98 protein-coding genes, 1 tRNA gene and 1 other RNA gene (2 of these 100 cut by a window edge) are annotated in these 115,343 nt (G+C 50.9%); 37 read left to right on the top strand and 63 right to left on the bottom strand.

The features are described 5' to 3' along the window. The 4 genes from TU92_RS01570 to TU92_RS01555 all read left to right on the top strand — a co-directional run. Positions 1–1,223, top strand: the 3' portion of a protein-coding gene (locus TU92_RS01570; RefSeq protein WP_112164222.1) for a galactitol-specific PTS transporter subunit IIC. Its footprint begins 142 nt before the window's first position; the window shows 1,223 of its 1,365 coding nt (coding positions 143–1,365); the start codon falls outside the window, past its left edge; the stop codon is at positions 1,221–1,223. A gap of 46 nt (positions 1,224–1,269) precedes the next feature. After that, positions 1,270–2,319: a galactitol-1-phosphate 5-dehydrogenase gene (gene gatD / locus TU92_RS01565; protein WP_112164221.1), complete on the top strand. Its 1,050-nt coding sequence runs from the start codon at positions 1,270–1,272 to the stop codon at positions 2,317–2,319. 4 nt (positions 2,320–2,323) lie between these two features. Further along, positions 2,324–3,178 (top strand): tagatose bisphosphate family class II aldolase, encoded by an 855-nt coding sequence (locus TU92_RS01560; RefSeq protein ID WP_112164220.1) that lies wholly within the window; start codon positions 2,324–2,326, stop codon positions 3,176–3,178. A gap of 138 nt (positions 3,179–3,316) precedes the next feature. Beyond that, positions 3,317–4,024, top strand: a complete 708-nt coding sequence (locus TU92_RS01555) for a GNAT family N-acetyltransferase (protein ID WP_112164219.1) — start codon at positions 3,317–3,319, stop codon at positions 4,022–4,024. 65 nt (positions 4,025–4,089) lie between these two features. On the opposite strand, the gene TU92_RS01550 is transcribed toward TU92_RS01555, so the two are convergent. From TU92_RS01550 to TU92_RS01540, 3 genes are all read right to left on the bottom strand, one after another. Continuing rightward, complete coding sequence (locus tag TU92_RS01550; RefSeq protein WP_112164218.1) at positions 4,090–4,626, bottom strand: GNAT family N-acetyltransferase; 537 nt, start codon at positions 4,624–4,626, stop codon at positions 4,090–4,092. A gap of 57 nt (positions 4,627–4,683) precedes the next feature. Beyond that, the gene (gene ada / locus TU92_RS01545) at positions 4,684–5,775 is read right to left on the bottom strand and encodes a bifunctional DNA-binding transcriptional regulator/O6-methylguanine-DNA methyltransferase Ada (RefSeq protein WP_112164217.1); all 1,092 of its coding nucleotides are present in this window, start codon (positions 5,773–5,775) and stop codon (positions 4,684–4,686) included. A 97-nt stretch (positions 5,776–5,872) separates the two neighbouring features. Then, the gene (locus TU92_RS01540; protein ID WP_112164216.1) at positions 5,873–6,394 is read right to left on the bottom strand and encodes a GNAT family N-acetyltransferase; all 522 of its coding nucleotides are present in this window, start codon (positions 6,392–6,394) and stop codon (positions 5,873–5,875) included. A gap of 85 nt (positions 6,395–6,479) precedes the next feature. Between TU92_RS01540 and TU92_RS01535 the strand changes: the two genes are divergently transcribed. Then, on the top strand, positions 6,480–7,034 hold the full coding sequence (locus tag TU92_RS01535; RefSeq protein ID WP_112164215.1) for a helix-turn-helix domain-containing protein: 555 nt from the start codon (positions 6,480–6,482) through the stop codon (positions 7,032–7,034). 16 nt (positions 7,035–7,050) lie between these two features. Here the strand turns inward: TU92_RS01535 and TU92_RS01530 are convergent, their stop codons facing one another. Further along, positions 7,051–7,851 carry a transporter substrate-binding domain-containing protein gene (locus TU92_RS01530; protein ID WP_425272537.1) on the bottom strand — a complete coding sequence of 267 codons (801 nt, stop codon included), beginning with the start codon at positions 7,849–7,851 and terminating at the stop codon, positions 7,051–7,053. A 20-nt stretch (positions 7,852–7,871) separates the two neighbouring features. Next, the gene (locus TU92_RS01525) at positions 7,872–9,071 is read right to left on the bottom strand and encodes a M20 family metallopeptidase (protein ID WP_112164213.1); all 1,200 of its coding nucleotides are present in this window, start codon (positions 9,069–9,071) and stop codon (positions 7,872–7,874) included. Between the two features lie 196 nt (positions 9,072–9,267). Between TU92_RS01525 and TU92_RS01520 the strand changes: the two genes are divergently transcribed. Beyond that, positions 9,268–10,143 (top strand): LysR family transcriptional regulator, encoded by an 876-nt coding sequence (locus tag TU92_RS01520; RefSeq protein WP_112164212.1) that lies wholly within the window; start codon positions 9,268–9,270, stop codon positions 10,141–10,143. A gap of 2 nt (positions 10,144–10,145) precedes the next feature. Here the strand turns inward: TU92_RS01520 and TU92_RS01515 are convergent, their stop codons facing one another. Continuing rightward, complete coding sequence (locus tag TU92_RS01515; RefSeq protein WP_112164211.1) at positions 10,146–11,027, bottom strand: PhzF family phenazine biosynthesis protein; 882 nt, start codon at positions 11,025–11,027, stop codon at positions 10,146–10,148. 155 nt (positions 11,028–11,182) lie between these two features. Between TU92_RS01515 and TU92_RS01510 the strand changes: the two genes are divergently transcribed. Further along, entirely contained in the window at positions 11,183–12,463 is a 1,281-nt protein-coding gene (locus TU92_RS01510) for a lysine N(6)-hydroxylase/L-ornithine N(5)-oxygenase family protein (RefSeq protein ID WP_112164210.1), read from the top strand. Positions 12,464–12,515: 52 nt separating this feature from the next. On the opposite strand, the gene trhA is transcribed toward TU92_RS01510, so the two are convergent. Beyond that, entirely contained in the window at positions 12,516–13,166 is a 651-nt protein-coding gene (gene trhA, locus TU92_RS01505; RefSeq protein WP_112164209.1) for a PAQR family membrane homeostasis protein TrhA, read from the bottom strand. A gap of 330 nt (positions 13,167–13,496) precedes the next feature. Between trhA and TU92_RS01500 the strand changes: the two genes are divergently transcribed. Together TU92_RS01500 and TU92_RS01495 are read left to right on the top strand one after the other, a co-directional pair. Then, on the top strand, positions 13,497–14,105 hold the full coding sequence (locus tag TU92_RS01500) for an HD domain-containing protein (RefSeq protein WP_112164208.1): 609 nt from the start codon (positions 13,497–13,499) through the stop codon (positions 14,103–14,105). A gap of 315 nt (positions 14,106–14,420) precedes the next feature. Further along, positions 14,421–16,460 carry a hypothetical protein gene (locus tag TU92_RS01495; RefSeq protein WP_112164207.1) on the top strand — a complete coding sequence of 680 codons (2,040 nt, stop codon included), beginning with the start codon at positions 14,421–14,423 and terminating at the stop codon, positions 16,458–16,460. 63 nt (positions 16,461–16,523) lie between these two features. Here TU92_RS01495 and rbsK read toward each other — a convergent pair whose 3' ends face one another. The 16 genes from rbsK to TU92_RS01415 all read right to left on the bottom strand — a co-directional run bounded on the left by rbsK (position 16,524) and on the right by TU92_RS01415 (position 35,005). Continuing rightward, complete coding sequence (gene rbsK / locus TU92_RS01490) at positions 16,524–17,462, bottom strand: ribokinase (RefSeq protein ID WP_112164206.1); 939 nt, start codon at positions 17,460–17,462, stop codon at positions 16,524–16,526. Then, on the bottom strand, positions 17,459–18,403 hold the full coding sequence (alsK, locus tag TU92_RS01485; RefSeq protein ID WP_112164205.1) for an allose kinase: 945 nt from the start codon (positions 18,401–18,403) through the stop codon (positions 17,459–17,461). Before alsK ends, rbsK begins: the two co-directional genes overlap by 4 nt. Before the next feature lie 15 nt (positions 18,404–18,418). Next, positions 18,419–19,099 carry a D-allulose 6-phosphate 3-epimerase gene (alsE, locus tag TU92_RS01480; RefSeq protein WP_112164204.1) on the bottom strand — a complete coding sequence of 227 codons (681 nt, stop codon included), beginning with the start codon at positions 19,097–19,099 and terminating at the stop codon, positions 18,419–18,421. A gap of 48 nt (positions 19,100–19,147) precedes the next feature. Next, the gene (locus tag TU92_RS01475; protein WP_112164203.1) at positions 19,148–20,233 is read right to left on the bottom strand and encodes an ABC transporter permease; all 1,086 of its coding nucleotides are present in this window, start codon (positions 20,231–20,233) and stop codon (positions 19,148–19,150) included. A 10-nt stretch (positions 20,234–20,243) separates the two neighbouring features. After that, positions 20,244–21,233, bottom strand: a complete 990-nt coding sequence (locus TU92_RS01470; RefSeq protein ID WP_112164202.1) for an ABC transporter permease — start codon at positions 21,231–21,233, stop codon at positions 20,244–20,246. Beyond that, positions 21,226–22,758, bottom strand: a complete 1,533-nt coding sequence (locus tag TU92_RS01465; protein WP_112164201.1) for a sugar ABC transporter ATP-binding protein — start codon at positions 22,756–22,758, stop codon at positions 21,226–21,228. The genes TU92_RS01470 and TU92_RS01465 overlap by 8 nt, the downstream gene beginning before the upstream one ends. A 2-nt stretch (positions 22,759–22,760) precedes the next feature. Then, positions 22,761–23,747: a substrate-binding domain-containing protein gene (locus tag TU92_RS01460; RefSeq protein ID WP_414060789.1), complete on the bottom strand. Its 987-nt coding sequence runs from the start codon at positions 23,745–23,747 to the stop codon at positions 22,761–22,763. Between the two features lie 19 nt (positions 23,748–23,766). Beyond that, on the bottom strand, positions 23,767–24,624 hold the full coding sequence (locus TU92_RS01455; protein ID WP_112164200.1) for a DeoR/GlpR family DNA-binding transcription regulator: 858 nt from the start codon (positions 24,622–24,624) through the stop codon (positions 23,767–23,769). Positions 24,625–24,957: 333 nt separating this feature from the next. Further along, positions 24,958–25,701: an SDR family oxidoreductase gene (locus TU92_RS01450; protein ID WP_112164199.1), complete on the bottom strand. Its 744-nt coding sequence runs from the start codon at positions 25,699–25,701 to the stop codon at positions 24,958–24,960. A 70-nt stretch (positions 25,702–25,771) separates the two neighbouring features. Then, entirely contained in the window at positions 25,772–28,645 is a 2,874-nt protein-coding gene (gcvP, locus tag TU92_RS01445) for an aminomethyl-transferring glycine dehydrogenase (RefSeq protein WP_112164198.1), read from the bottom strand. A 108-nt stretch (positions 28,646–28,753) separates the two neighbouring features. Beyond that, positions 28,754–29,140 carry a glycine cleavage system protein GcvH gene (gene gcvH / locus TU92_RS01440; protein WP_112164197.1) on the bottom strand — a complete coding sequence of 129 codons (387 nt, stop codon included), beginning with the start codon at positions 29,138–29,140 and terminating at the stop codon, positions 28,754–28,756. Positions 29,141–29,194: 54 nt separating this feature from the next. Then, positions 29,195–30,292 carry a glycine cleavage system aminomethyltransferase GcvT gene (gene gcvT / locus TU92_RS01435; RefSeq protein ID WP_112164196.1) on the bottom strand — a complete coding sequence of 366 codons (1,098 nt, stop codon included), beginning with the start codon at positions 30,290–30,292 and terminating at the stop codon, positions 29,195–29,197. Between the two features lie 323 nt (positions 30,293–30,615). Further along, positions 30,616–31,842 carry an FAD-dependent 2-octaprenylphenol hydroxylase gene (gene ubiI / locus TU92_RS01430; RefSeq protein ID WP_112164195.1) on the bottom strand — a complete coding sequence of 409 codons (1,227 nt, stop codon included), beginning with the start codon at positions 31,840–31,842 and terminating at the stop codon, positions 30,616–30,618. A gap of 17 nt (positions 31,843–31,859) precedes the next feature. Next, complete coding sequence (gene ubiH / locus TU92_RS01425; RefSeq protein WP_112164194.1) at positions 31,860–33,038, bottom strand: 2-octaprenyl-6-methoxyphenyl hydroxylase; 1,179 nt, start codon at positions 33,036–33,038, stop codon at positions 31,860–31,862. A gap of 18 nt (positions 33,039–33,056) precedes the next feature. Further along, positions 33,057–34,373, bottom strand: a complete 1,317-nt coding sequence (gene pepP, locus TU92_RS01420) for a Xaa-Pro aminopeptidase (protein ID WP_112164193.1) — start codon at positions 34,371–34,373, stop codon at positions 33,057–33,059. 59 nt (positions 34,374–34,432) lie between these two features. Then, positions 34,433–35,005, bottom strand: a complete 573-nt coding sequence (locus TU92_RS01415) for a YecA/YgfB family protein (RefSeq protein ID WP_112164192.1) — start codon at positions 35,003–35,005, stop codon at positions 34,433–34,435. A 252-nt stretch (positions 35,006–35,257) separates the two neighbouring features. Between TU92_RS01415 and zapA the strand changes: the two genes are divergently transcribed. From zapA to asr, 4 genes are all read left to right on the top strand, one after another. Then, complete coding sequence (gene zapA / locus TU92_RS01410) at positions 35,258–35,587, top strand: cell division protein ZapA (protein WP_013576788.1); 330 nt, start codon at positions 35,258–35,260, stop codon at positions 35,585–35,587. Between the two features lie 47 nt (positions 35,588–35,634). After that, positions 35,635–35,818, top strand: a non-coding RNA gene (ssrS, locus tag TU92_RS01405) — 6S RNA. 39 nt (positions 35,819–35,857) lie between these two features. Continuing rightward, entirely contained in the window at positions 35,858–36,454 is a 597-nt protein-coding gene (locus tag TU92_RS01400) for a 5-formyltetrahydrofolate cyclo-ligase (protein ID WP_112164191.1), read from the top strand. A 245-nt stretch (positions 36,455–36,699) separates the two neighbouring features. Continuing rightward, complete coding sequence (gene asr / locus TU92_RS01395; RefSeq protein ID WP_112164190.1) at positions 36,700–37,062, top strand: acid resistance repetitive basic protein Asr; 363 nt, start codon at positions 36,700–36,702, stop codon at positions 37,060–37,062. A gap of 295 nt (positions 37,063–37,357) precedes the next feature. Here the strand turns inward: asr and serA are convergent, their stop codons facing one another. Together serA and rpiA are read right to left on the bottom strand one after the other, a co-directional pair. Next, positions 37,358–38,596, bottom strand: a complete 1,239-nt coding sequence (gene serA / locus TU92_RS01390; protein WP_112164189.1) for a phosphoglycerate dehydrogenase — start codon at positions 38,594–38,596, stop codon at positions 37,358–37,360. Between the two features lie 338 nt (positions 38,597–38,934). Continuing rightward, positions 38,935–39,597, bottom strand: coding sequence for a ribose-5-phosphate isomerase RpiA (gene rpiA / locus TU92_RS01385; protein ID WP_112164188.1), 663 nt, complete (start codon positions 39,595–39,597; stop codon positions 38,935–38,937). A gap of 198 nt (positions 39,598–39,795) precedes the next feature. Between rpiA and TU92_RS01380 the strand changes: the two genes are divergently transcribed. Beyond that, positions 39,796–40,698: a LysR family transcriptional regulator ArgP gene (locus tag TU92_RS01380; protein ID WP_056773177.1), complete on the top strand. Its 903-nt coding sequence runs from the start codon at positions 39,796–39,798 to the stop codon at positions 40,696–40,698. A gap of 70 nt (positions 40,699–40,768) precedes the next feature. Here TU92_RS01380 and TU92_RS01375 read toward each other — a convergent pair whose 3' ends face one another. The 10 genes from TU92_RS01375 to tkt form a co-directional block, all read right to left on the bottom strand. Then, positions 40,769–41,512 (bottom strand): oxidative stress defense protein, encoded by a 744-nt coding sequence (locus TU92_RS01375; RefSeq protein ID WP_112164187.1) that lies wholly within the window; start codon positions 41,510–41,512, stop codon positions 40,769–40,771. Between the two features lie 116 nt (positions 41,513–41,628). Then, positions 41,629–42,246 carry an arginine exporter ArgO gene (gene argO, locus TU92_RS01370; protein WP_112164186.1) on the bottom strand — a complete coding sequence of 206 codons (618 nt, stop codon included), beginning with the start codon at positions 42,244–42,246 and terminating at the stop codon, positions 41,629–41,631. 177 nt (positions 42,247–42,423) lie between these two features. Continuing rightward, positions 42,424–43,329, bottom strand: a complete 906-nt coding sequence (gene mscS / locus TU92_RS01365) for a small-conductance mechanosensitive channel MscS (protein WP_112164185.1) — start codon at positions 43,327–43,329, stop codon at positions 42,424–42,426. A gap of 134 nt (positions 43,330–43,463) precedes the next feature. After that, positions 43,464–44,732 carry an MFS transporter gene (locus TU92_RS01360; protein ID WP_112164184.1) on the bottom strand — a complete coding sequence of 423 codons (1,269 nt, stop codon included), beginning with the start codon at positions 44,730–44,732 and terminating at the stop codon, positions 43,464–43,466. Between the two features lie 60 nt (positions 44,733–44,792). Continuing rightward, entirely contained in the window at positions 44,793–47,891 is a 3,099-nt protein-coding gene (locus tag TU92_RS01355; RefSeq protein WP_112164183.1) for a beta-galactosidase, read from the bottom strand. Between the two features lie 137 nt (positions 47,892–48,028). After that, positions 48,029–49,111 carry a LacI family DNA-binding transcriptional regulator gene (locus tag TU92_RS01350; protein ID WP_112164182.1) on the bottom strand — a complete coding sequence of 361 codons (1,083 nt, stop codon included), beginning with the start codon at positions 49,109–49,111 and terminating at the stop codon, positions 48,029–48,031. A gap of 136 nt (positions 49,112–49,247) precedes the next feature. Continuing rightward, positions 49,248–50,327 (bottom strand): class II fructose-bisphosphate aldolase, encoded by a 1,080-nt coding sequence (fbaA, locus tag TU92_RS01345; protein ID WP_112164181.1) that lies wholly within the window; start codon positions 50,325–50,327, stop codon positions 49,248–49,250. A 129-nt stretch (positions 50,328–50,456) separates the two neighbouring features. Continuing rightward, the gene (gene pgk, locus TU92_RS01340) at positions 50,457–51,620 is read right to left on the bottom strand and encodes a phosphoglycerate kinase (protein ID WP_112164180.1); all 1,164 of its coding nucleotides are present in this window, start codon (positions 51,618–51,620) and stop codon (positions 50,457–50,459) included. Positions 51,621–51,693: 73 nt separating this feature from the next. Beyond that, a complete protein-coding gene (gene epd / locus TU92_RS01335; protein WP_112164179.1) occupies positions 51,694–52,710 on the bottom strand; it encodes an erythrose-4-phosphate dehydrogenase in 1,017 nt (338 codons plus the stop codon). Between the two features lie 500 nt (positions 52,711–53,210). Continuing rightward, the gene (tkt, locus tag TU92_RS01330) at positions 53,211–55,205 is read right to left on the bottom strand and encodes a transketolase (protein ID WP_112164178.1); all 1,995 of its coding nucleotides are present in this window, start codon (positions 55,203–55,205) and stop codon (positions 53,211–53,213) included. 248 nt (positions 55,206–55,453) lie between these two features. Here tkt and loiP (TU92_RS01325) point away from each other — a divergent pair, with 248 nt between their 5' ends. Next, positions 55,454–56,206, top strand: coding sequence for a metalloprotease LoiP (gene loiP, locus TU92_RS01325; protein ID WP_112164177.1), 753 nt, complete (start codon positions 55,454–55,456; stop codon positions 56,204–56,206). A gap of 219 nt (positions 56,207–56,425) precedes the next feature. Next, positions 56,426–57,181 (top strand): metalloprotease LoiP, encoded by a 756-nt coding sequence (loiP, locus tag TU92_RS01320; RefSeq protein WP_112164176.1) that lies wholly within the window; start codon positions 56,426–56,428, stop codon positions 57,179–57,181. 205 nt (positions 57,182–57,386) lie between these two features. Here loiP (TU92_RS01320) and speB read toward each other — a convergent pair whose 3' ends face one another. Both speB and speA read right to left on the bottom strand, forming a co-directional pair. Further along, positions 57,387–58,310, bottom strand: coding sequence for an agmatinase (speB, locus tag TU92_RS01315; RefSeq protein ID WP_112164330.1), 924 nt, complete (start codon positions 58,308–58,310; stop codon positions 57,387–57,389). 203 nt (positions 58,311–58,513) lie between these two features. After that, positions 58,514–60,499, bottom strand: coding sequence for a biosynthetic arginine decarboxylase (speA, locus tag TU92_RS01310; RefSeq protein ID WP_112164175.1), 1,986 nt, complete (start codon positions 60,497–60,499; stop codon positions 58,514–58,516). 858 nt (positions 60,500–61,357) lie between these two features. Here speA and metK point away from each other — a divergent pair. From metK to ruvX, 8 genes are all read left to right on the top strand, one after another. Continuing rightward, positions 61,358–62,509: a methionine adenosyltransferase gene (gene metK / locus TU92_RS01305; protein WP_112164174.1), complete on the top strand. Its 1,152-nt coding sequence runs from the start codon at positions 61,358–61,360 to the stop codon at positions 62,507–62,509. 405 nt (positions 62,510–62,914) lie between these two features. Beyond that, positions 62,915–64,309, top strand: a complete 1,395-nt coding sequence (locus TU92_RS01300) for a sugar porter family MFS transporter (RefSeq protein WP_112164173.1) — start codon at positions 62,915–62,917, stop codon at positions 64,307–64,309. A 75-nt stretch (positions 64,310–64,384) separates the two neighbouring features. Then, complete coding sequence (locus TU92_RS01295) at positions 64,385–64,906, top strand: SprT family zinc-dependent metalloprotease (protein ID WP_112164329.1); 522 nt, start codon at positions 64,385–64,387, stop codon at positions 64,904–64,906. A gap of 93 nt (positions 64,907–64,999) precedes the next feature. Next, on the top strand, positions 65,000–65,713 hold the full coding sequence (gene endA / locus TU92_RS01290) for a deoxyribonuclease I (RefSeq protein ID WP_112164172.1): 714 nt from the start codon (positions 65,000–65,002) through the stop codon (positions 65,711–65,713). Positions 65,714–65,813: 100 nt separating this feature from the next. Beyond that, a complete protein-coding gene (gene rsmE / locus TU92_RS01285) occupies positions 65,814–66,545 on the top strand; it encodes a 16S rRNA (uracil(1498)-N(3))-methyltransferase (protein WP_112164171.1) in 732 nt (243 codons plus the stop codon). A gap of 11 nt (positions 66,546–66,556) precedes the next feature. After that, positions 66,557–67,507 (top strand): glutathione synthase, encoded by a 951-nt coding sequence (gshB, locus tag TU92_RS01280; RefSeq protein WP_112164170.1) that lies wholly within the window; start codon positions 66,557–66,559, stop codon positions 67,505–67,507. Between the two features lie 71 nt (positions 67,508–67,578). Next, entirely contained in the window at positions 67,579–68,142 is a 564-nt protein-coding gene (locus tag TU92_RS01275; RefSeq protein ID WP_112164169.1) for a YqgE/AlgH family protein, read from the top strand. Then, positions 68,142–68,576 (top strand): Holliday junction resolvase RuvX, encoded by a 435-nt coding sequence (ruvX, locus tag TU92_RS01270; RefSeq protein WP_112164168.1) that lies wholly within the window; start codon positions 68,142–68,144, stop codon positions 68,574–68,576. The genes TU92_RS01275 and ruvX overlap by 1 nt, the downstream gene beginning before the upstream one ends. Here the strand turns inward: ruvX and TU92_RS01265 are convergent. Further along, a complete protein-coding gene (locus TU92_RS01265; RefSeq protein ID WP_112164167.1) occupies positions 68,527–69,582 on the bottom strand; it encodes a type IV pilus twitching motility protein PilT in 1,056 nt (351 codons plus the stop codon). The two genes, ruvX and TU92_RS01265, sit on opposite strands and share 50 nt — an antisense overlap. 22 nt (positions 69,583–69,604) lie before the next feature. On the opposite strand from TU92_RS01265, the gene TU92_RS01260 reads away from it, so the two are divergent. The 6 genes from TU92_RS01260 to hemW all read left to right on the top strand — a co-directional run bounded on the left by TU92_RS01260 (position 69,605) and on the right by hemW (position 73,967). Then, positions 69,605–70,324 (top strand): YggS family pyridoxal phosphate-dependent enzyme, encoded by a 720-nt coding sequence (locus TU92_RS01260; RefSeq protein ID WP_112164166.1) that lies wholly within the window; start codon positions 69,605–69,607, stop codon positions 70,322–70,324. A 72-nt stretch (positions 70,325–70,396) separates the two neighbouring features. Beyond that, positions 70,397–71,218, top strand: coding sequence for a pyrroline-5-carboxylate reductase (proC, locus tag TU92_RS01255; RefSeq protein ID WP_112164165.1), 822 nt, complete (start codon positions 70,397–70,399; stop codon positions 71,216–71,218). 144 nt (positions 71,219–71,362) lie between these two features. Continuing rightward, complete coding sequence (locus TU92_RS01250; protein WP_112164164.1) at positions 71,363–71,917, top strand: YggT family protein; 555 nt, start codon at positions 71,363–71,365, stop codon at positions 71,915–71,917. Then, positions 71,902–72,207: a DUF167 family protein YggU gene (gene yggU / locus TU92_RS01245; protein ID WP_112164163.1), complete on the top strand. Its 306-nt coding sequence runs from the start codon at positions 71,902–71,904 to the stop codon at positions 72,205–72,207. The genes TU92_RS01250 and yggU overlap by 16 nt, the downstream gene beginning before the upstream one ends. A gap of 22 nt (positions 72,208–72,229) precedes the next feature. Further along, a complete protein-coding gene (locus TU92_RS01240; protein ID WP_112164162.1) occupies positions 72,230–72,838 on the top strand; it encodes an XTP/dITP diphosphatase in 609 nt (202 codons plus the stop codon). Next, positions 72,831–73,967: a radical SAM family heme chaperone HemW gene (gene hemW, locus TU92_RS01235; RefSeq protein ID WP_112164161.1), complete on the top strand. Its 1,137-nt coding sequence runs from the start codon at positions 72,831–72,833 to the stop codon at positions 73,965–73,967. Before TU92_RS01240 ends, hemW begins: the two co-directional genes overlap by 8 nt. A 104-nt stretch (positions 73,968–74,071) precedes the next feature. Here the strand turns inward: hemW and TU92_RS01230 are convergent, their stop codons facing one another. The 4 genes from TU92_RS01230 to trmB all read right to left on the bottom strand — a co-directional run bounded on the left by TU92_RS01230 (position 74,072) and on the right by trmB (position 76,892). Then, positions 74,072–74,821, bottom strand: a complete 750-nt coding sequence (locus tag TU92_RS01230) for a YggN family protein (protein WP_112164160.1) — start codon at positions 74,819–74,821, stop codon at positions 74,072–74,074. 23 nt (positions 74,822–74,844) lie between these two features. Beyond that, the gene (gene glsB, locus TU92_RS01225) at positions 74,845–75,771 is read right to left on the bottom strand and encodes a glutaminase B (protein ID WP_112164159.1); all 927 of its coding nucleotides are present in this window, start codon (positions 75,769–75,771) and stop codon (positions 74,845–74,847) included. Between the two features lie 75 nt (positions 75,772–75,846). After that, entirely contained in the window at positions 75,847–76,173 is a 327-nt protein-coding gene (locus TU92_RS01220) for a YggL family protein (protein ID WP_112164158.1), read from the bottom strand. Next, positions 76,173–76,892 carry a tRNA (guanosine(46)-N7)-methyltransferase TrmB gene (gene trmB, locus TU92_RS01215; RefSeq protein WP_112164157.1) on the bottom strand — a complete coding sequence of 240 codons (720 nt, stop codon included), beginning with the start codon at positions 76,890–76,892 and terminating at the stop codon, positions 76,173–76,175. Before trmB ends, TU92_RS01220 begins: the two co-directional genes overlap by 1 nt. A 240-nt stretch (positions 76,893–77,132) precedes the next feature. On the opposite strand from trmB, the gene mutY reads away from it, so the two are divergent. From mutY to mltC, 3 genes are all read left to right on the top strand, one after another. Then, positions 77,133–78,209: an A/G-specific adenine glycosylase gene (gene mutY / locus TU92_RS01210; RefSeq protein ID WP_112164328.1), complete on the top strand. Its 1,077-nt coding sequence runs from the start codon at positions 77,133–77,135 to the stop codon at positions 78,207–78,209. Beyond that, positions 78,206–78,478 (top strand): oxidative damage protection protein, encoded by a 273-nt coding sequence (locus tag TU92_RS01205; RefSeq protein WP_112164156.1) that lies wholly within the window; start codon positions 78,206–78,208, stop codon positions 78,476–78,478. Before mutY ends, TU92_RS01205 begins: the two co-directional genes overlap by 4 nt. Before the next feature lie 78 nt (positions 78,479–78,556). Further along, complete coding sequence (gene mltC / locus TU92_RS01200) at positions 78,557–79,636, top strand: membrane-bound lytic murein transglycosylase MltC (protein WP_112164155.1); 1,080 nt, start codon at positions 78,557–78,559, stop codon at positions 79,634–79,636. A gap of 54 nt (positions 79,637–79,690) precedes the next feature. Here the strand turns inward: mltC and TU92_RS01195 are convergent, their stop codons facing one another. The 4 genes from TU92_RS01195 to speF form a co-directional block, all read right to left on the bottom strand. Further along, positions 79,691–81,817, bottom strand: coding sequence for a polysaccharide biosynthesis tyrosine autokinase (locus TU92_RS01195; RefSeq protein ID WP_112164154.1), 2,127 nt, complete (start codon positions 81,815–81,817; stop codon positions 79,691–79,693). A 26-nt stretch (positions 81,818–81,843) separates the two neighbouring features. Further along, positions 81,844–82,302, bottom strand: a complete 459-nt coding sequence (locus tag TU92_RS01190) for a low molecular weight protein-tyrosine-phosphatase (RefSeq protein WP_112164153.1) — start codon at positions 82,300–82,302, stop codon at positions 81,844–81,846. After that, complete coding sequence (locus TU92_RS01185; RefSeq protein WP_112164152.1) at positions 82,278–83,423, bottom strand: polysaccharide export protein; 1,146 nt, start codon at positions 83,421–83,423, stop codon at positions 82,278–82,280. The genes TU92_RS01190 and TU92_RS01185 overlap by 25 nt, the downstream gene beginning before the upstream one ends. A 336-nt stretch (positions 83,424–83,759) precedes the next feature. Further along, positions 83,760–85,922, bottom strand: coding sequence for an ornithine decarboxylase SpeF (gene speF, locus TU92_RS01180; RefSeq protein WP_112164151.1), 2,163 nt, complete (start codon positions 85,920–85,922; stop codon positions 83,760–83,762). 697 nt (positions 85,923–86,619) lie between these two features. Between speF and TU92_RS01175 the strand changes: the two genes are divergently transcribed. Further along, positions 86,620–86,695, top strand: a tRNA-Phe gene (locus TU92_RS01175). 94 nt (positions 86,696–86,789) lie between these two features. On the opposite strand, the gene TU92_RS01170 is transcribed toward TU92_RS01175, so the two are convergent. Then, positions 86,790–89,501: a cation-transporting P-type ATPase gene (locus TU92_RS01170; RefSeq protein WP_112164150.1), complete on the bottom strand. Its 2,712-nt coding sequence runs from the start codon at positions 89,499–89,501 to the stop codon at positions 86,790–86,792. 281 nt (positions 89,502–89,782) lie between these two features. Between TU92_RS01170 and TU92_RS01165 the strand changes: the two genes are divergently transcribed. Genes TU92_RS01165 through TU92_RS01155 form a run of 3 tightly spaced genes read left to right on the top strand, consistent with a single transcriptional unit; the run spans position 89,783 to position 94,904 of the window. Continuing rightward, a complete protein-coding gene (locus TU92_RS01165; protein ID WP_112164149.1) occupies positions 89,783–90,868 on the top strand; it encodes an efflux RND transporter periplasmic adaptor subunit in 1,086 nt (361 codons plus the stop codon). After that, the gene (locus tag TU92_RS01160) at positions 90,868–93,933 is read left to right on the top strand and encodes an efflux RND transporter permease subunit (RefSeq protein ID WP_112164148.1); all 3,066 of its coding nucleotides are present in this window, start codon (positions 90,868–90,870) and stop codon (positions 93,931–93,933) included. The genes TU92_RS01165 and TU92_RS01160 overlap by 1 nt, the downstream gene beginning before the upstream one ends. Continuing rightward, on the top strand, positions 93,930–94,904 hold the full coding sequence (locus TU92_RS01155) for an acyltransferase (protein WP_112164147.1): 975 nt from the start codon (positions 93,930–93,932) through the stop codon (positions 94,902–94,904). Before TU92_RS01160 ends, TU92_RS01155 begins: the two co-directional genes overlap by 4 nt. Before the next feature lie 101 nt (positions 94,905–95,005). On the opposite strand, the gene TU92_RS01150 is transcribed toward TU92_RS01155, so the two are convergent. The 16 genes from TU92_RS01150 to wcaJ form a co-directional block, all read right to left on the bottom strand. Then, positions 95,006–96,100 (bottom strand): GDP-mannose 4,6-dehydratase, encoded by a 1,095-nt coding sequence (locus TU92_RS01150; protein ID WP_112164146.1) that lies wholly within the window; start codon positions 96,098–96,100, stop codon positions 95,006–95,008. A gap of 133 nt (positions 96,101–96,233) precedes the next feature. Then, entirely contained in the window at positions 96,234–97,388 is a 1,155-nt protein-coding gene (locus TU92_RS01145; RefSeq protein ID WP_112164145.1) for a glycosyltransferase family 4 protein, read from the bottom strand. Positions 97,389–97,409: 21 nt separating this feature from the next. Continuing rightward, on the bottom strand, positions 97,410–98,789 hold the full coding sequence (gene cpsG, locus TU92_RS01140; RefSeq protein WP_056773333.1) for a phosphomannomutase CpsG: 1,380 nt from the start codon (positions 98,787–98,789) through the stop codon (positions 97,410–97,412). Between the two features lie 189 nt (positions 98,790–98,978). Beyond that, a complete protein-coding gene (locus TU92_RS01135; RefSeq protein ID WP_112164144.1) occupies positions 98,979–100,070 on the bottom strand; it encodes an acyltransferase family protein in 1,092 nt (363 codons plus the stop codon). A gap of 222 nt (positions 100,071–100,292) precedes the next feature. Next, complete coding sequence (locus TU92_RS01130) at positions 100,293–101,708, bottom strand: mannose-1-phosphate guanylyltransferase/mannose-6-phosphate isomerase (protein WP_112164143.1); 1,416 nt, start codon at positions 101,706–101,708, stop codon at positions 100,293–100,295. A gap of 53 nt (positions 101,709–101,761) precedes the next feature. Beyond that, complete coding sequence (locus tag TU92_RS01125) at positions 101,762–102,739, bottom strand: polysaccharide pyruvyl transferase family protein (RefSeq protein WP_112164142.1); 978 nt, start codon at positions 102,737–102,739, stop codon at positions 101,762–101,764. 3 nt (positions 102,740–102,742) lie between these two features. Next, positions 102,743–104,287, bottom strand: coding sequence for a lipopolysaccharide biosynthesis protein (locus TU92_RS01120; protein ID WP_136627572.1), 1,545 nt, complete (start codon positions 104,285–104,287; stop codon positions 102,743–102,745). Positions 104,288–104,332: 45 nt separating this feature from the next. Continuing rightward, on the bottom strand, positions 104,333–105,490 hold the full coding sequence (locus tag TU92_RS01115) for a glycosyltransferase (protein ID WP_112164140.1): 1,158 nt from the start codon (positions 105,488–105,490) through the stop codon (positions 104,333–104,335). Positions 105,491–105,499: 9 nt separating this feature from the next. Beyond that, a complete protein-coding gene (locus tag TU92_RS01110) occupies positions 105,500–106,603 on the bottom strand; it encodes a glycosyltransferase (RefSeq protein WP_167457481.1) in 1,104 nt (367 codons plus the stop codon). A 41-nt stretch (positions 106,604–106,644) separates the two neighbouring features. Next, on the bottom strand, positions 106,645–107,814 hold the full coding sequence (locus TU92_RS01105; RefSeq protein ID WP_167457480.1) for a glycosyltransferase family 4 protein: 1,170 nt from the start codon (positions 107,812–107,814) through the stop codon (positions 106,645–106,647). Positions 107,815–107,833: 19 nt separating this feature from the next. After that, positions 107,834–109,045 carry a cellulase family glycosylhydrolase gene (locus TU92_RS01100; RefSeq protein ID WP_167457479.1) on the bottom strand — a complete coding sequence of 404 codons (1,212 nt, stop codon included), beginning with the start codon at positions 109,043–109,045 and terminating at the stop codon, positions 107,834–107,836. A 106-nt stretch (positions 109,046–109,151) separates the two neighbouring features. Beyond that, positions 109,152–110,345, bottom strand: a complete 1,194-nt coding sequence (locus tag TU92_RS01095; protein WP_112164136.1) for a hypothetical protein — start codon at positions 110,343–110,345, stop codon at positions 109,152–109,154. A 48-nt stretch (positions 110,346–110,393) separates the two neighbouring features. Beyond that, a complete protein-coding gene (locus TU92_RS01090) occupies positions 110,394–112,565 on the bottom strand; it encodes a polysaccharide biosynthesis tyrosine autokinase (protein ID WP_112164135.1) in 2,172 nt (723 codons plus the stop codon). Between the two features lie 16 nt (positions 112,566–112,581). Next, on the bottom strand, positions 112,582–113,016 hold the full coding sequence (locus tag TU92_RS01085) for an arsenate reductase/protein-tyrosine-phosphatase family protein (protein ID WP_112164134.1): 435 nt from the start codon (positions 113,014–113,016) through the stop codon (positions 112,582–112,584). A 4-nt stretch (positions 113,017–113,020) separates the two neighbouring features. Next, a complete protein-coding gene (locus TU92_RS01080) occupies positions 113,021–114,154 on the bottom strand; it encodes a polysaccharide export protein (RefSeq protein WP_112164133.1) in 1,134 nt (377 codons plus the stop codon). Positions 114,155–114,446: 292 nt separating this feature from the next. Beyond that, positions 114,447–115,343: the 3' portion of an undecaprenyl-phosphate glucose phosphotransferase gene (gene wcaJ, locus TU92_RS01075; RefSeq protein ID WP_112164327.1), read on the bottom strand. Its footprint extends 501 nt past the window's final position; only the last 897 of its 1,398 coding nucleotides appear in the window; its start codon lies off the right edge, out of view — the gene reads right to left on this strand; its stop codon occupies positions 114,447–114,449.

The following is a 115,343-nucleotide window of genomic DNA, read 5'->3' as shown; positions in this document are numbered from 1 at the left end:
TAGGTATCGGACTGGTCATTGGCCTGATGCTGGATTCCATCGGACCTGCCGCGAAAGCGATGGCTGAGCATTTTGAAATCAATCTGCAGGTTGTGGATATCGGCTGGCCGGGTTCATCGCCGATGACCTGGGCATCACAAATTGCTCTGGTCGCCATTCCTATTGCGATCGGTGTGAATATCCTCATGTTGCTGACACGCATGACGCGCGTCGTCAACGTGGATATCTGGAACATTTGGCACATGACCTTTACCGGCGCCATGTTGCATCTCGCGACAGGCTCCTACTGGCTCGGAATCATGGGGGTGGTGGTGCATGCGGCGTTTATCTACAAACTGGGTGACTGGTTTGCCAGAGACACGCGGAATTTCTTCAATCTCGAAGGTATCGCTATTCCTCACGGTTCATCAGCTTACCTCGGGCCTATTGCCGTACTGGTCGATACCATTATTGAAAAAATCCCCGGCCTGAACAAAATTCACTTCAGCGCAGATGACGTACAAAAACGTTTCGGCCCGTTTGGTGAACCGGTCACCGTCGGCTTTGTGATGGGGCTTATCATCGGCTACCTCGCGGGTTATGACATCAAAGGCGTATTGCAACTGGCGGTCAAAACCGCTGCGGTTATGCTGCTGATGCCGCGGGTGATCAAACCGATTATGGATGGATTAACGCCCATTGCACGCCATGCCCGTAGCCGTCTTCAGGCCCGCTTCGGAGGGCAGGAATTCCTGATTGGCCTGGATCCGGCGCTGTTGCTCGGCCATACCGCCGTTGTCTCTGCCAGCCTGATCTTTATTCCGCTGACGATTCTGATAGCGGTACTGGTTCCGGGAAATCAGGTCTTGCCGTTCGGCGACCTCGCTACCATCGGCTTCTTTGTCGCCATCGCGGTCGCCGTGCATCAGGGCAACCTGTTCCGCACGTTAATCTCCGGATGCATCATCATGAGTATCACCCTGTGGATTGCCACGCAGACCATTGATTTGCACACCCAGCTGGCAGCAAATGCCGGTGCCTTAAGCGCGGGTGGCCGGGTTGCCTCAATGGATCAGGGCGGCTCACCGATCACGTATCTGCTGATTCAACTCTGTACGCTTAAAAACATCGCGGGGTTGAGCATCATTGGCGTGATTTACGCCATCGGTGTCTTCCTCACATGGCGTCGCGCCTGCAATTTCATCAAAACCGAAAAGCTGGCCGCTGAACTGGCCAACGCTTAAAACTTCGTTCCGGCGGGGGGAATCCCCCGCTAAAAGGAAACTGACTATGAAATCTGTCGTTGTACATACGGGCGGGAAGATGAGCGTTGAAGAGAGCCCGATGCCTGAACTTAATGCTCCCGATGACGTGCTGGTGCGTGTTGCCTATTCCGGCCTGTGCGGCTCTGATATTCCCCGCATTTTTTCCAACGGTGCGCATTTTTATCCGATAACACTCGGCCACGAATTCAGCGGCCACGTGGTCAGCACCGGCACAGAGTGCGGTGATTTACAGGAAGGTGATGCCGTGGTCTGCGTACCGTTATTGCCTTGTTTTCAATGCGAGGAGTGCTGCAAAGCAGCGTACTCACAGTGTAAGCACTATCAGTTTATTGGATCCCGCCGCGATGGCGGGCACGCCGAATTTGTCGTGGTTTCATGTAAAAACCTGTTCAGGCTGCCGAAAGGCACTTCGCTGATGCAGGGCGCATTTTTTGAACCCATAACCGTCGGCTTACATGCCTTGAAACTGGCAGGTGGATGCGAGGGCAAAGAAGTGGTCGTGATCGGCGCAGGCACTATCGGCCAGCTGATCATTCAGGCCGCTGCCGCATTGGGTGCAAAATCCGTCACCGCGATTGATATCAATCCCCGGCGACTGGATCTGGCGTTAAGTACCGGTGCCACCCATGCCTGCGACAGTGCAATCATGAGTGAGGAGGAAATCCGTCAGCATTCTCATGAACGCCGCTTTAATCAGTTAATCCTGGAAACTGCGGGTACGCCGCAAACCGTGGCACTGGCTCTGGATATCGCAGGTCCGAAAGCGCAGGTCGCGCTGGTGGGCACCTTACACAAAGATCTGACGCTAAACGTTGTCACCTTCAGCCATATTTTACGCAAAGAACTGACGATACTGGGCAGCTGGATGAATTACTCTGCGCCGTGGCCGGGCAGCGAGTGGCAGCAGGCGACGCAGTTATTTGCCGAAAATAAGATGAACCTGGAGCCGCTTATTGCAAGCCTCAGCACGCCGGAGGAGTTCGTCACAGATGTGATTTCGCTGGCGGGCAAGCCGATGACCGGCAAAATTTTGCTGGATATGACAGGGAGATGAAACAATGTATCTGATTTCAAACAGGGAAATGCTGTTGGCGGCGCAGCGCGAAGGATATGCCGTACCGCCCTTTAACATCCACAATCTGGAAACCGTTCAGGTCGTTGCCGAAACTGCAGCAGCCATGAGTTCGCCAGTGATTCTGGCGGGTACACCGGGCACATTCAGCTATGCGGGAACGGATTACCTGATTTCAATTTGTCAGGAAGCGGCGCGGAAATATCGCCTTCCGCTGGCGCTGCATCTGGATCATCATGAAGAACAAAGTGATATCGAAACAAAAGTTCGCGCGGGTATTCGATCAATAATGATCGACGCCTCACATTTTCCCCTGCCAAAAAATATCGAAAAAGTCAGGCAAGCAGTACGTTTGTGCCACACATTCGACGCCAGCGTTGAAGCTGAACTCGGTCGTCTTGGCGGGCAGGAGGATGACCTGGTGGTGGACGAAGGCGACAGCTTCTTTACCGATCCGGTCGTGGCGAGACATTTCGTCGATGCCACCAACATCGACTCACTGGCCGTGGCGATCGGTTCCGCTCATGGCTTGTATCAGGGCGAACCTAAACTGGATTTCACCCGACTGGGGCAGATCCGGCAACTGGTCGATATCCCACTGGTGCTGCATGGTGCATCAGGGATCCCGGAGAAGATGATTCATCAGGCGATCGAACTGGGAATTTGCAAAGTTAACGTTGCTACAGAACTGAAGATCGCCTTTGCTGAGGGTATAAAGCAGTATTTCTCCGAGCATCCTGAAGCGAACGATCCGCGAAAATACGTCGTGCCAGGCAAAATCGCCATGCAAAAGGTCGTCGAGGAGAAGATCAGGATTTGTGGCAGCGCCGGGCGGTTGTAACCATTTTATTCATTGCTGAATATCACTGAAACCAGGCGGGGATTATCCCCGCTTAACTGGTTTTTATGGCCGGTCCGGTTGCAGCCATCCATCTGTTCTGATTTTATGGATGCTCTTCGACAGTGAATGGAAACTGCTATGACAACCCTTAACCACTTTGGTCAACCCGTCGGTGATGCCCTGCCCGACTGGCAACCGCGCGAACGCCCGACGCACGTTCAACTGGACGGTATCTGGTGCAGTCTCGAGCCACTAAGTCGCGAGCGTCACAGTCAGGATTTATTCAACGCCTGGCACAGTATTGATGACAATCGTGACTGGACGTATCTCTCAGTTGATCGTCCTGCAACGCAGGCAGAGTGCGATGCATTTATCAGTCTGCAGGAAAAAAGTGAAGACCCGGTGTTTTTCGCCGTGGTGGATTTGGCGACTCAGCGCGCGGTGGGTAGCGTCTCTCTGATGCGCATCGATGCCGTCAACGGCGTTGCGGAAATTGGCTGGGTGAACTGGTCGCCGCTGATGAAGCGCACCCGCTTTGGCACTGAAGCCATTTACCTGCTGCAACGCTATCTGTTCGATACCCTGAACTATCGCCGCTGCGAGTGGAAATGCCACAGCCTGAACGAACCGTCAAAACTGGCGGCTGAGCGTTTTGGTTTTCAGTACGAAGGGACTTTCCGCCAGGCTATTGTAAATAAAGGGCGTAATCGCGATACGCTCTGGTTCTCATTGCTCGATCACGAATGGCCAGCATCAAAAAGCACCTTCGATCGCTGGTTGAGTCCGGAGAATTTCACGGCTGAAGGTCAACAGAAACAACGGCTGGAAGATCTGAGAAAGAGCTGAAAACGAAGGGGAAAAATGAACAGTTCCCGCAATTTATTGGCGCGGGAACTGTAAAAAGTGCAACGCTATGACATTGCTGTCAGGAGCGTAATGTCTGGCCAGGCATAAATAATATTGCGAGAACGCCATAACGGCCCGGCATCGGTATAACGTCCGGCTTCCTTACCACCCAGCGCGCGATAAAAACGGACAGCCGGTTCGTTGCCTTCCACCACGCCCAGCCCGGCACTACGATAACCCGCCTCAGCAAGATGTCGTGAAGCTTCGTTGATTAACCGCTTACCGATCCCCTGACGTTTAAAATCGCCAGACACGTACAGGAATTTGATTTCAGCCATTTCCCCAAATTCCGGATTTGATGAAGACGATGCCAGAGTGAAACCCGCCAGTTGTCCGTCAACCTCGGCCAGTAAAATGCACTGTCCGGCGGCCGGATTTTCAAATTTTTCCTGCCAGAAGATTTTCCGGCGCGGAACGTCCAGCGCAGAAAAAGCCTCTGCGGGCGCAAGATCGCGATAGGTATCGCGCCAGATAGCGACGTGTAAGGCAGCCAGTGCATCAATATCCGCAGGCTTAGCAAAACGCAGTGATAATTCAGGCACAGGATCCCTCATTCAATGTTGATAATTATCGAAAAAAACGCAGTCTGGCCAGTATAGTCAGTTTTTTTCTTCACGCGCCAGCAAACTGCGTTTGCGCTCTACGCCCCAGCGATAGCCGGAAATATTACCGTCGGTTTTAACTACGCGATGACAAGGGATCGCGACCGCCAGCACATTTGCGGCGCAGGCTCCGGCCACCGCGCGAACCGATTTCGGTAAGCCGATTTGACGGGCGATTTCCGCATAACTGGCGGTAGTGCCCGCAGGAATGGCGCGCAGTGCCTGCCAGACACGCTGCTGGAAAGCCGTACCGCGAATATCCAGGGGTAAGTCGAGGCCAATATGCGGCGCTTCGACAAAGCCGACAATCGACGCAATACGCTGTTCAAAGTCCGGATCGCCCCCGAGCAACTCCGCCTGCGGAAAGCTATTTTGCAACTCGATGATCAGCGCCTGCGGATCATCACCGAGTAATATCGCGCAAATTCCCCGCTGACTTTCAGCAACTAAAATTGCGCCCAGCGCAGAGTCGGCAATCGCAAACCAGACACGCACATCGCGCCCGCCGGAGCGAAAACCCTGCGGCGTCATACCCAACGTCGCACCTGAAGTTTCGTAAAAGCGGCCATCGGAAGGATAACCAGCGGCGTGGATCGCTTCGGTCACGGTAACGCTGTCTGCCAGTTTTTCGCGAACCCGCCGGGCGCGTTGCGCCTGCTGATAATCTTTTGGCGTGACCCCGGTTTGCGCTTTGAACAGGCGATGAAAATGATAGGCGCTGATGCCAACTGCTTCCGCCAGTTGATTGAGCGTCACTACTTCAGCAGACTCTTCCAGCAACCGGCAGGCTTTTTCCACCCGCTGTGCATGAAATTGTGCCAGTGAAATCACCCCCTGACGGCAACGCTTGCAGGGCCGGAAACCGGCCTGCTCGGCCGCTTCGGCATTGTCGAAAAACATAACATTTTCCGGGTTCGGCTGACGCGACGGACAGGAAGGCGCGCAGTAAATACCGGTCGTTTTTACCGCGTACACAAATTCACCGTCAGCACTGCCGTCGCAGTTAATGACCGCCAGCCAGCGCGGATCCTGCGCAGTTTTATGTATGTTCATGGTTGCCTGATAGAGAGTTTTCGATTTGCCTGACATAGTGCGCCTCACGTTTCCCGACTGATTGAATCTCAGCTTAAGCTGCTGGCCTTCGGCGCGCCCTCCGGCTCTTGCTTTCTCATTCGGTCCCCCCTTCTCAGCCACCCACCGGCTTAGATGGCGTAGCCAGAATCAACTGATAAAAGGCCAAATCCAGCCAGCGGTCAAATTTAAACGCGGCCTGCCTGATTGTGCCGGTATGGCTGAAGCCGTTTTTCTCATGCAGAGCAATGCTGCCGCCGTTCGTGGCATCAATGGCGCCAATCAGCGTATGGACATCCCGCTCACGGGCGGCGTCAATCAATGCCATGAGAAGCACTTTTCCCAACCCTTTTCCGCGATGGTCTTTATGAATATAAATCGAATGCTCGACGGAGTATTTATACGCAGGCCATGCACGGAAGGTGCCGTAGCTGGCGAATCCGAGCAGTACGCCCTGTTCATCTTCCAGCCCGATCACCGGGAAGTTATTGGTCAGTTTAGAGGCAAACCATGGGGTCATACTGTCGATGTGGCGCGGTTTATAATCATACAACGCGGTGGATGTCAGGATTGCGTCGTTAAAAATATCCAGAATCGCGACAGCATGCTGGCGCTCAGTGCAGGCAATCAGTTTCATAAGTCGTTCCCGGTGGCTTTCGTTATGCGTTAAATTCCACTATAGTAGAATTAATTCCACAAAAGTAAACAACGGAACTTACCCTATGTCAATCGACCAGTTGATCGCCACCCGGTTGCAGTCATTACGCAAAGCGCAGGGCCTCAGCCTTGAGCAGCTCGCCAGCCGTTCTGACGTCAGTAAAGCCATGATTTCGAAAATCGAGCGACAAGACAGCAGTCCGAGCGCCAGCCTGTTGGGACGCCTGGCGGCCAGTCTGGGCGTATCGCTCGCGCAATTGCTTGCGGAGGACAATGCCCAGTCTGCGCCGTTACGGCTGCTCGCGCAGCAGGAAGTCTGGCAGGATCCGGATATCGGCTATTTACGTCGACAGGTGACGGCGCATGAAGAACACGGCGCCCCGGAACTGGTGGAAATCACCCTGCCCGCTGGCACCCGCGTCAGCTATCCGGGCTGGAGCCATCAGGCTTACCGGCAGCGTTTATGGATGGTGGAGGGCTCACTGAATATAGATTACGGCGCACAGAATTATGCGTTATCCGCCGGAGATGCGCTGACGTTTGGCGTCGATCTGCCGATTACGTTCAGCAATCCCGGCGAACACCCTTGCCGCTATTTGCTGGTGATGAGCGACAAATAGCGGCAACGCGTCGGGCTTATTGAGGCGCAGAAACGGCACCTTTTACCGAGATATCCAGCGGACCAAAATATTTGATTTTGATCTGCTCCCAGGTGCCGTCAGCTTTGATTTTCGCCAGTCCGTCGTTGAGCAATTTTTTCATTTTGTCGTCGCCCTTACGCAGGCCAAATGATGAACCGATGCTGAACAGTTTATCGTCGCGCACTTCCGGGCCGGTCAGGGTGAAGTTTTTACCTTCCGGTTTATTAAGGAAACCAAAGGTCACCGCCACCGCCGGGCTGAGTGCGCCATCAAGGCGTCCGGCGATCAGGTCCTGATAAATAGTATCCTGATCGGCATAGGCCACTACGTCCACGCCCTTTGGCTGCCAGTAAGCATTGGCGTAGGTTTCCTGAATAGAACCCTGCTGCACCGCGATATGTTTGCCCCGCAAAGATTCCGGCGTCGGCAGCAGCGGGCTGCCTTTTTGCACCACCAGCTTTGTCGGGATATGGAAGACAAAATCGCTGAAGTCGATCACCTTACGGCGTTTTTCCGTCGGCCCCTGGGGTGAAATAAAATCGACTTTTTTAGCCAGCAGCGAAGGGATTTCGGCATCAAAACTGCTGACCACAAATTCACAATTCACCTTCATCTCTTTGCAGATGGCGTTGGTAATGTCGATTTCAAACCCGGTCGGTGCACCGCTGGCGTCACGAAACTGGAACGGCGGGAACGCTAAGTCAGCGCCCACGCGCAGAGTTTCGCCCCCGGCGTGCGCCATTGAGCTGCCCAATGACAACGTCAAAATGCCAGCCGCCACGTACTTATGGAACATCGTTTTCTTCAACATTATTCTCATCCCCGAAGTGATTGTTTTGACTGCCAGCTTAAAAACTCTTCCCGTACCGCGTGAAGTTTGGTTTCGTCCTGATACAAATCCAGCGCTGTCATCGCCAGCGCTTTTGCGCCCTGCAACATGCCTTCCAAACCGGGGGCGGAACCCGCGGCAGCCGCAAATTCCGGTGTATGCGGCAGCACATCGCCGATACGGATATAGGGATGGATCGCCGCCGTTATCTGGCTGACATTGCCGATATCCGAAGAGCCGATACCGCCGCTTACCGGTGGAGGAACCACCTCCACGCCCAGCGCCTCCAGATTCTGTTGGAAGTATTGCGCCAGCGTCAGGTTGTTATTGCGCTCGGCGTAGGTCAGCCCTTCTTCAATTTCCAGCCGCGCCCCGGTCATCAGCGCCGCGCCGCGTGCAGCATCAAACACTTTTTGCTTCACCCCCGACAAACCAACGACCGTGTTGGCGCGCATCAGAAATTTCGCCTCACCGAAGGCAGGAACGATATTGGTAGCGCTGCCGCCGTCGGTAATGATGCCGTGAACGCGGACGTCGTCGGTGAACAGCTGGCGCAGTGCATTGATGCCGTTGAAGGTGTGGATCACCGCGTCGAGCGCGCTGATACCGTTTTGCGGAGCAGACGCGGCGTGGGCGGCTTTGCCATAGAATTTGAAGACCGCGTCAACGCACGCCAGACCGCCGCGCACCACCATGGTTTTATCGCGGGGATGGAACATCATCACCGCATCAACCTGGTCAAAAATACCTTTTTCGCTGAGGATAATTTTCCCGCCGCCTTCTTCTTCCGCCGGTGTACCGATGACTTCCAGGCGGCCTTTCAGCAGGTGCGATACCTGTTTCAGCGCCAGCGCAGCGGTGACGGAGGCCGTGCCGATCAGGTTATGGCCACAAGCGTGGCCGAGATCCCTCAGCGCATCATATTCTGCCAGCAGCGCAACAACCGGCCCCGGCTTCCCGCTGTCAAAGGTGGCGCGAAACGCTGTGGGCAGCCCGGCCAGTTGTTCTTCAATCTCAAAACCGGCGGCTCGCAGCGGCGCGATTAACGCCGCGGCGGATTCAATTTCTTCAAAACTCAGTTCGGGATTGGCGTGGAGATTTAGCGCCAGCGTACTGGCTTCTGCGGCAAGTGAATCGACGGCGGCGATGATCTGCACTTTCTGTTCTTGTGTGGTACAACCAGACATTTTTATTCCCTGCGGTGGTGCAAAACCAAAAATTCTTTTCTGATATGAAAATCTGGCATCACGTTAATTCGTCTCTGTACCACCAGAAATAGGGCTTTTGAGAGTTTCGGTCAAATTCAGCCTTTTTATCCGTTGCTCTTTTTACGCAAAAATTATTTTATGGTGATCACTTTTCGTGGCCTGCATCGGGTACAAAATGAACGAGAAAGACTGGCTGATCTTGCGCGCTGTTTATCAGCATAAAAATATTACCCGCGCGGCGGAGCAGCTTTATACCTCGCAGCCCGCGCTCAGTTATCGCTTACGGCAAATCGAACGCAAGCTGGCAATCCGCCTGTTTGAAGAGGGGCAAAAGGGACTGGTGTTCAGCGCGCAGGGCGATTATCTGGCACAGCATGCGGTGAGCGTGCTCAATGATTTACAGCAACTGAAACTCAATCTGCACAGTCTGGATCAGGCGCAGCAGGGTGAGATTTCGCTCGGGGTTTCCAGCAACTTCGCGGCGTACAGGCTACCGCCGTTGCTGAGCCAGTTTCGCCAGACGCATCCGGGCATTCGCGTGAACCTGATGAGCGGCTTCAGTGAGGACATCATTCAAAAACTACTGCGCGGCGAAATTGATATGGCACTGGTGAAGGACGATTTTAACTGGAAGGAGAGCAAGCACCTGATCGAGGAAGACGATTATGTGCTGGTGAACAGTCAGGATTTCGATTTCGCGCTGCTGCCGCATATGCCGCAGATCCGCATTCATCATGGTGCGCACGTTACGCAGCTGATTGAGCGCTGGTGGAATGCTAATTTCTCGCACGCGCCCAACGTGACCATGGAAGTCGACAAGCTGGAAGTCTGCATGGCGATGGTGGAACACGGGCTCGGATACGCGATTGTCGCGACCTATTTACCGTTGCCCGCGCATTTTTACCGGCGGCCCGTCACCGTCGATGGGTCAACGGTGAAGAACCGCACCTGGCTGCTGCATCGCCATAAACTGAACGCCATCCCCCATATGCAGGCATTTATCCATCTGTTGCAGACGGCGCAACAGGCGCTGGCATCCGCTAACCGCTGAGTTTACAGGTCTAACGTGCCGTCGATCAGCGTACAGGAATCGCCACCGATCCAGGGTTCGCCGTCAATGAAGGTGACGGTGACGCGGCCATCGCGCTGGAGCTTCGTGCCCTGACGCACAAGGTATTTTTGGTCAGTATTATTGCCGTCCGGGAAACCGGCTTCTTTCAGCACCCGCGCCAGACAGGCGTTGGCGCTGCCGGTGACCGGATCCTCTTTCAGCACACCGTCTTCATCGATCAGCGCCCGCACTTCGTAATTCGCCGGGCCATTGTCATCATGCAGACCATAGACTGCCACGCCGTTGATGCCGAGCTGCGTTTGCAACTGGCTGATGGCTGCCGCGTCGGCTTTTATGTTCAGGCAGTCCTGCGCGCTCTCCATCCGCACCACCAGCCAGATAATGCCCATGTCTGCCTGAACTGGCGTGACGTTGGCTTGTATTTTTCCGCCGCGCAACGCGCTGGCCAGCAAATCGTTATACTCAGCCGCCAATGGTTTCAGCACCGCAGGAGGCGCGGAAAACGCCTGCCCGCCTTCGGCCAGCTGGTTCACCTGAACCAGCCCGACGCCGCATTCCTGAATCAGATACCCCGGATTTTTTGGCGTCAGCCCGCTTTCTAACAGCGCGTACGCCGTACCCAGCGTCGGATGCCCGGCAAAAGGCAACTCTTTATCGGTGGTGAAAATACGCACGCGGTAATCGGCCTCCGGCGACGCCGGTTTGAGTACAAATGCCGTTTCCGCCAGATTGGTCCAGCGCGCCATGGCGTACATTTCATCATCCGTCAGCCCTTCGGCATCAAGGATCACGGCCAGCGCATTGCCTTTCAGTGGCACAGCGGTAAACACATCAACTTGTTTGAAACGACGCAGGCGGGTCATAGCAAATCCTTTTTAATCAGGGAGAAAGAAAGGGTGAAGTCACTGAGTTTAAGAATAATTCGATAAGTTATCGAGAAAAATGTCAGTCGCCAATGGCTGGCCTATGCTTAAGGCACTTTCCATATCATTTCAATGAAAACACAAGGAACAGAAAGATGCCCGCGAAGGATTTGATAGGTATTGGCATAGGCCCCTTCAACTTAAGCCTGGCCGCGATGGCAAAGGATACGGGGAAACTCGACGCCGCCTTCTTCGATGCAAACCCGGAATTCAGCTGGCACCCCGGCATGTTATTGCCGACCGCCACCATGCAGACCTATGTCCTGCAGGATCTGGTGACGACCGTCGCGCCACGCAGCGAATTCTCCTTCATCAACTATCTGGTCGAACAGAAGAAAATTTACCGCTTTCTGGCCACCGAACAGTTGATCATCAGCCGTGATGAATTCTCCGATTATCTGCGCTGGGCCTGCGACCGCATCCCGGATCTGCATTTTTCCGCGCCGGTGGAGAGTATTGATTTCGACGATAAGCGTCAGGAATTCGTGGTGCAGAGCGAAAAAGGGGAGCACCGCGCCCGCAATATCTGTCTCGGCACCGGCCACGCGCCGTGGATACCGAAACCGGCAAGGGCAGCGCTGGGGGAAAACTGTTTTCATGCCGCCGAAATTGAACTGCGCGAGCCGGATTTCACCGGCAAACGCGTTGCCGTGGTCGGCGGCGGCCAGAGCGGCGCCGACATTATTCTCAATGCGCTGAGCGGCCACTGGGGAGAATTCGCTGAACTGAGCTGGCTCTCACGACGACCGAACTTCCAGCCGCTGGACGAGTCAATTTTCACCAACGAATACTTCACGCCGGAATACGTGAATTACTTCTACACCCTGCCGGAAGACGTGCGTGAGCGCGAGATTGCCACGCAAAAATTACCGTCGGACGGCATCAGTTATCACACACTGGAAGATATCTATAAGCAGCTTTATCACCGTTTCGACGTGCTGCATCAGCCGCGCAACGTGCGTTTATTACCGCACCGCGCACTCGATCATATCGCACGCAATGCCGCCGGAGATTTCAGCTTGCAGGCCAAACACGGGCTGGAAAACTGCGAAGAACATTTCAGCGCGGATATCGTGATTCTGGCGACCGGCTATCGCCCCGGCCTGCCGGAGTATCTCGCGCCGATGCTTGAGCGGATCCCCTATGACCGCGAGCAGCATTTACCGTTGCAGCCGAATTTCAATCTGCGTTGGGATGGCCCGGATAAGAACCGGATTTATGCGGTGAACGCCGGGATCCACAGCCACGGCAGCGCCGAAGGGCAACTGACCCTGACGGCGTGGCGCTCCGCAAAAATCCTCAATCATCTGCTGGGAGAATCGCATTACGATTTGAGCCCGGTACCCTCTCTGGTCCAGTGGTGGGCGGGGGAATAACAGGCATAAAAAAGCGGAGCACGGGCTCCGCTTTTGCATCACACAAGCAAGGCTAGACGTAGAAATAGATCGCCAGAAAGTGACAGGCGCTGCCGCCAAGCACGAATCCGTGCCAGATGGCATGACCGAAGCGAAAACGCTTCGAGGCGTAAAATATGACCCCGAGCGTGTACACCACGCCGCCGATCGCCAGCAGCCATACGCCGCCGGGCAGCAGTTTCATCGCCAGCTGATAAATCACCACCAGCGACAGCCAGCCCATCGTCAGATAAGTGATGAGCGAAAGCACTTCAAAACGGTGCGCAAACGCCAGTTTAAAAATCACGCCGAACAGCGCCAGTCCCCAGATAACCGCCATCAGGCCTTTTGCCAGCGGGGAATTCAGCCCGACCAGCAGGAACGGCGTGTAAGTGCCCGCAATCAGTATGTAAATGGCGCAGTGATCGAGTTTCTTCAGCCAGTATTTCGCTTTTTCATGCGGAATGGCGTGATAAAGCGTCGAGGCCAGAAACAGCAAAATCATACTGCCGCCGTAAATGCTATAACTGGTAATTGCCATCGCGCTGGCGTTATCGCCCAACGCCTGAACCAGTAATAACACCAGCCCGACAATCCCAAATACCAAACCAACGCCGTGACTCAGACTGTTGGCAATTTCTTCAGCCCACGGATATCCCTGTGGTGATGGAGACGACTTACCCATACGATGAGGATCCTCAGAACAATAAAATGACAGGTTATAAATTACCCAGACCAGCAGAGTAGCTGAGAACGATTCCAGTGTACACCTGTACGCTTAAATTGAGTATTTCGTCCTGTAACAGTCTCTTAGCCGGATCATCATTTTCTTCGCATCAGATTGCAAAGCCCTTCAATTCATTCACTTTGTTTATAATTTACCTATATTACATTTTTATAACGCGGGGAGTTTCCGCACCCAAAAACATGATTTTTTGTCACCAAGCGATTATCGTATAGCGGAAATCTCTGATAACGCTGTTCATCATGTCGTCAATTTGACTAAGGTTTGATTATGTCAGTAGCAACTCCCCCGCTAAATTTCGGTGCCATGACCGAAGTTTTTCAATTCCTGATGGAAATCGACAAACTGAAAAGCGTGCAACGCCGCACCAAAGTGTTAGGCACCGATCGTCAGGAGAATTCGGCAGAACATAGCTGGCATTTCGCCGTGGCGGCGATGTCGCTGGCCCCTTTCGCGCCAGAGGGTGTTGATATCAATAAAGTTATCCGTATGGCGTTGATTCACGATATCGTCGAAATCGATGCCGGCGATGTGCTGGTTTACGATCTGGCTGCCCGCGCGGCGGTTCACGATCAGGAAATCATTGCAGCAAAACGCCTGTTCGGCCTTTTGCCCGCGCCGCTCGGTGGCCAGTTCCTCGACTTATGGAATGAATACGAAGCAGGTGAAACGCAGGAAGCGAAATTCGCACTGGTGATCGACCGCATCATGCCGATGATCATGAACCTGAACAATCAGGGGCAGAGCTGGGTGGAAAACAATATCCGTCTGGAACAGGTTCTGGCACGCAATGCTTTCATCGCCGATATCCACCCGGAACTGTGGCAACACCTGCGCAGCCATCTCGATAACGCCCATCAGCAGGGCTGGCTGAAGTAATTTTAATTTCTGATTTTAGCTCCTCCCCTACTCTTGGGAGGAGGCTTAACAAACTGTTTCGGCACAATCGTGGCAGGTGAACCTTTCCCCAGAGAGTAATCAAAATTCCACATCGGGAATATAAATGATGTGATGAAAATATAAATAATTATTGATGATGATTTTATATATCCGCGAGTAAGTCAGTCTTTGTTGTGTTATCTCCTTTACATAAAAAATGATATGCATTTAATTACGCAAGCCTTCAAGATAGCTATGAAAATCAGTAAAAACCATCCAAAAAAAGATTAAATAATATCTTAAGGAAATACTATCATGAGAATATATCCTAATATACTCAGCCTATCACTCTGCACAGTTCTGCATTTACTTACTCTCCAGGTTTATGCAGCAGATACGCTATGTGCCGGTGAAAAAATCCCGGAAATAAAAGATGTCACATTAACCTGCGCCAAAGATCTGGGCATATTACCTAATACAGGGACAGATGTTTCAGGACTAATTAGCTCGGCAATGCCAGTAAATGGCGGGATTTTCTTCCCAGCGGGTGATTACATTATCAATCAGAACATTGTCTTAAAAACTGCTAATAGTTTAGTGGGCTCGGAAACTGGTACGACTATTTTTCATGACAACAGAGGTGATAACACTGCATTTGTAGGGGATGCTAACTATAGCTCGATAGTAAAAAACCTGACAATAAAAGGTATTGTTTTCAACAATGTTCGTATATATTTTTATGGAAACAAAAGTAATATTAGCATAATAAATAACGCATTAATTAACACACTCTACACTGACGTACAACTTGCCATATCCCACAATCCTTTCATTATTCAAGGAAATATACTGTTACGTGATGAAGATCATCCTGGCATTGGTTTAAGTACCTACAGAAATAAAAACACTGTCGTTGAGCATAATATAATAGGCGACATTTCAGATTCAAATTTAATCCCACGCCTTAACTATTATGACACTGGAACCTTTGAACTTGTTAACAAGCTAAAATTGGCAGCGAAAAATGGAAGGCTAATAGTGAAAGAAGATCAAGGGTACTTCCAGTCAGGATGGTACGCTACTGATGGATTGACTGACTCTGAATTCAATTACAATATTGTAGCAGGCAATAAAAAGACATGTTTAAAAAGTGATCCAACAACGGGTAACTGTAACATATCTCGCGATCATGTTATGTATATAAAGCAATACAGCAACGTCACATTGAAAAACAACTTATTTTCAGGTTGGCCAGCAGATGATTCAGGAGGGGCTAAATTCCGTAATGCAACAGGAGTTTACTTTGTTGGAAATTATCTTGATAGTGTGGACTTTGATGCAAGAGCTTATAAGTCATCAGCAACAACTTTTATGAATGATACATTTGTATTTAATAACTTCATAAAAGAAGGTACAGTAAATTATTATCAGGATATTGTAAATTCAGATACGGAGAGTATCTCAGTTAGTAATTTTGTTGTTTTTGATAACAAGTTCCAGGCAAAAGACCAGACTATCTTGGGCATTTTTGGTACATGGAGAAATCCTACAGGTGAGTTTCTAGAGGCAAATAATACTTTTCACGACCAAACTCAAGTAAACACAAGCGATTTTAAAAATATTGACGTAGAAACTGCAAAAGGACGAATTCCACCGGCCAAAATACCTCTTTTATCTGTAGAACCGATACCATTATGGAAATACGTTGGGGAAATTACGGGGTCGGACCTCAAAGAGAATCAGCTTGCAAGGATAGATATCACTATTGGCGAAAAAACTCCTCAGTTCGCTGTTTACTCTCCGGATAGTGATTATTATTATCCGGTTTACCGCTGGACACCGGGTTTAACAAAAATTTTCAATGAAAAAATAGCTGATGCATGCGCAGGCGTTTTAACACAGCAGGTCACTGCAAATAATGCTTGTAAGTTCATGACACCGATAGGCTCATCCTATTTAAACAAGATTTATACGACTACAGGTCAAAATGCGAATTATACAACACGTATTCTTGATAAGTACCTTCAGGTAGGATATATATCTGCTTCTGATTTACATACTGGGCAATCCGTTAAGTTCTCGGTGATCTTTGAGGATGGCACAAAATATGAATCAATTTATACTCCGCCGAGTGATTATTGGATGCCAACCTATCGATGGGCAAGTGCCTTAGCAAAACAAATTAACAGCGATATTCCTGGGCTATGTGCTGGTCAATATACCGGAGTGAAAAACAATCCAACAGAAGGAACAAAGTGTTCATTTACTCTGCCAGTCCTTTCGTCTTATTTAAATAATATTTATACCATTAACGGACAATCAGCAGTAACAACACTGTCTGTTATTAGTCAATGACTGACTGCCCGGAGTACGTTGAAAAAGTCCTGAATTTCTTTTCAGGACTTTTTTAATTTTAATCTACTCAACATTTATCACGCTGTTTTGCCGTTCCCGCGCTTCCTTATACGTCGGCATTGACGCCGCCGCACCTGCCCTTTCCACACAAACTGAGGCGTAGGCGGAAGCAAACAAAGCGGCATCTTGCAGCGTCGAACCTGCGGCGAGCTGTGAGGCCAGCGCGCCGTTAAAGGCGTCACCCGCGCCGGTGGTGTCGACCGGCGTTGCCGGGCAGGCGGCGATGAGCTGGGTTTCACCATTGACCGACAGCAGTGCGCCCTGCGTACCGAGCGTGATGATCAACGCCTGTATACCTTTGGCGTGCAGCGCGAGGGCGGCGCATTGTGCCGACGGAATATCGCGCACCTCGATACCGGTCAGCAGCGTGCATTCTGTGGCGTTCGGCGTGAGCAGATCTACCTGCGCCAGCAGGTGGTCGGAGACCGGCTGGAACGGCGCAGGATTGAGGATGATGTAAGTGTCGTTTTCCCTGGCAATGCCTATCAGCTTTTCGATCGCCGGTAAGTTATTTTCCAGCTGCGTCAGCAGGATATCCGCCGCCGCGACGGCAGGACGACACTGTTCGACCTCTTCGTCGGTGACCGTCAGATTTGCACCCGGATCGACTGCGATCATATTTTCCGCGTCGGCACCGGCGACGTAAATCAGCGCGTTGCCGGTCGGGCATTCGCCGGTGGAAAACAGCGTGACGGCATCGAAACCGGCGCTGTCGAGATGGCGACGGGCGAACATACCGAAGTCATCGCGCCCGACCTTGCCGATGTAATGCACCCGCGCTCCGGCGCGCAGCGCGGCGACGGCCTGATTGGCGCCTTTACCGCCCGCGCCCATCATGCTGTTGCGGGCAATCAGGGATTCCCCCGGCTGCGGAAAGCGCGCCATGCCTGCGACGATGTCGAGGTTGAAAGAACCGAATACGCATACCTTGCCTTTGTTCATGCCTCTCTCCTCAAGGAAAACGGTCGCGCTGCAACAGCAGGCTGCGACTGAAAAATGCGCTGTGCGGCTAAACACGCGCCCCGGCAGCCGGTCTCGTCGGTAATGGCGCTAAAGTGAATACTCAGTCCGTTCGCCGGATACGGGCTGCGCAGATGACTGCGCAGTTGCTGCTCCAGCTGCGAAAGCGGGAAGTTCGCCATCGCCAGCACACCGCCGCCCAGCACCAGAAACTCCGGATCCAGAATGTTCATTTCGCTGGCCACGGTACGTGCCAGACGGGCTACAAATTCGATTAAATCGTCATGCCCGGCGTGCCACGTAAACAGCTCGGCGAAAGGTGTTTGAGGCACATGTTGCCGCGCCCAGCCGGTCAGCCAGTTGCCGGAAGTCAGCGTCTCGACACAGCCGGTTTTACCGCACGGACAGAGCAACAGATTGCCTGGCAGTGGGATATGACCCAGCTCACCGGCACCGCCGTGCGCGCCGTGATAAAAATCACCGTTGATCCACAAACTGTTACCCAGGCCGGTGCCGAGATACAGCCCGACCGCCACGTCCGGCAGCGCGCCGTGCTGCTGTAAATCCCACCACATCAGATGGTTAACGTCTTTATCCATCGTCACCGGCAGATGCAGACGCTCCGACAGCAGCGCCGCTACCGGCTGGTTATCCAGCGCAGAAATGAACGGCAGCGACAGCACGGTATTGCGGTCACGCGAGAGAACGCCCGGCAGGCCGAGCATCACCTGCGCCACCTGACAGTGCGGATCCTGCGTGTGCAGAAACTCAGCGATCAGCGCTTCCAGACCCTGTAACGGGCTGCTCTGTCCCGCCCAGCTTTGGGTCGGCGTTTTTTGGTAGCCACGAAACTGTTGCTGGCTGTCCATCAGCATTAAACGGGTATTGGTACCCCCGACATCCACTCCGAGAAAATGCGGCATACGGCTCTCCTGCCCTCAGGCTGCGTGACGCGCCTGACGCATCTGATCGAGCATTTTGTCCCAGGCGATATCCAGATCGTCGTCCAGCGTGAACAGGCCGGAGCTGCCGACGATCAGCACTTCCGCGCCCGCCGACAGCAGATCCTGATAGGTGCGCAGGTTGCAGGAACCGTCGATCTCGATCAGATAGCGATAGCCTTTTTGCTGTTTGAGATCGCGCAGCTGGGCGATTTTCCCTAGCATCTCCGGGATGAACGGCTGCCCGGCATAGCCCGGATCGACGGTCATCACGGTGACTTTATCCACCAGATGGATGTAGTGCTGGATGTACTCCACCGGCGTTGCAGGATTGAGCACCACGCCAACTTTTTTCCCCAGTGAGCGGATCTGGTTGATGATGCGGAACGCGTCGCGGTTGATGGTTTCGGCGTGCGGGCAGATGAAATCGGCACCGGCAAGGGCAATCGGCTCGATAAAGTCCGACGGATTTTCCACCATCATATGCACGTCAAGGATCAGTGGGGTGTGCGGGCGGATCTGCTCGATAAAGAACGGTGACAAGGTGATATTTTTGACGTAATGACCGTCCATGATGTCAATGTGCAGCATATCGGCGCGGCGGTTCAGAACCTCCAGTTGCTGTTTGATGTCAATCAGGCTCATGCACATCAGCGACGGAGAAATTTTGTATTCCATGATGTTGTCCTTGGTTCAGAGACTAAAGTAATCAGATAAATGAAAGCGTTAAGGTTGTGCAGCGCGCGCTTTGGCGGCGCTCATGCGCCCCGCCCGTTTCTGAAGAAAGCGTGCACGGAAGAATTTCAGCGCCAGTACCACAATCAGTACCGCTCCCCACATCGCCAGGCTGAAATGCGGGCTGACGTTCATGAGATTCAGGCCGGTGGAAATCACCTGTAAGACAATCAGCGAGAGCACCACGCCTGCCACTTTGCCGAATCCGCCGTTGGGGTCGGTGCCGCCGAGAATGATCGCCAGCACGGTCAGCAGCAGGTATGAATCGCCGTAGCCCATGCGCGCCGAGTTGAAGCGCGCCATCATGATCAGCCCCGCAATGACGCATAACATGCTGGAGATGACGTAGATGGCGATCAGCACGCGGTGGGTGTTCACGCCGCTGAAATGGGTGGCGTTGATGTTGCTGCCGCTCATGTAGATGTATTTGCCAAGGCGTGTGCGCTCCAGAAACACCGCTACCAGCCCCGCCGTCAGCAGGAAAACAATCAGTGGCACCGGTATGCCGAGCAGCGTCTCTGCGCCGATGAAGCGCACGATGTCCGGCATGCCGCTGATTGCCGCGCCGCGTGAAAGATAGATACCGACGCCGTTTACCATTGTCATGGTCGCCAACGTCACCAGAATCGGATGCGCACCCACGTAGGCCACCAGCGCGCCGGTCAGCATGCCAATCACCAGCGCCAGAATCATTGCGCCGACCAACGCCAGCGTCAGCCATACCGCCTGCATCGCTATGCTGGCGTCCGGCGGCAGCCAGGTCAGAAATACCCACGCCATCAGTAAGCTGGTCAGATTCGCGGTGGCAATAATGCACAGATTCAGGCCGCCGCTGAGAATGGGGATAAACATCGCCAGCGTCAGCAAACCGAGCTCCGGCAGCTGGAAGGCGACGCTCATAAAGGTGGCGTCACTGAAGAATCGCCCCGGCATGGCCAGACTGAATCCGATGATGACCACCAGCAGTAACAGTGATAATCCGAGCGTCGTGTTGTCGATTTTCAGGCTGGCGATCCTCAGCCGTGGCCGGGTGTCAGGCTTAGTTTTCAGGTTCAAATTTCTGCTTTTCGCGAACATAGCGGGTTCCTTACGCGAAGCCGACTTCGGTTTCTTTGCGTTTCTTGTAATGGGTAACAGTGATGGCCGCGACAATCACCACGCCGATAACGATATTCATGAAGTAGCTGGACACGCCGATCAGGTTAAGGCCGTTTTTCAGCACACCAATCAGGAACACGCCCATCAGTGTGCCGACCACGCTGCCTTTGCCGCCATTGAGGCTGGCCCCGCCGAGCACCGCCGCAGCGAGGACGTCCAGCTCGCCGCCGACCAGCGCATTCGGCACGACTTCCCCGACGCGATATACCTGCACCAGCCCGCCGATGGCCGCCATTGCTCCGAGATAGCCGTAGGCGAAAAGATGCAGCAGACCGACGCGGATCCCGATGCGGCGCGCCGATTCCTGATCGCCACCGACCGCAAACAGCTGCCGCCCGAGGTGCGTTTTATTGAGCAGGATCCAGCTCAGCCCGGCGACGCCCAGCATCACCACCACCGGCAGGCCAATCTGATAATGGTGCTCGCCAACGCTGAACGGCAGGACGCGCACGGGCGTGGTCAACCAGTCCGGCAGGTCATACAGGCTGGTGCCGTTGGTCAGCCACATCAGCATCCCGAACAGCAGCGACTGCATACTGATGGTCACGATGATCGACACAATGCGCAGGCAGTAGATCAGAATCGCGTTAATCATGCCGAGCACGGTGCCGATCGCGACAGCCAGTAAAATGCTGCCCGCCGGGCTGCTGAGGCCATAGTGGATCGCCAGCGTGGCGATGATGTACTGCACCACCGACGCCACCGCCGCAAAGGAAATATCGATGCCACCGGTGACCAGCACCACAAACAGGCCGAGCGCAAAAATGCCGCTGACGGCGTAGCTTTCGGTGAGATCCAGCAGGTTCTGTAAGGTCAGAAACTGGTCAGTGAGCAGGGAAAAGGTGACGATAACCACCAGCAACACCCAGGCTAAATAGCCTTCGTTGCTGGACGGGCGTAACCGGCTGAGCTTAAGCATTGACGGCCTCCGCAAGCTGTTGCTGGGTGATACCGCGCGGCAGGTATTCGCCCACTACCGTCCCTTCGCTGAAATGCAGCACGCGGTCACAGTTGAAATAAACTTCCGGTACTTCGTCCGAAATCAGCAGGATTGAAATTCCCTCTTCCGCCAGTTGGTGGATCAGCTGATAGATGCTGGCTTTGGCGCCGACGTCTACGCCGACCGTCGGTGAATCGAGGATCAGGATTTTCGGCTGGGTCAGTACCCATTTCGCCAGTACGATTTTTTGCTGATTGCCGCCGGAAAGCGTCGAGATCGCCTGATCCGGATCGGCGACTTTGACGCCGAGTTTTTCGATCCACTGCTGGATGATCTTGTTTTTGCGGTATTCATCGATCAGATGAAAACGGCTGCGCAGCTGATCCATGATTGCCAGCACCGTGTTGTCGCCGACCGACTGCTGCTGGATCAAGCCGAGCGTCAGCCGGTCTTCCGAGACATAGCCGATACCGGATTTAATGGCGTCTTCATGGCTGCGAAAACGTACCGGTTTGCTGTCGAGATAAATTTTGCCGCTGTCCGGTTTGGTCATTCCAAACAGGCTGAGCGCCAGTTCGGTGCGCCCCGACCCGAGCAGGCCGCACAGGCCAAGCACTTCACCGGCGTGCAGTTTGAAACTGACATCGTGGTACTGGCCTTCACGGGTGAGGTTGTCGGCTTCCAGCATGATGCGTTCGTCATTCATGTTGGCGGCTTTCAGGCGGTAATCGAGTTTAAGGCCGGTCATCAGCTCGGTCAGACGTTCGCTGCTCACCTCTGAAGCCGGGAAAGTGCCAACTTTTTTGCCGTCGCGGATAACCGTCACGCTGTCGGAAATTTCCAGTACTTCGTCAAGACGATGGCTGACGAAAACCACGCTGATCCCTTTGTTTTTCAGATAATGCACGGTGCGCAGCAGCTGGTTGACTTCGGTACGGGTGAGCGAGGCGGTCGGCTCGTCCATGATAACCAGCCGCGCATCGGCCACCAGCGCGCGGCAAATCGCCACCTGCTGACGCTGGGCAATCGGCAGCGTCGAGACTTTACTGTCGAGATTTAAGCTGTAATTAAGTTCGGTGAGAATGCGCTGAGCAGTCTCACGCAAGCGTGACGGGCGATACCAGCCCATCAGCCCATGCAGGTTGTGGTCGAACGCGATGTTTTCAGCGACGCTGAGGTTAGGGAATAACGACAGATCCTGATAAATGACCTGAATGCCAAACTGCCGCGCCTGATCCGGGTTCAGTTTGCTGAAGCTTTGCACGCCCTGTTGTTGTGAACACAGTGTGATTTGGCAACCGTTGTCCGGCTGATAAACCCCCGAGATCACTTTGATCAACGTACTTTTTCCGCAGCCGTTGGTACCCGCCAGGCAGTGAACTTCGCCCGGCATCAGCCGCAGGGAGATATCGTTGAGCGCACGCTGTCCGCCAAAGGTCACCGACAGATTCTGCACATCAATCAGCGGTTCGTTGTCTGTTTGAATGATCTCGGAGATTGCCATGATTACAGCCCCATTTTGACCAGTTTCGGCAGATTTGCTTTATCCAGGCTTTCGGTTTCGTTACCCAGAATGGTGTGCGTGGCTTCATCTACTTTCACTTTGCCCATACCTTCAATGGTCATGCCGTCAGTGATTTTTTCGCCTTTTTCCAGCTTCTCGGCGATGCGCACGAAGACTTCGCCAGCAACCATCGGATTCCAGATAAAGCCGCCTTTGATGGCACCGGCTTTTACCAGACTTGCGCCCTGACCCGGACTGAACGGCCCGAAGACGCAAATGTCCTCCGTTTTACCCCGGTTCAGCACCGCACGGCCTGCGCCGATCGGACCCTGTGAACCGATCGCCAGAATGCCTTTCAGGTTGGCGTCTTTGGACATCAGGTCATTGGTGGTACGGATGCTGTCGTCGAGGGATTCACCGACGCCAAACTTGTCACCGACCAGATGCATATTTGGGTAGTGCTCTTTCTGATAATTGATGGCGGCATCGGCCCATTTCTGATGCAGCGGCACCGTTAAGCTGCCGACGTACACCGCGTAATCACCCTTTTCTTTCATGCACTGTGCGAGGGCGACCATGTGCGTAATGCCGTGCTGCGTGGCATCCACCATTTCAAAATCCCAGTCGGCGTATTTCTGATCCGGCGATTCATGAACGATGACTTTGATCCCGGCATCGTGGGCACGTTTCAGCACCGGTTCGAGCACGCGGGCGTCGTTAGGCACCACGCCTATCACATCCACTTTTTGCGCGATCAGATCTTCAATGGCACGTACCTGCAATGCCGGATCCGCGCTGGTCGGCCCGACCTGCCAGGCATCGATCCCGCGTTTGGCCGCTTCACTTTTGATCCCAGCTTCCATCGCGTTGAACCAGGCGTTACCGCCGACTTTCACCACCACACCCATGCGGATTTTGTCGGCAGCGTGGGCTGACAGGGACAACATGGCTGTAGCAAACAGGCAGGCAAGAACGGATTTCTTGATCATGTTTTCTCTCCAAAGAGGTTCAGTTATTTGCCGCAGCGAGAGGGCCGTTGCGACTGTTTTTAGTTTTTTTCTGTAGGGGTGAAGGAGAAACCTCAATTACGTTGACGTTGCTCCAGGCCAGTTCCTGTCGGAATTCTTCATCCTCCAGATGGTCTGTTATCAGTGTGTCTATTTCCCGGTAGTGGCAGATCCGCGCAAAAGAGCGCCGGCCGAATTTGCTGGCATCAGCCAGCAAAATTTTGTGCTCGGAAGAAAGCAGCATTTGCTGTTTCAGCCGCGCGTGATGCTCGTTACTTTCACGGATACCGCCTTCGTGGCTGATGCCGTGACAGGAGAAAAACAATTTATTTATCACGAACTCTTTCAGCATTTGTTCGGCCAGAACGCCGACAAAATCCTCATACTTCGCTGAATATTCACCGCCCAACCCGATCACCCGCACATTGGCTTTCACTGCCAGCGTCTGAATGATGTGCACCGAATTGGTCAGCACCACCAGCTGGATGTCCGGCAACTGCCGGGACAGAAACCAGCTGCTTGAGCTGCTGTCGAGCAGCAGACAATCGCCGGGATTGATCAGCTGCAACGCGCGCTTGGCGATGCGGGTTTTGCTGTCGGGGGACTGGTTGCTGCGGTCACGAAACGATTCTCCCTGCTCAATCTGCGACGGCACCGAGGCTGTCCCGGACGCCGCATGTTGGGCAAATACCGCGCCGCCATGGCTGCGTTGCAAAATCCCGCGCCTTTCCAGCAGCGCCAGATCGCGCCGCGCAGTCTCCAGCGAGATGCGGCATAACTGCGCCACTTCCTGCACCAGAATGCGTCCGCGCTGGCTGAGGATTTCAGTGATAAAACGATGGCGTTCTACAGGCAGCATGTGGTGATTCCTCTTTCCCGATGTCAATTAGGATACGCAGCCGGATGCTTGCGGAATGCGCAGTGCCTCAAAAGCGACCGCGTGCGTTTTTCGCCGCCGTCGTCATGTGATAGTTGTCACGAAAAGATGAGAAGAGATGAAATGTTAAAGTTTGGATCTGTGGCGGGAACGGCATTAAATCGTCATTCAGGCTGCAACAAGACAGCAACAGATTTGCAAACGGTCACAATTCCTCGTGCGACGCAGTGACCGACTATGACCGTTTGTGTGGCTTTGACCGTTTGGCATAAAAAAAAGCGCCCTGAGGCGCTTCTGATGTTGTTAAAGAGGGTTTTACTTTCCGCCTGCCAGCTCCAGAAAACTTCCGGTCACATAGGACGCGGAATCTGACAGCAGCCAGCAAATTGCCTGAGCCACTTCTTCCGGCTGGCCGCCGCGCTGCATCGGCAGACTGGCTTTCACGCGATCCACACGCCCCGGCTCACCGCCGCTGGCGTGCATTTCTGTGTAGATCAAACCGGGCCGCACGCAGTTTACACGGATACCGCAGGCAGCCACTTCCAGTGCCAGACCGGTGGTCAGGGTATCCACTGCGCCTTTCGACGCGGCGTAATCCACGTATTCACCCGGAGCACCCAGACGCGAAGCCGCCGAGGAGACATTCACAATCGCCCCGCCCTTTCCGCCATGACGATGCGACATGATTTTCACCGCCTCGCGACAGCACAGGAAATAGCCCGTCACATTGGTGGAAAGCACTTTGTTGATGCGTTCAGCAGAAAGATTTTCAATGGTCGTCTGCTGGAACAAGATCCCGGCATTATTGACCAGCGCGGTAATCGGCCCCAGTTCATCATTGATACGCCGGAACATGGCAACGACCTGCGCCTCGTCGGCGATATCGGCTTGCAGGGCGATAGCCCTTCCCCCGTTCACGGTGATGTCGTTGACGACGGCCCGGGCGGCCATTTCATTGCTGAGATAGTTGACGCCGACGGCGTAACCTTGTTCGGCGAGTAATATCGCCGTGGCCCGGCCAATGCCGCGGCTGGCACCGGTGACGAGGGCTATTTTCATCAGGGCGTTTCCAGGGGAAGTGAGGAAAGTGGTTGCTCCTCCCCCTGCGAAGGGGGAGGAATTTGGAGTCTTACTCGTAATCTGAGATCGGCACACATGAACAGAACAAGTTTCTGTCACCGTAGACATCATCCAGACGCTTCACCGCCGGCCAGTATTTATTCTCGCTGCCTGCCGGGAAGACCGCCAGTTCACGGCTGTACGGATGGGTCCACTCGCTGACCAGTTCGTCCTGCACGTGCGGGGCATTCACCAGCGGATTATCAGCCAGCGGCCATTCGCCTTTGGCGACGCTGTCGATTTCACCGCGAATTGCCAGCAGCGCGTCGATAAAGCGATCCAGCTCGACTTTGCTTTCTGATTCGGTCGGCTCAACCATCAACGTACCGGCAACCGGGAAGGACATGGTCGGGGCGTGGAAGCCGTAGTCGATCAGACGCTTGGCGATGTCCATTTCGCTGATGCCGGTCGCTTCTTTCAGCGGTCGGATGTCCAGAATACATTCGTGTGCCACGCGACCATCGCGTCCGGTGTAGAGCACCGGATAAGCCTCTTTCAGACGGGTGGCAATGTAGTTAGCGTTCAGGATCGCAACCTGACTGGCCTGTTTCAACCCTTCCGCGCCCATCATGCGGATATACATCCAGCTGATTGGCAGAATTGAAGCGCTGCCGAACGGTGCGGCGGACACCGCGCCATTTTGTGTCAGTACGCCGTCAATCTGTACTACGCTGTGACCCGGTACAAACGGCGCCAGATGGGCTTTGACGCCGATAGGGCCCATGCCCGGACCGCCACCGCCGTGTGGGATACAGAAGGTTTTATGCAAGTTGAGGTGCGAAACATCTGCGCCGATGTAGCCCGGCGTGGTAATGCCGACCTGTGCGTTCATGTTCGCGCCGTCGAGGTAAACCTGACCGCCATACTGGTGAACAATCTGGCAGACTTCGCGGATAGTTTCCTCGTAAACGCCGTGCGTTGACGGGTAAGTCACCATGATACAAGACAGCGCATCGCCCGCCTGCGCCGCTTTCTCACGCAGATCGCTCAGATCAATGTTGCCCTGTTTGTCACAGGCGACAACCACCACGGTCATGCTCGCCATCTGTGCAGACGCCGGGTTGGTACCGTGGGCAGAACTTGGGATCAGACAAATGTGACGGCTGCTTTCGTTACGGCTTTCATGGTAACGGCGGATCGCCAGCAGACCGGCGTATTCGCCCTGCGCGCCAGAGTTAGGCTGCATACAGACGGCATCGTAACCGGTCAGTTGCACCAGCCACTGTGAAAGCTGACCAATCATTTGCTGATAACCGGCGGCCTGTTCAGTCGGGCAGAACGGGTGCAGTTCAGCGAATTCCGGCCAGGTGATTGGGATCATCTCGGCGGCAGCATTGAGTTTCATGGTGCAGGAACCCAGCGGGATCATTGCCTGATTCAGCGCCAGATCCTTTTTCTCCAGACGGTGCATGTAACGCATCATCTCGGTTTCGCTGTGGTACTGATTGAACACCGGATGCGTCAGGATCGGATCCACACGCAGCATCGCGGCCGGGATCGAGTTGCTGTCAGTCGAAACAGCTTTATCCAGTTTATCGATGTCCAGACCGTTGTCGTCCCCCAGCAGAGCGGCGAACAAGATCTGCACGTCTTCACGGGAGGTGGCTTCATCAAGCGTCACGCCGACAGCACCGTGAATATCAGTACGCAGGTTCAGACCGAAGCTCAGCGCGCGTTCCAGCACGGCGGCTTTGTCTTTCACTTCCACGGTCAGGGTATCGAACCAGGTATTGTGACGCAGGGTCAGACCGCCCTGTTTCAGGCCAGTGGCCAGAATGTCGGTCAGGCGGTGAATGCGTGAAGCAATGCGTTTCAGGCCTTCAGGGCCGTGGAATACTGCATACAGGCTGGCGATGTTGGCCAGTAAAACCTGCGAGGTACAGATGTTGGAGTTGGCTTTTTCGCGGCGGATATGTTGCTCACGAGTCTGCATCGCCATGCGCAGTGCGGTTTTGCCTGCAGCGTCGCGGGAAACACCGATAATGCGGCCCGGCATTGAGCGTTTGAAATCATCAATACAGGCGAAGAACGCCGCGTGCGGGCCGCCGTAGCCCATTGGCACGCCGAAACGCTGTGCCGAACCAAAGACCACGTCCGCGCCCTGCTTGCCCGGCGCGGTCAGCGTAACCAGTGCCATAATGTCAGCGGCAACGCTGGTGATAATTTTGCGGGATTTCAGTTCAGCCAGCAGTGCGCTGTAATCGTGAACTTCACCTGTGGTGCCGACCTGCTGTAACAGCACACCGAACACGCCTTCCAGATCCAGCACCTTCTCGGCTTTATCAACAATGATGTCGAAGCCAAAGGTTTCAGCACGGGTGCGAACCACGTCCAGGGTTTGCGGGTGCACATCGTCAGCCACGAAGAAACGGTTGGCGTTTTTCAGTTTGCTGGCGCGTTTTGCCAGCGCCATCGCTTCAGCAGCGGCGGTCGCTTCATCAAGCAACGAAGCAGAAGCCAGATCCAGACCGGTCAGATCCAGCGTCAGCTGCTGGAAGTTCAGCAGTGATTCCAGACGCCCCTGCGACACCTCGGGTTGATACGGCGTATACGCGGTGTACCAGCCCGGATTTTCCAGCATATTGCGCAGGATTACCGGCGGCGTCAGCACCGCGCTGTAACCCATACCGATGTAGGATTTATAGCGCTGATTCTGGCTGGCAATGGCTTTAAGCTCAGCCAGCGCCTGATGTTCGGTTACGGCATCGCCGACGGCCGGTGGCCCCGGCAACTGAATATCGACCGGAACGATCTGCTGGATCAGGGCATTTAACGAACCGGCACCGACCGTCTCCAGCATATCTTGCTGCTGCTGAGAAGACGGACCAATGTGGCGGCCGATAAACGCTTCGCTGTGTTCGAGTTGGCTGAGAGTCTGAGTCATTTGCTACGCATTCCTGAAATCTGCTGGAGGTGTCTTGGGATACTGACAAAAGCTACGGGTGTTGAATGCGCCCCGCAAACGGGTTGCGAGGCGGTCGTGCAGTCTTACTTATTCGTCGATCGAGGAACCATAAGCTGCTGCATCAAGCAGGTTAGCCAGTTCGGCTTCGTCTGACGCTTTAATCTGGAACAGGAAACCGGCACCGTATGGCTCGCTGTTAACCAGCTCCGGAGAACCTTCCAGTTCACCGTTCACCGCGATGATTTCGCCGCTGATCGGGGAGTAAATATCGGAAGCCGCTTTCACGGATTCTGCCACGGCGCAGTCTTCGCCAGCAGCCACTTCACGGCCAACTTCTGGCAGATCGACAAACACCATGTCGCCCAGCAATTCCTGCGCGTGTTCGGTGATACCTACGGTGTAAACGCCGTTGCCTTCAGAACGCACCCATTCGTGGGAAGAGGCATATTTCAACTCTGCGGGAACATTGCTCATCAATAATCTCCTGAAAATGTTTTTAAATTTTTGTGTTCAACTCAATCGGATTCGTTACTGCGCCAGCGGTTTACCATTACGGACAAAGCCCGGTTTGGTGACTTTTACCGGCATCTCACGGTTACGAATTTGCACAATCGCCTGCTCGCCAATGCCTGCCGGAACGCGCGCCAGCGCGATGCTGTAGCCCAGCGTCGGGGAGAATGAACCGCTGGTGATCACGCCTTGTTGAGTGTTGCCTGCCGCATCGGTGAAATGCACCGGCAGCTCGTTACGCAATACGCCTTTTTCGGTCATCACCAGACCGACCAGCTGTTCGGTGCCCTGCTCGCGCTGTCTTTCCAGGGCGTCACGGCCAATAAAATCGCGGTCTTCCGGTGCCCACGCAATGGTCCAGCCCATGTTGGCCGCCAGCGGTGAAACGCCTTCATCCATTTCCTGACCGTAAAGGTTCATACCCGCTTCCAGACGCAGCGTGTCACGTGCCCCAAGACCGGCAGGCTTCACGCCCGCCGCCAGCAATTTCTGCCAGAAATCTGCGACCTGTTCTTGCGGCAGCGCTATTTCATAGCCCGCTTCACCGGTGTAGCCGGTGGTCGCGATAAACAAAGCGCCCGCCTGCACGCCAAAGAACGGCTTCATGCCCTCGACGGCCTGTTTTTGTTCAGCAGTAAATAAGGTTTGGGCTTTTTCTTTCGCCTGCGGCCCCTGAACGGCCACCAGCGCTAAATCATCACGTACGGTCAGTTCAACGCCGTACGGTTCTGCATGCTGCGAAATCCATGCCAGATCTTTCTCACGGGTCGCGGAGTTCACCACCAGGCGGAAATAATCTTCAGTAAGGAAATAAACAATCAGGTCATCGATCACGCCGCCGGAGGCATTGAGCATACCGGTGTACAGCGCTTTGCCGGGAACGGTTAGTTTGGCGACATCGTTCGCCAGCAGGTAACGGAGGAATTCACGGGTACGGGCACCGCGGAGATCAACGATGGTCATGTGCGAGACGTCGAACATGCCGGCATCCTGGCGCACAACGTGGTGTTCATCCAGCTGGGAGCCATAATGCAGAGGCATCATCCAGCCGTGGAAATCGACCATACGCGCACCGCACGCGACATGTTGTTCAAAAAGCTGAGTCTGCTTAACCATCTTATTCCTCATGACGAAAAGGCTGCCTGAAAAAGTCGAAATTCGCAGGGAGCGCAAACGATACCCTTTACCTGAACTTACCACCGAATTCCCCTGCTAACCATAAGATAAAATATGCAGAGCAAAGGGAATGTCAGTTAAATAGCAGGGGCATTGTGCAGAGTTTTTGACTGGGAAAATGGGGTTTGTGGCGCAAAATCTACAAATAAACAGCAAAAATATCGACGTTATATAACGACAAGGCCGGATTTCTCACCATTTGCAGAATGAGAAATCCGGCCCCGGATTAGAAAATGTAATGGAAAAACTGAGCTGAAATTAGATTATTTCAATCGAAGCGAATCTTCCTGCAACCATTCGGGTAAGTCGTTCAGCCCCATGGCCTGACGCACTAATTTAGGTTTCACGCCCGGCAGTGAATCAGCCAGCGTCAGGCCGATATCACGCAGGAGTTTCTTCGCTGGATTGTCACCGGCAAACAGTTCGCGAAAACCCTGCATTCCGGCCAGCATCAACGCAGCACTGTGCTTACGGCGGCGCTCATAGCGACGCAGATACATGTGCTGCCCGAAATCTTTGCCTTCTTTTTGCAGGCGTTTGATTTCAGACGCCAGCTCGGCCGCATCCATAAAGCCTAAGTTTACGCCCTGCCCGGCCAGCGGATGTACGGTGTGCGCCGCATCCCCCACCAGCGCCAGACGCTGTCCGGCAAAACTGCGGGCATAACGACCGGTCAGCGGGAAGGTCTGACGTTCGCTTTCAACGGTACAGATGCCCAGACGCAGATCGAAAGTGCTGGCGAGAATTTTGTTGAATTCTTCAGGTTCTAGCCCACGCAGGCGCTGTGCCTCATCCGGCGAAACGGACCACACAATCGAAGACAAATGCGCATCGGCCAGCGGCAAAAAGGCCAGAATACCCTCGCCGTGGAAGACCTGTCGTGCAACAGACTGGTGCGGCTCTTCGGTGCGAATGGTCGCCACCAGTGCATGATGGCGGTAATCCCAGAATGTCAGCGGGATATCGGCGTGCTGACGCAGCCACGACTGTGCGCCATCAGCGCCAACGACCAAGCGCGCGCTCAGCTGGCGATCGTCATTAAGCGTAATAAAGGCGTCGTTTTCGCCCCACGCAACGTTTTTCAGCGTAGCGGGTGCCAGCAGGGTGATATCAGAGGACTTCTCCGCCTGTTGCCAGAGCGCGCGGTGGATCACCTGATTCTCAATGATGTGGCCGAGATGGCTGAATCCGTATTTTTCGCCACGAAACGCGATTTTGCCGAAGCTGTCGCGATCCCAGACTTCCATCCCCTGATAAGCATTGGCGCGTTGCGCGGTGATGTTGTCCCAGACGCCGATGTATTTCAGTAAACGCTCACTGGCGGCATTGATGGCTGAAACACGCAGACCCGGCTGTTCCGGCAAAGGGGAATCGAGATCTGGCTGCTGGCTTTCAAGCACTGCAACGCGCAATCCGCTGCCCTGTAATCCGCACGCCAGCGCCAGACCGACCATCCCGCCACCGGCGATAACCACATCAAAAGATTGCATAATTTTTCCTATAAGGCTTAACGATCAACCCAGCCTAAAGTCCTGCGTGTAAAAGCATCGCGCAGCGGCGTAATGCCTTCCATCGCCAGTAAACCCAGATTGCGTCCGACCATTAATGGCAGCCAGCGATTGGCAAATAAATGGATCAGACCATCGGTCACGCCGACGGTAGCCTGCTGATCGGGCTGACGGCGCTGCTGGTATTCACTCAGCACGCGATAACTGCCGACGTCGGTTCCGTGCGCGGCGGCATTTGCCAGCGTTTCCGCCAGCGTCATCACGTCACGTAAACCAAGATTAAAGCCCTGTCCGGCGATCGGATGCAGCGTTTGGGCGGCATTGCCGACCAGCGCCAGACGGTGGCTGATATGACTGTTGGCTTTCTGTAATTGCAGCGGATAGCTAAAGCGCGTACCGGCCTGCTTCATCGTGCCCAGGCGCCAGCCGAAGGCTTTTTGCAGTTCACTGAGAAATTGCGCTTCAGTCCAACCATCGATTTCAGCTTTGGCCTCACGCGGATGACACCACACCAGCGAGCTGCGCCCGTCGGACATTGGTAATAAGGCCAGCGGACCGTGTTGTGTGAAGCGTTCAAACGCACGGCCACGATGCGGTTCAGACGTTGCGACATTGGTGATGACCGCAATCTGACCATAGTCTTCGCGCTGCCAGCCAATATTGCAGGCCTTCGCCAGCGAGGAGTGGGAACCGTCGGCGGCGACCAGCAGCTGCGCGGTCAATGTTTCGCCGGTATCGAGCGTGACGCTGGCAGAATCTGCCGTCCGTGCGATATCCACGACTTTGGCCGGACAATGCAACGTGACGCCCGGAGCGGCCTTCAGGAGTGCAAACAAACGTTTGCCGACTTCATGCAGCTCGACCACCTGCCCCAATGCTTCAACGCCGTAATGCGCGGCATTGAGATGCACGAAGGCCGCATGGCCGCGATCGCTGACGTGGATATCACGGATCGGCGTGGCGATTTTTGCCAGTGCCGGCCAGATGCCCACGCGAGCCAGCTGCTGACAAGTCCCCTGCGCCAGCGCTATCGAACGGGCATCAAAGCCCGGATGCCCGTGATTTTCCGGCGCAGTGGCTTCCACCAGATGCACCGCCAGACGCCCTTGCGTCAGCGCGGATATCGCCAGCGCCAGTGTGGCACCGGTCATTCCGCCGCCAACAATCACTATGCTCATAGACAAACGTTGCTCATGTTAGTTACGTGCTGCTGCCATCAACGCTTCAATGTCATCAGCTTCTTTCACTACGTCGCCGGTCAGAATTTCAATGCCGGTGGCGGTGATCAGGATGTCGTCTTCGATACGAATACCGATGCCGCGATAGGCTTCCGGCACATCGGCATCCGGCGCAATGTACAAACCGGGTTCGACGGTCAGTACCATCCCCGGTTCCAGCGTACGGCTACGATCAACCGAACCATAATGGCCGACGTCATGCACATCCAGCCCCAGCCAGTGGGACAGGCCGTGCATGAAGAACTGACGGTGCGCCTGCTCGGCATAGAGTGTCTCAACGTCGCCCTTCATCACACCCAGTGTGACCAGACCTTTAATCATCACGCGGACGGCAGCTTCGGTTGCTGCCTGAATACTGCTGCCTGGTTTGAGCACTTCCAGTGCTTTGTATTCTGACGCCAGCACGATGTCATAGATTTCGCGCTGTGCTTTGCTGAATTTGCCGTTCACCGGGAAGGTACGGGTGATATCACCCGCGTAACCTTTGTATTCACAACCGGCGTCGATCAACACTAAATCACCGTCGCGCAGCTCACACTCGTTTTCGGTGTAATGCAAAATGCAGGCGTTCTCGCCGCCGCCAACAATCGTGTTGTAGGACGGATAACGTGCGCCATGACGGGTAAATTCGTGATGAATTTCGCCTTCAAGGTGATATTCAAACATGCCCGGACGGCATTTTTCCATCGCGCGGGTATGGGCCAGCGCGGTGATTTGTCCGGCGCGACGCATGATGCTGATTTCTTCAGCGGATTTGAACAGACGCAGATCGTGAACCCACGGACGCCAGTCGGTGACCGTGGCCGGTGCAGAGAAGTTCTGACGGAAGCCTTTCCGCAGTTTATCCATCGCACGGTTAAGAATTTCATCGGCGTAGGCGTATTCGCCCTGCGCGTGGTACACCACGTCAAGGCCGTTGAGCAGCAGATGCAGTTGCTGGTTGATGTCGCTGAAGGGCAGTGCTTTGGTGACGCCCAGCTTAGCCGGTGCCGCGTCCTGGCCAAGACGACGGCCAAACCAGATTTCAGCAGTGAGATCACGCACGCGGTTGAACAGCACGCTGTGGTTATGGTTCTCATCACTTTTCACCAGAATCAGCACCGCATCCGGTTCGTTGAAACCGGTGAAATACCAGAAGTCGCTATTCTGACGATACGGGTATTCACTGTCGGCGCTGCGCGGCGCTTCGGGTGCTGCAAAAATCACGGCGGCGCTGCCTGGTGCCATCTTGGCTAAAAGTGCCTGACGACGATTCTCAAATTCTTGCTGAGTCATCTCACCTGCTCTCCTGAAATCGTTTTAATTAATCGTGTTAAGAACAATTCATGAAAAACTTAATGCAATGTACGCGGATTTTCCGGGGCGGTCGGCAAGCTGTGGCCAAATTCGCCAAAGCACAGGATGGCTGCCACGCGGACGTATTCCACCACTTCTTCTAAAGACTGCGCCAATTGTTCCTGATCTTCATCTTCGTCGTAACCTAATTGCGCGATGCTACGCAAATCGTCGATAGCTTCGCCGACTTCGCCTTTCACTTTGGCGAGTTTGGGCTGCATCATGCCGAGACCGAGCAGGAAATGGTTGACCCATCCCGCCAGTGCGTCGGCGCGCTCGAAGATGCTTTTATCATCATCTGGCATCATGATTTTGAATTCGAAACTGTCGTCTTCCAGGGTATCGGAGGTGACTTTACGCAATTGCTGTAGCAAATCGGCCAGCGTGTGCGGGTAGGCCATGCCTTCATTCGTCAGGTCATGCACCAGCGTTAACCAGCTACCGTCCCGGTTGCCACCGCACAGTAAACCACTGATCAACCCGTGCATTTCTGCTGCGGTTAAAGCAACCGATTGTTGTTTCAGGTTTTGATCCAACGAATCGTAAGTTGGGTAAGTATTCTCAATAGACATGCGCATTCGCCATCGTTGGCTGGATAAGTTCGTGTTATGCTACCACCAAGGTCTGTCGTAGTACCAGATTAGCAGCCTGTCTCAGGCACACTGAGGGTTGAATGTCTCGCTCTGAACAATCGGGCAGCAGTCAGTCAGCCACGGGGTTGTAACCTGGTATTGAGATAGTTATAGTGGCGCCCGCTTCCAACATCCTGCGCCAGGTCGTAGTGGTCACGTTGGGGCGGACGAATAAATTAGCAGGAAGGTGGCATGTCTGCACAACCGGTAGATATTCAAATTTTTGGTCGCTCTTTACGAGTGAATTGTCCGCCAGAACAACAGGAAGCACTGAATCTGGCAGCTGAAGATCTTAATCAGCGGTTGCAAGATCTGAAAGTTCGCACTAGAGTCACCAATACAGAGCAACTGGTTTTCATCGCGGCATTGAACGTATGTCACGAACTTGCTCAGGAAAGGTTGAAAACTCGCGATTACGCATCCAATATGGAACAACGTATCCGGATGCTGCAACAAACCATCGAGCAGGCACTGCTCGAACAAGGCCGGATCTCTGAACGTGAAGGGGCGCCTTTCGAATAACACACGTTGCTGATTTGCTGGTCACAGGCAGTCAGAAACGGTAAAAAATTTCTCTGAGATGTTCGCCAGCGGGCCCGTCCCCTGAGCCGATAATTAGTACCAACAGAATGTGATGATCCGTAATCGGTGCGCATGCTCGGTCCGTCCGAGAAGCCTAAAGATTGCGACAGCACGTTCACCTTGAACCATGGGTTCAAGGGTTACAGCCTGCGACGGCATCTCGGAGATTCCCCTTTCTTTTCGGTACATCCCTTTCTGGTTCATGTATCTATGTTGCACACACCTCAGTTCACTTTAGCCCGACAACAACTCCGCACCGAAATACGCCAACGCAGGAAAAATCTCACTCCCGAACAGCAAACTCATTTTGCCCTTCAGGCCGCCGAACGCGTTGCTTCGCATCCTAAAATTCGCTCTGCGACGACTGTTTCCGTATTTCTGTCTTTTGACGGAGAACTCGATACCGCACCGCTCATTCAGCGTTTATGGCAAGAAGGCAAACAGCTTTACCTACCGGTGCTGCACCCTTTTTCATCTCATCATTTGCTGTTTCTGCACTACACGCCGCAAACTCTGCTTGTACGTAATCGCCTTAAAATTCTCGAACCACAGCTGGACGTCACAAAGGTTCTCCCCCTCACGCAGCTGGATATTATCCTGACACCGCTGGTGGCGTTCGATAACCAAGGTCAGCGCCTGGGCATGGGCGGTGGTTTTTATGACCGTACGCTGGAGCACTGGCAGAACGGCGGGCCATATCCGATCGGTTTAGCCCATGATTGCCAGAAAGTAGAGGAATTGCCGGTTGAGCACTGGGACGTGCCATTGCCGGAAGTGATTACGCCGGGCAACGTCTGGACGTGGTAATGCTCAGGTCCTTCTGTTTATCTCGGTGAAAACTTAAGTATGTTGTAACTAATACTTAATAAAGAACATAAAAACGTTCACGTTTCACTTCAATCTACTGAAAAATAATATTTTTTAGGTTTATACATACCGTTACACGCCGAAACCAATCACTCACGGACAGCAGAGTTCAACACGCTTATTATCCTTTCATCGGCCCCGCAGTGGGGTAGACACATAAACTAAAAATCCTTGAGGAATTAACGATGAAAAAAGTATTAGCTCTGGTTGTAGCCGCTGCAATGGGCCTGTCTTCTGTCGCTTTCGCTGCTGAAACAACAGCAACTCCGGCACCTACTGCTACCGCAACAACGGCTGCACCTGCTGCCAAGCATGTAACTAAACATAAGACTCACAAGAAAGTCGCTCAGAAAGCGCAAGCGGCTAAGAAACACGTAAAACACGCTAAGAAAGCAGCGCCGGTTGCTCAGAAAGCCCAGGCTGCTAAAAAACCTGTGAAACACGTTAAGAAAGCAGCACCGGTTGCTCAGAAAGCCCAGGCTGCTAAAAAACACGTGAAACATGCTAAGAAAGCGGCTCCTGCTGCAAAAGCAACACCTGCTGCATAAGTCTGAATAAGATAGCCAGATAAGTGTCTGCACTTGTCCGCTATCAGGACTGATAATCTGACACCCGGTCCGCCGGGTGTTTTTTTATCCATTTTTGCCCTGAGGTACCGCAAGATGCTGCGACGCTACCAGTTCGAAATAACCTTTTCCTCCATGATCCTCTGCGGTCTGATCGCCCTGCTGCTTCTGATGAGATTTTGAATCGTCATTAGAGGACCCGCGATACCCCAAAACGCCCTGATACCAGACACAAAAAAACCGCCTTTCGGCGGCCTTGTTGTTTCAGCTGATGCGATCAGTAAAGCAGACGGGCACGAATTGTTCCCGGAATGGCCTTCATCAGCTGCAGCGCGGTAGTCAGCGTCGCAATATCCGTTTCAGCATCAATCACCACGTAACCGATTTCAGGGCTGGTTTGCAGGTACTGCGCTGCAATGTTGATCCCCTGCTCGGCGAAAATCTGGTTGATGCTGGTCAGCACGCCCGGACGGTTTTCGTGGATGTGCAGCAGACGGCTGGCTTTCTCGGTGTGTGCCGGCAAAGATGCTTCCGGGAAGTTGACCGCTGACAACGTCGAGCCGTTATCAGAGTATTTCGCCAGTTTGCCCGCCACTTCCAGACCAATACCTTCCTGCGCTTCCATGGTAGAGCCGCCGATATGCGGCGTCAGCAGCACATTGTCGAACTCACACAGCGGCGAATTGAATGGATCGCTGTTGGTCGCCGGTTCTTCCGGGAAGACGTCGATCGCCGCGCCTGACAGATGTTTGCTGCGCAGTGCGTTGCATAGCGCAGGAATGTCGATCACGGTGCCGCGTGAGGCGTTGATCAGCAGTGCGCCCGGCTTCATCTGCGCCAGTTGCACTTCGGAAATCATATCTTTGGTACTGATCGTTTCCGGCACGTGCAACGTCACGACATCGCTGGTGTTGAGCAATTCTTCCAGAGAGGCAATCGGCTGCGCATTGCCCAGTGGCAATTTGCTTTCGATGTCGTAGTAGAAGACGCGCATCCCGAGGCTCTCGGCCAGAATGCCCAGCTGCGTGCCGATATGGCCGTAACCGATGATGCCCAGACGTTTGCCGCGCGCTTCGAATGAACCGACAGCCAGTTTGTTCCAGATGCCGCGGTGTGCTTTGGCGTTCGCTTCAGGAATGCCGCGCATCATCAGCAACATTTCGCCCAGCACCATTTCGGCAACGGAACGGGTGTTGGAGAACGGTGCGTTGAAGACCGGAACACCGCGACGCGTGGCGGCTTTCAGATCAACCTGATTGGTTCCGATACAGAAACACCCCACAGCCACCAGTTTTTCTGCTGCCTGGAAAACTTCTTCGGTCAGCTGAGTACGCGATCGGAGCCCAACAAAGTGCGCATCACGGATCGACTCTTTCAGCGATTCCGTATCCAAAGCACCTTTGTGAAATTCAATATTGGTGTAGCCCGCTGCACGGAGGGTATCAACCGCACTTTGGTGGACGCCTTCCACTAACAAAAATTTAATCTTGTCTTTCTCAAGTGATACTTTTGCCATTTCCCGACCCTATATGTTTCTGCCTGAATTCGAACTGCAAGGTGATTGCTCACAGCCAACATAACAAAAAATCCGCCATCATCAATACAAACGATTGCCTGCCCGGTAGCAGAAGGCTCACCGTGCCAGAGGGTTTCTAGCATTTCATGCTGGTTAGATTTTACTGCGCCAGACGTTCAGGAGGAGATTGTCGAAAATGTGACATAAGTCACCGAATTAAGGCTTTTGAAGAAAAGATGATTCAGTCAGAAAATTATCATCTTCATAACATTGCGTTATGACAGAGGTGTGTCTGGCTGCTTTTAATGCAGCAGCCAGATCTTCTGCTTATTGCTGGATTATTTCAGCGTAACAGTTTTAACGCCTTCCGAAGTACCGACCAGGGCAACGTCAGCGCCACGGTTAGCAAACAGACCGACGGTCACGACACCGGCAATATTGTTGATCTTATTTTCCATCGCGACGGCATCAAGAATGTTCAGATTATGCACGTCGAGAATCTCGTTGCCGTTATCAGTCAGCACATTCTTACGGTATTCCGGCAGACCGCCAAGTTTCACCAGCTCACGCGCCACGTAAGATCGCGCCATTGGTATGACTTCTACTGGCAGCGGGAATTTACCCAAAACATCGACCTGCTTGGACGCATCGACGATACAGATGAATTTTTTTGCAATCGCAGCAATGATTTTTTCACGAGTCAGCGCAGCGCCGCCGCCTTTGATCATCTGCATGAAGCCGTTGATTTCGTCGGCACCGTCAACGTACACATCCAGCGAATCGACTTCGTTGCTGTCGAAAACGTGAATGCCTAAGCTTTTCAGTTTTGCGGTAGAGGCATCGGAACTGGAAACCGCGCCTTCGATTTGCCCTTTGATCGAGCCGAGTGCATCAATGAAATGGGCGGCGGTGGATCCGGTACCTACACCGACGATGGTGCCCGGCGTAACGTAATCCAGTGCGGCCCAGCCGACTGCTTTCTTCAATTCTTCCTGCGTCATAATGGCTTCTCTGTCTGATAACCCGAAAGTGCCGGTGATTATAAAGCAAGTCAGGGTGATTGGGATAAACAACGCCGTCGCGAGATCACACTTATTAAGTGCAATCGTGCTGCAAACGCAAAGATTTTCATCACCACAAAACCTGACAATCTGTGGCATAGTGTTTGGATAAAATGAAATCCAAGGGACAGAACTCCGATGAAACGCCCAGATTATAGAACGTTGCAGGCACTGGACGCGGTGATCCGTGAGCGCGGTTTTGAGCGCGCGGCGCAGAAGCTTTGCATCACTCAATCGGCAGTCTCACAGCGCATTAAACAACTGGAAAACCTGTTCGGCCAGCCTTTGCTGGTGCGTACCGTGCCACCCCGTCCGACTGAACAGGGGCAAAAATTGCTGGCGCTGTTGCATCAGGTCGAACTGCTGGAAGAAGAGTGGCTGGGCAGTGACAGTAATAGCGACAGCAATGATACGCCGCTGCTGCTCTCGCTGGCGGTCAACGCCGACAGTCTCGCCACCTGGCTGTTACCAGCGCTGAAATCGGTGCTGGTCGATTCCCCTATCCGCCTGAATTTACAGGTGGAAGATGAAACACGGACGCAGGAACGTCTGCGCCGTGGTGAAGTAGTCGGTGCGGTGAGTATCCAGCCGCAACCGTTGCCGAGCTGTCTGGTTGATCAACTGGGCGCGCTCGATTACCTGTTCGTCGGTTCGAAACCGTTCGCCGACCGCTACTTCCCGAATGGCGTAACCCGCTCGGCGTTGTTAAAAGCGCCGGCGGTGGCGTTTGACCATCTCGACGATATGCATCAGGCCTTTTTACAGCAGAACTTTGATTTGTCGCCGGGCAGCGTGCCTTGTCATATCGTGAACTCGTCGGAAGCTTTCGTGCAACTGGCGCGTCAGGGCACCACCTGCTGCATGATCCCGCATCTGCAAATCGAGAAAGAGCTGGAAAGTGGCGAGCTGATCGACCTGACGCCGGGCCTGTTCCAGCGCAGGATGCTTTACTGGCACCGCTTCGCCCCGGAAAGCCGCATGATGCGTAAAGTCACCGACGCCCTGCTGGCGCACGGCCATCAGGTGTTGCGTCAGGACTGAATGACGGTCCGGCCAAAAACAAAAAACCCGCCGGAGCGGGTTTTTTCATTTCTACAGCGTCATATTTTATTTATTGCGCAGCAGGAGCGGGCGCTGGCGGCTGCAATTCAAACACCACATCAACCTGATCGTCAAAGTGAATGCTTTGCTGTTCGTAAGTCTGTGCCACATCGCTCTGGCCTGCGGCTTCGGCGGTTTTGTACATCCGCGCGACCGGCATCGGCTGGTAGTTAGCGACGTGATAGCGAATGCTGTAAACCGGCCCCAGTTTGGTGTGGAAGCCTTCAGCCAGTGATTTCGCCTGCTGCGTGGCGTTATCAATCGCTTTCTGTCGCGCTTCATCACGGAAACGATCCGGATTCGCAACGCCCAGTTCGACGGCTCGGACCTCATTCAGGCCCGATTTCAGCGCACCGTCCAGCAGTTCGTTCAGTTTATCCAGCTGACGCAACGTCACCTGCACCTGACGTACCGCACGGTAGCCTTTCAGCTGAGATGTACCATCTTTCAGGTAGTCGTATTCCGGCTGAGTGCGTAAATTCGCTGCATTAATGTCTTTCTTCTCAATGCCGTTTTTCTGCAGGAAAGCAAAGTATTCCGCCACACGCGCATCGGCCTGTTGCTTGGCGCTTGCGGCATCTTTCGCAGAGACGTTCACTTCGATCGCCAGCGTGGCAATATCTGGCGTGGCGTCAACGCTCGCCGTTCCTGAGGTCACAACGTGCGGTCCGGCAGGTAATTCTGCCGCCTGCAACGCCAGCGGTAATGTCCCTAATCCCAACATCGCTGCTACAGTCAATGCTTTCAGTTTCACAGTGCCTCCATTAATCATCAAAGATATGGCAATAAACGTATTAACTGCGAAACCGTAGCATAATCCGTTACAACAGAAACTAAGATTAGTGACAAAAACCTGTTCACCCGGCTAACTTAAAGCACGCCGGTCTGTCGTGCCAGCTGGATGGCGATGCCCCACATAATGGTGCCGACGATAAAATTGATCACCCGCTGCACTTTGCCGGTGTTCAGCCACGGCGCCAGCATGGCGGCGAGGATAGCCAGTCCGAAGAACCAGATAACCGACGCACTGACCGCGCCGAGCGCGAACCAGGAACGTTCGTCGGCATTCAGGCTGCCGCCCAGACTGCCGAGTACCACGAAGGTATCGAGATACACGTGCGGATTCAGCCAGGTGACGGCCAGCATGCTGACCACAATTTTCCAGCGGCTTTGCTTTGCCACCTCGGCCTGCGCCAGTTCAGGATTTTTGCTGAACGCCGTACGGAACGCGCCCCAGCCGTACCAAAGTAAAAACGCCACGCCGCCCCAGCTCACCAGCAGGAGTAAAAGCGGTGATTTGCTCAACAGCGCGCTACCGCCAAAGATGCCGCCACAGATGAGTGCGATGTCGCTCAGCGCGCACAATCCGGCAATCATCAAATGATACTGGCGGCGAATGCCCTGGTTCATTACAAACGCATTCTGCGGGCCAATCGGTAAAATCATTGCGGCGCTCATCGCCAGTCCTTGCAGGAAAATAGCCAGCACGTCGTCATCCTTTAAACAGTCAGTCAGAGAGAATGCGCGCAGTGTAAGGGCATTGATGGCATTAGAGGAAATGGATAATTCTAATCCCCCATTAGATTAGCTTATCACAGGGATTCATCTATTTAGGGTATGAAAAAGGCGCCCGCAGGCGCCTGAATTTTACCGGCCAGTCGCGCGTTATTCCGCGATGCCTTTGCTTTCGATTGAACGTTGTTCTTCCTGCTGGCTGGCAGCGGCATCCGCAACGCGATGCAAATGCACGTCCATCTGCGGGTAAGCGATGTTAATTTTGTTCTCGTCGAGCGCACGTTTGAAGGCTTCCAGCAGATCCCAGTAGACTTCCTGAGCATCGCCGTTGGAACTCCAGACACGTACCACAAAGTTCAGCGTGGAAGCGCCCATTTCATTCAGACGCACGGTAACGCCTTTGTCATGCTGGATGCGGTTGTCCGCCGCGATAATATCGCCCAGGACTTTTTTCACCTGATCGATATCAGATTCATAACCCACGCCTACAACGATCTCAGTACGACGGTTCGGCTCGCGTGACGTATTGATAATGTTACCGGCGATGATTTTACCGTTCGGCACCACAATCATTTTGTCATCAGGGGTACGCAACGTAGTGGAGAAAATCTGCACCTGTGTCACGGTACCGGCCACGCCGCCGAGATCGACGTATTCACCGGCACGGAACGGACGGAAGATCACCAGCAGCACGCCTGCGGCAAAGTTTGCAAGCGATCCCTGCAAGGCCAATGCTACGGCCAAACCTGCGGCACCGAGAACGGCGATGACCGATGCGGTCTGCACGCCAACGCGCCCCAGAACGGCAATCAGCGTAACGGCGATAACGGCATAACGCACCAGAGCGGCGAGGAAGTCAGACACGGTCAGATCAATACCGCGCAGTTTCATCACACGGCTGACTGCGCCGGATAATACGCGGGCAACGATCAGACCGATGATAAGAATAAAGATAGCCGCGACGATGTTGACGGCGTAATGGATCAGTAAAGCCTGATTTCTCACTAACCAGTTGCCCGCATTGTTAATGCTACCCACAACGTTCAAATCATCCATTTAATTACCCCAAAAAAATTACCCTGACGGGTTATAAGAAACCAAAGCTGCCCGGGATACGGGCAGCAACTGTGGGTTAAGGTTAACTAACAATGCGATGAAGTGCCAATTTCAGGGGCGAGATCCCAGTGAAATTAGGAATTTGCAGGGTGATTCTTCAACGGCTCTGGTGCTTTGAAAGCCTGCAACGGACCACGTCCGCTCAGCGTAAAGGCCGAGATCACGGTGAAGGTCAGCGCGATCAGGCCCAGGATCAGATAAGTACCGTGGAAACCGATTCGGTCATACATGTTCCCGGCAAACACCGACATAAACATGATTGCCACCTGTTTGAAGAAGCAGAACGTCACCAGGTAAATTGTCGCCGAGAAGCGCACTTCAAATACCGACGTGATGTACTTGAAGCAGCCGACGATTAAAAACGGGACTTCAAACATGTGCAGCGTTTTCAGCACCACCACTTCGACAGGCGAAGAGGCGAAGGAAGAGCCGATGATGCGCACAGACATGATTGCTCCCGCCAGCAACAGCGCATTTTTGCCCCCGATACGGTTCACGATAAGCGGCGCGAAGAACATGATGCAGGCGTTCAGCAACTCGCCCATGGTGGTGACGTAACCGAAGACGCGCGTGCCTTCAGAAGAGGAAGCAAAGAACGAAGTGAAGAAGTTAGCAAACTGCTGATCGAAAACATCATAGGTGCAGGAAACACCGATCACGTACAACGCCAGGAACCACAGTTTGCGGTCTTTCAGCAGCTCAAGGGCAATTTTCAGGCTGAAGGGTTTGGTATTCGCGCCCAGATCGTTTGCCACCCGCGCACTGGAGGTCACTTCCGGTTTGGCGATCAGCAACAGAATGGCGAGGATCACCGCACAGCCAGAGCCGAGCCAGAATACAAACTCGTTGTTAATGGTAAACATGATGCCGACCACCGACGCGCACAGCGCCCAGCCAACGCAGCCGAACATCCGCGCGCGGCCAAATTCGAAGCTGCTGCGACGGCTGACTTTTTCGATATAGGCTTCAATCGCTGGCGCACCGGCGTTGTAAATCAGGCCGAGATAGATCCCGCCGACTATTGATCCCAGATAGATATTTACTTTCAGCAACGGGCCGAACACGTAGATAAAGAACGGCGCAAACAGCACCAGCATCCCGGTGATGATCCACAGCAGATGCTTTTTCAGTCCCAGCTTATCCGAGAGCAAACCAAATACCGGCTGGAAGAGTAATGAGAACAGCGAAATACTGGCGAAGATAATCCCGGTATCGCTTTTGCTGATCTGATTAATGTCGTGCAGCCAGATCGGGAAGAACGGGAAATAGGCTCCCATGATGAAAAAGTAGAAAAAGAAGAACAGCCCGAACATCCAGAAATTGGTATTTTTCATGTAATTCATTTGCAGTTTCCTTGCGACTGAATGCTGCGCCGCAGCGGATTAACGCCGCGGCGCGGGATATCAGGATCGTTTCCAGGTGAAGGCGTAATGGTAATGACCGGCAGTCAGCAGGAAGTCCGGGCTGACGCTCGGGCTCCATGAATCATCGCCGCCGACGCCCATATGGAAGCCGTCGATGTTCAGCCATGTGCCCTGCTCTGCGCGCAACAGGTGACGGTGGCTGGTGTCCATCAGCTGTTGCAGGCTGTAGCGGCTCAGGCCAAAGTGGAAATCGCCACGCAGTTGCCACCCGGCGTAATCCAGTTCACGGGTATCACCGCGCAGGCCGTTTTCCGTCGGGAAGACGTAAGGCGTGTAGAGCTCTGCCAGTGGCAACGTCCAGCGGCCATGTTGCGCGGCCAGACGGCGGTCCGGATAGTTCTCATGCGGCCCCAGCCCCAGCCAGCTGACGTTTTCTGCGGTGTCCGCCAGCTGGCAAGTCATACCGATGCGCCCCGGAGACGGCACGTTAGAGGCCACGCGCACATTCACGTCGATGTGCAATTCGCCCTGATTATCAATACGGTAAACCTTGTTGCTCAGCACACGGGTTTCATCATCTGCAAGGAAAGCGTGCCTGGCGACAATGATCACGCGATCTTCTAACTGATCGGCGATCACGCTCAGCGTGCGCGATTCGAGCTGATACATCCCGGCGGCTTTCCAGCGTTCCACCCACGCATTCGGATCGATGCGGGTGACTTCACTGACGCCGATATCGTTATCCACCGGCGCACGTACAAACTGATCGCGTAACGCAGAAAGCAGACGCGGCGTTTTGCCATCAAACCACTGTTCCAGCAAACCGGTCTGCTTACTGAACTCCCAGCGCTGCATGCCGTGCATGACAAAAATCTGATCGCCCTGCACATCGAGAACCGGCGCAGCGGCGGTGATTTTTTCCGGCACTGGCAGGCTCAGCGCCTGCGGCAGTTGCCACTGATCCCACGCACTGCGATGTCCGGCTTCTGACCACGCCGTCGACTGCGGCTGATGCACGGCAACGTTCAGCCATAAATCCCCTTTTGCCTGCGGGATCTCCCCCAATTCCAGCGTTTGCGTACCGTTCGGCGAGATGTTTAATACGGCTTCACCCTGTGAAACCACTTCGCCGTCTTGCTCAATGCGCCAGACCAGTTGCTCGTTATCGCTGTGGCGGAACAGGTATTCGCTTTGAATTTGCAGCGTCAGGGGCGCGGTGCTAAGCAGTGAGAACTGGAAGAACTGCTGTGCGCGCTGGGCTTCAAACAGCGACGGATGCGGCGTGCGGTCTGCGAACACCAAACCGTTCATGCAGAACTGACGGTCGTTCGGCGTATCGCCAAAATCACCGCCGTAAGCCATATAACGCTCACCGTCTTCGCCGGTACGCAGCAAGCTCTGATCCACCCAGTCCCAGACAAATCCGCCCTGCAAACGCGGGAACTGGCGGAAGGCTTTCCAATATTTATCGAAACCACCAAAGCTGTTGCCCATCGCGTGGGCGTACTCGCAGAGGATCAGCGGACGCGTTTCGTCCGGCATGCTGATCCACTTTTTGATAGACCATTTCGGCACCGCCGGGAACGGCTGATCCTGCTCCACGCGGGAATACATCGGGCAGATAATGTCGGTCGCCGCGCTGTTTGCGCCACCACCTTCATACTGCACCGGACGGGTCGGATCGACAGATTTGATCCAGCGGTACATGGCGTCATGGTTCGCCCCGTGGCCGGATTCGTTACCCAATGACCAGATGATGATGCACGGATGGTTGCGATCGCGTTGAACCATGCGGGTGACGCGCTCGCTGAAGGCGTTGAACCAGACGGGATCGTCTGACAGACGGTTCATCGGTTGCATGCCGTGGGTTTCGATATTGGCTTCATCCACCACGTACAGGCCGTATTCATCGCAAAGGCGGTACCACAGCGGATGGTTCGGGTAATGCGAACAGCGCACTGCATTAAAGTTGTGTTGTTTCATCAGCACGATGTCACGGCGCATGGTCGCTTCATCCATCACCTGACCGTTTTCAGGATGATGTTCATGGCGGTTTGTTCCGCGGATCAGCACCGGCTGGCCATTCACTTTGAGCAGGCCGTTGCTGATTTCTACCTGACGGAACCCGACGTTGCAGGCTTCAGCTTCAATGACCTCACCGTCTGGCGAAAGCAGGGAAATCACCGCGCGATAAAGCGCAGGCTGTTCAGCACTCCATAACGCAGGCTGGCTGACCGGCAGGCGCACGGTGGTTTTATCGAACGCATTGCCGCGCTCATCGATGATGTCACTGCCGAGCGGCTGCGTATGTTCTGCGATTGCGTTGTCGCCCTGCCAGAGCTGGACGCGAACCTGATAATCCTCCGCCGTATCCGTTGGTACGGCGGCACTGACCTGCACTTCCAGTTCGGCCTGCGTGAAACCGTGGAACAGATGTGTGCGCACCTGATAATCGGTGATCTGCTCCGCTGGTTTGTGCATCAGCGTGACGTCGCGGAAAATCCCGCTCATGCGCCACATATCCTGATCTTCCAGATAGCTGCCGTCGCTCCAGCGCAGCACCATCACCGCCAGACGGTTTTCGCCCACGCGCAGCACGCCGCTGAGGTCGAATTCCGCCGGCAGACGGCTGTCCTGCGAATAACCGATCCACTGACCGTTACACCACAGATAGAACGCAGAGTTGACGCCGTTGAACACAATGCGCGTCTGCCCGCTGTTCAGCCAGGCGCTATCCATGCCCACTGTGAGCGAGTAACAACCGGTGGGGTTTTCTTCCGGTACAAACGGCGGGTTCACCGGGATAGGGTACTGAACGTTGGTATAAATCGGCGCGTCGTAACCTGCCAGCTGCCAGTTAGACGGCACCTGAACCCGGTCAGCACCGGACAGATCCTGTTGCAACCACTGTTCAGGCACGGCTTCCGGACGGGGGAAATAGCTGAACCCCCACTCGCCGTTCAGGGAGCGAAGACTGGAGGATGGATGATTTTCTCTGGCTTCGGCGCTATTACGCCAGCTGTTGAAAGGCGGATGCGCCGCGAGGCGGTTGACCTGCGTCGATGCCGGTTTTTCCCAGTCACGACGGGCCAGAAACACGGCCAGCGATGACAGTTTTTCGTCCCCTGATGTACTCATCGTTTATCCTCTGCAAAATTGTTATGCGCTCACAATATAAATAAAGATGCGTAACACGAAGCAGTAAGTAAAGCGAAGGGAAGCAGGAAAGGGACGCGGATCACAGATTCCGCGTCAGTACGTTCTGATTTTGAGAATTATAGCGCGCTGAGCTGTCGCGCAATTCGGATCAACTCCTGGGACAATGCTTCCTGTGAAACAGGCGTTTCACCGGGCGTCGCCGTAGTGTGGCGCTCTACCAGAGAGGTCGGCAGTAACAGAGATGAGCGGCGACGATCGCCGTGGGTGTGCAGGTGATCGACCAGACGGTTGACGCTTTCATGCCCGAGCAGGCGGAAATCCTGTTTGATGGTGGTCAGCGGCGGAAAGAAAAACGCGCTGTCTTCAGTATCATCATACCCGATGACCGAGATTTGCTCCGGCACGCGCAGGCCATACTCATGTACCGCACGTAAAACGCCGAGCGCCATCTGATCGTTGGCGACCAAAATCGCGCCAGGCCGCACAGGCTGGTTCAGTAATAACAATGCCTGCTGGTAACCGGATGCCGCGCTCCAGTCGCCGTGCTGGACCGCACAGGGCGTCACAGCATGTTTTGCCAGTGTCTCCAGCCAGCCTTCATAACGCAGGCGTGCAGAAATGGATTCGAGCGGACCGGTCAGTAATGCAATTTGCTGATGCCCGAGCGCCAGCAGATGCTCCACGCCCTGCTCTGCCCCGCAGTGCGGATCGAACAAAATTTTGAACACGTCAGCCTGAGGATCGACATCCAGAAACAGCGCCGGTAAGTTGCCGCACATCTGTGCTATTGCATCGGCACTGTCGTTGGACAGCGGCACGTTGATCAGCACGCCATCGACGCGTTGCGACATCAGCTCGCTCACCGCCGCGCGGCAGGCAGACAAGCTCAGGTTATCCGTCATCGAAATCACGACGTTAAAGCCTAACTGATTGGCGCGGGTTTTCACCGCCGAGGCAATTTGCGAAGGTGCATGAAGTGCCAGTTCGGTGGTCGCCAGCCCCAGCGTGTAGCTTTGTTTACCCGCCAGTTGCTGCGCGACGCGGTTCGGCACATAGTTCAGCGCTGCCATCGCCTTCTCGACTTTATCGCGCGTCTTGGTCGAGACGTGCGCCGCCTGATTCAGCACGCGGGACACGGTCTGATAAGACACACCGGCGTGGCGCGCCACATCATCGAGGGTGACAGATTTTGGCTTCATGGCTCTCTCTTCGGGGTTCATGCGGGAACGCGCAGGACGGACTATTGTGGCCGGAAAGCAAACAATAAAAAAGGGGCCGAAGCCCCTTTGGTTACGATCCTCACATTCCGGTGGTCAAGCACCAGAAGGACAAGAATTACAGTACGTCGATCGCGTTCAGTTCTTTGAATGCCAGTTCCAGGCGAGTCACCATGGAAGTCTGAGCAGAACGCAGCCATACGCGTGGGTCATAGAATTTCTTGTTAGGTTTGTCCGCGCCTTCCGGGTTACCCAACTGACCTTGCAGGTAAGCTTCGTTTTTCTTGTAGAACTGCAGAATACCGTCCCAGTTTGCCCATTGGGTGTCGGTATCGATGTTCATTTTGATAACACCGTAACCTACAGATTCTTTGATTTCTGCTGCAGTAGAACCAGAACCGCCGTGGAACACGAAGTTCAGGCTGTTGTGTGGCAGGTTGTGTTTCTTGCAAACGTATTCCTGAGAATCGCGCAGAATCGTTGGAGTCAGTTTAACGTTACCTGGTTTGTACACGCCGTGTACGTTACCGAATGACGCAGCGATAGTGAAACGCGGGCTGATTGCGTTCAGTTTTTCGTATGCGTAATCAACGTCTTGTGGCTGAGTGTACAGCGCAGAAGCGTCCATATGGCTGTTGTCTACGCCATCTTCTTCACCACCAGTACAACCGAGTTCGATTTCCAGAGTCATATCGAGTTTTGCCATGCGAGCTAAGTACTTGCTGCAAATTTCGATGTTTTCTTCCAGAGATTCTTCAGACAGGTCGATCATGTGAGAAGAGAACAGTGGTTTACCTGTTTTGGCGAAGTGAGCTTCACCCGCGTCCAGCAGACCGTCGATCCATGGCAGCAATTTTTTCGCGCAATGGTCGGTGTGCAGGATGACTGGCACGCCGTAATGTTCTGCCATCTGATGCACATGATGTGCGCCAGAGATTGCACCCAGGATTGCAGCGCCTTGTGGCACGTCAGTTTTCAGGCCTTTACCTGCGATGAACGCAGCGCCGCCGTTAGAGAACTGAACGATAACCGGGGAACGGACTTTCGCAGCAGCTTCGAGAACGGCGTTGATTGAGTCGGTGCCTACGCAGTTAACCGCTGGCAGAGCAAATTTGTTTTCTTTAGCAACAGCGAAAACTTTCTGTACATCATCACCAGTGATAACGCCTGGTTTTACGAAATCAAAAATTTTAGACATAGTTCTTTGTCCTGTATTCGTCGGCCGTAGATGGATTGAATCGGTTTGCTATGTCGCGCGAGTTCCACTGTGCAGCCCCTCGCGCGGCAAAGAAGAACAGGAAACCCTATGCTTCCTGTTCAGGGTTCATTACTTCTTAGCACGCTCTTCCAGCATCACAACCGCTGGCAGTGCTTTCCCTTCAACGAACTCGAGGAATGCGCCACCGCCAGTGGAGATATAGGAAATTTTGTCAGCGATACCGAACAGGTCGATAGCCGCTAAGGTGTCGCCGCCGCCTGCGATAGAGAAACCTTCGCTGTCAGCAATGGCCTGCGCCACAATTTCGGTTCCTCTGCGGAAGTTAGGGAACTCGAACACGCCTACCGGGCCATTCCAAAGAATGGTTTTGGCGTTTTTGATAATCTCAGCCAGGCGGTAAGCAGACTCGTCGCCCATGTCGAGAATTTGTTCGTCATCTTTGATGTCTTTAACAGACTTCACGGTAGCGACGGCAGTTTCAGAGAACTCAGTGGCCACGCGAACGTCTGTAGGAACAGGAATATCGCAGGTTTCCAGCAATTTGCTTGCTGTATCAACCAGATCCGCTTCGTACAGGGATTTACCCACGTTGTTACCTTGTGCAGCAACGAAGGTGTTCGCAATACCACCGCCAACGATCAGCTGGTCAGCGATTTTGGACAGGGAATCCAGAACGGTAAGTTTGGTAGACACTTTAGAACCACCAACGATCGCCACCATCGGACGCGCCGGGTTACCCAGTGCTTTGCCCAGTGCTTCCAGCTCAGCTGACAGCAGAGGACCCGCACAGGCGATTGGAGCAAATTTGCCGACGCCGTGGGTAGAAGCTTGTGCGCGATGCGCCGTACCGAATGCGTCCATCACATAGATGTCACACAGGGCAGCATATTTTTTGGACAGCGCTTCGTCGTCTTTCTTTTCGCCTTTGTTAAAGCGAACGTTTTCCAGAACAACCAGCTCGCCTTCTGCAACTTCAACGCCATCAAGGTAATCTTTCGCCAGACGAACTGGAGATTTCAGATGTTCTTTCAGGTAGTTAACAACAGGCAGCAGAGAAAACTCTTCGTTATATTCGCCTTCAGTCGGACGACCCAGATGCGAGGTAACCATCACGCGTGCACCCTGTTTCAGGGCAGTTTCGATGGTAGGTAAAGAAGCGCGGATACGTGCATCTGACGTTACTTTGCCATCTTTAACCGGCACGTTGAGATCCGCACGGATCAATACGCGCTTACCTGCTAAATCCAGATCGCTCATCTTAATAACAGACATGGTGAATCCTCTCGTTGATTCTCTTTAAAGTTGCTTGAAGGCGGTTTCGGCCAGAGAGGCCGCAACAACCGTACTAGAAACCGCTAGCGGACATTGCCAATGTTGTATCCAACATTCGGTTAGCAAAACCCCACTCGTTATCGCACCAGACCAGTGTTTTTATCAGGTGCTTTCCACTTACCCGCGTCTGCGTTCCATCTACAATGGCGCTGTGGGGATCATGGTTAAAATCTGTCGAGACTAATGGTAGTTCGGTATAGTCAACTATACCACGAAAAGAGCCCGTTGCGGCCTTTTGCAGCAGCTGGTTCACCTCGTCGACCGTGACCGAACCCTCGACAAATACGCTCAAATCAATGGCGGTGACATTGATAGTCGGCACACGCACAGAGATCGCTTCAAAGCGATCGCAGAACTTAGGCATGATGCGCGTGATCCCTGCGGCAAGCTTGGTATCGACCGGAATAATGGACTGACTGGCGGCGCGCGTACGGCGTAAATCGGCGTGGTAGGCGTCGATTACCGGCTGGTCATTCATCGAAGAGTGGATGGTCGTTACGGTGCCGGACTCAATGCCGTAGGCATCGTCGAGCAGCTTGATCACAGGGATAATACAATTGGTGGTGCAGGACGCATTGGACACAATGCGGTGCTGGCGCTCGAGCAACTGGTGGTTCACACCGTACACCACGGTGGCGTCAAGATCGTGACCGCCCGGATGCGCGAACAGAATTTTTTTGGCTCCGGCCTCAAGCTGAGTTTCGCCGTCTGCGCGGCTACCGTAAACGCCTGTGCAATCGAGCACGACATCAATACTCAGCTCGCCCCAAGGCAGCTGGCTGGCATCAGGTTGATGGAATAATCGGATGGAGTCATCGCCGACGTAAAGGTTTTCACCTTCCTGGCGGACATCCCAGGCGAAGCGCCCGTGGCTGGAGTCGTATTTAAGCAGATGGGCCATGCCTTCGGGGCTGGCAATTTCATTGATAGCGATAACGGAGATTTCCGCCCGACGCCCGGATTCGTATAACGCGCGCAATACGCTACGGCCAATGCGACCAAAGCCATTAATTGCAATACGTATTGGCATACTTCTCCCTGTTACACGGTTGTTACTCAAAATCAGTAACACCTATAGTAATGCAGCGTGCGTTTACGGTGAATAACCATCATCATCGGTACGCACGAAACGTGCCGCAGAAAATTTTTCTTTTCCTACACGTTAACTACGTGGTGACGACGATAAGCTCAAATCGCCTGACTGAAACGGTTCAGCTGAGAATAAACGAAACTATGTCTAAAAGGAATAATTCCAGGAATTTCACCGTACGAATCGCTTCGATCGCTTAAAAAAACACCATGCAAATCCGTGCGTTCACAGTGATTTTACTTTTTCATCACGTTTCAGACAGTGATTCCTCTCAAAAACCGAAAGATTAAAACAGTTTCAGAATGATGCGAGTGTAACGAGGATCGCCTGTGAAGGGTTTGACCTGTGTCATTTAGCAAGGAAACTGCAAGCCTGCTCATGGTATCAGGATGTAAAAAAAAGCACCCGAAGGTGCTTTTGAGATCCACTGGAGAAGGGAATTACTTCAACAACGACTGTGCTTGCGCAACCACGTTATCAACAGTGAAACCGAACTCTTTGAACAGCAGGTCTGCCGGAGCTGACTCGCCGAAGCTGTGCATGCCGACGATAGCGCCGTTCAGGCCAACGTATTTGAACCAGTAGTCAGCGATACCCGCTTCCACCGCAACGCGCGCGGAAACAGCTTTTGGCAGGACGGATTCACGGTAAGCCGCGTCCTGTTTGTCGAAGGCGTCGGTAGACGGCATGGAGACAACGCGCACTTTAGTGCCTGCTGCAGCCAGTTTGTCTGCGGCTTCTACGGTGATACCCACTTCTGAACCGGTCGCGATCAGGATAACTTCAGGCGTACCCTCGCAATCTTTCAGAATGTAACCACCGCGCGCCACGTTTGCCAGCTGCTCAGCAGTACGTGGTTGCTGGGTCAGGTTCTGACGAGAGAAGATCAGGGTAACCGGCCCGTCATTACGTTCGATTGCGTATTTCCACGCTACCGCAGATTCAACCTGGTCAGCCGGACGCCATGTGCTCATGTTTGGCGTGACGCGCAGGCTGGCGATTTGCTCAACCGGCTGGTGCGTCGGGCCGTCTTCGCCCAGACCGATGGAGTCATGGGTGTACACGAACACGTTGCGGATCTTCATCAGAGCCGCCATACGCACGGCGTTACGCGCATATTCGACGAACATCAGGAAGGTCGCAGAGTACGGCAGGAAACCACCGTGCAGCGCGATACCGTTGGTGATCGCAGTCATACCGAATTCACGCACGCCGTAATGGATATAGTTACCCGCCTTATCGTCGCCGATAGACTTGGAACCAGACCACATAGTCAGGTTGCTTGGTGCCAGGTCAGCAGACCCGCCCAGGAATTCTGGTAAGACTTTACCGAATGCTTCCAGCGCATTCTGAGATGCTTTACGGCTGGCGATGTTGGCAGGATTTGCCTGCAACTCTTCGATAAATTTCTGTGCGCCCGCTTCCCAGTTAGCTGGCAGCTCGCCGTTCACACGACGTTTGAACTCTTTTGCCAGTTCAGGATGTGCTTTGGCATAGGCCGCGAATTTCTCGTCCCATGCTGCTTCTTTCGCTTTGCCGACTTCTTTCGCATCCCACTGTGCGTAGATATCTTGTGGAATTTCAAACGCAGCATATTTCCAGCCCAGTTTTTCACGGGTGGCGGCGACTTCATCTGCGCCCAGCGCGGCACCGTGCACATCGTGCGTACCGGCTTTGTTCGGCGAACCGAAACCGATCACGGTTTTGCACATCAGCAGGGAAGGTTTGTCGGTGACGTTATGTGCTTCTTCGATAGCGGCTTTGATAGCGTCAGGATTGTGACCGTCAACGCCACGGACGACGTGCCAGCCATAGGCTTCGAAACGTTTAGCGGTGTCATCGGTGAACCAGCCTTCAACGTGGCCATCGATGGAAATGCCGTTGTCATCATAAAACGCGGTCAGTTTGCCGAGTTTCAAGGTACCGGCCAGTGAACACACTTCGTGAGAAATGCCTTCCATCATGCAACCATCCCCCAGGAAAGCGTAGGTCTGGTGGTTAACGATGTCGTGGCCTGGTTTGTTGAACTGCGCAGCCAGCGTGCGTTCTGCAATAGCAAAACCAATGGCGTTCGCGATACCCTGACCCAGCGGGCCGGTCGTGGTTTCAACGCCAGCGGTATAACCGTATTCCGGGTGGCCTGGGGTTTTGGAGTGCAGCTGACGGAAATTTGCCAGTTCGCTGATTGGCAGATCATAGCCTGTGAGGTGCAGTAGGCTGTAAATCAGCATGGAACCATGACCATTGGACAGCACGAAGCGGTCGCGGTCAGCCCAGTTTGGGTTTGTCGGGTTATGGTTCAGGTAGTCACGCCACAGGACTTCGGCAATGTCAGCCATGCCCATAGGGGCGCCAGGGTGGCCGGAATTCGCTTTCTGCACGGCATCCATACTAAGTGCGCGGATTGCGTTCGCAAGCTCTTTACGAGAGGACATGTTCTACTCCAGGTCGGATTAATAAAGCAGTCAAGGAAGTCATTTTCTCAGACTCGGCATTAAATCGGCAATCTATAATCACTCACGTGATGAAGTTCACAGAATACGCTTTTAAATCAGTGCGTTTTTTCGGACTTACACTATAGATCGGGCACTGCGAAAATCCTACCTTAACGCTATTCTTACAATGACAGCCTTTTTCAGGCTGCATTGACTGATTTTTTCACTTTCTCTGGGAACCTGAATTGATGAAATTTCATCCTGTAATGTTGAGCCTGCTGGCCACCACTCTGGTGAGCGGTTGTGCAACAGTAAATACCGATACCTTAATGCAATCCGGCGCGCAGGCTTATCAGGCGTATACCCTGAGCGACGCTGATGTGAAAACCCTCAGCGTTCAGTCGTGCGAAGAGATGGATAAAAAAGCGCAAATCGCGCCGGACAGCAGCGAGTATGCGCAGCGTCTGAAAAAAATCTCTGCCGCGCTGGGCGATAACATCAACGGCACACCGGCCAACTACAAGGTCTACGTGACCAAAGACGTCAACGCCTGGGCAATGGCCAACGGGTGTATCCGCGTCTACAGTGGCCTGATGGATATGATGAACGACAACGAAGTCGAAGGCGTGCTCGGCCACGAAATGGGCCACGTCGCCCTCGGCCATACCCGCAAAGCCATGCAGGTGGCGTACAGCGCAACGGCGGCACGCTCAGCAATTTCCTCACTCGGCGGCGTCAGCGCTACGCTGTCACAGTCGCAGCTGGCGGATCTGGGCGAGAAATACGTGAATGCCCAATTCTCCCAAAAGCAGGAATCCCAAGCCGACGATTACTCTTTCGACCTGCTGAAAAAACGCGGCATCGATCCGACCGGTCTGGCGACCAGCTTCGATAAACTGGCGAAACTGGATCAGGGAAGCAGCATCGGCTGGTTTGACGATCACCCATCGTCAGAAGCTCGTGCCAAACATATTCGCGAGCGTATCGCCGCCGGGAAATAATCAATTAAGAGATGCGTCACCGGCGCATCTCTAATTATAAAGCCTTACTACTTTCTATTAATTCCATTAATTTCTATATAATAGAAATTAATCCGCACAAAATCTGAAAATAACATCACCCGCCCTCTTTTCCTCGCTAACTTAAAATGATTGGTTATTCTTTCTGCGATTTATTTTATTAATTAACTTTCTGCATTCACTATCAAAGGACGATGGATTATGAATTTTCGCGTAACAGCCATTGCGGTTGGCATAACGGTATTATTAAGCGGTTGTCAAAACGGTCTGAATACCAATGCATTACTGGATTCGGGTTCGCAGGCTTATAAAGCTGCCACGCTGACCGATCAGGATGTCAAAAACATGACTGACGGCGCCTGCAAAGAAATGGATGCCAGTTCCAACATTGCATCAGCAAAAAGTAAATATACCAAACGCCTGAATAAGATTGCCAAAAACCTCGGTAATAACATCAACGGTACCCCGGCGAACTATAAAGTTTATCTGACCAGCGACGTCAACGCCTGGGCGATGGCCAACGGCTGTATCCGTGTTTACAGCGGTCTGATGGACATCATGAACGACGATGAAATCGAAGGCGTACTGGGCCACGAAATGGGTCACGTGGCGCTGGGTCATACCAAAAAAGCCATGCAGGTGGCTTACAGCGCAGCCGCAGCACATACCGCAGCCGGCGCGGCCGGTGGCGTCGTCGGCCAGCTTTCCAGCACTCAGCTGGCCGATCTGGGCGAAGATCTGATCAATGCGCAGTTCTCGCAGAAGCAGGAATCTGACGCCGATGATTACTCTTACGATTTACTGAAAAAACGCAAATTGCCTGTCAAAGGTCTGGTGACCGCCTTCGAGAAACTGGCAAAACTGAGCGGTGGTAGTGAGAAGAGTTTGTTCAGCTCACACCCGCCATCGCAGGAACGCGCCGATCATATGAAAGAACGGATGGCGCAAGATAAATAATACCCGCTAAGAAGGAATAAAGCGCAGGGTTTGCGCATAACGCTGCGTTTTTCATTCCCCAAACATTCATCCGTGGTGAACGATTTTACTATTCTCAACGCAATAACCACCGCTTTTATTTTATATAATAAATAAAAACATATTCTCTACACAAATAATTAAGGCACCACAAGGGTGCCTTAAAAAATGACGAGCTGGCTGCACATCAGCCTTTTTTGGACGCCTGCACGTGAAGCATTTCCAGCGCCAGTGTGGCAGCGGCCAGTGCGGTGATTTCTGACTGGTCGTAAGCCGGAGCCACTTCCACGATATCCATACCCACGATATCCAGATCCAAATCTTTCAGGCCGCGAACCAGTTTCAGCGCGCGATCGGACGTCAGGCCACCGATGACCGGTGTACCGGTGCCCGGTGCATGTGCCGGATCCAGACAGTCGATGTCGAAGCTCAGGTAAACCGGCAGATCGCCGACGATTTGCTTCACCTGCGCCAGAATATCATCCACGGTGCGGTCGTTAACCTGCGCAGCATCCAGAACGGTGAAGCCGAGATTTTTATCAAACTCGGTGCGGATACCGATCTGCACGGAGTGATTCGGGTCGATCAGGCCTTCGTTTGGCGCATGGAAGAACATGGTGCCGTGGTCGAATTTGCTGCCGTTAGAATAGGTATCGGTGTGCGCATCGAAATGTACCAGCGCCATTTTACCGAAGTGCTTAGCGTGAGCGCGCAGCAGTGGCAGGGTTACAAAGTGGTCACCGCCGAAAGACAGCATACGCTTGCCGGATGACAGTACTTTATCAGCGTGCTGTTGCAGTTTGTCCGTCAGATCCTGTGCATCACCGAAGTTGAACACCAGATCGCCACAGTCGATGACGTTCAGACGATCGCGCAGATCGAAATCCCACGGCCAGCGCTGACCTTCCCACGCCAGATTCACTGACACCTGACGGATAGCGGCAGGACCGAGACGTGCGCCTGAACGGCCAGAGGTCGCCATGTCGAAAGGAATACCGGTGATGACCCAGTCAGCTTCCGCCGTGTACGGCTGGAAGTTCAGCGGGAAACGCAGAAAACCAAATGCGTTGGAAACCAGGGAGTTATCAGGCTCATTGCCTAAAGTGCTCACTAATTTACTCATAAAAAATGTCCTCTTTTTGCATCGCCGTGCAGCCTGCTGCTGACACAGAATGGTGAAGTATAGATGAAAAAAAATCCCAACCACGTCGTTTGCCCGACCTGAAAGGGATTTCTACAAATTCATATTGTACTGCTGTTGGCGCGAATTTTACCTTAATCCGGCTCAGCTTCAAGCCGGATTATTGTGCGCTTTTACTCGTCTTCTTCCAGATAAGTGTAACCGTACAAACCGGATTCAAACTCTTCGACGAACTGCGCCTGAAGGTCGGCATCCAGATCGGTTTCTTTCACCTGATCGCGGAAACGGGCCAGCAGAACGTTCGGATCCAGCTGCACGTACTCCAGCATGTCAGCGACGGTATCGCCTTCATCTGACTGCTGCACTTCGATTTCACCGTCAGGGAAGACGAACACGTCTACCGCTGCGGTATCACCGAACAGGTTGTGCATGTTGCCGAGAATTTCCTGATACGCGCCGACCATAAAGAAGCCCAGCACTGGCGGATTTTCCGGATCATACGGAGGCATTGGCATCGTGGTTGCCACGCCGTCACCGTCGATGTAGTGATCGATAGTCCCGTCGGAGTCACAGGTGATATCCAGCAGCACGGCACGGCCGACCGGCGGTTTATCCAGACCTTCCAGCGGCAGAACCGGGAACAGCTGATCGATACCCCACGCATCCGGCATTGACTGGAACAGCGAGAAGTTGACGTACAGTTTGTCCGCCATGCGTTCCTGCAATTCGTCGATGATCGGACGGTGCGCGCGGTTGCTCGGATCAAGCTGACCCTGAATCATATTGCAGATATTCAGGTAGATATCTTCCGCCCAGGCGCGCTGAGTGAGATCCAAAATACCGTGTGCGTACTGAGAATGGACGTCATGCAAATCCATCTGGCTGTCATGCAGCCATTCGCGCAGTGAGCGGCGATTTTCCGGATCGTGCATTTCATTCCAGGTATCCCACATGCTGCCGAGCGCACGCGGTGCGTCTTCTTCCGGGGCAATCGGGTCACGGAATTCATTGCGCTCAACGCCGATGATGTTGGATACCAGCACCGTATGGTGCGCGGTAACCGCACGGCCAGACTCGGTGATCACGGTCGGATGCGGCAGGCCGTGCTCATTACAGGCATCACCGATCCCCCAAATCACGTTGTTCGCGTATTCGTTCAGGCCATAGTTGACCGAGCAGTCAGACTGCGAACGGGTGCCTTCATAATCCACACCCAAACCGCCGCCGACGTCAAAGCACTGAATGTTGACGCCCAGCTTGTGTAACTCAACGTAGAAACGCGCGGATTCACGCACGCCGGTTGAGATGTCACGGATATTGGATAACTGGGAACCGAGATGGAAGTGCAGCAGTTGCAGGCTTTCCAGACGGTTGGCTTCGCGCAGCATTTCCACCAGTTGCAGAACCTGTGACGCCGCCAGACCAAATTTAGACTTCTCGCCGCCACTGGACTGCCATTTGCCGGAGCCCTGCGAAGACAGACGCGCACGCACGCCCAGACGCGGTATCACGTTCAGACGTTCAGCTTCTTCCAGCACCAGCTTAATCTCAGTCATCTTCTCGATAACCAGATACACCTTGTGACCGAGCTTCTCGCCGATCAGCGCCAGACGAATGTATTCACGGTCTTTATAGCCGTTACAGACGATAACAGAGCGGGTCATTCCGGCATGCGCCAGTACGGCCATTAACTCCGCTTTTGAACCCGCTTCCAGACCCAGCGGCTCACCAGACTCAACCAGCGACTCAATCACACGGCGATGCTGGTTTACCTTAATCGGATAGACCAGGAAGTAGTCACCCTCGTAGCCGAACGACTCACGCGCACGTTTAAAAGCGGCGTTAATCGAACGCAGACGGTGCTGTAAAATTTGTGGGAAGCAGAATAACGCTGGCAGACGTTGACCGTTCTCCTGGTCACGCATTTTTTTCACCAGTTGCGCCAGATCCACGCGGGCCGACGGGACGTCAGGATCAGGGCAAACACTGATGTGGCCCAGTTCGTTGACGTCATAATAATTGTTACCCCAATAGGCAACGTTGTAAGTGCGCAGCATTTTGCTGGCATCACGATCGTTCACGGCAACCTCCTGCATGGAGCGCAAAGAAACAGAATCGCCCGCATGTGACGGACGATGGGACTGGATGTCATCAGACATAGGTAAATCCTCTTTCTACACTGACAACATGGCCAGCCACTATCGCAGTAACAACAGGTGAGAACAACCCGAACGGCTGGCTTTCAGACAGGATAAAAACCTGTGCGCCACAGCCCCGGAACTGTTTTTCACTCATATGATTGTAAAACACGTTGTTAGACTCCGTGTAACGAGTCAGGAGAAACTAAAGGGATAAATGCCCCAGGAGGTTGCAGGCTACGTCAGTTTTGTGTCGGGAATACGATGATGAGTCGGACCGAGGTTACTGAGTAGCGTCCAGATGTCGGCAGCTGCCCTGTCTATAGTCAGGCTGTTTATAACCACGCAGGGATGACAGAATTTTTTCTGATAGAAGTGCTGCATGGCCGATTTGGGTCTGCAGGAGATGCTGTTGAAATGTAACAAGCGGTAAAAAGTGGGTCATTAACCTAACCACCTCCACACGTGCCACGCATCACCCGCGGGCATTCGAACTGAGAAAACAGTAATTACTGGGATACGCGGGCGTCGAGAAAGTGCCGGGCGCGCGGCGTTTATACCGGCAACCTGCTGTAAATGCAAAATGAAAATGCAGCCTTGATGGTTTCAGTGCGTGAATATCACTGCAAAGGCGCACGAAAACGCCATGTTCATCACAAAAATGACTGGCTTTCGTAACACCTGCTATCCTAAAATAGCCGTCCAGATGTTAATCCGTCCGTAGCAAGCTTGTGGATTAATGCTCAAACTGCTTCAAGGCTTTGCCTTATGGGGACATGCAGGACGCATTGCGACAATGGCGAGCACCGCTCCTCATCTGCCAGTCTCCCCAGTGTTATGCAGTGATATCTAACCCGTCGTATGAAGGTAAAGAACATAATGGCTAAACACCTCTTCACGTCCGAATCAGTTTCAGAAGGACATCCAGATAAAATCGCTGACCAGATTTCCGATGCCGTACTGGACGCGATTTTAGAACAAGACCCGAAAGCACGTGTTGCATGTGAAACTTATGTCAAAACCGGCATGGTCCTCGTTGGCGGTGAAATCACCACTACCGCCTGGGTCGACGTAGAAGAAATCACCCGTCAGACCATCCGTGAAATTGGCTACGTCAATTCCCAGATGGGCTTCGATGCCAATTCTTGTGCCGTACTGAGCGCCATCGGTAAGCAGTCTCCGGACATCAACCAGGGCGTTGACCGTCAGGATCCGCTTGAGCAAGGCGCAGGCGACCAGGGTCTGATGTTTGGTTATGCGACCAACGAAACCGATGTGCTGATGCCAGCACCGATCACTTACGCACACCGTCTGGTGCAGCGTCAGGCTGAAGTTCGCAAAGCGGGCACCCTGTCCTGGTTGCGTCCTGATGCGAAAAGCCAGGTCACTTTCCAGTACGATGAAGGCAAAATTGTCGGTATCGATGCGGTCGTCCTCTCCACCCAGCATTCTGAAGACATCGGCCTGAAAGATTTGCAGGAAGCGGTGATGGAAGAAATCATCAAACCTGTATTGCCAGCAGAATGGCTGAACGCCGGCACCAAATACCACATCAACCCGACTGGCCGCTTCGTTATCGGCGGACCAATGGGTGACTGCGGTCTGACCGGGCGTAAAATCATCGTCGATACCTACGGCGGCATGGCTCGTCACGGCGGCGGCGCGTTCTCTGGTAAAGATCCGTCTAAGGTTGACCGTTCAGCGGCGTATGCTGCACGTTACGTGGCGAAAAATATCGTCGCTGCCGGTCTGGCTGACCGTTGTGAAATTCAGGTGTCTTACGCTATCGGCGTGGCAGAACCGACGTCCATAATGGTGGAAACTTTCGGTACTGGTAAAATTTCTAACGAGCAACTGACTCTGCTGGTACGCGAATTCTTCGACCTGCGTCCATACGGCCTGATCCAGATGATGGATCTGCTGCACCCAATCTACAAAGAAACCGCTGCGTACGGTCACTTTGGTCGTGAACATTTCCCTTGGGAAAAAACCGACCGTGCCGCACAACTGCGTGACGCTGCTGGCCTGTAAGTCACTTTTCAGACAGTTCTGCACATCAACCCTGTCCTTGCGGCAGGGTTTTTTATTGCCTGGAATTTGAGGAAAATTCCTAAAACAGCATAAACACCGACCCAAATGAAAACGGTTACAGGTAATAACTTGTTATTAAATAATGTATTATTTCTATAGGTAAAAGTTTGAAACAGAAATTTGATTGATATAAATCAATTTATGCACTATTACTTTAACGGCTTTACCCCTTCCTGCTTTGCATCTCTTTGAATCCCTTCCAGAACAATGATTCCAATCACAGCCATTAGTGTAAACGATTACAACACTGTGACCGGGTTCACGTTAAGCTGGAGGCAGGGTTAATAACATAACAGCCTAAGCATTATTACAAACACAATACGATTGCACTATTTTGGAGACCGGATGAACAACTCAACGTCGACCAAAGGAAAACGCTCGAATAAAAGCGTCACTTTCTTTGTCTGTTTTCTCGCTGCACTGGCCGGACTTTTGTTCGGTCTGGACATCGGTGTCATCGCTGGCGCACTGCCGTTTATCAGCCATGATTTTCAGATAACTAACCATCAGCAGGAGTGGGTGGTCAGCTCAATGATGTTCGGTGCCGCCGTCGGTGCCGTCGGCAGTGGCTGGCTGAACTTCCGTCTTGGCCGTAAATACAGCCTGATGATCGGTGCGGTTCTGTTCGTGGTCGGTTCGCTGTGTTCTGCCTTCGCGCCAAACACCGAAGTGTTGATCGTCGCCCGCGTTCTGCTGGGTCTGGCGGTGGGTGTGGCTTCTTACACTGCGCCGATTTATCTGTCTGAAATCGCACCGGAGAAAATCCGTGGCAGCATGATTTCCATGTACCAGCTGATGATCACCATCGGTATTCTGGCGGCGTATCTGTCAGATACCGCGTTCAGCTACAGTGGCGCATGGCGCTGGATGCTGGGTGTTATCACCATCCCTGCCCTGCTGCTGTTGATCGGCGTTTTCTTCCTGCCGGACAGCCCGCGCTGGCTCGCCGCTCGGGGTAATGACGACAAAGCCCGCCGCGTGCTGGAAAAACTGCGCGATTCCACCGCGCAGGCGAAAAGCGAACTGGATGAAATCCGTGAAAGCCTGAAAGTGAAACAGAGCGGCTGGGGTTTGTTCATCAACAACAAAAACTTCCGTCGTGCGGTTTACCTCGGAATTTTGTTGCAGGTGATGCAGCAGTTCACCGGTATGAACGTCATCATGTATTACGCACCTAAAATTTTCGGTATCGCCGGTTTCGCCAGTACTTCTCAGCAAATGTGGGGTACGGTGATTGTGGGTCTGGTCAACGTGCTGGCGACATTCATTGCTATCGGTCTGGTTGACCGCTGGGGCCGTAAGCCAACGCTCAAACTGGGCTTCCTGGTGATGGCGGTCGGCATGGGTATTCTCGGTACGATGCTGCACATCGGAGTGGAATCTGACTTTGCTAAATACTTCTCTATCGCCATGTTGCTGATGTTCATCGTAGGTTTTGCGATGAGTGCCGGTCCGCTGATCTGGGTACTGTGTTCCGAAATTCAGCCGCTGAAAGGCCGCGATTTTGGTATCACCGTTTCCACGGCGACCAACTGGATTGCTAACATGATTGTCGGTGCCACCTTCCTGACCATGCTGGAAACTCTCGGTAACGCCAACACCTTCTGGGTGTACGCCGCGCTGAACGTGGTCTTCATCTTCATCACCATTGCGCTGATCCCTGAGACCAAAAACGTCTCTCTTGAACACATTGAACGCAATCTGATGAAAGGCGAAGCACTGCGCGACATCGGTAAGTAAGCGTCACTGTCCTCCCCTGCAAAGGGGAGGAATTCCATATTGCATCTCCCCTCCACCGCATTTATCCTTCGCCTGATGAAAACCTCACGACTCCCCATCGCCCTGCAACAAGCCGTTATGCGCTGCCTGCGGGAAAAACTTCAGATGGCAAATCAGTTTTTTGGCACCGACTATCCGGAGCCTGAAATCACCTATCAGCAACGCGGCACCAGCGCGGGCAGTGCGTATTTGCAACACTGGCAAATCCGGCTGAATCAGGTGCTCTTACAGGAAAATCAGCAACCGTTTATTGATGAAGTGGTCCCGCACGAACTGGCGCATTTGCTGGTATTCCGCCGTTTTGGCCGCGCACCTGCGCCGCACGGTAAAGAGTGGCGCTGGATGATGGAGCACGTCCTCGGCGTTTCTGCCAGCCGTACTCATAAGTTCGAAGTCGCCTCGGTGCAGAGTAAAACGTATCCGTATCTGTGCGCCTGTCGCGACCACCAGCTGACCGTACGTCGTCACAATAAAGTGATGCGTAAAGAGTCGGAATACCGCTGTCGTCATTGCGGCGAATTGTTACGGTTTAATGCTAAAGGCACGACTAACTGCTGATTTTTCAATCACTAAATAGCAGCAATGTCCCATTGTCACACCGCACCGCATCCGTTACCCTTCCGACCTTTTCACATCAGGTCATTTAGAAACATGTTTCGTAAAACGCTTTCAGCCTTTCTGTTTATCCTGGCACTGGCACCGCTCAGCGCATTCAGCCAGTCCGGCAAGAGCATCAACAATTTCAGCCAGGCCAAAGCCGCGGCCGTCAAAATCAATCAGGGCGCGCCCTCTTTCTATTGCGGATGTGACATCAGCTGGCAGGGCAAAAAAGGGACGCCGGATCTGAAATCCTGCGGTTACGCGGTACGTAAAAGCGAACAGCGCGCCAGCCGGATTGAATGGGAACACGTGGTGCCTGCGTGGCAGTTCGGCCACCAGATGCAGTGCTGGCAGGACGGCGGGCGCAAAAACTGTGCGAAAAATGCCGATTACCGTCAGGTAGAAACCGATCTGCATAATCTTCAGCCGGCAATTGGTGAAGTGAACGGTGACCGCAACAACTTCATGTACAGCCAGTGGAACGGCGGTGAAGGCCAGTATGGACGCTGCGAGATGAAAGTCGACTTTAAAGCCAAATCCGCCGAGCCGCCAGTCCGCGCACGCGGCGCTATCGCCCGCACCTATTTCTACATGCGTGACCAGTACAAACTGAATCTTTCCCGCCAGCAAACACAGCTGTTTACCGCCTGGGATCGTCAGTATCCGGTCACCGCGTGGGAATGCGAACGCGATAACCGCATCGCTAACGTGCAGGGGAATCATAATCCTTACGTTCAGCAGGCTTGCGCTCAGAGAAAAAGCTAACTTAGTATTAAACACGCCATCAGAGCACATTAGCTCGCGACAATGCGGGCTAATCACGCCAAAATAACCCGCTTAAACATTTTAAGGACAGCAGCCACACATGCGCATACCCCGCATTTATCATCCCGAAACACTGATCGCCCACAGCGAAATTGCACTGTGCGAAGATGCCGCTAACCACGTCGGACGCGTTCTGCGTATGCAGCCCGGTCAGGCTGTCCAGCTATTTGATGGCAGCAATCAGGTCTTCGAGGCCAGCATTACGCAGGTGGATAAGAAAAGTGTGCGCGTCAGCCTCGGCGAAGGCGTGTTGTCTGACAACGAGTCTCCGCTAAATCTGCATCTCGGCCAGGTGATTTCTCGCGGCGACAAGATGGAATTCACCATTCAGAAATCCATCGAGCTGGGTGCAAACACCATTACTCCGCTGTTCTCCGAGCGCTGCGGCGTCAAACTGGACGGCGAGCGTCTGGAGAAAAAATTGCAGCAGTGGCAGAAAATCGCCATTGCCGCCTGCGAACAGTGTGGCCGCAACCGTATTCCGGAAATTCGTCCGGCGATGCAGCTGGAAGCCTGGTGTGCCGAGCAGGATGACAGCCTGAAGCTGAACCTGCATCCGCGTGCCAGCCACAGCATCAATACCCTGCCGCTGCCGGTGAAGCATGTCCGTCTGCTGATCGGCCCGGAAGGCGGTTTGTCCGCCGATGAAATTGCAATGACTTCCGGTTACGGATTTACTGATATCCTGCTGGGACCCCGTGTTCTGCGTACAGAAACCACAGCACTCACCGCGATAACGGCCTTACAGGTCCGTTTCGGCGATCTGGGATAAGAGGAAACGACATGATCAAGCTTGGCATCGTGATGGACCCGATTTCATCCATCAACATCAAAAAAGACACCAGTTTCGCTATGTTGCTGGAAGCGCAGAGTCGTGGTTACGAACTGCACTACATGGAAATGAATTCCCTGTATCTGCGCGGCGGAGTAGGCCGTGCGACGACCAAAAAACTCAGCGTAAAACAAGATTACGACGGCTGGTATGAATTCGGCACCGAGCAGGATATCGCCCTGCAGGATCTCGACGTGATCCTGATGCGTAAAGATCCGCCGTTCGATACCGAATTCATTTATGCCACCTATATTCTCGAACGTGCCGAAGAAAACGGCACGCTTATCGTGAACAAACCGCAGAGCCTGCGCGACTGTAACGAAAAGCTGTTCACCGCATGGTTCCCGGAACTGACGCCGGATACGCTGGTGACTCGCAATTCCGAGCAGCTGAAAGCCTTCCATAAAGAGCACACCGATGTGATCCTCAAGCCGCTGGACGGCATGGGTGGCGCGTCGATCTTCCGTCTGAAACCGGAAGACGCTAACGTCTCGGTGGTTATCGAAACCCTGACCGAGCACGGCACGCGTTTCTGCATGGCGCAAAACTATCTGCCTGCTATCAAAGACGGTGACAAACGCGTCTTAGTCGTCGATGGTGAACCGGTGCCTTACTGTCTGGCTCGCATCCCTGCACAGGGCGAAACCCGCGGTAATCTGGCCGCCGGTGGCCGTGGCGAAGCGCGTCCGTTAAGCGAAAGTGACTGGCAGATCGCGCGCACCGTCGCGCCAATTCTCAAGCAGAAAGGCCTGATCTTTGTCGGTCTGGATATCATCGGTGACCGCCTGACCGAAATTAACGTCACCAGCCCGACCTGTGCACGTGAAATCGAAGCGGCCTTCCCGATTTCCGTCACCGGCATGCTGATGGACGCTATCGAAAAGCGCCTCGCCGCGCGCTAAACAAAACCGCTGCACAATGGCGCAGTTGACTGCGCCATCATTACTTTCTGAGGTTAAACATCCTGCATACCATGAATCTACAACATCACTTTCTCATTGCGATGCCCGGGCTGGATGAACCCCAGTTCAAACGTTCTGTTGTCTATATCTGCGAACATAATGAAGATGGCGCAATGGGTCTGGTAATTAATAAGCTGGTCGACGATTTCACCATTGAAAATGTCCTCGATAAGCTGGATATCAGCCCTGAGCCGCGCGACCCGAATATCCGACTCGATCGCCCTGTTTTCTCCGGCGGTCCGCTGGCCGACGACCGCGGTTTTATCCTGCATACCCCGCGCGAAGGTTTTGGCTCCAGCATTCTTATTTCTGACAGCACCATGATCACCACCTCTAAAGACGTGCTGGAAACTCTTGGGACGCCCGACCAGCCGAAAGATGTGCTGGTGGCCCTCGGTTACGCCGCCTGGGAACAGGGTCAGCTGGAAAAAGAATTGCTGGATAACGCGTGGCTGACGATTGAGGCCAGCAGCGACATTCTCTTTCGCACACCGATTGCTGACCGCTGGCGCGAAGCCGCGAAAATGATCGGCATTGATGTTAGCCAGCTCGCCACCCACGCGGGGCACGCATAATGGCGAACCGCACGGTGTTTGCCTTCGACTTCGGCACCAAAAGCATCGGTCTGGCCATCGGTCAGGAAGTCACCGGTACAGCACGCCCGCTGACTTCGTTTAAAGCGCAGGACGGCACGCCGGACTGGCAGAAGATCGAGAAGCTGCTCAAAGAGTGGCTGCCGGACGTCGTGGTGGTGGGTCTGCCGCTGAACATGGACGGCACCGAACAGCCGCTGACTGCCCGCGCCCGCAAATTCGCTAATCGTCTGCATGGCCGTTTTGGCGTTCAGGTGGAGCTGCACGATGAACGTCTGAGTACTGTCGAAGCCCGCGCCGACTTGTTCGACCGTGGCGGTTTCCGCGCGCTCGATAAAGGCAGTGTCGATGCCGCCTCTGCGGTAATCATTCTGGAAAGCTGGTTCGAGAAACAGTGGAGTCAGCCAGCTCCCTGACCCGTAATCCGGCGCTTTGCCGCTGCTGCCGGCTTTGGGCAAACGTCTGCATTCCGGCCTGCGCGCCGGTTTGCAGAATGTCCGTCAGCTGATGTGTTTTGCCTTCGCGAATGAGATTGCACACCGCTGGCGTCGATGTCAGTACTTCGAACAGCGCCACCCTGCCCGCCTTTTTGCCTTCTCCCGCTTCCGTCACCGCCAGCTTTTGCGCCACCACTGCGCGTAAACTCCCCGCCAGCTGTGCCCGTACGAAAGCCTTTTCTTCTGCCGGGAAGACGTCGACCAGCCGGTCGATGGCCTGCGTCGCATTGCGCGTATGCAGCGTCGCAAGCACCAGATGCCCGGTTTCCGCCGCCGTCAGCGCCAGCCGGATACTTTCAGTATCGCGCAGCTCGCCGAGCAGCAACACATCCGGGTCTTCGCGCAGTGCGCCGCGTACCGCTTCACCAAACGATCGCGTATGCAAACCCAGTTCGCGTTGCTGGATAAGACATCGCTCGCTGACGTGAATCAGCTCTATCGGATCCTCCAGCGTAATAATATGCCGCGCAGAATGGCGGTTGAGGTGGTCAATCAGCGCAGCCAGCGTGGTAGATTTCCCGCTGCCGGTTGCTCCGGTGACCAGAATCAATCCATCCTCCTGCATGATGATGTGCTGCAAAATATCCGGTGCCAGCAAACTTGCCAATTCGGGGCAGCGGGCGGGGATCGGTCGCAGCGCCGCAGACAGTCCGTGCCATTGCCGGAAGACATTGAGGCGCATCCGCACGCCTTCGCCGAGCGTCAGGGCTTTATCCACCTGTCCGGCCTGCTGCAAGACCGCCTGTTGCGCGTCATCCAGCCACTGGCCGCAGAGCGCCTGCATCAGGGGCGCGTCGATCACCGGCAGATCCTCGCAGCGGCATAATTCGCCATCAATACGCAACATCGGCGGATAGCCGGTACAAAGGTGCAGATCGGAGGCATTTTGCTTTACACTACGCACCACTAATCCATCAATATCCATGTTGAAATCCTCCTGAGTCCCTATGAGCCTTAGTCAGCAAAACGCTATTGAGCAGAACTTACAGAATGTCCGCGAGAAAATCGCAGCCGCTGCACAGCTTTGCGGCAGGTCTTCAGAAGAAATTACCTTGCTTGCAGTCAGCAAAACAAAACCTGCGAGCGCTGTCGAAGAAGCGATTGCCGCCGGTCAGCTGGCGTTCGGTGAAAACTACGTGCAGGAAGGGGTGGATAAGATAGCCCACTTTGCCGGGCATCAGCCCGCGCTCACCTGGCACTTCATCGGACCGTTACAGTCGAACAAAAGCCGTTTAGTGGCGGAGAATTTTGACTGGTGCCACACCATCGACCGGCTGAAAATCGCGCAGCGCCTGAACGAACAGCGCCCGGCTGGCTTGCCGCCGTTACAAGTGTTGATTCAGGTGAATATCAGCGATGAAGCCAGTAAATCCGGTATTACCGTCGGTGACGTCGCAGCGCTGGCTACGCAGATTATGGCGATGCCGAATCTGCAACTGCGCGGCCTGATGGCGATCCCGGCGGCAGAAAGCGATTACACACGTCAGCTGGAAGTTTTCGGGCAGATGCGCGAGGCGCTGCAAACGTTACAGACGATTTGCCCGCAGGCAGATACGCTGTCGATGGGCATGACTGACGATATGCCCGCGGCGATTGCTGCAGGCAGCACCATGGTACGTATCGGCACCGCCATTTTCGGTGCCCGTGATTACAGCGCAAAACAGTAAACAGCGTTGGCGGTTTTACTGTTTTACTATTGATCGGCTCAATTCAGCCCCCATTAAAAACAAGGAGCATGAATGCAACATCGCAAATTATGTTTTATCGGCGCAGGTAACATGGCAGGCGCGATCATTTCTGGTCTGGTCGAAAGCGGCTATCCGGCGGCGCTTATTAGCGTTTGTGCCCCTTCTGCCACGCACCGTGACGTGCTGGCTGAGAAATACGGTGTAAAAAGCAGCAGCGATAACAACGGCTGCGCCAATGAAGCGGACGTCGTAGTGCTCTCCGTTAAACCGCAAATGATGGCAGATGTGTGTAAAGCACTGCAAAAAGACGTGGATTTTAGCGGCAAACTGGTACTGTCGATTGCCGCAGGCGTCAGCGTCGCGCGTTTCTGCGAATTGCTCGGTGATAACCTGAACATTGTGCGCATTATGCCGAACACGCCATCCCTTGTGGGAAAAGGCATGAGCGGACTGTATGCGCCGAAACAGGTGTCGCAGGCGGATCGCGATTACAGCGGCGAACTGATGACGGCGGTCGGCAAAATTTGCTGGGTCGATACCGAAGAAGGTATCAACCACATTATTGCCGCCGCAGGCAGCGCACCGGCGTATTTCTTCCTGTTTATGGAAGCGATGCAGGCCGAAGCGCAGCGTCTCGGTTTCAGCGCAGATGCCGCGAGGATGCTGGTTGAACAAGCCGCCAGCGGTGCCACCGCGTTAGTGGCCGCCAGTCCGGACACGCCATTGTCACAACTTCGTGAGAATGTGACGTCCAAAGGCGGAACCACTTTTGAAGCTCTGAAAGTCTTCACCGATCGCAAATTACCGGAGATCGTTTCCGAGGCCATGCAGGCCGCCATTACCCGCGCGCAGGAAATGGAAAAACTGTTTTAATTATAATTTATGCTCAAAATCATTTGAGTCGCATCAAAGCGGCAACTGAGTCGAAGTCCTGGAAGCCTACATCAGTATGTGACCAGGATTCACGAAGGCAGCCAGCGCAGGAGCGGCTCGAAGGATGAAGGGCAAAGGGGATTTATGCTTACGCTGACTTTTCTGGTCAAGACTCTTATCGACCTCTATGTCATGGTTTTACTGCTGCGCATCTGGATGCAGTGGGCTCGCACTGATTTTTACAACCCGTTCTCACAGTTTGTGGTGAAGATTACACAGCCTGTTATCGGACCGCTGCGTCGTATCATTCCGCCGCTGGGCCCAATCGACAGCGCGAGCCTGCTGCTGGCTTTCCTGCTCTGCACGCTGAAATTCCCGCTGCTGTTGCTGATTCAAAGCGGTGGCATTTATATCGGGCTGAGCAATTTGTTGATTGGCCTGATAGGCCTGGTGAAAGCCGCCGGTTATCTGGTGTTCTGGCTGGTGATTATCCGCTCTCTGATGAGCTGGGTAAGTCAGGGTCGCGGCCCGATGGATTTCCTGCTGTTGCAGTTAACCGAGCCACTGATGTCGCCAATCCGCCGTATTCTTCCGGCGATGGGCGGCATTGATTTCTCGGCAATGGTGGTGATTTTGATCCTCTACATGCTGAATTATCTCGGTATGGATCTGCTGGGTGCCCTGTGGTTCCAGCTCTAAGTCCGGTTTTCTGGCAGTCCGACGAACTGGTTTTGCGGCTGGTTATCCAGCCCAAAGCCAGCCGCGACAGCCTGGTCGGTTTGCATGGCGACGAACTGAAAGTCGCCATTACCGCCCCGCCGGTTGACGGTCAGGCGAACACGCATCTGGTGAAATTTCTCGCCAAACAGTTTAAAGTCGCCAAAAGTCAGGTCAGCATTGAAAAGGGCGAGCTGGGCCGCCATAAACAAGTCCGCATTACCCATCCGCAAAATATCCCGGCCGAGGTCGCGGTACTGCTCGCTGAATAATTCGTTAAATCAGGACCTTCCCATGCAGAAAGTCGTATTAGCTACCGGCAACGCCGGTAAAGTCCGTGAACTCGCACATCTGCTGGCAGATTTCGGGCTGGACGTGGTCGCACAGACCGAACTCGGCGTTGAGTCTGCCGAAGAAACCGGTCTGACGTTCATCGAGAACGCCATCCTGAAAGCCCGCCACGCGGCGGCAGAAACCGGTTTGCCTGCGATTGCCGATGACTCCGGTCTGGCGGTCGATTTTCTCGGCGGCGCACCGGGCATTTACTCCGCACGTTACGCAGGTGTTGATGCCAGTGATCAGCAAAATCTCGACAAGCTGCTGGTCGCGCTGAAAGACGTTCCGCAGGGGCAGCGCGCTGCGCAGTTCCATTGCGTGCTGGTGTATATGCGCCATGCGGAAGATCCGACGCCGCTGGTTTGCCACGGCAGCTGGCCGGGTGAGATTGCTTTCGCCGAAGCCGGGGCAGGCGGTTTTGGTTATGATCCGATTTTCTACGTTCCTGAGCTGGGTAAAACCGCAGCGGAACTGACGCGCGAAGAAAAGAGCGCGGTATCCCACCGTGGTCATGCGCTGAAACTGTTACTGGCCGCGATGAAAGAGGCAGTACAAAAGAATGCGTAAGTTGCCGCCGCTGAGTCTCTACATCCATATTCCATGGTGCGTGCAAAAGTGCCCCTACTGCGATTTCAACTCGCACGCGTTAAAGGGCGAAGTACCGCATGACGATTATGTCGCACATCTGCTGGCTGATCTGGATGCGGATCTGCATCTGGTGGGCGATCGCAGCGTAGGGACGATTTTCATCGGCGGCGGAACGCCAAGCCTGCTGAGCAGCAAAGCGATGCAAGACCTGCTCGACGGCGTGCGGGCACGTTTGCCGCTTGAGGCCGGGGCTGAAATCACGATGGAAGCCAACCCCGGTACCGTCGAAGCTGACCGCTTCAGCGCTTACCAGCGCGCCGGTGTTAACCGTATTTCGATTGGTGTACAAAGTTTCGATGCGCAGAAACTGGAGCGTCTGGGGCGCATTCACGGCCCTGAAGAAGCTAAACGCGCCGCGCATCTGGCCACCGGCCTTAACCTGCGCAGCTTCAATTTGGATCTGATGCATGGCTTGCCGGATCAGACGCTCGAAGAGGCGCTGGACGATTTACGTCAGGCCATTGCTCTGAATCCGCCGCACCTGTCGTGGTATCAGCTGACCATCGAGCCCAATACGATGTACGCCTCGCGTCCGCCAACCCTGCCGGATGACGATGCGCTTTGGGATATTTTCGAGAAAGGCGATCAGCTCCTGACCGCTGCCGGTTATCAGCAATATGAAACCTCCGCCTACGCCAGGCCAGGGTATCAGTGCCAGCACAACCTCAACTACTGGCGATTCGGCGATTATCTCGGCATCGGCTGTGGCGCGCACGGCAAGCTGACGCAGCCTGACGGGCAAATCCTGCGTACCGTGAAGACTAAACACCCGCGCGGCTACATGCAGGGGCGTTACATGGACAAACAGCATGCGGTCGAAACCGAAGATCTAGCGTTCGAGTTCTTTATGAACCGTTTTCGCCTGCTGGAAGCGGCGCCGCGCGAAGAATTTAGCCTGTATACCGGACAGGAAGAATCCGTGATCCGCGCGCAGCTGGACGAGGCTATTGGAAAAGAATATCTGGTTGAAACGCAGACGCACTGGCAGATCACCCGCAAAGGGAAGTTGTTCCTGAACTCGTTGCTGGAGTTGTTTTTAGCGGAATGATGCCGGGTTCAGGGATTTCAAATCCTCCCTGAGCGTTGAATGCTGAACCAACAAAAAAACCGCTTAATCGCGGTTTTTTTGTCACTGCATTTTGGGCTGAGGGATTACTGTTTCAAATCAGCCAGCAGGGTTTTACGCTGCGTATCAAGTGCGGTCACGCGCTTACACACGTCATCACCAAAGGCTTTGAACTCTTTTTCCTGCTTGCTCCACTCATCCTGAACCGCCTGTTGCAGACCGCCCAGATTGCCCATCATCGCCTGTAGCGGATTACCGCCGCTGGCCGCCTGTTTCAGGCCCATTTCATTGATGCTGTCCTGCATCACGCCGCCCATGGTTTGTTCCATCAGCTTCTGACCATTCTGTTTAACCTGATCGACCGCTTTATGGTGGAACGTCAGACCATCGGTACGATGCTCGATAATCAGATTCATCTGCTGCTTCAACTGCTTGTCGAGCGTAACCAGACGGTTGCGCACATTGCTGTCGCTGCCCAGTTTTTCGACGATCACGCGGTCAACGGCCACACGGCCTTTTTCCAGATGCGCAGTGGCACCCTGATCTATCCACGGCAAATCACGGCGCAGGGACGCCTGATAGTCGATGGCTTCCTGACGCTGTTTCGCGCTCAGGGTGATTTCTTTACCGTTGAGGGTCACGTTGCCGTTTGGCGTGATCAGCAAGTCGCTGCTGGTGCCCACAACCTGTACGGTTTGCGGCTTAATGACGACATCTTCTTTTGGCTGCACGGCGCACTGGTAATCGGCCTGCGCACTCCATGCCGTCAGCGCCAGCATCGCGGCCACTGATGTCTTTAAAACCCTACTTTTCACAACACCGGTTTTCACTAACATGTACTCTCCCTAAGACTGCAAACTTAAAAAATTGAACGGCCAATACGCTGAGCCAGCAGTTCTAAGGCAGCAATACCGGCCAAAGAGTTCCCTGCCGCATCAAGTTCGGGTGACCACACCGCAATGCACATCTCCCCCGGCACCACGGCCAGAATGCCACCGCCGACGCCCGATTTACCCGGCATCCCTACGCGGTAGGCGAATTCACCTGCACCGTCGTACATGCCGCTGGTCACCATCATGGCGTTAATCTGCCGCGCCTGACGGGCATCAATCAGCGGCTGTTCGCTGCCTAAAGGATGGCCTTTATTGGCCAGATAAACAAAGGTTCGCGCCAGTTCTTCGCAGCTCATGCGCAGTGCGCAGTAGTGGAAATAGGTGTGCAAAACGGTGATGACGTCATTCTCGAAATTCCCGAAAGACTTCATCAGGTACGCAATGGCCGCGTTGCGATCGGAGTGATCGAACTCTGAACGCGCAACGTGCCGATCGTAGTTGAGATCTGGCGATCCAGCCAGCTGACGTACCACTTCCAGCATTCTTTGCTTCGGCGCAGTCAGGCGGGTTTGCAGCATATCGCACACCACCAGCGCGCCAGGATTGATAAAGGGATTACGCGGTTTCCCCTGTTCCAGCTCCAGCTGTACCAGCGAATTAAATGGCTGGCCGGAGGGTTCTTTGCCGACGCGCTGCCAGATTTCACTTTCCTGATAACGGGTCAGCGCCAGCGTCAGGCTAAGCACTTTGGAGATGGACTGGATAGAGAACCGGGTATCGGCATCACCGGCACGAAAGATTTCGCCTTTCGTGGTACACACGGCGATCCCTAAATGATCGGGGCTGACTTCAGCCAGCGCAGGGATATAGTCGGCGACTTTGCCACGGCCAATCAGCGGCCTGACCTGCTGTAGAATGTCTTCCAGCAAACTGTTATCAAGTTCGGTACCCAACGTCCTGCCTCCAGATGTAACAAAGGTGCCGGAAAGGCACCTTTAATTTCAGCGTTCTTAGTCAATCTGCGGAGATCAATCCCACCAGATATCGAAGAGTTCTGATACTTCAACCGCTTCCATTTTATGGTCTTCCAACCATTTTTTGATTTGCTCACGGTGCTCATCGGTGCAATGACCGATTTCCTGACGGCAAACCAGGCCTTCCCACTGCAGATAGCCACTGCCATCAAAGGCCAGTTTGTTTGGCTCGATCACACCTTCAATAAACAGATCCAGTGATTCGTCGATGGTTTCAACCGGAGTACCTTCCGGGAAACGCCATTTTACAGAGAAGCCCAGTTCCTGGAACTCGGCAATGTGTAACTTCTTACGTAAACGACGACTGCGATTCTTAGCCATTATTGCTTCCTCTCAAACATCAGATCCCATACGCCGTGGCCTAAACGCTGGCCACGCATTTCGAACTTGGTCACCGGGCGCGATTCCGGGCGCGGTACATAGTTGTTTTCCTGCGAGAGGTTTTTCCAGTTTTCTAAGCTGGTCATCACCTCAAGCATGTGTTCGGCATACGGCTCCCAGTCGGTTGCCATATGGAATACGCCGCCCACTTTTAGTTTACTGCGCAGCAGTTCCACGAAAGCTGGCTGAACAATCCGGCGCTTATTATGACGTGCTTTGTGCCACGGGTCAGGAAAGAATAGCTGCACCATGTCGAGTGAGCCATCGGGGATCATTTTTTCCAGCACTTCTACCGCATCGTGACACATCACGCGCAGGTTGCTGACCCCCTCTTCGTGGGCGGTCGCAAGACACGCACCGACACCCGGCGAATGCACTTCAATACCGATAAAGTTTTGCTGCGGATTGTTCTGCGCCATGGTCACCAGCGAGGTGCCCATGCCAAAACCAATTTCCAGCACGACCGGCGCTTCGCGACCAAACAGTGCGTCGATTGCCAGCGGTTCTGCCTGATATTCCACGCCCATCACCGGCCAGAAGTTGTCCAGCGCGTGTTGCTGACCTTTAGTCAGACGGCCCTGACGGCGGACAAAACTACGGATACGGCGCATAGCGCGACCGTTCTCGTCGAACTCCGGTGAAATGACGTCGTTTTTCATGGTGTTTCCACTCCGTTTGGCAAGACGCGGTATTCGGTCACTGCGGTGTTTTGGTCATTAACTATGAAGAATGGCGCATTATCCAAACTTACTCCCGATAAGCAAGGATTGCGGGCACGAAATCCGTCAATACAGTCCGGAAAGTTCCGGTTTACAGCCCGATAACAACTGTGATGTGATCACCCCCGTCTTTTAACCCTGCCGGACTGTAATTCACCCATGATGGAAGCCCCTGGTTTCATGGAAGCAAAAAATTTTTCAATGCTGGTGCTCGACTGGTATCAGCGTTATGGCCGCAAAACGCTGCCCTGGCAACTCGAAAAAACACCTTATAAAGTCTGGCTTTCAGAAGTGATGTTGCAGCAAACCCAGGTTGCGACGGTGATCCCCTATTTTGAACGCTTTATGCAACGTTTCCCGACGGTGTCTGATCTCGCGGCCGCACCGCTCGACGAAGTGCTGCACCTGTGGACCGGCCTAGGCTATTACGCCCGTGCGCGCAATCTGCATAAAGCGGCGCAGACTATCGCCAGCCAGCACGGCGGCGTATTCCCGACGACGTTCGATGAAATCCTCGCCCTGCCCGGTATTGGACGTTCGACGGCGGGCGCAGTCCTTTCGCTGGCGCTGAATCAGCACTATCCCATTTTAGACGGGAATGTGAAGCGCGTGCTGGCGCGGTGTTATGCCGTGGACGGGTGGCCAGGCGAGAAGAAAACGGAGAACCGGTTGTGGGCGATAAGCGAAGACGTGACGCCAGCAAAAGGCGTCGCCCAGTTTAATCAGGCGATGATGGATCTCGGTGCGATAGTCTGCACGCGCAGCAAACCGAAATGCGAACTCTGCCCGGTGAAAACCGGCTGCGAAGCTTATGCGCACAACAGCTGGGCAAAATACCCCGGCAAGAAACCCAAGAAAACCCTGCCAGAGCGCACCGCATTTATGCTGATGATTCAGCAAGATGACAAAGTGTGGCTGGAACAGCGTCCGCCGGTCGGCCTGTGGGGCGGCTTGTTCTGCTTCCCGCAATATGCCACCGAAGAGGAACTGGTGCAGGGGTTGCATAAATACGGCGCAACGCCGAATCAGCTTCAACAGCAGACCGCTTTTCGTCACACGTTCAGCCATTTCCATCTGGATATCGTCCCGATGTGGTTAAATCTGCGAACATCTGCGGGTTGCATGGATGAAGGTGCGGGTCTCTGGTATAACTTAGCGCAACCACAATTCGTCGGGCTGGCCGCGCCGGTGGAGCGTTTACTGACGCAACTGGCAAAAGAACCGTCCCCAAAAACGATCGATAAGGAATCAGTATGAGCAGAACAATTTTTTGCACTTTCCTGAAGCAGGATGCCGAAGGGCAAGATTTCCAGCTGTACCCTGGCGAGATTGGCAAACGCATTTATAACGAGATTTCGAAAGAAGCCTGGTCGCGCTGGATGAGCAAGCAGACGATGCTTATCAACGAAAAGAAACTCAGCATGATGAACCCCGAAGACCGCAAACTGCTGGAACAGGAAATGGTGAATTTTCTGTTCGAAGGTCAGGATGTGCACATTGAAGGCTATACCCCGCCTTCAAGCTGATCGTTCAAAAATAATCATCAATAACAACAAAGCAGCCGCTTTCGGGTGTCTGCTTCTATCACCAGAAATGGTTTTAAGATGAAGAAAATTTTAGCTTTGCTGGTTATCGCCCCGATGCTGATCTCCTGCTCCGGCAGTAAGAAAGACCAGTTCAACGAAGCTTACGTCAAAGACACCAATGGGTTCGATATTCTGATGGGCCAATTTGCCCACAATATCGAGAACATCTGGGGGATGAATGAGGTGCTGATTGCGGGTCCTAAGGACTACGTAAAATACAGCGATCAATATTACACCCGCAGCCACATCAACTTTGATGCGGGTACCATCACCCTCGAAACCATTTCGGGCACCGATCCGGCCGCCAGCCTGCGTCAGGCTATCATCAGCACCTTACTGGTGGGTGAAGACCCGGGTAACGTCGACCTGTATTCCGACGCCAATGATATTCAGATCAGCCGCGAACCGATGCTGTACGGGCAGGTGCTCGATAACACCGGTAAGCCAATTCGCTGGGAAGGCCGCGCCGCGAGCTTTGCTGATTATCTGATTCAGAACAAATTGATGCGCCGCCAGTCCGGTCTGCACGTCATCTATTCCGTGACTATCCAGATGGTGCCAAACCACCTGAATCAGCGTGCGCACAAATATCTGCCGATGATCCGCGAAGCGTCTGCCAAATACGGTGTCGATCAGTCACTGATCCTGGCGATTATGCAGACTGAATCCGCGTTTAACCCGTATGCGGTAAGTAACGCCGATGCGCTGGGGCTGATGCAGGTCGTGCAGCACACCGCAGGCGTGGATGTGTTTAAATCCGAAGGGAAATGGGGCAAACCTAGCCGCAGCTATCTGTTTGATCCGCAAAATAATATCAACACAGGTACGGCGTATCTGGCGATTTTGCAGAAAACGTATCTGGGGAATATTAACGATCCAACGGCGCGTCGCTATGCGGTGATCACCGCTTACAACGGCGGTGCAGGCAGCGTGTTACGCGTGTTCTCCCGTGATAAGACACAGGCGTTTAGTATCATCAACAGCATGTCTGCCGGTGACGTCTACGCCACCCTGACGACAAAACACCCTTCAGCCGAATCACGTCGTTATCTGTACAAAGTGAACAACACGCAGCGCAGCTACCGCCGCGTGGATTGAGGTTTATGGCATGAGAAATGAAAGCGGAGATCCGAAAGGGTCTCCGTTTTTTATCTAAGGCTGACGTTTCTCTTCACCATAACCATAATACCCGTAATACTTACTCCTAAGGGATCGCGATGAGCGTCTTTTAATCGCATTTAATACCACGCCATTGATACGGCATCCTGCCTGCTCAAAACGAGAAATAGTCGCGCTGATCTCATGCAACTTAGTGAGTTCGAAACGGGAAATGATCAGATTTGTCCCCGTGAGTTTTGCAATAATAATGGCATCGGCTACCCGCAAAAGAGGGGGCGAGTCTACAAGCACTAAATCATAATTATCATTTGCATAATTCAATAAACTGGCGAGCGATGAACCTAGCAATAACTCGGAAGGATTGTTCGGAACGGATCCTCTGGAAATAAAATCCAGCTTCTCGAGCGTTGTATGAACAATGCACTCTTCAATGCTTTTTTTACCCGATAAAATATCAGATACGCCATAACCCACTGAAACTTCCAGTTGTGTATGCATATGCCCAAGCCGCATATCAGCATCAATCAATAACACACGCAATCCTGACTGAGAAAATACTGCCGCAAGATTACCACTGATGAAACTCTTCCCGACACCGCTGTCAGGGCCTGAGATCATGATGATCTTATTTTTAGAGGACTTCATCGTAAAATAAAGGCTCGTTCTCAGACTTCGGATGGCCTCAACCGTTAAATGATAGGGATCTTTCAGGACTATGAGTCCTGATGTATTTGCTTTATTCCTGCGGATATAAGGTACTTCGCTGTATACCGTCAACCCCAGCTGTGTCAGTTGTTCGGGCGTCGTCACGAGGCGCTGAAGAAAACAACGAATAAGAAGAATTGCAGAAGAAATAATAAAACCCAACATAGCACCAATGATCAATAACAGAGACTTGGCAGGTTTCATGGGATGATAATTTACTGCCGCCTCATCAATAATACGCGCATTCCCAATCTCACTTGCCTGAGTAATATTCAATTCTTGCTGTTTACTCAGCAGGAGCATATAAATTTCATTTCCGGTCTGCACATCACGAGTAAGACGCATAATGTTTTGCTGAGTTTTAGGCATCTCATTTATTTTTGAATCGATCTCTTTTTTCTTCTTATTTAGCATCATCTGTTTTTCATTTAATGCTTTGTACAAGGGATGTCCCTTCGTGTATTTCTCAGAGACAGAGGCTTCTTCCAGCGCCAGTTCATTAATCTGAGTTGCGTTAGCAATACTTTTATCTAACAGTACCTTCGTCTCCATAGAGATATCTACGCTATCATTCATCTCCCGGTATGAGTTGAGTGCAGTCTCAGATTCTTCCAGCTGTTTTTTGATCTTGGGAATTTGCGTTTGTAAAAAATTTAGGCTTTTTCTGGCGACCTCGGAGTTTCTAGCTATGTTTTGGCGTATGTAATTATTGCAAATAGAATCTAATACACCGGGAATCTGCTTTATATCTGTTCCTGTTAATGAGAGCTTCAGCATACCGCTATTCGTACCGATATCCGTTACTGAAAGCCGTTTCAGGAGTTGTTCCACCGCTTCAACCTGGTCGATCTTATGTATGGTGAAATGCGTGCCCGCCACTGCATCCGTGTATTCAATAAAAACATTCAGTTCGTTATCATTGAGTATTTTTCCGATACTCCCTGTTGCCTGATAATTATCACTCTGCAAGACATATTTTTCTCCTGCAAGAATAGTCAACTCAAACGGTTTATCCTGCAGATAATCTGGAATATCAAACTTCAGGATTTTAAGCGTCGGTTTCTTACCCCTGGAAAACAAGGAGGAGAATTTATTCCAGATACTCTTTTTTTCTTCGGAAATTCCTAAATCCAGATCAAATTCATCGACTGTTTGCGACAGTACGGATCGGGATTTAATCAGTGTGCTTTCAGATAATAATACCGGTGCTGCGCCCGGCAAATTCGTCATTAATTCCGGGAAAAAACTGCTATTCTTATCTTTCTCGAGTTGAATTAATGCATCAGCTCGATAAACTGGTGTAGATAATTGAGGAATGGCGACTGTAATAACAATAGCGATCAGCATAATTACGATTATAAAATAACGACCATCCACTAACACACCCAGGATTTGAGAGATATCTATTTCCTCTTGTTTGGATTCGGGAGTAAGGGTATGTATATTATTTGACATATTACTTCCTTATAAAAACTAAAACTTTATTTATCGAAAAATCTTACCCATCCATCGGCGGCCTCAAGAAGATGATGAAACATAGTGTTAAATATGGGTTCATCATAACCTATAGGGTCGGGGATATTTTTATTTTTGTGCCAGCCGCCGAAGAGCATTATCTTTCCTCTGGCCTCAATCGCGATATTGACGAGCAAAGGAATGTGCGATGTCTCCATAACAAGGATCAGATCAGCCTGATGGCATAAAGCCCGGGTAACCTGTTGTGCGTAATGATGTTCTATAACTATTCCATATTGCGACGCAACCTGTAAGGCGGAGGGATGAACAGAATGTCCGACAAGCGCACAAAGTCCGGCTGAATAAATATTTTGTCGGGGCAACCGTCTGCGCAAAATTTCCGCACCGACGGGTGAGCGACAAATATTGCCCACACAGACAACCAGAATTTTTTTACAAATTATGTTCCCCAACTGTGTGTCCACCTCGCCGCTTCAACTACACTGTTTATACCCGTGATCGTTGGCGCTAACTGACTCACAACGCGATTCCAACGCACAACAGGAGCTGTTGTGACATAGACAATATCGTAGGGTTCAAGTAAGAACTCAGTACCGAGAACGAGTGATGATGCATCCTGGATATTCAACTGATAAATCGTGGCTATTTTTTTGTTTGCTGGCGATTTATTCTTATTTGATCGAATAACAAAAACACCACTGGCATCACTACTCAGTTGATCAATTCCCCCCGCATTACCCAAAGCCTCGGTGATCGACATTCCATTTCGATCAATCCTTAAGGTCGCTTGTTTATTGACTTCACCCATAACAAAAATTTTGAGCGCATCATTACGCGGTATATAAAGAATATCACCATTATATAAGAGGTAATTCTGAGTCAAATCGCCATTTTGCAAAAGCGCTAATAATGATATATGTTTTTCTTCTCCATTTTTTGTCAGCGTAACGTTATTCCAGTCAGCAAACTCCGTAATACCTCCCGCCTGATTGATTGCCTCAATGACGGTCAACGGAATATTGGTAATTGCCTGTGGCCCGCTTTTGACTACTTCTCCTGACACAAACGTTTTCTGAGACCGGAAAGTCGCAATGCTCACATCGACCTGAGGTGACTCGATAAAATTACGAAGTTTTTCAGTAATATCTTCCCGAACGTCTGTTACCGTTTTACCCACGACGTCAACCTTTCCGATGTAAGGATAAAAGATGCTACCGTCTGCATGCACCCAGTTTCCCGTATCACCGGCACTGCGATACTGCCCCGCTGGCGTTGTCAGCTCCGGGTGATCCCAGACGGTAACCATAATAACGTCACCAATACCAATATGGTATTCGTAGGCTTTTAACTCTTTTTCTAATACAGGATTCGTTTGTGCGATGACAGGCTTACTTTGCATATGCGCAACGAGATCTGGAGTGATCGGGTAAACATCGACGAGGTCATTAATATTAACAGTAGCACTCTCTGATTGTTTGACCGTTTTCCCTAAAAGTGGCAAGTGACTCCCGGGAACAACCGTGCATGCACTTAATAGAGGGAGTGTTATCATAATAATTAAAGGCAGCCCTTTACATACTACCATTCATTCTTTCCCTTGAATTAAATAGCGATAACAAAAAACGAATATGAAAGCTCATTAATAGATTTAAAATAAATTGAGTATAAAAAAGTCAATCAATAAAAATATCGACAATAATGAGTTAGTTAAATGACCGCGTGTAAAATACCAAAAATAAACAATAAGTCAACTAATTGATAAGGAATGTTTAATATATTATTTATATGGCAATCAACGAAGCATTATAAATAATAATTTAAACGCTAATATATATTTCCTGCGACTACCTCGCAATAAGCCATCTTTATTAATCAAGTAAATAAAGAGCTTTCGCCCTTTATTTACAATGGAATTAACACATTACACCGCTATCACGTACCCCATCACGCGTTTCCAGCCGACCGGCTTCTTCTCGATATAAACGCCCTGCAACTCAGGGGAGAAGCCTGGCAGCAGATTGATGCCCTCTTCCAGCGCCATGAAGTAACGCTGCACCGCGCCGCCCCACAGTTCGCCCGGCACCACGCAGAGTACGCCCGGAGGATAAGGCAGCGCGCCTTCTGCGGCGATACGGCCTTCTGCTTCACCAATCGGCACCAGCTCAATGTTGTCGCGGATAAACTCGTTATGCGCATCCTGCGCGTTCATCACCACCTGCGGGAAGCTCTTCTCGCGGAACATCTCTTTTTGCAGTTCCTTGACGTCAAAACTGACGTACAGGTTATGCATCTCCTGGCACAGCTGGCGGATGGTGTAATTTCGATAACGATCTTCATTTTTACGATACACCGTCGGCAGCACTTCGCTGAGTGGCGCATCTTCTTCGATATATTGCTCAAAACGCGCAATTTCTTCGACCAGCAACTGCATTTTGGCCGGTGTTTCTGCCGGCGTCAGCAGGAACAGGATCGAGTTCAGATCGCACTTCTCCGGCACAATGCCGTTTTCTCGCAGATAGTTCGCCAGAATGGTCGCCGGAATGCCGAATTCGGTGTACTTACCGGTCGTTGCATCAATGCCCGGCGTGGTCAGCAGCAGTTTGCACGGGTCGACAAAATACTGCTTCTCGGCATAGCCGGAGAAGGCATGCCAGCGCTCACCCGGCACGAAATCGAAGAAGCGCACGTCGTTGGCCATTTTCTCCGTTTCATGGTTCTGCCAGGCGATACCGTCAACAACCGGCGGCACGAACGGCAGAATCATCGAGCACTGTTCGAGCAGCATCTTGCGGGTTTCGATACCGAGCTTCACGCATTCCATCCACATATGTTTACCGCTGCCGCCCGCGTGGATACGCGCATTGACATCCAGCGCGGCAAACAGCGGATAAAACGGGCTGGTGGAGGCGTGCATCATGAAAGCATTATTGAGCTTTTTATGGCTGCAATGGCGCTTCTGGCCTTTGATATGGTTATCTTTTTTGTGTATTTGCGACGTCTGAGAGAAGCCAGCCTGCTGCTTGTGCACTGACTGCGTGACAATGATGCCCGGATCGTTCTCGTTCAGCTCCAGCAACAGTGGCGAGCACTCTTTCATCATCGGGATGAATTGCTCGTAGCCGACCCACGCGGAGTCAAACAGGATGTAATCGCACAGGTGTCCGATTTTATCGACCACCTGACGCGCGTTGTAAACGGTGCCATCGTAGGTGCCGAGCTGAATAATCGCCAGGCGGAACGGACGTTTCTCACCGGCGCGATCCGGCGCAACCTGTTTGATTTGATTGCGCAAATAATCTTCGTCAAAACACGCAGCATCGATACCGCCGATAAAGCCGAATGGGTTACGCGCCGTCTCAAGATACACCGGCGTCGCGCCCGCCTGGAGCAGTGCGCCGTGGTGATTAGATTTGTGGTTGTTACGGTCGAACAGCACCAGATCGCCACGGGTTAGCAGTGCATTGGTCACCACTTTATTCGCCGCCGACGTGCCGTTTAGAACGAAATAAGTTTTATCCGCGTTAAAGACTTTGGCGGCATACTTTTGCGCATCTTTCGCCGAGCCTTCGTGGATCAGCAAATCGCCCAGCTTGACGTCAGCATTGCACATATCAGAGCGGAAAATATTCGGGCCGTAGAAATCATAAAACTGACGCCCTGCCGGATGGCGACGGAAAAACTCACCGCCCTGATGCCCAGGGCAGGCGAAGGTGGCGTTCTCCATTTCGACATATTTTTTCAGCGTGTCGAAAAACGGCGGGAACAAAGCTTCTTCATAGGCCTGCGCCGCGGATTCAATCTGCGCGCCATAAAACGCCTGATTGGCGTCCGATAAGGTGATCACCCCTTTCAGCGCCGGTAAAAACTCAGGCGAAACCTGCTCGGTTCCCTGCACAGCGACAAACGCGGGAATACCAAACCCCAGCTTTTCAATTTCCGCCAGCCTGCCGTGGTTCAAATCCCCGACGGAGATAATGATGGCGGCGACGTCGGCAAAATCAGCGCGACGCAGGTCAGCCACCAGACGCGCGGTCTGGAGATAGGGGGAAACGGAGGTGCTTGCTGCAAGTTTTAAAAGTTTCATTCAGACTCTCAAACGGTTAAGTAAGAGGGTGTGCCACAGGGCACGGCAATGAGCTGGCACTTCCGTCATAAGAAAACAATGCGCAGAGTCCAGCCCGGCAATTGACGTTGGCCTGAGTGAGACGTCGAGTGTGACGGGACGATGCCGGTGCGGCAAGGTGGTGACAGTTGGCGTTTCAGGCTCAGCCACGTCTGATAGACAACAGTAAAATCAGAGCAGGAAGTGAATTCTCTGTTTTTAATAATGCCTACAGCGGGCAAACGGTAGCCTTACCGCATGAAAGGATCTGCAAAAGGAGGAAAACTGAAATCGTGGTGTTTACAGCACCCGGAGATCATCATCAGATGTGTTCTGCGCTGAGAGAAAAAACATAAAGCGCGATGTGATAAACCAGCCATGCCGCAACCCTCTTGAGCTGTCGCGTGAAAACGGGAACGGGAGTTGTTTAATAAATCGGCGCAATAATGTCATCTTTTTACCCCCTGTTCAACCCTGAACATAGCGCCAAATTCTTACAGAATGCGACACCGCCGCAGCGCGAAATTTCTCACGCCGCAGAGGCTTTCGTGGCTCAGTGAAGACGTTGAAGGGAAAAGCGGCAAATCGTTGTAAAAAACATCACTCGGGTGACCAACCCGCCGTTTGTCATAAAAACCCGTTGACGACACATGCCCAATACGGTTTAATGCGCCGCGTTGCCCGGATAGCTCAGTCGGTAGAGCAAGGGATTGAAAATCCCTGTGTCCTTGGTTCGATTCCGAGTCCGGGCACCATATTTAAAGAAACCAGCCTAACGGCTGGTTTTTTGCTTTTAGGGGTACGGACTCTCCATCGAACTCCGTTCGATTATTCGTCTCATACTTTGAATCACGCCTTCCGCCATCCCCGTGTCAGGACCTTTTCTATCTCGACAATCACAAACAGCGCGACGCCAATCAGCAATCCGATGATCCAGTAGATGAACGGCAGCGGACGTGTGCCGAACAATGTGTTCATCAGCGGGACGTAGATGATGATCGCCTGCAGGGCAAACAGCACGACAGTGACAATCCAGATCCCTTTGTTTTGCAGCAAACCACGGCTGAGGGAGAAATTATCCGAATCGCGGCAGTTGATCATGTAAACCCATTGCGCGGTTACCAGCGTTTGCAACAACACGGTGCGGATGAATTCCGGTTCATAGCCACGGGGTTGCAGCCACGCCTCAAGGATAAAGGCGCTGATGGAAATCAGTAAACCGACGAAGGCCACGCGCCAGATGGCGTATTTATCCATCACATGCGCGCTGACGTTACGCGGCGGGCGGCGCATAACGCGGCTTTCCGCTTTCTCAAACGCCAGCCCGAAGGAGAGCGTGGCTGACGTCGCCATGTTCATCCACAGGATTTGTACCGGCGTCAGCGGCAAAAGATTGCCCATCAGGATCGCGATGATGATCAGCAACCCTTGCGCAAGGTTGGTCGGCATGATGAACAGAATGGTTTTCTTCAGGTTGTCGTAAACCCGACGCCCTTCCCTGACCGCGTTGGCGATGGTGGCAAAGTTGTCGTCAACCAGGATCATATCGGCAGATTCTTTGGTGACCTCCGTCCCTTTTATCCCCATCGCAATACCGACGTTAGCCTGCTTCAGCGCGGGGGCGTCGTTTACGCCGTCGCCGGTCATCCCGACGATTTCACCGGTTTCCTGCAAGGCTTTCACCAGCCGGAGTTTATGTTCAGGGCTGGTGCGCGCAAAGATATCAAACTGCACGGCGGCCGTTCTGAGCTGCGTGTCATCCATATGCTCCAGCTCATAGCCGGTAATGGAGTTGCCGCTGTTGCCAATCCCCAGCATTTTGCCGATAGCCATGGCGGTTTCCTGATGATCACCGGTGATCATCTTGACGCGGATCCCCGCCTGCTGACATTCAGCAATCGCGACAATCGCCTCAGGCCGTGGCGGATCCATCATGCCCGCAATGCCGATCAGCACCATGCCCTGATTCAGCTCCGGGTGATCGAGCGCGGTGACCGGTTGATCGACCGGCTTCCAGGCCGCCGCCACCATACGCAGCCCTTCGCTGGCATATTGCGTGATCGCCGATTCCCAGTAAGCGCGATCCAGCGGTTGTGCGCCTTCCGGTGTTTGCTGGAACTGGCAGAGTTTGAGCAGCACATCCGGCGCGCCGGTCAGCATCACTTGTGACTGGCCGTTTCTCTCGCAGGCGATCGCCATGTATTTATAGAGTGAATCAAACGGGATTTTACTGCTGATCTGATGCGCCACCTCCGGCAGATGCGCCTTGGCGGCCAGCACTTTCAGCGCGCCTTCGGTCGGGCCGCCGGTAATTTTCCAGTGCCCCTGCGCATCCTGCGACAGCGTGCTGTCATTACACATATCCACCGTGCGCAGAAACTGGGTCAGCAGCGGCGAAGAGTCCGCAGGCTGCGGAGTCGCCTGCCCGGCAAGGGTAAAACTCCCCATCGGTTCATAACTGCTGCCTTCCACCGTCCAGACGTTGTCCGCCAGAATCACCGCTTTGACGGTCATCTCGTTCATGGTCAGCGTGCCGGTTTTATCTGAACAAATCACAGACATCGCGCCCAGCGTTTCCACCGTCGGCAGTTTGCGGATGATGGCTTTGGAACGCGCCATCGCCTGCACACCCAGAGAAAGAATGATCGAGATGATGGCCGGTAACCCTTCCGGCACCGCGGCCACCGCCAGGCTGATGACAGAAAGCAGCAGTTCACCGAACGGAATATCGCGCAGCAAATAACCGAAAATCAGTAACGCCGCCATCATGAACAAAATGATGACGAAAATAGATTTCCCCAGTTTGTCGATCTGCACCAGCAGCGGCGTTTTGTTGTCTTCTATCGAGGAAAGCATCTCATTGATATGGCCGAGTTCGGTGTGGCCGCCGGTGGCAAAAACCACCCCGCTGGCGGTACCGGAGCTGACCATGGTGCCCGAGAAAGCGAGGTTCTTGCGATCGCCGATGGATTTCTCCCCCTCCAGCGAATCGGTTTTTTTCGAAACAACGGTCGATTCACCGGTGAGAATGGCTTCTTCAACACGCAGGTTATGGACGTCGATCAAGCGCAAATCGGCAGGGATTTTGTCACCGGGACGCAGCAGAACAATATCTCCCGGCACAATTTCATCGGTCCCCACGGTAACTTGTTGTCCGCTGCGTAATACCAGCGCTTCACTGGAAAGCATATTCTGAATGCTCTTCAATGATTTCTCAGCATTATTTTCCTGAATAAAACCGATCAGGGCATTAATGACTGCCACGCCTAATATCACCAGCGTGTCTACCCAGTGCCCCATGATCCCGGTCACCACGGCGGCGGCCAGTAATATATAAATAAGGATATCTTTGAAGTGAGAGATAAACTTTATAAATAAAGACTTACCTTCTTTTTGAGGCAACACATTCGGGCCATATTGCCTGAGTTTATTTTGTGCTTCCTCGGCAGTCAGCCCTGAGAGCCCGGATTGCAGGCCAGCGAGGCTTTCTTCTACGCTCAGCTGATACCAAAGTTTATCCGATGACGACGGTTGTGCAGCCTGTGGCGTTGTATTATCCATAATCCTTTGACCCCTGAAATGGTTCACGAATAAGAGAATAACAAACGAATTATCGTGCAGGTTTCTGGCAAGATACGTAAAGCTGTATAAACTATAATATACCGTGTTAAATAGTGTTAATTACCTGCCCGGAAAAACGAATAAACAAATAAAAACAACAGCTCACACCCGTCATAACGGAATGCAGACATGATGAAATAAGTCAGTAAGATTACATGTAAATCCCTGCATATATTGTTTGTATTTATTATTTCGCGCGTTGTTCAATGAGGGGAAGTATTTTGAAAACTCGTTTTTCTCTCACGCTGGTCATCGCTTTATTGATAAGCGCCTGCGATCAGAAAACTCCGGATGCGCCGGTCTTACCGCGCCAGGTCAAAGTGGCAACGGCAGAGGCCGTAAGTCTGGCCAGTACACGGGTCTTTCCGGCACGGATCCTGGCCGGTGATAACACCGACATCGCCTTCAAACGCCCCGGCCAGCTCGATGCCTTAGACGTACGCGAAGGCCAGGCGGTGAAACAGGGGCAAATTCTCGCCCGTCTCTCCAATAATGATGCCCGCCAGCGGCTGAACGATCGCCGGAGTGCGTCCACGCTGGCCCAGCGCCAGTTCGAACGTTACCAGACGCTGGCCCGCCGGCACGTGGTGTCACAGGCCGAACTGGAAGTTCACAAAGCCAGCCGGGATTCTGCCCTCGCCGCGTTGAAAATTGCGCAGGAAGAACTGAATGATTTGAATCTGGTCGCCCCGTTCAGCGGCGTTATCGCCCGGCTGAACGTGCGTAATCATCAGGTGATTGCCGCCGGGCAACCGGTCGCCACGCTCAGCCGCGCCGATGTGCTGGATGTCATTTTCAGCGTGCCGGAAAACCTGTTCACCAGTCTGGATATCCGTAACGCGCAGTATCGCCCGTTAGTGCGTATCAACACCCTTCCCGGCCGCGATTTCACCGCCAGTTATAAAGAACACACCGCCAGCAGCGAGGCGAACACGTTAACGTGGCAGGTCACGCTGACCATGCCGCGCCCGGAAAACTTCCCGGCGGTGGCCGGGCTGAGCGGCACGGTGACCGTCAATCCGGCAAACCTCGCCACCGCAACGCCTGACAACACGCTGGTTGTTCCGGTGGAGGCGGTCTTTAACCCGGACAGCCAGCAGCGCAATCAGGCACACGTCTGGCTGATTGCCGGAGAAGGCGACAAACTGCACGTCGAAGACCGAAAGGTGACGGTGGGTGAGATGACGTCGCGGGGGATTGAAATCACCGCCGGGCTTGAGAAAGGAGACAGGGTGGTAGCCGCGGGCGTGGGTGAATTACACGCGCAGCAACCGGTACGCATCTGGACGCGGGAACGGGGTCTGTGATGGGCATCAACGACAGCTTTATCAATAACCCGACGCGCGTATGGCTGGTGATCCTGCTGCTCGGCGTGGGCGGGTTGATGGCATTGTTAAACATCGGGCGGCTGGAAGATCCGGCGTTTACCATCAAAACCGCCGTCGTCTCGGTGCAGTATCCCGGCGCCTCGTCGCAGCAGGTGGAAGAAGAAGTGACCTTGCCGCTGGAGAACGCCTTGCAACGCCTGCCTTACGTCGATAACATCACGTCAATTTCCGCCGTCGGTTTATCGCAAATCACCGTCAACATTGACTCCCGCTATCACTCCTCCGAACTTCCGCAGATTTGGGATGAACTGCGCCGCCGGGTGAATGACGCCACGCTGCAATTTCCGCCGGGCGTCAGTGCGCCCTTTGTGAATGATGATTTTGGCGACGTGTACGGCTATTTTTTCTCGATTTACGGCGACAGTTTTACCAATCCTGAGCTGCGCAAATACGCCGAACAGCTGCGCAGGGAACTGGTGCTGGTGCCGGGCGTCGGCAAGGTCGCCATCGGTGGCATCCTTCCTGAACAGGTCACGATTGAGATTTCCCGCGCAAAAATGGCGGCGTACGGCGTCACGCTGGCACGCCTTTCGACCGTGCTTAACCAGCAGAACAGGGTGTCGGATGCCGGCAGTATGACCGTCGGCAGTGAGTCGATCCGCCTGCATCCCACCGGCGGATTTCAAAACATTGATGAGCTGAATAATGTCCTCATCAGCCCGGCGGGGTCGACGCACAGCATTTATCTGCGCGACATCGCCGTCATTTCTCAGGGGGTCAGCGATCATCCGGGCAATATTTATCATGCTAATGGCCGTAACGCGCTGACCCTCGGCGTCTCTTACATTCCTGGCGTCAATGTCATGAACATCGGTCACGCCATCGAAGCCAAAATGAAGGCTTTGCAGGCGGAAAAACCCGCCGGGATCCAGCTGAAAGTCTTTTACGATCAGGCTGCCGAAGTCAAAAAATCCGTTGACGGATTTATCATTAACTTCCTGATGGCGCTGGCGATTGTGGTCGGTACGCTGCTGATATTTATGGGGCTGCGCAGCGGGATAATTATTGCGGTGTCACTGGCGCTCAATGTGCTCGGCACCTTACTTATCATGTATTTGTTTGGTATCGAACTTCAGCGTATTTCCCTCGGGGCGCTGATCATTGCCCTCAGTATGCTGGTGGATAATGCGATTGTGGTGGTGGAAGGCGTGCTGATTTCCCGTCAGCAGGGCAATCCGCTGCTGAACGCCATCTCACACATCATTAAGCGCTCCGCCCTGCCGTTGCTCGGGGCGACAGTGATCGCCATTCTGGCCTTCGCGCCCATCGGGCTTTCGCAGGATTCCACCGGCGAATACTGTAAATCGCTGTTCCAGGTGCTGCTCATTTCGCTGATGCTCAGCTGGGTGACCGCCCTGACCCTCACGCCGGTGCTGGTGAAATGGGCGTTTGCCAATATGCCGGTGGTGCAGAAAAAACCCGATGAACAGGCAGACCCTTACGGCGGCTGGATATTTCGCGTTTACCGCCGCCTGCTCAATGCCTTGCTGATCCGCCAGACCGTGACGCTGGTGGTGCTGGCGGCGCTGCTGGTGGCTTCCGTCTGGGGCTTTAGCTTTGTCAGGCAGAACTTTTTCCCTTCCTCGAACACGCCGATTTTCTTCGTCGACCTCTGGCTGCCTTACGGCACCGATATCAACTACACCGCAAAAATTGCCGGTGAGATCGAAAAAAATATCAACGGGCAGGAAGGCGTAGAAAACACCGTGACCACCGTCGGCCAGGGAGGAATGCGGTTTATTCTGACCTACAACGGCCAGCGCCAGTACTCTAATTACGCGCAAATCATGGTGCGGATGGACGATCAGCGCAAAATCGCCGGGCTTGTCCAGCGCACCGAGCAGGAGATCCACCAGAATTTCCCTGAAGTGAATGCCCGCCTGAAACGCATCATGTTTGGCCCTTCCGGCGACAGCGCGATAGAAGTGCGGATCAAAGGTTCAGATCCCGACACCTTGCGCAATATCGCCAGCCAGGTGGATCAGATAATCCTGGATGACGGCGCAGCCGACGGCGTGCGTAACGACTGGCAGGATCGCAGCAAAATGGTCCGCCCGACGTTCTCACCATACCTTGGCCGCGAGCTGGGCGTTGACAGAGCGGAAGTCGACAGTGCGTTGCAGTTGAATTTCAGCGGCAGCACGGCGGGGATTTACCGCGACGGTTCCACCCTGATGCCCGTGGTGTTACGCCCGCCAGCGGATGAACGGCTGGATGTGGATCACATGGCCAATATCATGGTGTGGAGCCAGACGCGTCAGCAGTTTATTCCGCTGAGCAATGTGGTGAGTGAGTTCCGCGTGGAGTGGGAAGATCCGCTGATCATGCGTCGCGACCGTATGCGCATGCTGACGGTGCAGACAGACCCGGATGCGGCCACCGGGGAAACCTCCGGCGACATGCTGGCGCGCATTAAACCCAGCGTCGAGGCCCTGAAACTGCCGCACGGCTACAGTATTGAGTGGGGAGGTGATGCGGAGAACTCCGCCGAGGCGCAACAGGGGTTATTCACCACGCTGCCGATCGGCTTCCTGATGATGTTTATCATTACCGTACTGATGTTCAGCTCGCTGAAAAACGCCATCGCCATCTGGCTTACGGTTCCGCTGGCGCTGATCGGCGTCACCTTTGGTTTCCTGCTGACCGGCATTCCGTTTGGATTTATGGCGCTGATTGGTTTGCTCAGTCTGAGCGGCATGTTGATCCGCAATGGGATCGTGCTGGTCGAGGAGATCAATCAGCAGAAAAAAGTGAAGAGTCAGGCTGAAGCCATTGTTTACGCGGCCACCTCGCGCCTGCGCCCTATTCTGCTGACCGCCTTTACCACCGTGCTGGGGCTGGCGCCGTTGTTACTTGATGTATTTTTCCAAAGCATGGCAGTTGTTATCATGTTCGGGCTGGGATTCGCTACAGTGCTGACACTTCTGGTTCTGCCTGTGATTTACAACTGTTTTCATCGTGAAGGACAACGCAGCCAACAATGAACACCACGGGACTCAACATTATTAAAACCCTCGGCTGCCTGACCGCCGTCACCTTTTTCACCGTGTACAACACTTACGACGATTACAACTATAACTACGACACCGTATTGGCCTTTCTGACCTTTATCTCCACCATCGCCACACCGTTATTTTTTGTGGTCAACGGCTACATGGACGCCGGTTCCTGCTCTGAGGACACCACCTCCGAATGGCAGATGAGAAAGATCCGCGGGATATTAACCCTGTTTATTTTCTGGTTCTCCCTCTATTACCTGTGGGAGCCTTATCAGAAAGGGTATCTGATCCAGCCATGGTTTATCTTTTCGCTGGTGATCATTTACACCTTCCACACGCTGGTGGACTGGCTGGCTCAGCGCACGCGCGTGCTGGCGTGCGTGATTGCCGTCTTACTGATTTTCTCTTTCGCTTACGATCTGCTGGCGCTCTATTATCCGGCGCATCAGGCGTTATCCGTGCCCGCGCAGTTCCGCATCTGGACGTGGATCCTTTATTACCTGACCGGCCAGCTGCTCTTCGACCCGGCGGTTTCCAGGCTTTATGGCCGCCCGCGCGTGGCGACCTTCGCCGCAGTGGCCATTCCTTTCGTCTATATCTTCACCTGGCTGTATGAGAAGCACTTTTTCTTCTCGCTGTTCAGGCTCGAGCGCAACAGCTTCATCCTGACCGGTTCGCAGGTGTATCTGCTGGTGGTGCTGATCATCATTGCGGCCAACGGCGTGAAAGCAGACGCGGTGAAAAGGCCGGTCGGCGAAATGGTCGGCGCGCTCGGCAAAACCATGACCGGCGTGTATATCCTCCACTACACCTTTTTCAACATCCTGATCCAGTGGATCCCGATTCACTCACTGACCGCCAAACTCTTCGTCATCCTGCTGACGTTCCTGCTCTCGGTGGTGTCTTCCACCTTGCTGCTGAAAAATAACCTGACGAAAAAGCTGATTACCTTCTGAGAATATCCGCCGTAAAACTGGCTGAACGGGCATAAAAAAAGCCGAAGAATGTAGGTGCATTCTTCGGCTTTTGAACAGGTTCGCTGAGCAGTCAGCGAGCTTCATCCATAGAGTTTAAGCCGGGCCACGGCTTTGGCAGAGGCAAGATCGGCCTGCACCATCTCAATCACCAGATCCTGCAATGAGGTTTCCGGCCCCCAGCCCAGCTTGTGGCGCGCCTTCACCGGGTTGGCGGAAGCTTTGCACTTTTCCGCCGGGCGGATATAGCGGGGGTCAACGGCCACGACCACATCCCCGACTTTTAACGCCGCGGCAATCGGGCTGATAATGGCCGCAATCACCCCTTTCTCCTCGGTACCTTTCCCGACGAAACGCAGTTTAATACCCAGCTCCAGCGCCGCGAAGGTGACGAACTGACGCACCGTATACTGGACGCCGGTGGCGATCACAAAGTCCTCCGGGCTGTCCTGCTGCAACATCGACCACTGCATTTTGACGTAATCTCTGGCATGGCCCCAGTCACGCAACGCATTGAGATTACCGAGATACAAACACTGCTCCAGCCCCTGCGTAATGTTCGCCAGCCCGATGGAAATTTTACGGGTGACAAAATGTTCGCTGCGGCGCGGGGATTCATGATTAAAAAGAATGCCGTTGCAGGCATACATGCCGAACGTTTCCCGGTAATTCACCACGGTCCAGAAATCAGAGATCAGCGCAATGGTTTGTGGCGCACAAAGGCCGGAGGTCACCATTTCATTGATGGTCATGGCGTTAACCAGGCCGCACAGTTCAGAGGGCGAGGCATGATAATAACGGGTTTTATTCGCCAGTCCCTGAGAACGGATCCCTTCCAGCATGCGCAGCGCACTGATATTCGCCCTCATGGGTGGATAACAGGCGCGCAGACATTCAGCGGTGGTCTGGCGGAGACTGCCCAGATTATAAATTTCATCTGGCCGCAGGGTGGCTAACAAATCATTCAGACTGGCATCATCAGAAAAATTTTCATCGTGAAGATGAAAATCCGGGGACTGAAGCATCAGCCCTTCAGCGGGAAATTCATTTTGCTCTCCCGCCACTACAGGAATATGTCGATTAATACCATGGACTGTATAGCCTTTTTTTAATAAAAGCTCAGCCAAATAAGAACCATCTTGTCCAGCTATACTGGTAATAAGTGCAACTTTAGACATACAGGATCCTTGGATTACAATTAAAAAGAACACATCTTTTTGGATGCACGATTAGAATTGTAAGGTCTTAAAAATAACAAATACAAACCAGACGTAAGAGGAGAAATAAGACAAGGTGAACGTAATAAAAAACCTAGTAGCTTATTTTTTTGCTCTCGCTAAATTCATTCCATTTCCCTTTTATATATTCCTCCAGCTCGCGGTGAAAACGTTCTGCAGAAAATCGCATTGCATTGTCCCGGCAGTCTTGCGCAAGAATAGAATTTCCAATCATCTCGAATTGCCGCACGGCCTGTATCACCGATGTCACACTCTGTTCGGCATAAAACAGCCCGGTCGCCTTCGTTTCGCCGTAAGGTCTGATGGTTTCGAGTACGCCACCTTTGCCAAAGGCAATGACCGGTGTGCCACAGGCCTGGGCTTCCACCGGCGTAATGCCAAAATCTTCTTCCGCAGCAAAGACAAAGGCCTTGGCGCGCCGCATATGATCCTGCATAACGGCATCAGGCTGATACCCTAAAATTTCGACATTCTTTTCGGCCTTAGCCTTAATTTTTGCCATTTCCGGGCCATCACCGATCACCACCAGCTTTTTATCCGGCATCTGGCTAAACGCCTCAACAATCAGATCAATACGCTTATAAGGCACCATGCGGGACGCGGTAAAATAAAAGTCCTCTTTCTCTTCCTGCAACAGAAAACGCGTCACATCAACTGGCGGATAAATAACATCCGCATCACGCCCGTAGACTTTTTTTATCCGGCGGGCAATGAACTGTGAGTTCGCCAGAAAGTGATCAACGCCGTTAGCCGTGCGGTAATCCCAGATCCTTATTTTGTGTAAAAACCAGCGAGCCAGTTTACCTTTCAGCCCCTTGTTTAACCCCGCCTCACGTAAATACTGATGCTGAAAATCCCATGCGTAACGTATCGGAGAATGCACGTAGCTGATGTGCAACTGGTCAGGGCCGGTTAATACCCCTTTTGCCACCGCATGGCTGCTGGACAAAATAATGTCATGCTTGGTCACGTCGAGCTGTTCAATGGCCAGAGGCATTAAGGGCAGATAGTGTTGATACTTTGTTTTGGCGAAGGGTAAACGCTGAATAAAAGAGGTGGTGGAGTCTTTGCCATAAAATAACTTTCTCGACTCATCTGATAAAAAATCCACCACGGAATAGAGTTCAGACTCCGGGTATATTTTAATAAATTCCGCGATAACTTTCTCTGCCCCGGCAAATGTCACCAGCCAGTCGGCGACAATTCCAACACTTACATCATTTGACATAATCAAACCTCAGAATTTTTATTATTCTTTGCACAAAATAGCCAGAATACTTTGTGTCTGCTTTTGCATCAGGGCGATATTACCGCGCGACTCCACATTCAGACGCACCACGGGTTCAGTGTTTGAACTGCGAAGATTAAAACGCCACTCTTCAAATTCAAGGCTGATACCGTCGGTATAATCGACGTGCAGTGCGTCGCTTTCATACACGGCCAGTACCCGGCCAATGGCTTCTTTCGGCTGAAGGATAACGCTGTTGATTTCCCCGGAGGCAGGATAGGCCTTGATACGGTCATGAATCAGGGTTCTTAATGACTGGCCTTTCACTAACAATAATTCAGCCACCAGCAGCCACGGAACCATGCCGCTGTCGCAGTAATAAAAATCCCTGAAATAGTGATGGGCACTCATTTCACCGCCGTAAACGGCATTTTCAAGACGCATACGCTCTTTAATAAAAGCATGTCCGGTTTTAGACATCACCGGCACACCGCCCGCCTGAGTGACAATATCAATGGTATTCCAGCTTAAGCGCGGGTCATGAATAATGCGCGAACCGGGGTGTTTTTCCAAAAATGCATCGGCGAGCAAGCCGACGATATAATAACCTTCAATAAATTCGCCTGTGTGGTCAAACAAAAAACACCGGTCAAAATCACCATCAAAGGCGATGCCCATATCAGCCTGATATTTGATAATGGCATCCGTGGTATCCTGACGGCACTCCGGCAATAACGGGTTAGGAATGCCGTTGGGGAAATTGCCATCAGGGTTGTGATGAACCTTAATAAACTCAACCGGCACTCCCGCCGCGATAAAACGCTGTTCAATCGCATCCACCACATGCCCCGCAGCACCATTGCCTGAATTAAGCACTAATTTGAGCGGGCGGCGAAAATGTGAAAAATCGATATAGCCGATCAGTTTATCGACATAAGCATCAAGTACCGATGCCTGCTCATAAGTGCCGCGTTTTTCAGGGGCGATATCAGTAAACTGATTCACCTCGGCAAGACGCTGTATTTCGTGAAGTCCGGTATCGCCGCTGACAGGTTTTGATTCTTCGCGCACCAGTTTCATGCCGTTATAGTTCATCGGATTATGGCTGGCGGTCACTTCAATGCCGCCATCAAGGCTGAGGTATGAAGTCGCGAAATAAATTTCTTCCGTCCCCGTGACGCCAATATCCACCACGTCCGTGCCTGAATCTTGTAATCCCCTTGCCAGAGCCAGTTTTAATGCTTCGCTGGTTAAACGGACATCGCCCCCTACTACCATTTTGGTCGGCTTTAAATATTGCCCGTAAGCCCGTCCGATGCGGTAAGCGATATCTTCATTTAATTCAGTACCCAGTTCGCCCCTGATGTCATACGCTTTAAAACACGTCAATTTCCCAGACATAATTAACCCTCAAATTAACAACGGCCATAATGGTCTTTGATACGAATGAAACTCTATTATTGTGAGTAACTTTCTGATTGGAATAACTTGATAAGAGACGATATATTTAAAATATTTTTAAAATTTAATGTTATTTATAAGCAAAAAACATACAGGCAAAGTTATCAGATTCAAAAAAACATGGACGGACTAAACGAAACCATTTCTGGCAGGAGTCATGAACTTTCCATTGATAACAAATTGAATTTTTTTCTCAACCAGGTAATAGCTTAATAGCCCGATTAAAACGGACATAAGAACCGTCAATATTCCGGCAATGAACAGGGTTAACATAGAGAAAGAGAACGTTTTGCATAACACACCATACCCCATCACAACGAATCCATGACTTAGGTACAATGAATATGATGCATCGCCCAGAACACTCAATTTCTTACAATTCCCTCCCTTAGCCAAAAACAATGTAAACAAGACAAGTGAAAGTAATGCCATAGCAATTTCTTTATATTCTTGTGTGAACCCACTGAAAGCAAGGATATAAAAACACAGAATACAAATTGAAACTGCCAAATAAATAACGGATAACTCAGAATAAAACCTGAGTATTGCCGCCTGCCATGTGTACAGGGCCATCCCTGCTATAAAGAAATAAAAAATGGGAGATGCCATAAAAAAATCTAAAGCAGGTATTGTTGTAGCAGAATTTTTTCCCATAAAAACAACCACACCGAAAATCAACGCTAGAATAAAAATAGCATGCTTTTTGGGAGTATTTAAAAAAATTAATATGGCGAATAATAAATAGTAGAATACTTCATATATCAATGTCCATCCCTGGCCGAGTACTGGGTTTATTTTATTTGGAGTGCTGTCCGAGTAGGGCAGAAGTAAATAAGATGTAATCATCTTAGTTAATGAATAGTCATGTTGTTTAAGGACTAGCCCTGACAACCAAAAAACAATCAAAATTGTAAGCCAAATCCAATAGGTTGGATATATTCTTAGCACTCTTTTCTTCATAAATAGAAAAGCTTGATCTTTATCCCATTTCTTATTGAAAGTGGTGAAGGACATAATATAGCCACTTACGATAAAGAAAATATAAACACCGACCGTCCCTACCCCCTGAATATTATCCAGGACTGCACCCGTTAAACCCGGCACGTGATGATATATATTAAACTGTGTAATTGTATGATCACAGACAACGAATAGCGCAGCTATAGCCCTTAAAGCCTGAATGCTATAACTTTTGCTGACGCTACTCTGACTATTATTCATTCTAACCTCGATATAATAGTTGCCGTAATAGTTCACTGGCAAGAAAGATGAAATATATATATGGAAACAGAATTATATAAGGATAATGAAGGGTGTAGTTGTTGGTGCCAAATGTTGAAGTATTATTATTAATAAAAAATAAAACACCTAAAGGAGGAAGCTAAGCCATGCATATGAAAATTAATTACATTCGGGTATATTTTCAGATCACATATTCAATCATCAATTCCCGTAGTGGTCTTTTAATCTTATTATGTCATCTTCACCCAAATAAGACCCAGACCCTACTTCAAGCAATTCCAGAGGGATTTTACCTGGATTTTCTAGCATGTGAATAGAACCGATAGGTATGAAAGTTGACTGGTTTTCAGTGAGAAGAAATTTCTTATTGTCCAACGTCACTTCAGCAGTACCAGAAAGCACGACCCAGTGCTCGGCCCTGTGAAGATGTTTTTGTAATGAAAATTTCCCACCCGGTTTGACCGTAACACGGTTCACATGATAACGAGGCGTTTCTACTACTTTATCGTGATGGCCCCACGGGCGATATGATTCACGATGTAACTTGTATTCACGACGTTCATTATCTTTCAGATATTGCACAACTTTCTTAACATCCTGAACTTGCGACTTATCGATGACCAAAACGGCATCTTTCGTGTTTACAATAACTAAATTCGTCACACCAACGGCTGCGACTAATTTTTCATCTGTACTGATATAGCAATTATCAGTGTCATGTGTAAAAACGTCACCATCGAGACAATTATTCTTTGTATCTTTTACATTGACTTCCCACAGGGCTGACCATGAACCAACATCGTTCCATCCTGCATCGAGAGGAATGACAACACCTTCAGCCGTGGCTTCCATGACAGCATAGTCAATAGACTCGTCAGGACAAGCTAGGAAAGCATCTTTATCGACCCTTATAAAATCCTGTAAGGAGTCTTTCTCGATATTAGAGAAGGCATTCTGACAAGCATTAAGTATATCGGGACGATATTTTGATAATTCATCTAAATATGTTTTTGCCCGAAAAATGAACATACCACTATTCCAATAGTACTCACCACTTGATAAATAACGGTTAGCGGTTTCAAAATCTGGCTTTTCAACAAAACGTTGAATGTCAAAAGCCATTTTACCTTCACCTAAACACTCTCCACGCTGTATATATCCATAACCCGTTTCGGGTCCGGTAGCTACAATGCCGAAAGTCACGAGTTTTCCATGATCGGCATGAGGGATTGCATTAATGATTGCCTGATGAAAGGCATTGATATCTTCTATAACATGGTCCGCAGCCAAAACCAGCAGAAGTGGGTCTTCACCATTAAGGGTGGCGTTAAGCGCTGCTAAAGCAATGGCTGGCGCAGTATTTCTTCCAACCGGTTCTAAAATAATGTTGCCTGCGGCTAAACCGAGCTGACGTAACTGTTCTGCAGCTAAAAAACGATGCTGTTCGTTACAAATGAGAATAGGTGGAACAACATCCAGGCCCTCAAGGCGCGAGATAGTCTCCTGGAGCATAGACTTATCACCATTGAGGCGAAGATATTGCTTTGGGTAAAGTTCTCTCGACATTGGCCACAAACGACTACCGGTGCCACCTGCCATCACTACGGGAATAATCATATATTCACTCATTCTAATAAACGTTAATAATTATAATTTCACTTAAAATTTAATTAACATGTAAAGCCCTGGCATTTTTTAATGAGCTCATTAGCAAAAGGAATGTGCAAATCTTTGTTATTTAGCACCGTATTAATGGAGATTTTATTGCCAGAAAATGAGAAGTTACAACGTGAATCTCCCGAGTTATCTACGTCTATACGATTAAAGAAATCGAGCAGGCCATCGAAACGGCAGTTGTCGACCTTAGTTTTAAAGCCACCATTAACAAAAATAACGGGGGTTCCCATAGCCAGGCAGGGTAAAGCGGTGTGAATTCTCGATGTGACAACAAAACGTGCAGATGATAACCGTTTTAAATACTCATCAGCCATTTTAAATCCAACATTTGCATCTATATAAGGAACCATTTGGTCAATGTAAATTGCATTCTTTAAAACGTCTTCATCAAAGTACTTTTTCAAAATATCATTTTTAATTGATAATTCTTTAATTCTGCCGTTAAGGATCCGTTTACCTAATCGCAGTGGTTGCTTCAGAAGTTGTTTCATAGATAAAGAATCATGCATAATATCTGCAAAAATAACCTCATCGCTAACTTTATCTCTTTTATAAGTGCATCCCAAGGTAAGGGTCATGCATCCAGAGTAATAAGCGTCAATCCCTTTGGCACGAAGTAAATCCCTTGTATGATTATCTCTGCATCCAATAGGTTGATGCTTTTTAAAATGCGCGATCACTTCCGGCCTAAAAATCCGATCCACTATGGATGAATTTAAATGAAGAGATACATATAACGGAGTGATTTTATCAGATGGCGGGAAATTATCCGGGTTTGCCATATACCAAGCATTCATGATCATCTTAATATTTTCATCATTATATAAATGCATGGCCTCACGAGTCACATGATGATTCACCTGCGGAAGAAATTGTTTGGCAGCGGTACTTTGAACGTAATCCCCCAGGTTTAAAATGTTTTGTTCTTTAAACTTCCCACCTTCATAAACAATAACACCATATTTATTCATTTTTCACCCTGATGATTTAACTAAGAATTTATTGTACAAAAATCTGATTTTATTCCTGCAAAACATCTTTTCATCACCAGAAAAAACGATCACATAGAAGAGAAAAATGATTGTACAACTTGAAATAAATAACAGACCGAATAGACCAATGAAATCATTGGGCAATAATATATTCGCAAGATAAATTAACGAGACTGACAAAAACGAAACAAAAACTAATTTTGATAATGTTTTTAAAACATAATTTTTTATATCGAAGTCAATCAGACCACCAAGCATATTTAACCGATAAGCCAATAATAATACTGTACTGCTCACCCTTGCCATTACCACTACATACAATGGAAATACACTGTACACAAGTAAAAACGCCACAGCCAGATTAAGAAGTATAATTATACTAATAGTGATTTGATAACGCTTTAATTTTCCTACCGCATATATGACTGTAACAAATGGCCCTGAGATACAATCTATCAAAACATAGAGTGCCACTACACGAACAAGGGATACCAGATATTCTGGAACAGAATCTAGCCAAACAGATAAAATAAACTTTGTATCAACAAACAAAGGGACAACAGCTAATAAAACTAAAGCAAAAGATAGTTTACTTGACTGTTCAATGAGTTTCTTGAGATATACAAAATCTCCGGATGCATAAGATTTAATTATCTGGGGATTAAATGCAGTCTGAAAGTTCCCTGTAACTCGATTAATTGCGGCCAAAACCTGGTCAGATAATCCGAGAGAAGCATTAGCGACAACACCAAAGAAGATATTTACTAAAATCGCGATCCCTTGAGATAGTGCAACAACACTCATAGACCCCATTAATGTCCAGCTAGAAAATGAAAACATTTCCCACAAAATTTTCTTATCTACTTTAAGATTCAACCTGCAAATATCGAATTTTCTGACACTAAATATAAAATAGCAAACAAAAACAAAAAAATAACCACATAAAACCAATACACCATACGCTTTTAACTTATCGCCAAAGTCAAAATAGGATAGTAGGAAAACGATAAACCACCGTTGAAATGCATCCAGAACACCAATTTTAGCGTATATCTCCATTCTCTCGCAGGCTATTATAGAAGCAATATATGGTGTCTGTAATATTTGCACCATCAATGCAAGAAGGGAAAATTGGAAAACCCAATTCACATCATTTATTCTGTCCTGCGGTATGTTTAAATGAGTACCGACAAACCAGACACCAATTGTTTCACCACCAATAAATATAAGGGCCGCTATACCTATATGAACGAGTACACTTGTGTTAAAGGCTTTATTAGTCCATTCAATATCGTTTTTGCCCAGCCCTATAGAAAGGAAACGTTGAGTTGCAAGAGTCGTTACATTCTGAATAAACCCAAAAAGTATGATGACTCCAGCGATAATACTATAAACACCAAGATCCTCTACCCCAAGGGCGTGGAGTAAAATTCTTGATGTATATAAAGAAACGACCATTATCATCAACATTCTTGAGTAAAGCATCAGCGTATTTTTTGCTATTCTCACATTTTTCGCGTTGGACAATTTGACTTACCTTTATTTCTTAAGATAATTTATCTTACTGGTCGATTATTTAATGAGATCTAACATCTTTCTGGTTCTTTCGTGATAGGTAAACTGCTTTGCCAACTCTAATCTCTTATCTAATGAAATACCTTTCCCTAATAATACGTTATCAATATCAGCTATAAAATCATCATTCGTTGAGCTTATGTTAACGTAATCCTTAAAACCCTGTATGGCTTTCAGATTGACAGATACAACGTTTTTGCCCGCGGAAAGATATTCAAAGAACTTCATAGGAAACATACTGTCAGTATAGGAATTAATCACATTGGGAAGTAAGGCTACATCAAAATATTTTAAATATGCAGGCAATTCATTGTAACTTTTAGGTCCGATGAGATGTATATTTTTATGCTCTTTCAAAATGGATATATCTGTTGCCGGATCTCCCTCACCGACTAATCCAATAAGGACAATTTGATAGTTTGGCCTATGTGAAGCAATATAACTCAGAAGTTCAAAGTTAACCTTGTAGCTACTTATTGCACCTATAAAACCCAAAACTGGACCTTGTATATCTCTAATATCAATTGGTCGCGGGAAGTCCACAGTTAAACTTTTATTGAAATGATTAAAATCTGCGACATTAGAATGGTAATGTGTGTTTGGGTTAATTTTTTTACGACTTTCATATAAATTAGGCGAGGTGACGAAAACAATATCAGCATCTTTAATTAATTCGTTTTCTGCCTCCTCTAAAATAGTAACAGGCATTCCTGGCTGGGCTTTTATTTCATCAACGCAGTGGTAAATGAGAGATTTATAGTCGCTGACATCTACTAAGCGCTTGGTCAATGGATTATATGTCCACATTACCTTATCTTTGAACTTCAGGTAACGAGTCCAAAAATTAACCATCCATTTCAGATATAATTTATTGAAGGCTCTTATTAATTTATATTTGTTCCACGGTAGTGTGACCGGTGACCACACCCAAAGATTTTCTCTTTTTTTCTTCGGTGCTGCAAATAATTTTGACACTCGCTTAAAAACCCGGGATATATCTTTCTTATTAAAAGACGGAGCCCTTAAACCGAGTGAGTCAATATAAAAAACCTTATAACCCAGGCTGGATAACTCCACTGCAACATGCTGTTTGTTTGTCCAAAATGGATTATCCCAGTCGGCAGTTGAGAGTAAAACAATGTCTTTATCTTTCATTTTAAAACCTTATTTATTCTCTTCTATAAATAACCCCGAAGATAACGCACTCAGTGCTTTGCGAAAATCATCGGTGAATAATTTTTCATTTCTTGAAATGAGATATTGAAGACTCTTACTATATACAGCTCTTATAGTTGGTTTTTGCAGTTTAGAAATTATTTTATCAGCTAATGAATCTGGATTGCTTGGTGAGAAAACATCATTCCCTGAGAGGTATTCCTTAAAACCAATGATGTCGGAAGCGATAATATCTTTCCCCAATATAGCAGCTTCCAATAAAACTAAAGGTACACCTTCGAATATTGATGGCAGAACAACTAAATCACATTCATACATGATGCTCAGTAAATCACTTCTGTTACCCAGCATGAAAATGTTTTGATTAAGGCACAGTTTATAAATTTCAGTATTTATTAGATCTTTATCAGGACCATCACCTACTATGTAACACACTATTTTTTGTGACGTTTTTTCACTCACAATTTTTAACGCTTTTACCAAATCCAATTGTCCTTTTTGTTTGTTAAGCAATCGACCTGGTAGTATTAATTTGTAGTATTCTTTGTCATCTAATAGTGCCGGGGGCTCCTTAATATGTTCTAAATCACGCTGTTGAGCAAAATTCTCTACAACTTTAATTTCTGCCTTACAGTTGCCCCTTAATTCAATTGCCACTTCATTGCTTATTGTAATAAATGAGTCTGGTAATTTATATAGTATTGAACATAAGAGGCCCTTCATTACGCCGCTAAACTTCCCAGATCCCATTTCAACATGACTATGAACCATCGGTATGTAGGAAATAACGTTTAACCTTGCAAGTTTACCAGCGATAACCCCTACATTTCCTGATTCAATCCGCCCCTGAGAAACGCATATTGTTGAATGTTGCAATCTGTTCTTTTTCAGAAATAATGATAGCGAAGATATCCTATTCCAACGAAACCATACCAGCAGTGAGGAAAACCGTTGATCAAAGTTATCTAATAAATTAATTTCGCTGAAGTTACCATTTTTTTTTGAGAACTCAATAGCAGAAGCATTCATTCTATTAACAATAAGGATGCATTTTGTGTCGAGTGATAATGCGCATGCTGCGGTTAAAAACATCCTCTCCTGACCGCTAAATATTCTTGATTCACAGTAAAAAATCATTGGCAGCCCTTCGATGTCATAATTTTTTTATATAACTCATCGTACTTCTTCGAAGAAACACTAATATCGAAATTTTCTTGTACATATTTTTTTGCATTACTTCGAATTTCATCATTAGAAGTATTATTTAGTGCCTCGTTAAGGCTCATCGCCAACGCTGACGTTGTTACAGCCTTACATAGAAAACCTGTTTTTTTATCAAAAATTTTATCTGGAATACCACCTACAGGCATTGCAACAATAAGTGCACCATGCGTCATAGCTTCTAATGTCGTAAGGCTGCTTCCTTCATATCTCGAGGGCTGGACAAAGATACTACTATTCGCAATAGCAGACTGAACATCTTCATCCGATGCCCCCACATGTACCACCAAAGGGATGCTATTTTTTATACTGTAGTCGATGATTTTATCTCTCATTTTGCCATTGCCGTAGTGATCCCATGAGAAATTTTCCGCTATTTTATTTGTCGATTTTAATTTTACCAGTGCAGCCGCAAGTAAATCATAGCCTTTGTTATGCTCAATTCTACCGACACTAACAATACTAATAGATTTCATTCTGTCTGATTTTTTAACTTTACTTTCTAATTGTTGAATATCAATTGTATTAGGAACAACATAAATTTTTTCTGGCTGCACTTTTAAATTAACAGCAACGTTTCTCACAAGGATATTATCTGTTGCTATGATGAAATCAGCGAGATGAGATTTTTTTAATAGTGATCTTGTGAATAAACGATTAGCAAGTCGTAAATAAGAACCAGAACCAAACTCCTCCATTCCATGCGGGTTAACGACAGTAGCTTTACTGTTAATTAATTTTTTACTCAAGAAAGCTAAAGTCCCAGCTGATGCTCCATGAAAATGAATTATATCAACATCCTTTTCCATTGTTGTTATTTTTTTTGCTACACGTTTACACCATTGATGATAGGCTAACCCCATTGTCATTAGCACTTTATATTTATCCCAGTGAGGCCAGCTTACGTCAATAAAATTAACGAAGGGTGGTATATTACCTTTGACCTTGTTATCCGGTGCAATGAGATAGATTTTATAGCCCTTATCACGCATTTCATATATATGTTGAGTAGCTGCTTTTTCCATCCCACCAACACCAATGCCAAACGAAACAGATCGTACTACGATTAATATATTTTTCATTATATTCTCAAAATGAGTTTCATTTAAAATACACATCACGACTTAGTTTGTTTTCATCGTAATTAACTGGCATTGAATCACTGTTACTGGTTTTTAAATTCAGGGCTTTGAATCTTCCATTTTGCTGCAACTGAGTTTCATTCCATTTTATTTTGTGGCTTTCATTTTTTGCGCTGTCGTTGAGCGATACCGTAACTTGCTGGTCGCTTTTACTTTCTCCGATGACAACATTGGTGATAATCATATTTTTTAATAGCTTGTTGATATTCGTGAATGCTATGACTGCTTGTTTAGGATTAAATTCATAGTTGTAAAATCCGAAATTATGTTCCTGATCATCAGAGTCTTTACCATCATCCCGTAAATCGTACCACCACACACCTTTTATATAGGATTTCGATTTAGCGAGAATGGTATATTTTACAATAAAGTCTGCAGCTTGTTCTTCACTCACCCCACCTAAACCAGCATGTGTTGGCACACCAACTTCTGTAATATAAATGGGTATTCCCTTTGGATTTTTAAGCTTAATACTGTTGTAGAAATCATCAATTTTTTTAATATTGTATTCCGGATTTCTCAAGGATTTATCAGCATTAAGGAATGAGTAAGGGTGTATGGAAATACCATCTATATAATTAAATATTCCACGATCTATTAATTGGTTGAACCATGCTGTATCTGAGATATCTAATCGTCTGCCATTTGGGCTGATTGGGTTCATTGAAGCTGCAAGAATTTTGGCAGAGGGATCAACTGACTTTATTGCGATGCTTGTTTCTTTCACTAATTGTAGATACACATCCGATGAAGGAATATCTCCTTTCCCCTTCATGCCCGTACCAACAGTCCATTCATTCCATATCTCATAGTACGGAACCTTGCCTTTATAACGTGTGGCAACCCATTTAGCATAGTCCGAAAATGCTTTAATATCTTGACCTGTAGTTGGATATCTGCCTGCGTTATAATTATTGTTTCCGTAGCCAAGTATCACTAAGGGAGAAAGATTGTGATCACTGGCTTGTTTAATGAGAACATCATTTATCTCAAGTTTTGATGGTATTGAATAATGCCCTTTTGTAACTTCGATATCATTCCATGCGAGATCTTGTCTGAATGAATCGAACCCTGACCTGGAAATCAAACTTAGAATAGCATCTGAAGACTTATTATATTTATTAGCATGTATTCCTATTCCTTGTATCTGCTCAGCAGCACTCACTTTCATGCAGAGCATTACCAGAAAAAAGTACAGGGGGAAATGTTTTTTATGTTTGCACATTTTTATAATCCTCTTCAAATGAGAGCTTCTTTAAAATCCCTATACTTTTATTTTACGTGAATTTAAAACGGGTTTTATATGACAATATAAGACCAATTATAACTCCTCCGTATATTGAGTAAAATGATGCCTCGAAAAGATTTGATGTTATACCTCCCGTTAAAACAACTAAGGTCATTATAAAAAAATGCTTACTTTCCTTAGATGACTCAAACCTAAAGTATAGAAATTTCATCATAGCATAAAACGCAAAAATCAGGCTTGCCATGCCAAAAATTACATACAAATAAACAAACATGTTATCGGCAGAATTTGCTTCTGCGGGAGTGAAGTAATATGTCGGAACACCGATAGACCCAAACCCTTTTCCTATGAAATATTGGACTGGGTTTTCGAGTAATAACATAGCATTAGGCCATGTTTGATAAATTCGGATTAGCATTGTATTTGTCAACATACCAGTGGATATATTATTCATATTGAACATACAATAATATGAAAACAGTGTTAAAATTAGAAAAGTAATTTTCACTGTATATCTCGTGATTAATGATGAGCAGAACGCTAACACGAATACAAACCCGAGTGTGACCATTGTTGTTTTAGTTGTTGTCAGATAAATAAGATAGCCAGACATTGCAAACAATGTAACTAAACTGATTAGGCGTCTTTTACTGATTAAATAAAACCCTAAGAATGTGCAACTTATGATAATTAATGTAGCTGAGCTCACTGATGTTCCGGTAAATCCAGGGTTTCTCATCATGCCATCTGATATCCAGTCACGAGAAACCACTTTTGTAACACCGCCAATTTCTTGCTCTGCTCCAATCCAGGACGCGCCGAATTGGTTGACATAAAATATACCTGCTGCACAACTCAAAAAGTAAAAAAAATTGAAGCTGGCATTATCAAAGAAAATACGCTCATACAACACAGTCGAGTAAAATAATGCAAATAGAAATGGAACGAAAATGTAAATACCAAAAACAGAGCCTACCAATGAATTATTTACTATACCAATTACAACATATAGCATAAAAAATACAATAAGCAGGACTATCTTCTTCCCCTTCAAAACACCCGTGTATACTTTATATCCAAGTAACAATATCATCATCGCTATTGGTAGAAAGCGAATGTAAGGGAAGTATAATGTTAATGGACCGGTAAAAGCTTTGACAAATATAAAAATATGGAATGTATACCAAGCCAAATCATTCACACTTATTCTTAGTTTATTCATACTTTCTTTTGCCGGCTTAATTGATAATAGTTTGACAAATATAGGTTATTATTTTTTATCTGAATACGAATACCCATAACTGTTATATCCGTAACCATAGCGACTACTTGCTTTACGAACTATACCGTTCAATACGCATCCTTTAACGACAATATTATTTTGTTCAAGTTTACGTATGCTAATATCTATTTCCTTCGCTGTATCCTCTTCAAACCTGGCAACAATTAATGTTGTGCCTGAGTAAGAACCGATAATAACAGCATCTGTAACAGCTAAAATAGGTGGCGTATCAATGATGATAAGATCATAGTTATCATTTGCCCATGCTACTAGCTCTTGCATACGTGGATGCATTAACAACTCAGCCGGGTTATGAGGCGTTATACCTTTTGAAATAAAATCGAATCCTGATTCAGTTATTTTTTTAGTTACTTTTGAAATTTCTTCTCGTCCGGATAAATAATCTGAAAGACCGTTTTCTACAGGCACACCTAAAACCTTGTGGATGTAACCCTTTCGCATATCAGCATCTATATATAATACTTTTTTCCCTGAATTAGCGATAGTGGCTGACAAGTTAGAACTAATGAACGTTTTACCCGCCTTAGGGCTTGCACCCGTAATCATTAACACGTTATTTTTAGCTTCCATCATTGCAAAGTGCAGGCTGGTTCTCAAACCTCTAATAGCTTCAATTGATATATCGGCCGGATTAGTCAAAAACAGCAAACTGTTTTTTTGTTCTGCTTCAATTTTTGCCCGTCCTGATCTCCTGACTTTACGTTCATTTTTATGTATCCATTCGGACATAGGGACGTTAGCGTATACATTTATTCCCAGACTCTCTAATTCTTCTGCAGCCTCAATCCCATGACGCAATGACATTTTTAAAACAATGGTACCTATTGAAATAAAACCACCAATCAATATACCTATTGCGATTCCAAGTAACTTCCTGGGCTGGACAGGAATAGGGTCGCTAACAGCCTGATCTATGATCCTGACATTACCGATGGCACTGGATTTAGAGATACTCAGTTCTTGTTGACGATTGAGTAACTGCATGTACACAGCCCTTCCGGATTCAACATCTCTGCTTAATTTCAGGATACCTTGTTGTGTTGATGGCATTGTTGAAACCTGTGAATTCAGTTTCGACTGCTCACTCTGTAACGTATCTCTTTTCTCTAACAATGCTTTATAAGTCGGATGCTCCTTTGTATAGAGCTGTGAGATCTCCGCTTCCTTGAATGTCAATTCATTTAGCTGATTATCAACATTAACTATCTGATCTAATACAGACTTTGCCTCTAAAGATAAATCAACAGAATTCTTCTGCTTTCTATACTCATTCAACTTATCTTCAGCTGTATCAAGGTCCTGCCTGACAAGAGGCAACTGCTGATTCAAAAAATCAAGACTCTTGGCATCTTGCGCCGCCTGCCGTTCAATGTTTTGCTTCAGATAATTAGAGCTGATTCTGTCTAGTGTTTTAGAAATTAGTGCAGGATTTTCACCTATCAAGGTGAGATTCAGCATGCCTGTATCTTTCCCCTGTTCATTGACAGCGAAAGATTTTGATAATTTTTTAATTGCTTCCAGTCTTGTGAGTTCTTTCACTTCAAACTGAGTGCCTGGCGCAGCATCAAACGTAGAAATCAGGAGTGTCAAATAAGGTTTCTTTAAAACTACCCCCACTGTACCTTCATATTTAAACCCCTCACCTTCCACAACAAAATTCTTGTTATCAACTAAGGTTATTAAAACTGTATTCGAACCGATTACATCACTGGCTAGTTTCATATGAGCTATCGACAGCAAACCTTCCTTCTGTCCGATAATTCTCGACCAGCCCTTGCCAAACACGGGGAAGTAATTCTGTTTAACAATATGTCGCAGGTCAAGTTCATCAACAGTTTGTCCCAGAATCATTCGAGATTGCAGTAGCGATATCTCTGGTGCAGACTGGGGAGCGGTATCAGGGAGTACCTGGCTCAAACTATTTAAAATGCTGTTTCCTTGTTTTTGCTCCACCTGCACTAATGAACTCGCTTGATAAACAGGAGTTGAGAATAAAACATAAATTATTGCAATAAGTGTTGTAAAAAACACTATTAAACAAATCATTTTCCAGTGGTCAACTAATTCTCCAATGAGACGACCCACATTAATTTCGTCTGATTCATTGAAAACAGTATTTTTGGTTACGCCAGTTCCCATTTTTTTATCCCGATAATCATTTATTCAATTTGCCAATCCAACTTTGACAAGCGAGTTCTATATTCCCGTACACAGACTCAAATGCTTCATAGCTTTTACGATATGGGTCAGGTATTTCTTTCTTATCTAACCAATAGCCTAAAAGCATAGTTTTACCCCTTACCTCAGGGGCTATTTCCGAGATTTCCTCAATATGTTCTTTTTCCATTACAAGAATAAGGTCATATCTTCTCGCCAATGATGCATTAAATTGCTGGCCAGAATGTCCTTCAAGCGACACACCGTTTTGCTCCGATATTAAACACGCCGTGTCATCCGCTTCGTGTCCCACCAAAGCTCTTACACCGGCAGAGTCAATTTTTTTGGATGGTAGATAATTTCTCAGCAATCTTTCTGCAATAGGAGATCTGCATATATTTCCGGTGCACACCACAAGAATTGAATTAAACATTGGGTCACCAGTTTTTGATATAACGCACGTTTTCTGTCATATCATGCAGACCAGTGATGGTCGGTACGAGCTGTGAAATAACGCGGTTCCATCTAACAACAGGTGCAGTCGTGACATAAACAATATCGTAGGGTTGCAGCTCGAATTCGGTACTCAGAACCATTGAAGAAGCATCCTGGGCATTCAGTTGATAGATATTTGCAATCTTGCCATTTTTATCCTTTTTCAACTGACGCACGACGAAGACTCCACTGGCATCACTCATCGCCTGCGATATACCCTCAGCATGACCCAGAGCTTCCGCTAATGTCATACCACTGCGATCCATCTTCAGCGTCGTTTGTTTACCGACTTCACCCATAACAAATACTTTCAGATCATCATTACGTGGAATAAACAGGATATCTCCGGGATAGAGCAATTTATTTTGTGTCAGGTCACCTTTTTGCATAAGGGCATACAGCGAGATTTTAGAATCCTGACCATTGTGCGTCAGCACTACGTTACGCCAGTCGGCATCAGGAGCCAGGCCACCTGCCGCATTGATGGCATCCATTACGGTTAAGGGGATATTGGTAATCGCCTGCTGGCCTGTTTTCGCTACTTCACCCGTAACATAGGCTTTTTGCGAGCGGAAAGCCGCGATGCTGACATCTACCTGTGGGCTCTCAATGTAGGTGGTTAGCCTGCTGCTTATCTCCTTACGGATCTCACTGAGTGTTTTGCCTGCTACCGCGACCTTCCCAATATAAGGGTAGAATATAGTGCCATCGGCATTTACCCAGTTACCGGTATCACTGGCGCTGCGATACTGGCCTGCCGGCGTAGTCAATTCCGGGTGTTCCCACACCGTTACCATGAGTACGTCTCCCATCCCCACCCGATATTCATAGCGGCTAAGTAGAGCATCCAGTTGTGGATTGGAACGTGCGATAACAGGCTCCGGACGCAGTCTGTCAATCAAACCAGGTGTCATAGGCAGAACATTAACCATTTTATCCAGGTCGTAATCGTTATCTTGCGACTTGACTATGTTTTTACCTGAAGTGCTGAGTGATTGTCCTGGTACCAGGACACAGCCACTTAACAACCCTAATGCAATGGCAACTACAGAAAATTTTAAATATTTCTTCGTCATAAGTTCATATCATCAATGAGTAATAGATTTATCTGTCAGTAAAAGACACTAATAACAAGATGCAGCGGCCTGATTTATCGAAATGAAAACCCCGGGATAGATAATTTCATTTTTATTAATCAAAAATGCATTTCATTAGCTGTCAGTACAATTGCCTGGATTAATTCGTCTCACACGAATATCTGCACATACAGGAAGCAATTTCCAATGGTATTAAGTTCAGATAAGCTAAAAATTGGAGGTGTATTTTGAGGTTGCCGGTAACGAGCGCATGGAGTTAATACGGGTAACACTAATACGCTGACTTACTGATAAATCCTTTGAAGAAAGTCAGAAATATAATCTCAATATCCAGCCAAATACTCCAGCCACGTATATATATCAGGTCAAAATCCACTCTTTTTTGCATCTTGTCGAGTGTGTCAGTCTCACCGCGAAATCCATTAATTTGTGCTAAGCCTGTAATACCTGGCTTTACTTTATGTCGAAGCATATATCCTTCGATCAAAGATCGATATTGTTCATTATGGGCAACGGCATGGGGTCTTGGCCCTACAACGGACATCTGACCGAAGAGTACGTTAAAAAATTGCGGCAACTCATCCAAAGAGGTGTTTCTCAGAAATTTCCCCAGCTTAGTTACCCGCGGATCATTTTGCTTAGCTTGTATCACTGACGCACCATTCTCCATGACCGTCATACTCCTAAATTTCCATACAATAATCGGCTTCCCATCCATGCCATAACGAATCTGACGAAAAATAACAGGTCCCGGTGAAGTCAGTTTAATAGCACACGCAATAATTATTAACGGAATTGAAATCAACAGAAGAATAATAGATGAGACGGCAATATCTTCTATACGTTTGAAAACCATGTTAATACCATTCAATGGTGTATCAAACAGGGGAACAACAGGTATTCCATTAATTTCTTCTGTGCGTGACTGCAGGATATTGAATGTAAATACATCAGGAATAAGAAGTACAGAACACGTTGTATCGGTCAGTTTTCGGACGATATTTTTTATTTTCAACTCATCCTTCATACTCATCGCAATGTAGATGCGGTCAAGTTTTCCTCCGCGGGCATCTTCGATCAGTTGGTCAAAATCTCCGGCATAATTGATTCCGGTAACCCCTTCCAATGGCTTGTCGTCATAAATCCCTGTCACCACGAACCCCATCCA

Source organism: Rahnella inusitata, from assembly GCF_003263515.1.
Taxonomy (GTDB): Bacteria; Pseudomonadota; Gammaproteobacteria; order Enterobacterales; family Enterobacteriaceae; genus Rahnella; species Rahnella inusitata.
Note: the sequence above shows the minus strand (reverse complement) of the source record. Positions and strands in the feature narration are given on the sequence as shown.

Bases quoted from the DNA above. Each gene is read 5' to 3' on its own strand.
- TU92_RS01110 (WP_167457481.1), bottom strand. From the start codon at position 106,603: ATGTTTTTAACCGCAGCATGCGCATTATCACTCGACACAAAATGCATC.
- loiP (WP_112164176.1), top strand. From the start codon at position 56,426: ATGAATTTTCGCGTAACAGCCATTGCGGTTGGCATAACGGTATTATTA.
- TU92_RS01155 (WP_112164147.1), top strand. From the start codon at position 93,930: ATGAACACCACGGGACTCAACATTATTAAAACCCTCGGCTGCCTGACC.
- TU92_RS01350 (WP_112164182.1), bottom strand. From the start codon at position 49,111: ATGAAGCCAAAATCTGTCACCCTCGATGATGTGGCGCGCCACGCCGGT.
- TU92_RS01230 (WP_112164160.1), bottom strand. From the start codon at position 74,821: ATGTTAGTGAAAACCGGTGTTGTGAAAAGTAGGGTTTTAAAGACATCA.
- gcvT (WP_112164196.1), bottom strand. From the start codon at position 30,292: ATGGTTAAGCAGACTCAGCTTTTTGAACAACATGTCGCGTGCGGTGCG.
- TU92_RS01475 (WP_112164203.1), bottom strand. From the start codon at position 20,233: ATGTTCGCGAAAAGCAGAAATTTGAACCTGAAAACTAAGCCTGACACC.
- alsK (WP_112164205.1), bottom strand. From the start codon at position 18,403: ATGCCGCATTTTCTCGGAGTGGATGTCGGGGGTACCAATACCCGTTTA.
- TU92_RS01080 (WP_112164133.1), bottom strand. From the start codon at position 114,154: ATGACGAAGAAATATTTAAAATTTTCTGTAGTTGCCATTGCATTAGGG.
- TU92_RS01185 (WP_112164152.1), bottom strand. From the start codon at position 83,423: ATGGTAGTATGTAAAGGGCTGCCTTTAATTATTATGATAACACTCCCT.
- TU92_RS01205 (WP_112164156.1), top strand. From the start codon at position 78,206: ATGAGCAGAACAATTTTTTGCACTTTCCTGAAGCAGGATGCCGAAGGG.
- ubiI (WP_112164195.1), bottom strand. From the start codon at position 31,842: ATGCAATCTTTTGATGTGGTTATCGCCGGTGGCGGGATGGTCGGTCTG.
- TU92_RS01495 (WP_112164207.1), top strand. From the start codon at position 14,421: ATGAGAATATATCCTAATATACTCAGCCTATCACTCTGCACAGTTCTG.
- tkt (WP_112164178.1), bottom strand. From the start codon at position 55,205: ATGTCCTCTCGTAAAGAGCTTGCGAACGCAATCCGCGCACTTAGTATG.
- TU92_RS01100 (WP_167457479.1), bottom strand. From the start codon at position 109,045: ATGAAAGTGAGTGCTGCTGAGCAGATACAAGGAATAGGAATACATGCT.
- asr (WP_112164190.1), top strand. From the start codon at position 36,700: ATGAAAAAAGTATTAGCTCTGGTTGTAGCCGCTGCAATGGGCCTGTCT.
- TU92_RS01460 (WP_414060789.1), bottom strand. From the start codon at position 23,747: ATGATCAAGAAATCCGTTCTTGCCTGCCTGTTTGCTACAGCCATGTTG.
- TU92_RS01540 (WP_112164216.1), bottom strand. From the start codon at position 6,394: ATGAAACTGATTGCCTGCACTGAGCGCCAGCATGCTGTCGCGATTCTG.
- rpiA (WP_112164188.1), bottom strand. From the start codon at position 39,597: ATGACGCAGGAAGAATTGAAGAAAGCAGTCGGCTGGGCCGCACTGGAT.
- TU92_RS01415 (WP_112164192.1), bottom strand. From the start codon at position 35,005: ATGTCTATTGAGAATACTTACCCAACTTACGATTCGTTGGATCAAAAC.
- mutY (WP_112164328.1), top strand. From the start codon at position 77,133: ATGGAAGCAAAAAATTTTTCAATGCTGGTGCTCGACTGGTATCAGCGT.
- TU92_RS01095 (WP_112164136.1), bottom strand. From the start codon at position 110,345: ATGAATAAACTAAGAATAAGTGTGAATGATTTGGCTTGGTATACATTC.
- alsE (WP_112164204.1), bottom strand. From the start codon at position 19,099: ATGGAATACAAAATTTCTCCGTCGCTGATGTGCATGAGCCTGATTGAC.
- TU92_RS01555 (WP_112164219.1), top strand. From the start codon at position 3,317: ATGACAACCCTTAACCACTTTGGTCAACCCGTCGGTGATGCCCTGCCC.
- TU92_RS01530 (WP_425272537.1), bottom strand. From the start codon at position 7,851: ATGTTCCATAAGTACGTGGCGGCTGGCATTTTGACGTTGTCATTGGGC.
- TU92_RS01380 (WP_056773177.1), top strand. From the start codon at position 39,796: ATGAAACGCCCAGATTATAGAACGTTGCAGGCACTGGACGCGGTGATC.
- TU92_RS01355 (WP_112164183.1), bottom strand. From the start codon at position 47,891: ATGAGTACATCAGGGGACGAAAAACTGTCATCGCTGGCCGTGTTTCTG.
- speF (WP_112164151.1), bottom strand. From the start codon at position 85,922: ATGAAACTTTTAAAACTTGCAGCAAGCACCTCCGTTTCCCCCTATCTC.
- epd (WP_112164179.1), bottom strand. From the start codon at position 52,710: ATGCCAATACGTATTGCAATTAATGGCTTTGGTCGCATTGGCCGTAGC.
- TU92_RS01105 (WP_167457480.1), bottom strand. From the start codon at position 107,814: ATGAAAAATATATTAATCGTAGTACGATCTGTTTCGTTTGGCATTGGT.
- trhA (WP_112164209.1), bottom strand. From the start codon at position 13,166: ATGGGTAAGTCGTCTCCATCACCACAGGGATATCCGTGGGCTGAAGAA.
- TU92_RS01240 (WP_112164162.1), top strand. From the start codon at position 72,230: ATGCAGAAAGTCGTATTAGCTACCGGCAACGCCGGTAAAGTCCGTGAA.
- loiP (WP_112164177.1), top strand. From the start codon at position 55,454: ATGAAATTTCATCCTGTAATGTTGAGCCTGCTGGCCACCACTCTGGTG.
- endA (WP_112164172.1), top strand. From the start codon at position 65,000: ATGTTTCGTAAAACGCTTTCAGCCTTTCTGTTTATCCTGGCACTGGCA.
- gshB (WP_112164170.1), top strand. From the start codon at position 66,557: ATGATCAAGCTTGGCATCGTGATGGACCCGATTTCATCCATCAACATC.
- TU92_RS01520 (WP_112164212.1), top strand. From the start codon at position 9,268: ATGAACGAGAAAGACTGGCTGATCTTGCGCGCTGTTTATCAGCATAAA.
- TU92_RS01260 (WP_112164166.1), top strand. From the start codon at position 69,605: ATGAGCCTTAGTCAGCAAAACGCTATTGAGCAGAACTTACAGAATGTC.
- TU92_RS01275 (WP_112164169.1), top strand. From the start codon at position 67,579: ATGAATCTACAACATCACTTTCTCATTGCGATGCCCGGGCTGGATGAA.
- TU92_RS01125 (WP_112164142.1), bottom strand. From the start codon at position 102,739: ATGAATAAATATGGTGTTATTGTTTATGAAGGTGGGAAGTTTAAAGAA.
- TU92_RS01195 (WP_112164154.1), bottom strand. From the start codon at position 81,817: ATGTCAAATAATATACATACCCTTACTCCCGAATCCAAACAAGAGGAA.
- TU92_RS01535 (WP_112164215.1), top strand. From the start codon at position 6,480: ATGTCAATCGACCAGTTGATCGCCACCCGGTTGCAGTCATTACGCAAA.
- TU92_RS01450 (WP_112164199.1), bottom strand. From the start codon at position 25,701: ATGAAAATAGCCCTCGTCACCGGTGCCAGCCGCGGCATTGGCCGGGCC.
- gcvH (WP_112164197.1), bottom strand. From the start codon at position 29,140: ATGAGCAATGTTCCCGCAGAGTTGAAATATGCCTCTTCCCACGAATGG.
- TU92_RS01300 (WP_112164173.1), top strand. From the start codon at position 62,915: ATGAACAACTCAACGTCGACCAAAGGAAAACGCTCGAATAAAAGCGTC.
- TU92_RS01465 (WP_112164201.1), bottom strand. From the start codon at position 22,758: ATGGCAATCTCCGAGATCATTCAAACAGACAACGAACCGCTGATTGAT.
- ada (WP_112164217.1), bottom strand. From the start codon at position 5,775: ATGTCAGGCAAATCGAAAACTCTCTATCAGGCAACCATGAACATACAT.
- TU92_RS01525 (WP_112164213.1), bottom strand. From the start codon at position 9,071: ATGTCTGGTTGTACCACACAAGAACAGAAAGTGCAGATCATCGCCGCC.
- TU92_RS01510 (WP_112164210.1), top strand. From the start codon at position 11,183: ATGCCCGCGAAGGATTTGATAGGTATTGGCATAGGCCCCTTCAACTTA.
- pepP (WP_112164193.1), bottom strand. From the start codon at position 34,373: ATGACTCAGCAAGAATTTGAGAATCGTCGTCAGGCACTTTTAGCCAAG.
- rbsK (WP_112164206.1), bottom strand. From the start codon at position 17,462: ATGAACAAAGGCAAGGTATGCGTATTCGGTTCTTTCAACCTCGACATC.
- TU92_RS01400 (WP_112164191.1), top strand. From the start codon at position 35,858: ATGTTGCACACACCTCAGTTCACTTTAGCCCGACAACAACTCCGCACC.
- gcvP (WP_112164198.1), bottom strand. From the start codon at position 28,645: ATGACTCAGACTCTCAGCCAACTCGAACACAGCGAAGCGTTTATCGGC.
- cpsG (WP_056773333.1), bottom strand. From the start codon at position 98,789: ATGTCTGGGAAATTGACGTGTTTTAAAGCGTATGACATCAGGGGCGAA.
- TU92_RS01295 (WP_112164329.1), top strand. From the start codon at position 64,385: ATGAAAACCTCACGACTCCCCATCGCCCTGCAACAAGCCGTTATGCGC.
- TU92_RS01145 (WP_112164145.1), bottom strand. From the start codon at position 97,388: ATGTCAAATGATGTAAGTGTTGGAATTGTCGCCGACTGGCTGGTGACA.
- serA (WP_112164189.1), bottom strand. From the start codon at position 38,596: ATGGCAAAAGTATCACTTGAGAAAGACAAGATTAAATTTTTGTTAGTG.
- TU92_RS01115 (WP_112164140.1), bottom strand. From the start codon at position 105,490: ATGAAAGATAAAGACATTGTTTTACTCTCAACTGCCGACTGGGATAAT.
- TU92_RS01130 (WP_112164143.1), bottom strand. From the start codon at position 101,708: ATGATTATTCCCGTAGTGATGGCAGGTGGCACCGGTAGTCGTTTGTGG.
- fbaA (WP_112164181.1), bottom strand. From the start codon at position 50,327: ATGTCTAAAATTTTTGATTTCGTAAAACCAGGCGTTATCACTGGTGAT.
- hemW (WP_112164161.1), top strand. From the start codon at position 72,831: ATGCGTAAGTTGCCGCCGCTGAGTCTCTACATCCATATTCCATGGTGC.
- TU92_RS01170 (WP_112164150.1), bottom strand. From the start codon at position 89,501: ATGGATAATACAACGCCACAGGCTGCACAACCGTCGTCATCGGATAAA.
- TU92_RS01220 (WP_112164158.1), bottom strand. From the start codon at position 76,173: ATGGCTAAGAATCGCAGTCGTCGTTTACGTAAGAAGTTACACATTGCC.
- mltC (WP_112164155.1), top strand. From the start codon at position 78,557: ATGAAGAAAATTTTAGCTTTGCTGGTTATCGCCCCGATGCTGATCTCC.
- speA (WP_112164175.1), bottom strand. From the start codon at position 60,499: ATGTCTGATGACATCCAGTCCCATCGTCCGTCACATGCGGGCGATTCT.
- TU92_RS01150 (WP_112164146.1), bottom strand. From the start codon at position 96,100: ATGTCTAAAGTTGCACTTATTACCAGTATAGCTGGACAAGATGGTTCT.
- TU92_RS01250 (WP_112164164.1), top strand. From the start codon at position 71,363: ATGCTTACGCTGACTTTTCTGGTCAAGACTCTTATCGACCTCTATGTC.
- pgk (WP_112164180.1), bottom strand. From the start codon at position 51,620: ATGTCTGTTATTAAGATGAGCGATCTGGATTTAGCAGGTAAGCGCGTA.
- TU92_RS01360 (WP_112164184.1), bottom strand. From the start codon at position 44,732: ATGAATTACATGAAAAATACCAATTTCTGGATGTTCGGGCTGTTCTTC.
- TU92_RS01560 (WP_112164220.1), top strand. From the start codon at position 2,324: ATGTATCTGATTTCAAACAGGGAAATGCTGTTGGCGGCGCAGCGCGAA.
- proC (WP_112164165.1), top strand. From the start codon at position 70,397: ATGCAACATCGCAAATTATGTTTTATCGGCGCAGGTAACATGGCAGGC.
- TU92_RS01090 (WP_112164135.1), bottom strand. From the start codon at position 112,565: ATGGGAACTGGCGTAACCAAAAATACTGTTTTCAATGAATCAGACGAA.
- metK (WP_112164174.1), top strand. From the start codon at position 61,358: ATGGCTAAACACCTCTTCACGTCCGAATCAGTTTCAGAAGGACATCCA.
- trmB (WP_112164157.1), bottom strand. From the start codon at position 76,892: ATGAAAAACGACGTCATTTCACCGGAGTTCGACGAGAACGGTCGCGCT.
- TU92_RS01500 (WP_112164208.1), top strand. From the start codon at position 13,497: ATGTCAGTAGCAACTCCCCCGCTAAATTTCGGTGCCATGACCGAAGTT.
- TU92_RS01265 (WP_112164167.1), bottom strand. From the start codon at position 69,582: ATGGATATTGATGGATTAGTGGTGCGTAGTGTAAAGCAAAATGCCTCC.
- TU92_RS01515 (WP_112164211.1), bottom strand. From the start codon at position 11,027: ATGACCCGCCTGCGTCGTTTCAAACAAGTTGATGTGTTTACCGCTGTG.
- gatD (WP_112164221.1), top strand. From the start codon at position 1,270: ATGAAATCTGTCGTTGTACATACGGGCGGGAAGATGAGCGTTGAAGAG.
- TU92_RS01470 (WP_112164202.1), bottom strand. From the start codon at position 21,233: ATGCTTAAGCTCAGCCGGTTACGCCCGTCCAGCAACGAAGGCTATTTA.
- TU92_RS01160 (WP_112164148.1), top strand. From the start codon at position 90,868: ATGGGCATCAACGACAGCTTTATCAATAACCCGACGCGCGTATGGCTG.
- TU92_RS01085 (WP_112164134.1), bottom strand. From the start codon at position 113,016: ATGTTTAATTCAATTCTTGTGGTGTGCACCGGAAATATATGCAGATCT.
- rsmE (WP_112164171.1), top strand. From the start codon at position 65,814: ATGCGCATACCCCGCATTTATCATCCCGAAACACTGATCGCCCACAGC.
- ruvX (WP_112164168.1), top strand. From the start codon at position 68,142: ATGGCGAACCGCACGGTGTTTGCCTTCGACTTCGGCACCAAAAGCATC.
- mscS (WP_112164185.1), bottom strand. From the start codon at position 43,329: ATGGATGATTTGAACGTTGTGGGTAGCATTAACAATGCGGGCAACTGG.
- zapA (WP_013576788.1), top strand. From the start codon at position 35,258: ATGTCTGCACAACCGGTAGATATTCAAATTTTTGGTCGCTCTTTACGA.
- ubiH (WP_112164194.1), bottom strand. From the start codon at position 33,038: ATGAGCATAGTGATTGTTGGCGGCGGAATGACCGGTGCCACACTGGCG.
- TU92_RS01455 (WP_112164200.1), bottom strand. From the start codon at position 24,624: ATGCTGCCTGTAGAACGCCATCGTTTTATCACTGAAATCCTCAGCCAG.
- TU92_RS01135 (WP_112164144.1), bottom strand. From the start codon at position 100,070: ATGAATAATAGTCAGAGTAGCGTCAGCAAAAGTTATAGCATTCAGGCT.